General features: G+C 60.8%; 97 protein-coding genes, 1 tRNA gene and 15 pseudogenes (2 of these 113 cut by a window edge). 47 read left to right on the forward strand and 66 right to left on the reverse strand.

Annotated elements, in window-relative coordinates; genetic code table 11:
* Together ACOCMH_RS14245 and ACOCMH_RS14250 are read left to right on the forward strand one after the other, a co-directional pair.
* Window positions 1-447, forward strand: the 3' portion of a protein-coding gene (locus tag ACOCMH_RS14245; RefSeq protein WP_427308961.1) for a hypothetical protein. 177 nt of this gene lie to the left of the window's left edge; 447 of the gene's 624 nt are visible here — the last part of the coding sequence; its start codon lies off the left edge, out of view; the stop codon is at window positions 445-447.
* Window positions 447-1,151 (forward strand): RES family NAD+ phosphorylase, encoded by a 705-nt coding sequence (locus tag ACOCMH_RS14250; protein WP_427308962.1) that lies wholly within the window; start codon window positions 447-449, stop codon window positions 1,149-1,151. The genes ACOCMH_RS14245 and ACOCMH_RS14250 overlap by 1 nt, the downstream gene beginning before the upstream one ends.
* Before the next feature lie 380 nt (window positions 1,152-1,531).
* Here ACOCMH_RS14250 and ACOCMH_RS14255 read toward each other — a convergent pair whose 3' ends face one another.
* The 12 genes from ACOCMH_RS14255 to ACOCMH_RS14310 all read right to left on the reverse strand — a co-directional run bounded on the left by ACOCMH_RS14255 (window position 1,532) and on the right by ACOCMH_RS14310 (window position 13,087).
* A complete protein-coding gene (locus ACOCMH_RS14255; protein ID WP_427308964.1) occupies window positions 1,532-2,035 on the reverse strand; it encodes a type II secretion system protein in 504 nt (167 codons plus the stop codon).
* Window position 2,036: 1 nt separating this feature from the next.
* Window positions 2,037-2,420, reverse strand: a complete 384-nt coding sequence (locus tag ACOCMH_RS14260; RefSeq protein ID WP_427308965.1) for a type II secretion system protein — start codon at window positions 2,418-2,420, stop codon at window positions 2,037-2,039.
* A 58-nt stretch (window positions 2,421-2,478) separates the two neighbouring features.
* A complete protein-coding gene (locus ACOCMH_RS14265; RefSeq protein WP_427308967.1) occupies window positions 2,479-2,967 on the reverse strand; it encodes a prepilin-type N-terminal cleavage/methylation domain-containing protein in 489 nt (162 codons plus the stop codon).
* A gap of 9 nt (window positions 2,968-2,976) precedes the next feature.
* The gene (locus tag ACOCMH_RS14270; RefSeq protein WP_427308968.1) at window positions 2,977-5,328 is read right to left on the reverse strand and encodes a secretin N-terminal domain-containing protein; all 2,352 of its coding nucleotides are present in this window, start codon (window positions 5,326-5,328) and stop codon (window positions 2,977-2,979) included.
* A 15-nt stretch (window positions 5,329-5,343) separates the two neighbouring features.
* A complete protein-coding gene (locus ACOCMH_RS14275; protein WP_427308969.1) occupies window positions 5,344-5,871 on the reverse strand; it encodes a hypothetical protein in 528 nt (175 codons plus the stop codon).
* Window positions 5,868-6,473, reverse strand: a complete 606-nt coding sequence (locus tag ACOCMH_RS14280; protein WP_427308971.1) for a hypothetical protein — start codon at window positions 6,471-6,473, stop codon at window positions 5,868-5,870. The genes ACOCMH_RS14275 and ACOCMH_RS14280 overlap by 4 nt, the downstream gene beginning before the upstream one ends.
* Window positions 6,470-7,411 carry a hypothetical protein gene (locus ACOCMH_RS14285; RefSeq protein WP_427308972.1) on the reverse strand — a complete coding sequence of 314 codons (942 nt, stop codon included), beginning with the start codon at window positions 7,409-7,411 and terminating at the stop codon, window positions 6,470-6,472. The genes ACOCMH_RS14280 and ACOCMH_RS14285 overlap by 4 nt, the downstream gene beginning before the upstream one ends.
* Window positions 7,412-7,784: 373 nt before the next feature.
* Complete coding sequence (locus tag ACOCMH_RS14290) at window positions 7,785-9,437, reverse strand: GspE/PulE family protein (RefSeq protein ID WP_427308974.1); 1,653 nt, start codon at window positions 9,435-9,437, stop codon at window positions 7,785-7,787.
* 32 nt (window positions 9,438-9,469) lie between these two features.
* Window positions 9,470-10,660, reverse strand: a complete 1,191-nt coding sequence (locus tag ACOCMH_RS14295) for a type II secretion system F family protein (protein ID WP_427308975.1) — start codon at window positions 10,658-10,660, stop codon at window positions 9,470-9,472.
* Window positions 10,661-10,679: 19 nt separating this feature from the next.
* On the reverse strand, window positions 10,680-11,084 hold the full coding sequence (gspG, locus tag ACOCMH_RS14300; protein WP_427309227.1) for a type II secretion system major pseudopilin GspG: 405 nt from the start codon (window positions 11,082-11,084) through the stop codon (window positions 10,680-10,682).
* Window positions 11,085-11,151: 67 nt separating this feature from the next.
* Window positions 11,152-11,766 carry a lytic transglycosylase domain-containing protein gene (locus ACOCMH_RS14305; RefSeq protein ID WP_427308976.1) on the reverse strand — a complete coding sequence of 205 codons (615 nt, stop codon included), beginning with the start codon at window positions 11,764-11,766 and terminating at the stop codon, window positions 11,152-11,154.
* A 217-nt stretch (window positions 11,767-11,983) separates the two neighbouring features.
* On the reverse strand, window positions 11,984-13,087 hold the full coding sequence (locus ACOCMH_RS14310) for a cytochrome-c peroxidase (protein WP_427308978.1): 1,104 nt from the start codon (window positions 13,085-13,087) through the stop codon (window positions 11,984-11,986).
* A gap of 409 nt (window positions 13,088-13,496) precedes the next feature.
* Between ACOCMH_RS14310 and ACOCMH_RS14315 the strand changes: the two genes are divergently transcribed.
* The 3 genes and pseudogenes from ACOCMH_RS14315 to ACOCMH_RS14325 form a co-directional block, all read left to right on the forward strand.
* Window positions 13,497-15,530 carry an IPT/TIG domain-containing protein gene (locus ACOCMH_RS14315; protein WP_427308979.1) on the forward strand — a complete coding sequence of 678 codons (2,034 nt, stop codon included), beginning with the start codon at window positions 13,497-13,499 and terminating at the stop codon, window positions 15,528-15,530.
* Window positions 15,531-16,271: 741 nt separating this feature from the next.
* Window positions 16,272-21,680: an RHS repeat-associated core domain-containing protein gene (locus ACOCMH_RS14320; protein WP_427308981.1), complete on the forward strand. Its 5,409-nt coding sequence runs from the start codon at window positions 16,272-16,274 to the stop codon at window positions 21,678-21,680.
* A 1,204-nt stretch (window positions 21,681-22,884) separates the two neighbouring features.
* A pseudogene (locus ACOCMH_RS14325) lies at window positions 22,885-23,223 on the forward strand (RHS repeat-associated core domain-containing protein); the annotation flags it as partial.
* On the opposite strand, the pseudogene ligD (ACOCMH_RS14330) reads toward ACOCMH_RS14325, so the two are convergent.
* Window positions 23,106-23,528, reverse strand: a pseudogene (gene ligD / locus ACOCMH_RS14330) (DNA ligase D); the annotation flags it as partial. The pseudogenes ACOCMH_RS14325 and ligD (ACOCMH_RS14330) sit on opposite strands and share 118 nt — an antisense overlap.
* A gap of 115 nt (window positions 23,529-23,643) precedes the next feature.
* Here ligD (ACOCMH_RS14330) and ACOCMH_RS14335 point away from each other — a divergent pair.
* The 4 genes from ACOCMH_RS14335 (at window position 23,644) to ACOCMH_RS14350 (ending at window position 25,803) form a co-directional block, all read left to right on the forward strand.
* A complete protein-coding gene (locus ACOCMH_RS14335; RefSeq protein WP_427308982.1) occupies window positions 23,644-24,234 on the forward strand; it encodes an RES domain-containing protein in 591 nt (196 codons plus the stop codon).
* A gap of 237 nt (window positions 24,235-24,471) precedes the next feature.
* Complete coding sequence (locus ACOCMH_RS14340) at window positions 24,472-24,957, forward strand: hypothetical protein (protein WP_427308983.1); 486 nt, start codon at window positions 24,472-24,474, stop codon at window positions 24,955-24,957.
* Window positions 24,958-25,062: 105 nt separating this feature from the next.
* Window positions 25,063-25,476: a hypothetical protein gene (locus tag ACOCMH_RS14345; RefSeq protein ID WP_427308984.1), complete on the forward strand. Its 414-nt coding sequence runs from the start codon at window positions 25,063-25,065 to the stop codon at window positions 25,474-25,476.
* A 108-nt stretch (window positions 25,477-25,584) separates the two neighbouring features.
* On the forward strand, window positions 25,585-25,803 hold the full coding sequence (locus tag ACOCMH_RS14350; RefSeq protein WP_427308985.1) for a hypothetical protein: 219 nt from the start codon (window positions 25,585-25,587) through the stop codon (window positions 25,801-25,803).
* Window positions 25,804-26,176: 373 nt separating this feature from the next.
* Here ACOCMH_RS14350 and ACOCMH_RS14355 read toward each other — a convergent pair whose 3' ends face one another.
* From ACOCMH_RS14355 to imuA, 4 genes and pseudogenes are all read right to left on the reverse strand, one after another.
* A complete protein-coding gene (locus tag ACOCMH_RS14355) occupies window positions 26,177-26,599 on the reverse strand; it encodes a hypothetical protein (RefSeq protein ID WP_427308986.1) in 423 nt (140 codons plus the stop codon).
* Window positions 26,600-26,755: 156 nt separating this feature from the next.
* Window positions 26,756-29,905, reverse strand: a pseudogene (locus ACOCMH_RS14360) (error-prone DNA polymerase).
* A gap of 3 nt (window positions 29,906-29,908) precedes the next feature.
* The gene (locus tag ACOCMH_RS14365) at window positions 29,909-30,874 is read right to left on the reverse strand and encodes a DNA polymerase Y family protein (protein ID WP_427308987.1); all 966 of its coding nucleotides are present in this window, start codon (window positions 30,872-30,874) and stop codon (window positions 29,909-29,911) included.
* A 44-nt stretch (window positions 30,875-30,918) separates the two neighbouring features.
* Window positions 30,919-31,401, reverse strand: coding sequence for a translesion DNA synthesis-associated protein ImuA (imuA, locus tag ACOCMH_RS14370; RefSeq protein WP_427308988.1), 483 nt, complete (start codon window positions 31,399-31,401; stop codon window positions 30,919-30,921).
* 982 nt (window positions 31,402-32,383) lie between these two features.
* Between imuA and ACOCMH_RS14375 the strand changes: the two genes are divergently transcribed.
* Genes ACOCMH_RS14375 through ACOCMH_RS14385 form a run of 3 tightly spaced genes read left to right on the forward strand, consistent with a single transcriptional unit; the run spans window position 32,384 to window position 35,385 of the window.
* Window positions 32,384-32,704, forward strand: a complete 321-nt coding sequence (locus ACOCMH_RS14375; protein WP_427308989.1) for a nitrile hydratase subunit alpha — start codon at window positions 32,384-32,386, stop codon at window positions 32,702-32,704.
* A gap of 12 nt (window positions 32,705-32,716) precedes the next feature.
* Window positions 32,717-33,847, forward strand: coding sequence for a JmjC domain-containing protein (locus tag ACOCMH_RS14380; RefSeq protein ID WP_427308990.1), 1,131 nt, complete (start codon window positions 32,717-32,719; stop codon window positions 33,845-33,847).
* Complete coding sequence (locus tag ACOCMH_RS14385) at window positions 33,841-35,385, forward strand: DUF4135 domain-containing protein (RefSeq protein ID WP_427308992.1); 1,545 nt, start codon at window positions 33,841-33,843, stop codon at window positions 35,383-35,385. Before ACOCMH_RS14380 ends, ACOCMH_RS14385 begins: the two co-directional genes overlap by 7 nt.
* A gap of 509 nt (window positions 35,386-35,894) precedes the next feature.
* Here the strand turns inward: ACOCMH_RS14385 and ACOCMH_RS14390 are convergent.
* Both ACOCMH_RS14390 and ACOCMH_RS14395 read right to left on the reverse strand, forming a co-directional pair.
* Window positions 35,895-36,800 carry a hypothetical protein gene (locus ACOCMH_RS14390; RefSeq protein ID WP_427308993.1) on the reverse strand — a complete coding sequence of 302 codons (906 nt, stop codon included), beginning with the start codon at window positions 36,798-36,800 and terminating at the stop codon, window positions 35,895-35,897.
* Window positions 36,801-36,960: 160 nt separating this feature from the next.
* Complete coding sequence (locus ACOCMH_RS14395; RefSeq protein ID WP_427308994.1) at window positions 36,961-38,967, reverse strand: NACHT domain-containing protein; 2,007 nt, start codon at window positions 38,965-38,967, stop codon at window positions 36,961-36,963.
* 329 nt (window positions 38,968-39,296) lie between these two features.
* Between ACOCMH_RS14395 and ACOCMH_RS14400 the strand changes: the two are divergent.
* Window positions 39,297-39,601 (forward strand): annotated as a pseudogene (locus ACOCMH_RS14400) (hypothetical protein); the annotation flags it as partial.
* On the opposite strand, the gene ACOCMH_RS14405 reads toward ACOCMH_RS14400, so the two are convergent.
* Window positions 39,579-40,241: a hypothetical protein gene (locus ACOCMH_RS14405; RefSeq protein WP_427308996.1), complete on the reverse strand. Its 663-nt coding sequence runs from the start codon at window positions 40,239-40,241 to the stop codon at window positions 39,579-39,581. The pseudogene ACOCMH_RS14400 and the gene ACOCMH_RS14405 sit on opposite strands and share 23 nt — an antisense overlap.
* Window positions 40,242-40,573: 332 nt before the next feature.
* On the opposite strand from ACOCMH_RS14405, the gene ACOCMH_RS14410 reads away from it, so the two are divergent.
* Window positions 40,574-41,391 (forward strand): IS5 family transposase gene (locus tag ACOCMH_RS14410; RefSeq protein WP_427308997.1). Its coding sequence is split into 2 segments (ribosomal slippage): window positions 40,574-40,922 and window positions 40,922-41,391, totalling 819 coding nucleotides; the frame shifts between segments, so codons are not numbered across the junction.
* A 565-nt stretch (window positions 41,392-41,956) separates the two neighbouring features.
* Here ACOCMH_RS14410 and ACOCMH_RS14415 read toward each other — a convergent pair.
* The 7 genes and pseudogenes from ACOCMH_RS14415 to ACOCMH_RS14445 form a co-directional block, all read right to left on the reverse strand.
* A pseudogene (locus ACOCMH_RS14415) lies at window positions 41,957-42,175 on the reverse strand (transposase); the annotation flags it as partial.
* A 29-nt stretch (window positions 42,176-42,204) separates the two neighbouring features.
* Complete coding sequence (locus ACOCMH_RS14420; protein WP_427308998.1) at window positions 42,205-42,528, reverse strand: hypothetical protein; 324 nt, start codon at window positions 42,526-42,528, stop codon at window positions 42,205-42,207.
* Between the two features lie 703 nt (window positions 42,529-43,231).
* Window positions 43,232-44,014, reverse strand: coding sequence for an enoyl-ACP reductase FabI (fabI, locus tag ACOCMH_RS14425; protein ID WP_427309000.1), 783 nt, complete (start codon window positions 44,012-44,014; stop codon window positions 43,232-43,234).
* Between the two features lie 45 nt (window positions 44,015-44,059).
* On the reverse strand, window positions 44,060-45,250 hold the full coding sequence (locus ACOCMH_RS14430) for an acetate/propionate family kinase (RefSeq protein ID WP_427309001.1): 1,191 nt from the start codon (window positions 45,248-45,250) through the stop codon (window positions 44,060-44,062).
* A 4-nt stretch (window positions 45,251-45,254) separates the two neighbouring features.
* On the reverse strand, window positions 45,255-46,193 hold the full coding sequence (locus ACOCMH_RS14435) for a phosphate acetyltransferase (protein WP_427309003.1): 939 nt from the start codon (window positions 46,191-46,193) through the stop codon (window positions 45,255-45,257).
* A 52-nt stretch (window positions 46,194-46,245) separates the two neighbouring features.
* The gene (locus ACOCMH_RS14440) at window positions 46,246-48,567 is read right to left on the reverse strand and encodes a DUF3141 domain-containing protein (protein WP_427309005.1); all 2,322 of its coding nucleotides are present in this window, start codon (window positions 48,565-48,567) and stop codon (window positions 46,246-46,248) included.
* 259 nt (window positions 48,568-48,826) lie between these two features.
* On the reverse strand, window positions 48,827-49,081 hold the full coding sequence (locus tag ACOCMH_RS14445) for an RNA recognition motif domain-containing protein (protein WP_427309006.1): 255 nt from the start codon (window positions 49,079-49,081) through the stop codon (window positions 48,827-48,829).
* Window positions 49,082-50,216: 1,135 nt separating this feature from the next.
* Between ACOCMH_RS14445 and ACOCMH_RS14450 the strand changes: the two are divergent.
* Window positions 50,217-50,813, forward strand: a pseudogene (locus ACOCMH_RS14450) (bifunctional aspartate transaminase/aspartate 4-decarboxylase); the annotation flags it as partial.
* A 1,290-nt stretch (window positions 50,814-52,103) separates the two neighbouring features.
* On the opposite strand, the pseudogene ACOCMH_RS14455 reads toward ACOCMH_RS14450, so the two are convergent.
* The 6 genes and pseudogenes from ACOCMH_RS14455 to ACOCMH_RS14480 form a co-directional block, all read right to left on the reverse strand.
* Window positions 52,104-53,521 (reverse strand): annotated as a pseudogene (locus tag ACOCMH_RS14455) (ISNCY family transposase).
* Window positions 53,522-53,681: 160 nt separating this feature from the next.
* Window positions 53,682-55,202, reverse strand: coding sequence for an ISNCY family transposase (locus ACOCMH_RS14460; protein ID WP_427309007.1), 1,521 nt, complete (start codon window positions 55,200-55,202; stop codon window positions 53,682-53,684).
* A gap of 1,277 nt (window positions 55,203-56,479) precedes the next feature.
* A pseudogene (locus ACOCMH_RS14465) lies at window positions 56,480-56,822 on the reverse strand (IS3-like element IS1953 family transposase); the annotation flags it as partial.
* A 790-nt stretch (window positions 56,823-57,612) separates the two neighbouring features.
* Complete coding sequence (locus ACOCMH_RS14470; protein WP_427309008.1) at window positions 57,613-57,795, reverse strand: hypothetical protein; 183 nt, start codon at window positions 57,793-57,795, stop codon at window positions 57,613-57,615.
* A gap of 184 nt (window positions 57,796-57,979) precedes the next feature.
* Window positions 57,980-58,435 carry an RES family NAD+ phosphorylase gene (locus ACOCMH_RS14475; protein WP_427309010.1) on the reverse strand — a complete coding sequence of 152 codons (456 nt, stop codon included), beginning with the start codon at window positions 58,433-58,435 and terminating at the stop codon, window positions 57,980-57,982.
* Window positions 58,435-58,860: an antitoxin Xre/MbcA/ParS toxin-binding domain-containing protein gene (locus ACOCMH_RS14480; RefSeq protein ID WP_427309011.1), complete on the reverse strand. Its 426-nt coding sequence runs from the start codon at window positions 58,858-58,860 to the stop codon at window positions 58,435-58,437. The genes ACOCMH_RS14475 and ACOCMH_RS14480 overlap by 1 nt, the downstream gene beginning before the upstream one ends.
* Window positions 58,861-59,708: 848 nt before the next feature.
* On the opposite strand from ACOCMH_RS14480, the pseudogene ACOCMH_RS14485 reads away from it, so the two are divergent.
* Window positions 59,709-59,858: pseudogene (locus tag ACOCMH_RS14485) on the forward strand (IS110 family transposase); the annotation flags it as partial.
* Window positions 59,859-60,594: 736 nt separating this feature from the next.
* Window positions 60,595-61,255 (forward strand): annotated as a pseudogene (locus ACOCMH_RS14490) (DNA cytosine methyltransferase); the annotation flags it as partial.
* A gap of 21 nt (window positions 61,256-61,276) precedes the next feature.
* Here the strand turns inward: ACOCMH_RS14490 and ACOCMH_RS14495 are convergent.
* From ACOCMH_RS14495 to ACOCMH_RS14505, 3 genes are all read right to left on the reverse strand, one after another.
* Complete coding sequence (locus ACOCMH_RS14495) at window positions 61,277-61,591, reverse strand: hypothetical protein (RefSeq protein ID WP_427309012.1); 315 nt, start codon at window positions 61,589-61,591, stop codon at window positions 61,277-61,279.
* Window positions 61,592-61,741: 150 nt separating this feature from the next.
* The gene (locus ACOCMH_RS14500; protein ID WP_427309014.1) at window positions 61,742-61,987 is read right to left on the reverse strand and encodes a hypothetical protein; all 246 of its coding nucleotides are present in this window, start codon (window positions 61,985-61,987) and stop codon (window positions 61,742-61,744) included.
* A gap of 21 nt (window positions 61,988-62,008) precedes the next feature.
* Window positions 62,009-62,245, reverse strand: coding sequence for a hypothetical protein (locus ACOCMH_RS14505; RefSeq protein WP_427309015.1), 237 nt, complete (start codon window positions 62,243-62,245; stop codon window positions 62,009-62,011).
* A gap of 32 nt (window positions 62,246-62,277) precedes the next feature.
* Between ACOCMH_RS14505 and ACOCMH_RS14510 the strand changes: the two genes are divergently transcribed.
* Window positions 62,278-62,562: a hypothetical protein gene (locus tag ACOCMH_RS14510; RefSeq protein ID WP_427309017.1), complete on the forward strand. Its 285-nt coding sequence runs from the start codon at window positions 62,278-62,280 to the stop codon at window positions 62,560-62,562.
* A gap of 734 nt (window positions 62,563-63,296) precedes the next feature.
* Window positions 63,297-63,548 carry a DUF1488 domain-containing protein gene (locus tag ACOCMH_RS14515; RefSeq protein ID WP_427309018.1) on the forward strand — a complete coding sequence of 84 codons (252 nt, stop codon included), beginning with the start codon at window positions 63,297-63,299 and terminating at the stop codon, window positions 63,546-63,548.
* 41 nt (window positions 63,549-63,589) lie between these two features.
* Here ACOCMH_RS14515 and ACOCMH_RS14520 read toward each other — a convergent pair.
* Together ACOCMH_RS14520 and ACOCMH_RS14525 are read right to left on the reverse strand one after the other, a co-directional pair.
* Window positions 63,590-63,915: pseudogene (locus ACOCMH_RS14520) on the reverse strand (phospholipase D-like domain-containing protein); the annotation flags it as partial.
* A gap of 470 nt (window positions 63,916-64,385) precedes the next feature.
* The gene (locus tag ACOCMH_RS14525; RefSeq protein ID WP_427309020.1) at window positions 64,386-64,790 is read right to left on the reverse strand and encodes a hypothetical protein; all 405 of its coding nucleotides are present in this window, start codon (window positions 64,788-64,790) and stop codon (window positions 64,386-64,388) included.
* Window positions 64,791-64,893: 103 nt separating this feature from the next.
* On the opposite strand from ACOCMH_RS14525, the pseudogene ACOCMH_RS14530 reads away from it, so the two are divergent.
* The 3 genes and pseudogenes from ACOCMH_RS14530 to ACOCMH_RS14540 form a co-directional block, all read left to right on the forward strand.
* Window positions 64,894-65,665 (forward strand): annotated as a pseudogene (locus ACOCMH_RS14530) (GH36-type glycosyl hydrolase domain-containing protein); the annotation flags it as partial.
* Window positions 65,666-66,343: 678 nt separating this feature from the next.
* The gene (locus tag ACOCMH_RS14535) at window positions 66,344-66,559 is read left to right on the forward strand and encodes a DUF2188 domain-containing protein (RefSeq protein WP_427309021.1); all 216 of its coding nucleotides are present in this window, start codon (window positions 66,344-66,346) and stop codon (window positions 66,557-66,559) included.
* Between the two features lie 159 nt (window positions 66,560-66,718).
* Entirely contained in the window at window positions 66,719-67,030 is a 312-nt protein-coding gene (locus tag ACOCMH_RS14540; protein ID WP_427309022.1) for a DUF2188 domain-containing protein, read from the forward strand.
* Between the two features lie 8 nt (window positions 67,031-67,038).
* Here the strand turns inward: ACOCMH_RS14540 and ACOCMH_RS14545 are convergent, their stop codons facing one another.
* On the reverse strand, window positions 67,039-67,254 hold the full coding sequence (locus ACOCMH_RS14545) for a hypothetical protein (protein ID WP_427309023.1): 216 nt from the start codon (window positions 67,252-67,254) through the stop codon (window positions 67,039-67,041).
* Between the two features lie 1,978 nt (window positions 67,255-69,232).
* On the opposite strand from ACOCMH_RS14545, the gene ACOCMH_RS14550 reads away from it, so the two are divergent.
* Window positions 69,233-69,544 carry a hypothetical protein gene (locus tag ACOCMH_RS14550; RefSeq protein WP_427309228.1) on the forward strand — a complete coding sequence of 104 codons (312 nt, stop codon included), beginning with the start codon at window positions 69,233-69,235 and terminating at the stop codon, window positions 69,542-69,544.
* 6 nt (window positions 69,545-69,550) lie between these two features.
* Here ACOCMH_RS14550 and ACOCMH_RS14555 read toward each other — a convergent pair whose 3' ends face one another.
* On the reverse strand, window positions 69,551-70,408 hold the full coding sequence (locus ACOCMH_RS14555; protein ID WP_427309025.1) for a transglutaminase-like domain-containing protein: 858 nt from the start codon (window positions 70,406-70,408) through the stop codon (window positions 69,551-69,553).
* A 966-nt stretch (window positions 70,409-71,374) separates the two neighbouring features.
* On the opposite strand from ACOCMH_RS14555, the gene ACOCMH_RS14560 reads away from it, so the two are divergent.
* From ACOCMH_RS14560 to ACOCMH_RS14570, 3 genes are all read left to right on the forward strand, one after another.
* Entirely contained in the window at window positions 71,375-71,893 is a 519-nt protein-coding gene (locus ACOCMH_RS14560) for a hypothetical protein (protein ID WP_427309027.1), read from the forward strand.
* A 93-nt stretch (window positions 71,894-71,986) separates the two neighbouring features.
* The gene (locus ACOCMH_RS14565) at window positions 71,987-72,343 is read left to right on the forward strand and encodes a hypothetical protein (protein ID WP_427309028.1); all 357 of its coding nucleotides are present in this window, start codon (window positions 71,987-71,989) and stop codon (window positions 72,341-72,343) included.
* A 350-nt stretch (window positions 72,344-72,693) separates the two neighbouring features.
* Window positions 72,694-73,128 (forward strand): MarR family winged helix-turn-helix transcriptional regulator, encoded by a 435-nt coding sequence (locus tag ACOCMH_RS14570; protein WP_427309029.1) that lies wholly within the window; start codon window positions 72,694-72,696, stop codon window positions 73,126-73,128.
* Window positions 73,129-73,157: 29 nt separating this feature from the next.
* Here the strand turns inward: ACOCMH_RS14570 and ACOCMH_RS14575 are convergent.
* Window positions 73,158-73,502: pseudogene (locus ACOCMH_RS14575) on the reverse strand (enoyl-CoA hydratase/isomerase family protein); the annotation flags it as partial.
* 331 nt (window positions 73,503-73,833) lie between these two features.
* On the opposite strand from ACOCMH_RS14575, the gene ACOCMH_RS14580 reads away from it, so the two are divergent.
* A complete protein-coding gene (locus ACOCMH_RS14580) occupies window positions 73,834-74,058 on the forward strand; it encodes a DUF2188 domain-containing protein (protein ID WP_427309030.1) in 225 nt (74 codons plus the stop codon).
* A gap of 935 nt (window positions 74,059-74,993) precedes the next feature.
* On the opposite strand, the gene ACOCMH_RS14585 is transcribed toward ACOCMH_RS14580, so the two are convergent.
* From ACOCMH_RS14585 to ACOCMH_RS14610, 6 genes are all read right to left on the reverse strand, one after another.
* Entirely contained in the window at window positions 74,994-76,157 is a 1,164-nt protein-coding gene (locus tag ACOCMH_RS14585; RefSeq protein WP_427309032.1) for a YgeY family selenium metabolism-linked hydrolase, read from the reverse strand.
* A 15-nt stretch (window positions 76,158-76,172) separates the two neighbouring features.
* Window positions 76,173-77,504: an MFS transporter gene (locus ACOCMH_RS14590; protein WP_427309230.1), complete on the reverse strand. Its 1,332-nt coding sequence runs from the start codon at window positions 77,502-77,504 to the stop codon at window positions 76,173-76,175.
* Between the two features lie 122 nt (window positions 77,505-77,626).
* Complete coding sequence (locus ACOCMH_RS14595; protein WP_427309033.1) at window positions 77,627-78,571, reverse strand: N-carbamoyl-D-amino-acid hydrolase; 945 nt, start codon at window positions 78,569-78,571, stop codon at window positions 77,627-77,629.
* A gap of 28 nt (window positions 78,572-78,599) precedes the next feature.
* Window positions 78,600-79,847 carry a M20 family metallo-hydrolase gene (locus ACOCMH_RS14600; protein WP_427309035.1) on the reverse strand — a complete coding sequence of 416 codons (1,248 nt, stop codon included), beginning with the start codon at window positions 79,845-79,847 and terminating at the stop codon, window positions 78,600-78,602.
* On the reverse strand, window positions 79,844-81,076 hold the full coding sequence (locus ACOCMH_RS14605; RefSeq protein WP_427309037.1) for a diaminopropionate ammonia-lyase: 1,233 nt from the start codon (window positions 81,074-81,076) through the stop codon (window positions 79,844-79,846). The genes ACOCMH_RS14600 and ACOCMH_RS14605 overlap by 4 nt, the downstream gene beginning before the upstream one ends.
* 21 nt (window positions 81,077-81,097) lie before the next feature.
* Window positions 81,098-81,934 carry a MurR/RpiR family transcriptional regulator gene (locus ACOCMH_RS14610; RefSeq protein WP_427309038.1) on the reverse strand — a complete coding sequence of 279 codons (837 nt, stop codon included), beginning with the start codon at window positions 81,932-81,934 and terminating at the stop codon, window positions 81,098-81,100.
* Between the two features lie 221 nt (window positions 81,935-82,155).
* Here ACOCMH_RS14610 and ACOCMH_RS14615 point away from each other — a divergent pair, with 221 nt between their 5' ends.
* From ACOCMH_RS14615 to ACOCMH_RS14645, 7 genes and pseudogenes are all read left to right on the forward strand, one after another.
* Window positions 82,156-82,659, forward strand: a complete 504-nt coding sequence (locus ACOCMH_RS14615; RefSeq protein WP_427309040.1) for a helix-turn-helix transcriptional regulator — start codon at window positions 82,156-82,158, stop codon at window positions 82,657-82,659.
* Complete coding sequence (locus ACOCMH_RS14620) at window positions 82,656-83,348, forward strand: nucleotidyl transferase AbiEii/AbiGii toxin family protein (protein ID WP_427309042.1); 693 nt, start codon at window positions 82,656-82,658, stop codon at window positions 83,346-83,348. Before ACOCMH_RS14615 ends, ACOCMH_RS14620 begins: the two co-directional genes overlap by 4 nt.
* Window positions 83,349-83,416: 68 nt before the next feature.
* Window positions 83,417-83,758 carry a hypothetical protein gene (locus tag ACOCMH_RS14625; RefSeq protein ID WP_427309046.1) on the forward strand — a complete coding sequence of 114 codons (342 nt, stop codon included), beginning with the start codon at window positions 83,417-83,419 and terminating at the stop codon, window positions 83,756-83,758.
* Between the two features lie 429 nt (window positions 83,759-84,187).
* Window positions 84,188-84,409 carry a DUF2188 domain-containing protein gene (locus ACOCMH_RS14630; RefSeq protein ID WP_029050178.1) on the forward strand — a complete coding sequence of 74 codons (222 nt, stop codon included), beginning with the start codon at window positions 84,188-84,190 and terminating at the stop codon, window positions 84,407-84,409.
* Window positions 84,410-84,533: 124 nt separating this feature from the next.
* A pseudogene (gene ligD, locus ACOCMH_RS14635) lies at window positions 84,534-86,171 on the forward strand (non-homologous end-joining DNA ligase); the annotation flags it as partial.
* A 41-nt stretch (window positions 86,172-86,212) separates the two neighbouring features.
* The gene (locus tag ACOCMH_RS14640; protein WP_116343047.1) at window positions 86,213-87,106 is read left to right on the forward strand and encodes a Ku protein; all 894 of its coding nucleotides are present in this window, start codon (window positions 86,213-86,215) and stop codon (window positions 87,104-87,106) included.
* Complete coding sequence (locus tag ACOCMH_RS14645; RefSeq protein ID WP_427309048.1) at window positions 87,103-87,924, forward strand: tetratricopeptide repeat protein; 822 nt, start codon at window positions 87,103-87,105, stop codon at window positions 87,922-87,924. Before ACOCMH_RS14640 ends, ACOCMH_RS14645 begins: the two co-directional genes overlap by 4 nt.
* Window positions 87,925-87,936: 12 nt before the next feature.
* On the opposite strand, the gene ACOCMH_RS14650 is transcribed toward ACOCMH_RS14645, so the two are convergent.
* The 7 genes from ACOCMH_RS14650 to ACOCMH_RS14680 all read right to left on the reverse strand — a co-directional run bounded on the left by ACOCMH_RS14650 (window position 87,937) and on the right by ACOCMH_RS14680 (window position 92,015).
* Window positions 87,937-88,653, reverse strand: coding sequence for an RES family NAD+ phosphorylase (locus ACOCMH_RS14650; protein WP_427309050.1), 717 nt, complete (start codon window positions 88,651-88,653; stop codon window positions 87,937-87,939).
* On the reverse strand, window positions 88,653-89,276 hold the full coding sequence (locus tag ACOCMH_RS14655) for a hypothetical protein (RefSeq protein ID WP_427309052.1): 624 nt from the start codon (window positions 89,274-89,276) through the stop codon (window positions 88,653-88,655). Before ACOCMH_RS14655 ends, ACOCMH_RS14650 begins: the two co-directional genes overlap by 1 nt.
* A gap of 11 nt (window positions 89,277-89,287) precedes the next feature.
* Complete coding sequence (locus ACOCMH_RS14660; RefSeq protein WP_427309053.1) at window positions 89,288-89,554, reverse strand: hypothetical protein; 267 nt, start codon at window positions 89,552-89,554, stop codon at window positions 89,288-89,290.
* 99 nt (window positions 89,555-89,653) lie between these two features.
* A complete protein-coding gene (locus ACOCMH_RS14665) occupies window positions 89,654-89,809 on the reverse strand; it encodes a hypothetical protein (RefSeq protein WP_427309055.1) in 156 nt (51 codons plus the stop codon).
* Window positions 89,810-90,573: 764 nt separating this feature from the next.
* Window positions 90,574-90,885 carry an H-NS family nucleoid-associated regulatory protein gene (locus tag ACOCMH_RS14670; protein WP_427309225.1) on the reverse strand — a complete coding sequence of 104 codons (312 nt, stop codon included), beginning with the start codon at window positions 90,883-90,885 and terminating at the stop codon, window positions 90,574-90,576.
* A 450-nt stretch (window positions 90,886-91,335) separates the two neighbouring features.
* Window positions 91,336-91,414: transfer RNA gene (locus ACOCMH_RS14675), tRNA-Ile, on the reverse strand.
* A 139-nt stretch (window positions 91,415-91,553) separates the two neighbouring features.
* Window positions 91,554-92,015: a fumarate hydratase gene (locus tag ACOCMH_RS14680; protein WP_427309056.1), complete on the reverse strand. Its 462-nt coding sequence runs from the start codon at window positions 92,013-92,015 to the stop codon at window positions 91,554-91,556.
* Window positions 92,016-92,227: 212 nt separating this feature from the next.
* Here ACOCMH_RS14680 and ACOCMH_RS14685 point away from each other — a divergent pair, with 212 nt between their 5' ends.
* The 5 genes from ACOCMH_RS14685 (at window position 92,228) to ACOCMH_RS14705 (ending at window position 94,909) form a co-directional block, all read left to right on the forward strand.
* Window positions 92,228-92,620, forward strand: a complete 393-nt coding sequence (locus ACOCMH_RS14685; protein WP_427309057.1) for a hypothetical protein — start codon at window positions 92,228-92,230, stop codon at window positions 92,618-92,620.
* A gap of 91 nt (window positions 92,621-92,711) precedes the next feature.
* A complete protein-coding gene (locus ACOCMH_RS14690; RefSeq protein WP_427308957.1) occupies window positions 92,712-93,023 on the forward strand; it encodes a hypothetical protein in 312 nt (103 codons plus the stop codon).
* Between the two features lie 469 nt (window positions 93,024-93,492).
* Complete coding sequence (locus ACOCMH_RS14695) at window positions 93,493-93,756, forward strand: type II toxin-antitoxin system Phd/YefM family antitoxin (protein WP_427309059.1); 264 nt, start codon at window positions 93,493-93,495, stop codon at window positions 93,754-93,756.
* Window positions 93,753-94,022 carry a Txe/YoeB family addiction module toxin gene (locus tag ACOCMH_RS14700; protein ID WP_427309061.1) on the forward strand — a complete coding sequence of 90 codons (270 nt, stop codon included), beginning with the start codon at window positions 93,753-93,755 and terminating at the stop codon, window positions 94,020-94,022. The genes ACOCMH_RS14695 and ACOCMH_RS14700 overlap by 4 nt, the downstream gene beginning before the upstream one ends.
* 644 nt (window positions 94,023-94,666) lie before the next feature.
* Window positions 94,667-94,909: a hypothetical protein gene (locus tag ACOCMH_RS14705; protein ID WP_427309063.1), complete on the forward strand. Its 243-nt coding sequence runs from the start codon at window positions 94,667-94,669 to the stop codon at window positions 94,907-94,909.
* Window positions 94,910-95,127: 218 nt separating this feature from the next.
* Here the strand turns inward: ACOCMH_RS14705 and ACOCMH_RS14710 are convergent, their stop codons facing one another.
* The 6 genes from ACOCMH_RS14710 to ACOCMH_RS14735 all read right to left on the reverse strand — a co-directional run bounded on the left by ACOCMH_RS14710 (window position 95,128) and on the right by ACOCMH_RS14735 (window position 99,929).
* Window positions 95,128-95,292, reverse strand: a complete 165-nt coding sequence (locus ACOCMH_RS14710; RefSeq protein WP_427309065.1) for a hypothetical protein — start codon at window positions 95,290-95,292, stop codon at window positions 95,128-95,130.
* A 268-nt stretch (window positions 95,293-95,560) separates the two neighbouring features.
* Window positions 95,561-96,517 (reverse strand): 2-hydroxyacid dehydrogenase, encoded by a 957-nt coding sequence (locus tag ACOCMH_RS14715; RefSeq protein ID WP_427309066.1) that lies wholly within the window; start codon window positions 96,515-96,517, stop codon window positions 95,561-95,563.
* 79 nt (window positions 96,518-96,596) lie between these two features.
* Complete coding sequence (locus tag ACOCMH_RS14720) at window positions 96,597-97,058, reverse strand: type II 3-dehydroquinate dehydratase (protein ID WP_010812539.1); 462 nt, start codon at window positions 97,056-97,058, stop codon at window positions 96,597-96,599.
* A 17-nt stretch (window positions 97,059-97,075) separates the two neighbouring features.
* Complete coding sequence (locus tag ACOCMH_RS14725; RefSeq protein WP_427309068.1) at window positions 97,076-97,696, reverse strand: glutathione S-transferase; 621 nt, start codon at window positions 97,694-97,696, stop codon at window positions 97,076-97,078.
* Between the two features lie 13 nt (window positions 97,697-97,709).
* A complete protein-coding gene (locus ACOCMH_RS14730; RefSeq protein ID WP_427309070.1) occupies window positions 97,710-98,687 on the reverse strand; it encodes an NAD(P)H-quinone oxidoreductase in 978 nt (325 codons plus the stop codon).
* Window positions 98,688-98,780: 93 nt separating this feature from the next.
* Window positions 98,781-99,929 carry an ABC transporter ATP-binding protein gene (locus ACOCMH_RS14735; RefSeq protein ID WP_427309071.1) on the reverse strand — a complete coding sequence of 383 codons (1,149 nt, stop codon included), beginning with the start codon at window positions 99,927-99,929 and terminating at the stop codon, window positions 98,781-98,783.
* A 411-nt stretch (window positions 99,930-100,340) separates the two neighbouring features.
* Here ACOCMH_RS14735 and ACOCMH_RS14740 point away from each other — a divergent pair, with 411 nt between their 5' ends.
* Both ACOCMH_RS14740 and ACOCMH_RS14745 read left to right on the forward strand, forming a co-directional pair.
* Window positions 100,341-101,594, forward strand: coding sequence for a flavin-containing monooxygenase (locus ACOCMH_RS14740; RefSeq protein ID WP_427309073.1), 1,254 nt, complete (start codon window positions 100,341-100,343; stop codon window positions 101,592-101,594).
* Between the two features lie 108 nt (window positions 101,595-101,702).
* The gene (locus ACOCMH_RS14745; RefSeq protein WP_427309074.1) at window positions 101,703-102,848 is read left to right on the forward strand and encodes an alpha-hydroxy acid oxidase; all 1,146 of its coding nucleotides are present in this window, start codon (window positions 101,703-101,705) and stop codon (window positions 102,846-102,848) included.
* 47 nt (window positions 102,849-102,895) lie between these two features.
* On the opposite strand, the gene argE is transcribed toward ACOCMH_RS14745, so the two are convergent.
* From argE to ACOCMH_RS14765, 4 genes are all read right to left on the reverse strand, one after another.
* The gene (gene argE, locus ACOCMH_RS14750; protein ID WP_427309076.1) at window positions 102,896-104,071 is read right to left on the reverse strand and encodes an acetylornithine deacetylase; all 1,176 of its coding nucleotides are present in this window, start codon (window positions 104,069-104,071) and stop codon (window positions 102,896-102,898) included.
* 59 nt (window positions 104,072-104,130) lie between these two features.
* A complete protein-coding gene (locus ACOCMH_RS14755; protein WP_354681834.1) occupies window positions 104,131-105,105 on the reverse strand; it encodes a LysR family transcriptional regulator in 975 nt (324 codons plus the stop codon).
* 109 nt (window positions 105,106-105,214) lie between these two features.
* Window positions 105,215-105,886 (reverse strand): DUF1028 domain-containing protein, encoded by a 672-nt coding sequence (locus tag ACOCMH_RS14760; protein WP_427309078.1) that lies wholly within the window; start codon window positions 105,884-105,886, stop codon window positions 105,215-105,217.
* Between the two features lie 6 nt (window positions 105,887-105,892).
* The gene (locus ACOCMH_RS14765) at window positions 105,893-106,306 is read right to left on the reverse strand and encodes a RidA family protein (RefSeq protein WP_010812548.1); all 414 of its coding nucleotides are present in this window, start codon (window positions 106,304-106,306) and stop codon (window positions 105,893-105,895) included.
* A gap of 390 nt (window positions 106,307-106,696) precedes the next feature.
* On the opposite strand from ACOCMH_RS14765, the gene ACOCMH_RS14770 reads away from it, so the two are divergent.
* From ACOCMH_RS14770 to ACOCMH_RS14780, 3 genes are all read left to right on the forward strand, one after another.
* The gene (locus ACOCMH_RS14770; protein ID WP_427309080.1) at window positions 106,697-107,722 is read left to right on the forward strand and encodes an ABC transporter substrate-binding protein; all 1,026 of its coding nucleotides are present in this window, start codon (window positions 106,697-106,699) and stop codon (window positions 107,720-107,722) included.
* Window positions 107,723-107,815: 93 nt separating this feature from the next.
* Window positions 107,816-108,664, forward strand: a complete 849-nt coding sequence (locus ACOCMH_RS14775) for an ABC transporter permease (protein ID WP_026163914.1) — start codon at window positions 107,816-107,818, stop codon at window positions 108,662-108,664.
* 1 nt (window position 108,665) lies between these two features.
* Complete coding sequence (locus ACOCMH_RS14780) at window positions 108,666-109,487, forward strand: ABC transporter permease (RefSeq protein WP_427309082.1); 822 nt, start codon at window positions 108,666-108,668, stop codon at window positions 109,485-109,487.
* A 207-nt stretch (window positions 109,488-109,694) separates the two neighbouring features.
* Here the strand turns inward: ACOCMH_RS14780 and ACOCMH_RS14785 are convergent.
* Window positions 109,695-110,150 (reverse strand): annotated as a pseudogene (locus ACOCMH_RS14785) (PLP-dependent aminotransferase family protein); the annotation flags it as partial.
* Between the two features lie 200 nt (window positions 110,151-110,350).
* The gene (locus ACOCMH_RS14790) at window positions 110,351-111,091 is read right to left on the reverse strand and encodes a FadR/GntR family transcriptional regulator (protein WP_427309083.1); all 741 of its coding nucleotides are present in this window, start codon (window positions 111,089-111,091) and stop codon (window positions 110,351-110,353) included.
* A gap of 251 nt (window positions 111,092-111,342) precedes the next feature.
* Here ACOCMH_RS14790 and uxuA point away from each other — a divergent pair, with 251 nt between their 5' ends.
* The 3 genes from uxuA to ACOCMH_RS14805 form a co-directional block, all read left to right on the forward strand.
* Window positions 111,343-112,383, forward strand: a complete 1,041-nt coding sequence (gene uxuA / locus ACOCMH_RS14795) for a mannonate dehydratase (RefSeq protein ID WP_427309084.1) — start codon at window positions 111,343-111,345, stop codon at window positions 112,381-112,383.
* A gap of 46 nt (window positions 112,384-112,429) precedes the next feature.
* Window positions 112,430-113,449, forward strand: a complete 1,020-nt coding sequence (locus tag ACOCMH_RS14800; protein ID WP_427309086.1) for a Bug family tripartite tricarboxylate transporter substrate binding protein — start codon at window positions 112,430-112,432, stop codon at window positions 113,447-113,449.
* Between the two features lie 247 nt (window positions 113,450-113,696).
* Window positions 113,697-114,682: the 5' portion of an alkaline phosphatase D family protein gene (locus ACOCMH_RS14805; protein ID WP_427309088.1), read on the forward strand. Its footprint extends 628 nt past the window's final position; 986 of the gene's 1,614 nt are visible here — the first part of the coding sequence; the start codon lies at window positions 113,697-113,699; its stop codon lies beyond the right edge, outside the window.

Genomic DNA, 114,682 nt, shown 5'->3' on the forward strand with positions numbered 1-114,682 from the left:
GCGGTTGATCTCGAGGACCGGCTGACCGTGTCATACCTGAAGCCCTCGGAAGTCATCGACCGTGGTCTGGTGGCCATGTCGCAAGCGACGCTGTACCGTGCCGTGGAGGACGCACGCTTTTATTGCGTCACCCCGCGCGGCAAGGCCATTGGCAAATCATTCCCCGCGTGGCAGTTTGCGCCGCCGGTGCCTGAACTGCTGCCCACCGTCCTGCAGCAAATGCGATTGCTTCCGAGCAGTGAAATCCATGCGTTCTGGGTAACCCCGGTCGACGCGTTCGACGACCTGACCCCGGCCGAGTTGCTGGCTGGCAAGCCGTTCGAGACGCGCGCGACGCTGACTGCCGCGCAATCGGATCATCTCGCCCAGTCCGCCAACGAGCGGCAGGCGAGGGTGATCGCGCAGTTGGCCGGGCTGCCCTCGCGCAGTTCGGATCTGATTAGCTGATGACGACGCCAAACCTCGCAGCCCCTGAGCCTATTGCCGTAACCCTCCCTTCAACAGACCGTCTGCGCCAGGCGTTCGCCGGCGGCGCAGTCATCCTGCCCGCCGGCACGCAAGTGTTTCGCGCAGTCCGGCATCCGGCCGCAGTCATTCCGCCGTTCGTCGAGCGCACCTACCGGTTCGGCCCGCCGGCCAAGTTCGCCGGCCCGGACGGGCGTTTTGCCACCTACTGGATGTATGCAGCCCAGGATCTCACTACCGCGTTGTGGGAATCCGGATTCTGCACCAACGACATGATGCAGCCCGGCACCTTCTATATCCCGCCGGGCATTGCCGAAGGCGGTCTGATCGCGACCTTCACGCTCAAGGCTGACATCCAGGTCCTGGATCTCGATGGGACCGTGCTCAGCAAGCTGGGCATCTACGACCAGATCCACGGCGAGCATGCGTGGTGCCAGTGGTTCGGGTTGCGGATGCTGGAACTGCTTGCGGGATTCCGCGGCGACACCGCGCCAGTCGGATTTCGGTATCCGTCGCGCAAGCACAAGAGCCACCTGGCGCTGGCGGTCCAGTCCGCCTCACTGGAGACATGGCGCCGCCTGGTCGATGTTCAAGTGAAGCCGTTCGCCGGCATGCCGGAGTTCGCGGAGTTGCGCTCCGATTCGCTCTACGCGGAGCCGTTGGCGGGCGGATTTTCGCTGGACTGAAGCGGATTTCATTGCCTTGCCGACAACGTAGTATGGGCATTCCGCAGCTGGTAAGGCGAGGCGTGTAGAGCCCTCGGAGTTGTGGTGGCGTGGTGCTGACCGATGGCCGCGCGCCGGAGCGCGGCTGGTCCGGCAGGTAGCGCTCGGCAGCCCGCCGCGATGAGGCATCCTCGTACCAGGCGCGCATGGCAGCGAGGGCCGCGACATCTGAAAAGTGGAGGCTAGCTGCGCTGGGTTTCCAAAGGACTGTGCTTGCCCGAAATCCTTGATCTGGGATGAAGGTGGTAGCTACCGAGGCGTTGCGCGGCATTTCCGCACCCATCCGCTGGACGCCGGCGAGGACATCAGCGGCCGGGCCAAAGAAAAGCCGCTTCACGCGCCTATGGCCAACGAGCGGGTTGTGGGAGGGCTCGTGGATCGGCCGTTCCGCCGGAATAGAAGAAGATCCAGTCAGCGTAGCTCGCCTTCCCTTCGAAGGCTTGAAAGATTGTAGGGAAATTCGCGATTTTAATGGGAGAACGCATCGATGCACTATGGACCCCCAGGATGCCACCGCCGGGTGCCGCAACCAATATCCAATCGTCCTGCGATGTGAGGGGATCGACATAGATCTGTCGCAGATGCCGGCGCGGATTGGGATAGCGCGGATCCCTTACCAAGTCCTGCAGCGTCATGGGATAGCGTGGATGGCCGGCCGGCGTGGCCCGGTAATAGCTTTCGAACGCCGAGCGAAACTGTTCCCCGACAAACAGCAGTTCGTCTTCGGCCATGCGTCGCTGTGCGATGACCCCAAGGGTGAGCGCCGCAGCGGTGGCAACGCCAATGATCGCGACCAGAATCAGCAGACCGAGATAAGTGGACCCTGCGTTGCGCCAGCCTTGCACACTAGAAGTCCGCAAATGCGAACCCCTCGCTGGTCTGTCCTGGTGCAGTGCTCTTCAAGTCGTACACAGCGCCTTTCGTCGAGTCAGTCGGCGGTACCACGAGCCACGTGCTGCTGCTCTCAGTAAGCGGATCAACCGGCAAGGCCCTGAGGTAGCGCCGATCCACCAATTCCTGCAAGCTCTCCGGATACCGACTGGTATCCTCAAAAAACTGGTTGATAGTCTCGCGGGTAACACGCAGATTCTCCTTGAGAATCGTCTCTTTTGACTTGTCGACGCTATGAAAATAGCGCGGCAGCGACAAGGTCAGCAAGAAAGCAATGATGCTCAGCACGACCAGCAACTCGATGAGGGTAAAGCCTCCGGGCGGCTGACGGGATGGCATCTCATGCTTAACCTCGAGGTCTCGCTGACAGTTGGCACGGTGCGTCATGGTCGTGGCGCTACCAGCGTCGGTATGGAATGCCACTGAGACCGATCGCGGACGATTTTGAAAACACGTCATAGACATCCGCCCCCTCCTGAGGATCCGACGGTTCACTGGAATAGCTTCGCTTGCCCCACGTGTCGGCATCCGAAACACGGTAGTCGTTGTGCATTGGGTCGCGGGGAATGCGGCGGAGAAAGTAGATCTTTGCTTTTCGAGGATCGCGCGCGTCCTCGACCCCTTCGACTAGTATGTCGAGCGTCTCGGGGTAACCGGTCCTGTCGATTGCTCGGGCGATCCTCCCCGCGTCCGTTGCGTGTTTGTAGGCATCGATCGCAGTGCGGATCTCACGTAGCGCTCGCTTCAACTCCTGCTCTCGCTGGCGTTGCAGAGTCACCTCGGCCAGCGGCACGACCATTGTCGCCAGCAAGGCAGTAATGGCCAGCGTGACGAGCAGCTCAATTAGCGTAAAGCCTGACGAGGGGGGCTGAATGATCGTCGGCATCTTGCGCTCTCATGGCACTACGGTGATCGATTGTGGGGTTGGCACTGGTACATTCACAGACGTCCCGTTTTCGCCGATGGGTGCAATCGTCGTTACCTGTAGCTGAGTCGCATCCGCGGGCGCAGTCGCGCGCAGCGACAGCGTCAAAAGCGTACCGGGCGTCAACGTGCCCGCGCCCCCGCTTTGGTTCGGGGAGGTGCGCGTATTGGTTACGAAGATTTGACCAGCCTGCCGGTCCACGCGATGATTAAACGCGGTGGGGCTGCCGCCGTGTTTCAGCAGATCGCCCTCACTGACAGCGAGCACCTCAATCAGTTTGGGATCGAAGGCCAGCGCGTATGGAATGCTGGTCACGGGCAGTTGCGGCTGCATCCACAATTGTGCGGAAAATTGCTCGCCCACCTTGACTTGTGCCGGTGCCTGCCAGCGCAGCAGGCCCGAAGCTGCCCCGGCGCCCGGCGGGCTCTCTCCGCTCGCAGACGGCAGGACGCCATTCGAGCCAATGGCGCCTGCTGCCGCCCCCGGTCTGGAGGGTGGGCCAAGGGACGACGAAGTTACTGCATTCTGACCGCCTGGTGTGCCTGCATCGGGCGCGGAGCCAACGTCGGCCGCCGCTCTGGCTGAAAGGCCGCGCAGGCTCGACTCGGTGCCTGCATAGAACTCCAACAGGCTCAACTCGGGACGCGGCGTATTGCGAATGAGATGTGGGGTAATCGACAGGACGATCTCATTCTTCTTCACTTCGCTCAGCCTACTGGAGAACAGCCGACCGGCGAGGGGTATGTCGCCGAAGCCGGGGAGCTTATTGATCGTACGTCGATCTTCGTCGCTAATGAGGCCCGCCAGCACCTGATTCTCACCATCCTTGAGTCTTAGCACAGTCGAGGCGGTACGCGTGCCGATCTGGTAGGCCAGCGTTCCGGAAGTGGTCTTGATCTGGTTGGCAATGTTGCTGACCTCCAACGAGATCTTGATGGCGATCTCGTTGTCGATCGAGATGACGGGGGTAACGTCAAGCTTGAGGCCCACATCCAGGTATTGAACGTTCTCGGCAACGAAGCCTGTTGCCGTCGATGTCGAGGTGATGTTCGGCACCCTGTCGCCAATTAATATCTTGGCGGTTTCTCGGTTGCGTGCCCGGATGCGTGGATTGGCCAACAGATTGACATCCCCATCGACGCCCCGCGCATTGATATTCAGCGGAGAGATGGTGGCCGCGATCCCTCTTGAAGTGAGATGCAGCAGGTCATGGAGCGTGACACTACCGCCGGTCGTGGTTGGGAGCGGGGAGAGTGAGAGTTGCTCCGGGAACTTGATGCCGAGTTCCAGGAGGCGGTTGCGGTTTACCTCGAGTATCTCGACCTCCAGCATGACCTCGGGCTCCGGAAGATCATGTAGCGTCACCAATCTTTCCGCGAGGCGGATGGCATCGGACGTATCTCGCATGACCAGCATGTTCTGCTTCTTGTCAACGATGACGTCGCGGGTCTTGAGGATAGTCTTCAAAGTGTTGGCCACCTGCTCCGCGTCGGCACTGGCGAGAAAAAAGGATCGTACCGCTAGGGTCTGGTAGTCCTTCAGCTTCGCTGGCGTGTTGGGGTAGATCAGGATGGTGTTTCTGTCGAGCACCCGTTGCTCGAGTTGGTTGGTCAACAGAACGACATCGATCGCCTCCTTGATGGTCGTTCCCTTCAGGAACACTGTGGTCTTTTGGTCTCCGCGGACATCCTTGTCGAACACGAAATTGACTGAAGCAGTGCGCGAGAAGATCTCGAAGACCTGCTTGAGCATCGCGTCTTTGAAGTCAAGCGAGAGCGTTTTTTTCAGTGCTGCTGAAAGTTGCGTATCCACGGGCGGCTTTGCGCTGCGCTCCTCAAGTGCGCTCAATAGCCGCCGCGCCGTCGGATTGGCAGGATCCTCGGATAGGATTGCCCGGAGAATAGCGCGTCCAGAATCGTCCTCCTTTTTGCGAATTGCGTTCTCTGCCTCCTGCAAAAGCTTGGCGTGCCGAGACGTGCGCTCCAGCAACTGCAATCCCGACTTGGCGCGCGCATTTCCTGGCTCAACGGCCAATACGCGGCGGTAGGACGCTTCTGCATTCCGTTGATCGCCCCGAACATGTGCGGCGTCGGCTTGGGCGATCCAGTTAGCCACCGCCCGATCACGCAGCGCCAGGTAGACCGTGCGTAGCTCCGGATTGGTCGGCGTCTCGTCCAAGGCCGCCTTCAAACGCAGCAGACTTTCTTCCACCTTGCCTTGGCCGTAGAGTTGCTTTGCGTCCTGTATTGCCACCTGCGTGGCGCAGGCGCTGAACAGAGTGCACAGCACGAGAATGAAGATGGCGCGTCGACAAAATGGCATCAGGGTTATACGGATCTATTCGATTGTCAGGGTCTGTGACTCGTTGAGCGGGAGATACTTTAGTGTCATGGTTGGTGGACTGATCGTTTCCACCCGATAGGCTTCCCCAATCGGATCCGCCGACTTGACCACATACGTCTCGCTATCGCGGCCGAGAAAAACTATCCATATGCCTTGCTGCTGCTGTTTTCCCAGATAGACAAAAGGCAATGGTGGCGCGGTCGGTTTTGGGGCGGGCGGTGGTAGGGGAGGCGGCGGGACCCAAGTCTGGCTGGCGAAGATCTCGTCACCAGCGCTGGGAGGCCCTTTGTCGGAAGGCGAACCCCGTGGGCGTAACGCCAGGATGGCAGGCGCTTGCTCACCGGCGAGCCCGCCCGGAGGCGATTGGGCCGGTCTGCTCTCGGCAATAGGCGTTGCGCCCTTGCTGGAGCGACCTCGATCGACTGCCGTGGCCACACCATTCACCGATGTGCGATCGCCAAATGCCGCAATGGCGCCGGCACTCAGCAAGCCAACCGAGAGAATGGCGTGCCGGCGCTTCATATCTCGGGTATCTCTCGTGGTACCGCTATCGGCGTCGAGGCCTTCGACCCATCCTTCCCCCCCGTCAGAAAGAGGGTGAATTGAAGTTTCGCGTCAACGGTCGCCTCACCAATTGCACCCCGCTTGAAGTGGACTTCATCCAGGGACACAAACGGGATTGCCGTTAGCGTCTCCTCACAGAATCGTCGGATCGCCACATAAGAGCCGCGAACGGGCAATATGACTTTGTACGTGTAAAACTGGCCCGATCGATCAAATCCCGCGCGATACTCAGCTTGTCGCAGCAAGAGCCCGGCCTCGCGGGCCGTTCGGAATAGTACGCTGACTTGGCTTTCCACCGAGCCATATTGACCCAGTGAAGCATAGAACTTGGTGAGACCCTGTGCAGTCGTAGCTTGCCGCGTCTGGGGCCGGTTAGGCGGCGCGGCAAGAGCTGCAGTAGCCTCCGCGAGCCGCCGTTGCGCCTTGAGTACGATCGCTCGCTCAGCCGGCAAACCTAAGGCGATCAGCACTAATCCGCAAACGAACAGGGCGCAAGCGGCAGGTAGTGACCAGCCAACGTGCATCAGCCAAAGATAGCATCGCAATGCGATCACTTTCATTGGCCCGCCTCGCTCCAGTAGGCCTCAAACTGGAATCGAAAGGGCTTCATCGGATCCTGCTCATTGATCTCATGCCGGGTCAGCTGCGCATTGTCGAATCCGCCTTGGGTCTTCAGCTGGGTGATATACGCCAACATCCCGTCCGCAGTCGGCGCTTCCGCCGTTCCTTTGAGGGAGGCCCGCTTGGCATCGGGCTCGAGTGCGAGCAGGGCGATCTCCTTCGGCGTGGCTTCCTCTATATTCCGCAGCAGCCGCTGCCAAGGCAGGTTAAGTTGACGAACGGCACCGTTCACGGCCACGATTTGCTCGGCCTTGATCGCAGTTGCAGACAACGTGTCGGCCGGCCGCTGGCGCGCGGCGAGGCGCCGGTCAATGTGATTCAATTCGTTTTGCATCTCACCGACTTGCGTCATGAGTCGCACACACTGTACCCCTGCGAGAATCGTGAGCGCCACCCCGCAGCCCCCCAGCACCAATGCACTCGCGGTCAGCCTCGCACGAATCGGGGATGCCGGCCTCAGGTCAATCTCAGGCCATAAGGGACGGGGGGACCAGAATATGCTCCCTGGCTGCGCATTCACATGCTGGAACGATAGGTTGGGATGAGAATTCGCGAAGAGCTCGGCGGGGATGTCACCGAGACCCGTTGTGAGATCGGGGAGCGGCCGGTCGAGCCGCATGCTTTCGCGGGCCATCGCCGCATGCAGTTTGTCCCAGGACTGCCACGCTTCTTCCGGCCACGTCAGTGTCCTAACCGCTTCAACCCCATTCCTCGTAAGCACGACCAAGGTGACCCGCGTGCCGCATTTGGATAGCAGCCAGTTCGTCGACGGTGAGTGCAATGCCTGAATGGGATTCCAGCACTCCAAGGCGGCGGGCGTAATTCGCGCGAGACGGAGTTTTCGCGCGTTGGCAAACTGGGCGAGCACTGCGAGCATCGTTCGCGGCACGGCGCAGGCGAGAAATGGTCTATCCACTTCCCACGCCGCGGCAATATGCCAGTTGCTGGCTGGCGAGCCATATAGTGTTTCCAGCCGGAGCAATGCGGAGGATCGCAGATCATCGAACCTGGCCGCGTTAGTGGGTGGCGTTACCAAGTAGAGGCGTACCAGGGGATCGGCAAGCACAATGGAAAGGGAGGCGCCACGCGGTAGGGCCTCGCTTGGCAAAGCTTCAAGGGCCGATTGCAGTGCCTCCGTGGGTTCCCCCGGCGGTAGGACGACGGTCTGCTCCGACTGCCACGCTGAGCTGTACCACCGTGACGCCGCAGACAGCGTGACTGCCGTTTGGGAAACGACGAGGCGGAGTCGCTTAGGCATGAAGCGTGACACGCTTAACTTCCTCCAATGTCGTTACACCCGCTCTTACCAAATCGAGTGCGGCCTCGCGCAGGCTTCGGGTGCCCGTTCTTCGGGCAGCCTCCTTGATCTTGCGGATCGGCGCCTTTTCCACTACCAGCTCCCGCAATTCATCCTCCAGGATGAGGATTTCCGCTATCGACCTGCGGCCGTGGTAGCCCGTTCCGCGGCAGTCTCCACAACCACGGCCAGCACGGAACGCAAATCCCTGCGATTCGCCAGGATCGATGCCCAAGCTGAGTAGTTGCTCCTCGGCTGGACGGATGCCCTCGGCGCAGCGCGGACAATTGATCCGGATCAGGCGCTGTGCCCAAATCCCATTCAACGCGGAAACAAATGCATAGGGATCGACCCCCATATGAGTGAATCGGCCGAACACATCAAACACATTATTCGCGTGGACTGTGGTGAGGACGAGGTGGCCGGTCAGTGCAGATTGCACTGCAATCTCGGCAGTCTCCCTGTCTCGAATCTCTCCCACCATGATCTTGTCAGGATCATGCCGCAGAATTGACCGTAGCCCCTTGGCAAAGGTGAGTCCCTTCTTGTCGTTCACCGGGATCTGCAGTACCCCAGGCAGCTGATATTCGACCGGATCCTCGATCGTGATGATCTTATCTCTGCCATTGTGAATTTCCGAAATCGCGGCGTACAGTGTCGTCGTCTTACCTGACCCGGTCGGCCCGGTAACCAGAAGCATGCCGTAGGGCTCTTCGGCCAGCTGTCTCAATGCAACCAACGACTTGGCGTCAAAGCCGAGCGCCTCCAGCGTCAGCGTGCCATGCGCCTCGATCATGGCTCGTTTGTCGAGTATGCGGATCACCGCATCTTCGCCATGAATGCTTGGCATGATTGACACCCGAAGGTCGATTTCTCGCCCGCGGGATTCCACGCGGAAGCTGCCATCTTGCGGAGTCCGCCGTTCAGCGATGTCGAGCTCGGCCAAGACTTTCAGTCGGGAAATGACCTGCTCTGCCAGCTCTGCACCGGAAAGTGAGGTGGCATGGTCGAGTACGCCATCGATCCGATATTTGACCGCCAGACCGGTCGGTGTACTTTCGAGGTGGATATCGGATGCCCCTGCACGCAATGCATCGTAGAGAGTCGAGTTGACAATTCGCACGACCGGACTGGCCGAAGCATTCAGCGATGCGAAGGACAACACCTCCGTCACGCGTGTCGGGCGCGGTCCCGAATCGTTCGTCGCTAACAGACCGTCTACCGCGCGTACCGATTCCTCCTGCTGGGCAAGGTACGCCTCGATGTCCGCCTGCAGCGCGAGGCGATAAGCGACGGGCTGACCAGCTTGGGCTTCCAACCAGGTTTGCAGGTCAATATCCTGGGGATCCGTCATTACCGCCAAGGTTTCGCCGTCAAGACCCTTCAGTAGCAGCGCGCAGAGCTGCATGGCCTTCGTCAGGGGCACGCAATCGAAGGCCGGAGTGAGTCGCGCCATCTCGGCGGATTCGATGCTTGGCATATGGAACTGGGCAGCGACCATTTCCAGGGCGCTGCGAGGACCCAGGTTAGAGATGGCCTCGAGTTCTTGAGCGATTGAGCGACCCGATCGCCGTGCTGCGGTCCGAGCTGCCTCAAAGGCATCCATTTGCGGTACTCCCTCGTTGGAGGTGCTGCCACTCACTGAAGGCTCCCGGCGAGGTCGAAGATCGGCATGTAAAGGAGTACGACGATGAAGCCAACAATCAGCCCGATGGCCGCCATCAGTATCGGCTCGAATGTACGGGTGAAGCGTTCAATGAACCGCGAGATGTCCCCGTCATAAAATTCAGCAGCTTGTGTCAGCATGGCGCCAAGCTGGCCGGATTGTTCGCCGACCCGCAGCATGCGTAGTGAAATGGTTGTGGTAAGGCCGTTCACTTCAAATGCCAGGGAAAGCGGTCTGCCACTGCGTATCTGCTGCTCGGCCGCTAATAGCCTGTCGCGTGTCGCAGCCGAGACTGTCGCGCAGGCGGTCATGAGCGCGTTCGTTGCAGGGATACCGCCTTCAAGCAGCATTCCTAATGTGGTATAGAGCCGCGAGAGTTCGTAGAGATGAATCTGATGGCCCACCATTGGCAAGCGCGAAGCGAGGTGAACGACCCCGCCCTTGCGCAGCAATCGACGCACCCAGATGGCACTGAGCGCGGCGCTTGCCACAACGACCGTGGCGAACTCCGAAGCATGCTTCGCGGCGAGTTGGCCCCACATGATCATCATTTGTGACAACCACGGCAGATCGCGACCTGTATCCTGATAGACCAACGCGAAGCGCGGCACCACGTAGCAAACGAGGAAAACCGTTACAGCCCCGCCAACCGTCATCAGGATGATGGGGTAGATCGAGGCACTGACGATCTTGCCGCGAATGCCGTCAATGCGCTTCTGGTACTCCACGAACCGGGCGAGCGACAGCGGGAGATCGCTGGTCCCCTCGGCCGCTTGCATCAACCCGACATACAGCGGTGGGAAGTACCCGCCTTGCTCAGCCAGAGCCACGGAGAAGCGCCGCCCCTCCCGCAACGCGGCAAGCAGCCGATCCAGAATGTCGCAGACCTCAGATGCGCTCTCTTTCTCCCGTAGAGCTTCAATTGCCTCGAACAGACTCAATCCCGCCTTGATCAGTGCAAGCATCTCCTGACTGAAAAGCAGCAATGAAAATCGTCTCTGGCGCAACGATACGGAGGCAGTCTTCAGCACTATTGGCCGTACCGAGATGGGTTGCAGTGCCCGGCTCTCGGCTTGCCTGCGCGCATCTTGTTCATCAATGGCGTCGATCGTGACGATCGTGATGGCGTTTACAGCCGAGAGAGTCCTGACTTCGTACTGCATGGCGCGTCACCTTCTCGGGCTATTGACTGACAATGTCGGCATTTTCCCCAGCTCCACCGGGTTGACTGTCTTTACCGAGGGACAGAATTTCGAAGTCGCTCCTGGCACCGGGTGACCGGTAGCTATAGGGATGTCCCCAGGGGTCCAGCGGGACATCCTTCTTCAAATAGGGGCCGTTCCATCGCGTCACGCCGCCGGGCCGGGTCAATAGCGCGGCAAGACCTTCCTCGGAACTTGGGTACCGTCCGACATCCAGACGAAAGCTGTCGAGCGCTCGCTCGAAGGCTTCGATTTGACTGCGTGCAACCGTCGCCTCCGACTTTCCGATTTGCGAGAAATATTTCGGACCGACGTATGAAGCGAGCAGGCCGATGATGACAACGACAACCAAAAGTTCAAGAAGTGTGAAGCCACCGCAAGCCATATTCCTGTGCCGCCAGTGGCCTGCGAGTCCGGGGAGCGTTTCTGCGGGTGTCCTTGCGCAGCGCATCTCATTCTCCTCCTTCGCGACGATAGAAGGCATAGCGAGCCAGTACTGTTGGGACGTAGTCCATCGTCTCGCGATAGGGCGGGATCCGTTTGCCACTTCTGACGACACTTTGTGCTCCTGCGTTGTATGCAGCCAGAGCGAGGGCAAGGTTTCCGTTGTACTGGATGATCAGCGCCTTGAGGTGCCGGACACCGGCTTCAATGTTCTGGGGGGGATCGAAGGGGGCCGTGATGCCGTACTGCCGGGCCGTGGCGGGCATCAACTGCATCAGGCCCATTGCGCCCTTAGGGGATTGCACTGTCGGCCGAAAGCGCGACTCCACCTCGATGACGGCCTTGATCAGAGCCGGATCGACGGTATGTCGTGCGCTAATGGCGTTGATGATCGGCGCCAACTCCTCGAGCCGCGCCGTCGAGCCGGTTTCGGTCGCAGCGGGATCTCGGTTCTTCGCGCCACTGCGATCTCGCAGAAGCGGTATCTGGCTACGACTGAACGGTGTGGTCGAGTATGATGGTGTTCCGTCCGAGGCGTAACGAACAAAGATGTCAGCCTGGCAGGGCAAAGCGAGGCCGAGCGCGCACGCAACAAACCATCGGATCAGCATCACGCCGGTCATGACCCGCTCCCCTTAGACTTTCGATTCTGTGTCGATTAGTCATGCGTTTGATACGGCTCTTATCTTTCGAAACATACTCGATATCAATTCTTTGTCCAGATTTATTTGGTGGGGTGTCGCTGGCCAGTGCGTCCCAGTCTGTACACCTCGGAGCGGGCTATCCACCGATTGCGGACGCGTTCGATGGCTTCCTGGGAGGCCCTTGAGCTGAAGTCGCTTAGCTGCCTTCTGGCGACGCGATGGCTTGCGCATTGCTGCTGGTAAGGCTCCGAAGAAATTCGGCGAGATCACTCTTCTCGTCGGGCGTCAGGATCAAGGGACGACCATTCAGGACGGTTCGATAGTAGATTTCTTGGTCCACAGCCTCTTCCAGCGTCGCCACACTCCCATCGTGCATGTATGGCGCGGTGAGTGCGACATTGCGAAGGCTAGGGGTGCGGAATTGGCCGATGTCTACAGGGTTAAGTGTGATGAAGAACCGGCCCAACTCGGAGATATCCTCCTCGCTGAGGGCCGTTGCATCGATGGAACGCTCCCCCGTTCGCGCCGCTACGGCTGCTTTGCTGACAGTTGCGAGTCGGCTTTCGATGCGACCTAAGCCGATATGCAAGCTGTGAAATTGGTGGTCGGTGAACGATGAACCGGCGCTGCCGATATGGTGGCAGCTTACACATTGGGCCCTGCCCATAAACAGCGCCAGACCGCGACGAGCGGCGGACGAAATCGCAGTTTGCTCACCGGCGTAATAGTAGCGATCAAATGCAGAATTTCCGCGCGCTATCGAACGTTCGTAGCTGGCGATCGCTTTGGCAATGTGCCGCTCGTCAATTGAATCGATGTGCACGTCGAATGCATCCTGAAACAGGCTGGCGTAGTCTTGGTTGTGCCGTATTGCTTGCAGAAGCTGGCCATAGCTCGTGAGTCCATGCTCCCTCGGGTTAACAAACGGGTCCAGTGCTTGGGATTCGAGCGAGGAACGCCGGCCATCCCAAAACTGACTGTCCATGAGGCTCGCGTTCAAAAGGCTGGGCGCGTTACGCGTGCCAGTCCGATCGCCGACTCCTTTCGACTTTGGCAGCCCATCACTGAATGCACGATCGGGCTGGTGACAACTTGCGCAACTGACCGAGCCGTCCGCGCTGAGGCGTTTGTCGAAGAACAGCTTCTTGCCGAGTTCGGATTTAGCACCGGTCAGGGGGTTGTCAATGGGTGCGGTTATTGGCGGTAAGCCGAGGCGATCAATGTCTTGATCCCCAAAGGTAGTTGTGGTGAACATGAGCCCACAGACGATTCCGATTTTCTTGAAGACTGCGGCGTTCATTTGGCTAGTCGCGTCGTAATCTGGATTTTGGATAGCTCTACGTGTAAAGGATTCAAGTTCCAATGATTAGTACAGAGGCAAGTCTTTGGCAAAGGAAATTTAGTGGGGTATGGCTCAATAGGTTTCGCGTAGCGTGCCATACCAAAGTAGGGAGCTCGCGATCATTCTTGTGTGGCAATTGCTGGTCTGCTATACACAACGAACACGTGTGACCACCGAGCAACAATATCAAGAACGGGGAGGTGAGGTGGGGGTCAGAACTAATCCACTCGACTGGCAGAAATACTTCTGTCACGTGCGAACTGGCGCGGTGACGCGTTCTTCATCGTAGCCATTCTAGATTCCCGCTTCTCGTACAACCACGCCCGGGCCGGTGAGGCCGGCCCGCGCTTGCCTATTAGGGAACCGCATGAGCGATCGAATGATGGCTGCGTTCGGACGTTGTCTTGGTCGCTGGCGGCGTCTCGTGTCCGTCGCGGCAACTGGATGGACGCTGGCGGCGACCTCACCCGTATTGGCGACGGTCTATAACTTCGCCTATGACGAATTGGGTCGCTTGTCGGGCGTGGTCGATGAGGCCAGCAACACGGCTACGTACGCCTACGACGCAGCAGGGAACATTATCGCGATAGGGCGAGGCAGCGGCGCGGTTTCCTTGATGAGCTTCTCCCCGCGCAGTGGGCCGTCTGGCACTACTGTCACGATTTCGGGCGCCGGCTTCGCCGCAACGGCCAGCCAGAACGCGGTCCAGTTCAACGGCGTGGCGGCTGCAATCAGTTCCGCAACAACGACGCAATTGGTGGTTCAGGTGCCAGCCGGAGCCACGACAGGTCCCATTTCGGTAATGTCTCCTAACGGCAGCGCAACGAGCGCGGCCTCGTTCACGATTACGCAGAGCGCCGCGCCGAGCATCAGTGGGTTCTCACCCACGATCGGGACACCTGGGGAAGCGGTAACCGTTAGTGGCGCCAACTTCCAAACAACATCCAATTGGAACAACCTTACATTCAATACGCGCCCGGCCAGCGTCAGCGCAGCAACGGCAACGACACTGACTTCCGCCGTACCAGCGGCATCCACCTCCGGCCGTCTGACGGTGACTACGCCGTATGGTCAAGCGACAAGTACGCAGGATTTTCTTGTGCCACCTGGCACCCATACTGCTGCGGATGTGGACGTCACAGGCCGAATGGCCATTGGGGCGAGTCAGACTGTGACGATGTCGACTGCGAACAAGGTTGGTTTGATCCTGTTTGATGGCACGGCCGGCCAGCGGGTTAGTATCGGCACCACGAGTTCGAGCTTCGGCTCTTGCCAAAATGGCCGCCTCCAACTCCTGAATCTCGATGGGTCGTCGGCAGGAACAACAAGCCTGTGCAACAACGAACTATTGGGGGCGGTCACTCTTCCTAAGACAGCCACATATTCCATCGTCGTGAGCCCGATGTCTGGTGATACAGGGAGTGTCACATTTTCGCTCTACAACGTACCTCCGGACGCGACAGGTACGATATCTGCCAGCGGTTCGGCGGTCACGTTGACGACTACCACGCCAGGGCAGAACGGCAGTCTGACCTTTAGCGGTGCTGCGGGACAGCGGATCAGCCTGACAACGAGTCAGAACACCATCGGCTGCTATTACCTTGGAATATTGAATCCCGACGGATCATCCCTCTTCTCCCCTTATCTCGCTTGCAATTCGTTTTTTGTCGAGCCACTTATATTGCCGGCGACCGGAACGTACACCATCACACTCGGCCATTATGGAAAAGCTGTGGGTAGTCTCAAATTCAATCTGTACAACGTGCCTCCGGATGTTACAGGCACAATCACAGCAGGTGGCCCTCCTGTCACGCTGACTACTACGGTGCCCGGGCAGGACGGAAGCCTGATTTTCAGCGGCACCGGAGGGCAACGTATCAGCTTGGTCACCAGTCAGAACGGCATAGGTTACTATTATCTTTCAATCTTGAATCCGGATGGAACGGTCCTCTATCCGTCGTACGGTGCCTGGGGCGGGCTATTTGTGGAGCCGCTCAGTCTGCCGGTAACCGGCACCTATACCATTGTGATGAAACATTGGGGAAGTGGCACGGGGAGTCTCACCTTTTCCCTTTACAACGTGCCCGCGAACGCGGCGGGAACGATCACGATAGGGGGGGCGCCGGTTACTTTGACCACGACGGCTCCCGGACAGGACGGTTCCTTGACGTTCAGCGTATCCTCGGGGCAGAACGTGACCCTGACAACGAGCCAAAACACCATCGGTTGGCACTATTTGGCGGTTTTGAAGCCCGACGGAACGACGCTTTATCCCTACACAGGTTACGCGAGCAATGCATCCGTCGGGCCGCTCACATTGTCAATGACCGGCACCTACACCATCATGCTTCGGCATTGGGGTACCGGAACGGGCAGCCTGACCTTCACACTCAGTCCCTGACACGGAGGAGCGATGTCCTCGATTCTGTTACCGAGGCGTCGTGCGACGGGCTACCTATGGGTTGTACTGTTGCGTTTCATACGCCAGTCAATCGGCGTTCTACTGCTATGGTGCGTTGGGGATTGGGCAGATGGTCGCGGCGGTACACACAACGGCCGGGTCTTGTGCCCTCGGAAGATCCGCGGGCGCGTCGTCAAGCGCGGTGGCGGGGGTCAAGTCCACACGCGGCGGGCAACGCCAGCACCGGCAGTGGCACGCGGTTCGATGCTCTGTTCTATGGTTGGGGATCGGCGGGCTGGACCGATGTGCTCACGCTGCCGGCCACAGGCACCTACACCATTTCTGTCAATCCAGCTGGGACGGACACTGGGAGCATGGGGTTCAAGCTTATCAGCGTCCCACCGGACCAGGTGGGCTCGATCACCGTGGGAGGAGCGAGCCGGTTGGATCTACAAGCCTGACGCGGCGGGCAACGCCAGCACCAGTAGCGGCATGTTGTTCGATGCGCTGTACTAGGGTTGGGGTGGGAATGCTTCGACTGGAGGACTGAATCTGCCCGTGACTGGCAGACTGGCATTTACACCTTCATCCTGAATCCATCAGGGCTTGACGTTGGCAGTATGTCGCTTGTCCTGCAAAGCAATTTATGTAGTCCGCTCGATAGCGCAAATGCGAATCAGTAAGTTGTCGGTGAGGCATTAGTCGTATCACTTTGAGGCGCAAGCCAGAAGAGAGAAAGTTATGTCCAACACCCTGCAATCGCAGCGAATTGCAATGACAGATCTTGGGGGTTCGCAGCCGCTCATCGCGGCATGGTTGCTCTGCGTCCTCATTTTCTCGGCACTGGGCCACGCATTAGCGGGGGTTCTGCCGCCTGCGCCGGGCCAGAGCGCGACACTATTGGCGGATGGCCGCTGGCTGCTGCTGGGCGGCGAGGGGGAGGGAACGGCCAGGGCACTGGTTCTGGAGCCGGGTGGTCAGCAGCCAAAGCCTCTGCCCTCTGGACCGCGCAGGCCACGCAGCCACCACACCGCGACGGTGTTGCCGGACGGCCGGGTGCTGGTGCTGGGCGGCTTCGGGCCAGACGGCAATATTGTGCGGGAGGCGGAGCTGTTCGATCCGGCCACGCAGGCCTTCAGCGCCTTGGACGAGCTTGGTCTCATTCCCCGCGCCCGCCATACCGCGACAGTGCTGATGGACGGCACGGTGCTGATTGCGGGCGGCGTATCGGAGCAGGGCACACCGGTCGCGCAAGCCGAACTGTGGGATCCGGCCAGCCGCCAGCCCTTGAGCGTGCATGCGCAACTGGCCATCCCGCGCGCTGGCCACAGCGCACAATTGCTGGCCAATGAGCCCATCTTGTTGTCCGGTGGCCGCGACGGCGCGGGTCAGGCCGTGACCTCGCCCGAACTGTATTTCCCGCAGCAACAGCGCTTCGGCCTGCCCGATGCGGCGTCAGGCGCCTGGCTGGCGCCTGCCTGGAACACGGAGGCCCCGAAGGTGCAGGAATCTGTGCCGGCGGAGAATGCGGTGGACGTGCCGATCCAGGCGAGGCTGGCGGTGCGCTTCTCCAGGCCGCTGGCGGTGACGAGCCTCACTGCGAAGACGGTGACCCTCCTCGGTCCAAGCGGCTCGGTGGCGGTCAACGTGGTGCCTGTCGAGGGCGGTCGGCTGCTGTTCGTCACGCCGCAGACGGACTTGCGCCCGGGTGCGCGCTATACGTTATTCCTCAGCGCAGCGGCGGACGAGGCGGGGGTACCGTTGCCGTTCACGGCCATCGGCTTCACCGCCCAGAGTCTGCGCGGCTCGAGCGCGGCAGGGGCGGGATCAGTGGCCGGTGCTGCGACGACTCCCGCACCGGTAGCTCAGATGGGAGCCCAGATGGCAGCCCAGACCCGCCAAGCCGCAATGCCGGCGGCGACCCCAGCGCAGACGACGCCGCCTGGTGTCGTCAAGGCGGTGGCGGGTGTGGCGTTCCCCGAGCTTTGGATCCCGGGCCCGACGCATCTGCGCGGCAATTGGCAAGTCAAACAACCCACTTCGCCGCTGCAGCAGTTGCCGCCGCTGGCCGCGCCACCTGGCACGACAGCATTGGCCGGCCAGGTTCTGCTGATGAATGGCGAGGCGGCGGTGGGCGTGACGCTCAAGCTTGGCGCGCAGACGGCACGCACGGACACGTCCGGCCGCTTCCTGCTGCAGGGGCTGAGTGCGGGCGCCAGGACGCTGGTCATCGACGGGGCCACCGCCAATCAGCCCGGCCGGAGCTATGGCTACTTTGAGGCCTTGGTGATGCTGGAGGCGGACAAGACCAACGTCCTGCCCTACACCAGTTGGATGCCGCGCATCGATACCACGCATCGGGTCAAGATCGATGCGCCCACGACCAGCGAAGTGGTCATCACCACCCCGCACATTCCGGGGCTGGAGGTGCGCATCCCGCCCGGGACGGTACTGCGCGATCGAAGCGGCAAGGTGATCAACGAGCTGTCGATTACGCCGGTGCCGGTGGATCGGTCGCCGTTCCCGTTACCGAACCGCTATGTGCCGGTCTATTTCACGCTGCAGCCGGGCGGTGCGCATCTCGAGGGCGTAGATGCGGCCAGCGCACAAGGGGCTCGGGTCATCTATCCAAATTATCACAACGGAAAACCGGGCAGCGTGCTGGATTTCTGGAACTATGATCCAGGGGAGAAGGGGTGGTATGTCTATGGCCAGGGCAGGATCAGCGCGGACGGCCAGCAGATCGTGCCCAATTCCGGGGTGGCAATCTATGAGCTGACGGGCGCGATGATTTCGCTGCCCAGCAATGCACCACCCAAGGGGCCGCCGCCGGGTGGCTGCCCCAGGGGTAAGGGAGGGGGTACCGGTGGGACGCCGGCGCCAGCGGCGCCGCCGGGACCCGGGCCAGACCCGGATCCGGACTGCCCGGACAGCGGATCTCCGCCCGGCCCGGGAACGCCGCCTAGCCCGAGTGGGCCAGGCGGAAAGGGTGGGCCGCCGAGGGCCATCGGGTGCGCTGGCGACCCGGTGGATTGCTATACGGGCCTGTTCCTGCATACCCGGACGGACCTGGCGGTGGCAGGCACGGTGCCGGTCCAAATCACCCGGACCTATCGCCAGCAGGACAACGTCTCACGGGCCTTTGGGATCGGGACAAGCCATCCATACGACATCTTCACCATCGGGGATATGAATCCCTACACCTATCAGGACCTGATCCTGCCGGACGGAGGGCGCATCCACTTCGTGCGCACCTCGCCCGGGACGGGCTGGACTGATGCGGTCTACACGCATACCTCGAGCCCGACTGAGTTCTACGGAGCCGTAATCAGCTGGGTTAGCGGCAAGTGGAAGTTGAAGATGCGCGATGGCCGGGTCATGTACTTCTATGACTGTGCGGGTTGCTCCAATAGCCGCGGCGCCGCGCTGCGGGAGTTCTACGACCGGCTCGGCAACAAGCTGACCCTGACCCGGGATGCCAATGCCAATCTGACACAGATCCTCAATCCGGATGGCCGCTACATCAATCTGAGCTACGACAACGCCAATCGCGTGACCCAGGCGACCGATAACATTGGCCGCACGGTTGCCTATCAGTATGATGCCGGCGGGCGCCTGGCGCAGGTGACCGATCCGGACGGGGGGGTTGAGCAGTACACCTACGACGCCGCAAACAACCTGCTCACGGTCAGGAAGCCTGGCGGGCAGCTGATGGTCACCAACCAGTACGATGCCAACCACCGCGTCAGCCAACAGACGCTTGCCGATGGTGGAATCTATCAGTTTGCCTACACGCTAGACGCCAATGGCAACGCCACTCAGACCGATGTGACCGACCCGCGCGGCAACGTGCGCCGACTGGTCTTCAACAGCAGCGGTTATATCACCAGCGTCACCAACGCGCTGGGCAAACCGGAGGCGCAGACTGCCACCTTCGAGCGGCAGACTGGCACGAACCTGCTGCTCTCGGTGACTGACGCCTTGGGGCGCAAGACCGCCTACACCTACGATAGTGCGGGCAATCCCACCAGCATCACCCAGTTGGCGGGCACGGCACAGGCGGTGACCGAGACGTACACGTATGAGCCGCTCTACAACCAGGTCACCTCGTACACTGACGGCCTCGGCCATGCCAGCACGTTCACCTACGACAGCGCGGGCAACCGGGTGTCGGCCAAGGACGCGCTCGGCAATGCGTCCACCTTCAGCTACAACCCGTCAGGACAGGCAACCAGCGCGACCGATGCGCTGGGCCACGCCACGACGTTCAGCTATGCAGAGGGCGATCTGGCAGCGATCACGGATCCACTCGGGCGCACCGTCAACCGCTACACCGACGGTGTGGGCCGGCTGCTGTCCGTAGCCGATCCGCTGGGCAACCTGACGCGTATGGAGTATAACGGCCGAGGGTGGCCGACGCGCCTGATTAACCCGCTGGGCAACACAATAATCCTGGCTTACGATGCCAACGGTAACCTGACCAGCCTGACCGATGCGCGCGGCGGCCAGACGAGCTTTAGCTACGATGCCAAGGACCGGCTTATCAGCAAGACTGATCCGCTGCAGCTCGTCGAGCACTACAGCTACGATGGCGCGGACAACCTGATCCGGCTCACCGATCGCAACGGCAAGATCGCCACCTTTACGTATGATGGGCTAAATCGACGCGCCGCGGCAGCCTACGGCCATACACTAGTGGGCGGCAATCCTTCCTCTCCGGATGCGACTGCCACCTACACGTTCGATGCGGGCAACCGGCTCACGCAGCTGGCCGACAGCGCCGGCGGCTCCCTCACGCGCAGCTATGACGGCCTGGACCGGCTTACGGGCGAGACCACCCCGCAGGGGAGCGTCAGCTACGGCTACGATGCGGCGGGCCGGCGCACCAGCTTCCAAGTGGCAGGGCAAGCGGCAATCAGCTATGCCTACGACAATGCGAACCGGGTGACTGGGATCACGCAGGGCAGCGCCCAAGTGGGCTTCACCTATGATGCCGCGAGCCGGCGGAGTACGCTGACGCTGCCCAATGGCGTGGTGGGCACCTACAGCTACGACATTGCGGACCAGCTCACCGGGATCAGCTACGCCAATGGCGGGACCTCGCTGGGTAACCTGACCTATGCCTACGATGCGGCCGGGCGGCGCATCCAGATGGGCGGCAGCCTAGCCAGCATGGTGCTGCCCGCGGCGATGAGCGGGGCGACCTACGACGCAGCGAACCGGCTGACCAGCTGGGCGGGCGCGACTCTCACCTACGATGCCAACGGCAACCTCACGAGCGACGGCGGCCTGACCTACAGCTGGGATTCGCGCAACCGGCTCAGCGCGCTCAGCGGCGGGGCGACGGCCAGCTTCACCTATGATGGTCTGGGGCGGCGCAGCGCCAAGACGGTGGGGGGCAGTGCCACCAGCTTTGCCTATGATGGGCTAAACGTGGTGCAGGAGCTCGCCGGCGGCACGCCAACCGCGAACCTGCTGACCGGGTTGGGGATCGATGAGACCTTCACTCGAACCGACAGCACACAGGGCACGCGCAACTTCGTTTCCGATGCGTTGGGTAGCACGCTGGCGCTGACCGATAGTGCCGGCGTGATCAAGACAAGTTACGCATACGAGCCATATGGAGCAGTTACTGCGAGCGGCGAGAGCAGTCCCAACGCGTTCCATTACACGGGCCGGGAGAACGATGGCACAGGGCTCTACTACTACCGCGCACGGTATTACCATCCGGTGTTCGGCAGATTCGTTTCCGAGGATCCGATAGGGTTCGCTGGTGGGACTAATCTTTACAAGTATGTGCATGGAAATCCAATCAATTTCTCAGATCCGACCGGCTTGCGCGTCTCAATAATGTACCGCCCTCTTGCCGGAGGAGCCTGGGCGGTCTGGTATCACACTGCGGTCAACGTGAATGGCGAGATATATGGATTCCATCCGGATGGGGTTCGGCAGGAAAGCCCGTCTGATTATGATGGATGGGGTGCGCATGAAAGGGTCATTTACGCTGACGACAGCCATGATTCGCAAATTCTAGATTTTTTGAGAGACGCGTCAGCTGGCGGAAACAAAATGTTTAATTCACGCACATATAATTCCTGGAGCAATAATTGCTTTGATTTTGCGCGACACGCGATGGGGGCGGGAAGATAGTGAATAAAGTGCATCCACGTGATTATATGCTCACCTTAATCATAGCTGCCGTGCTGTATGTATGGCCTGAGTTGGCTTTTTCCGCAGCGAGCGATGGTGACGTCAACAAATTAAATCTCCATCTATTTTCGAACGACACGGAGTTTGTCCTAGATGTGAAATCCGGAGAGCATGGTTCTCGGGAAATATCCCAATTGCAAAGAGAATTATTTGGCCGTTCTTTTCCAGTTCATATATCTGGAAGCGAGGTGTTCGTGGGGAATGCGGAATCGAATTCGCTAATTTCGGGAAATCTGGAGACAGGGAAAATTTCGACAATACATGAATTCCCAAAGAACCTCCTAATTGGCGTGGTGGGCGGCGCTAATGCCCAAGACGTCTGGGTGAGCACAATTGATAGAAGCCAACCGCGAAGGCGGTTGATTTGGAAGGTTAATAGAAATAGTGGTACTCGCCGCGAAGAGGCAACCACCAATTCCGAGTACTTTGCCCGCGATTGCGGGATGCTGGCATACGTTGGAAAAGATAGCCATCTCTGGTTAGCAAGAGATGATGGCTCGGCCAGTATGCTGGCAAATAGAGGTGGTTTACCGGTATTTCTACCAAATTGCAGTGGGATCTTATATGTTGAGCCGTTTGCATTCGGTAGGCGCTTGATGTTATATTCGTTTGTTAGTAAGAGATCTTCTATAGTCGACCGATCGTTGCTAGGGGACTATTCATACCCTATCAGAGTATCCGGAAGCTCGGAACTAGCCGCAATCAAGTATAAAAGTGACATCTTCAGTCAGCCTGTGCGCGTAATTAGGATATCTGACGGAAAAGAGTTGCGATCCTTCTCCGAGCACGCAACGAAAGACTGGTTCTTTTGGAGATAGGTTAGCTTGCATTTTTTTAATTAATACTGAGATGGGGCCACGCACGCGGGATTCGAAGACGGCAACTGCCGGTTGCTAGTCGACTGCGCGTGCGAGAAACCAGTCCGTAGGGCCCGTCCTCCAACAGTCGCGAAACAGGCCGCCAGGCTGAATACCCATGGGCAGCGCCTTGGCCGGACATTTCTACTTAGCCAGAAGCGGACATTACAACTTAGCCGCTAGAACCCGGAGCAGTTGCTGCGAGCGGCGAGAGCAGTCCCAATGCGTTCCATTACACGGGTCGGGAGAACGATGGCACAGGGCTCTACTACTAGCGGGCCCGCTATTACCAACCGGCCCTCGGATGGTTCATTACAGAGGATCCTATCGGGCTTGCAGGCGGACTAAACACATATGCGTACGTCGATGGGGATCCAATTAACAATATTGATCCAACCGGCTTAGCCAAATCACCAGTCTTTACATGTGTAAATTGTGGAGCGAAACATCGCTTGAACATCAATCCTTCGAGGCCGAGCTTGCACGAGGCCTGGAACATGTCGGCGGGTGGCGCGTCGAAAGCCTCGCTGAAGCGCACGCGCCCCGAATGGTCGGCCACCGGCGTGGCCAGCCTAGCCCTGCGCTGCACCAGCGGCAAGCCACGCAGGTCGCGCCCCTCCCAATAAGGCAGGTCGAACGCGAAGAAGACGATGGCGTCGTTTCCGCGGCCGTCGATGGCGTTCTGCAACGCATTGAAATCCGGCATGCCATCGCGCAGGACCACGATCTCGCCATCCAGCCACCCTTGCGAGATATCGAGCTTTTCGATCTCGGATGCCAGCGAACTCAGCTTGTGGGTCCAGTCGTGACCATTGCGGGTGAACAGCGTTACCCTGGCATCGTCGATCCGCGCCAGGATGCGATAGCCGTCGAACTTGGTTCCGATGATCCAGCCGGTGCCGGTGGGAAGCGTTGGTGACAGCGTGGCCAGCTGGGGGTCGAGCTTGGCCGGGAGCGGGGCGCACGGCGCGCGCTTGACTGCGCTGGCAGGGTCCTCGGCAAGGAGAGTGACCGGTTCGTTCGGGTCCTAATCCGCCGGCACGCAAGTGGTTCGCGCAGTCCGGCATCCGGCCGCAGTCATTCCGCCGTTCGTCAAGCGCACCTACCGGTTCGGCCCGCCGCCAGAGTTCGCCGGCCCGGACGGGCGTTTTGCCACCTACTGGATGTATGCAGCCCAGGATCTCACTACCGCGTTGTGGGAGTCCGGATTCTGCACCAACGACATGACGCAGCCCGGCACATTCTATATCCCGCCGGGCATTACCGAGACCGGTCTGATCGCGACCTTCACGCTCAAGGCTGACATTCAGGTTCTGGATCTCGATGGGACCGTGCTCAGCAAGCTGGGCATCTACGACCAGATCCACGGCGAGCATGCGTGGTGCCAGTGGTTCGGGTTGCGGATGCTCGAACTGCTGGCAGGCTTTCGCGGAGACACCGCGCCAGTCGGATTTCGGTATCCGTCGCGCAAGCACAGGAGCCACCTGGCACTGGCGGTCCAGTCCGCCTCACTGGAGACATGGCGCCGCTTGGTCGATGTGCAGGTGACGCCGTTCGCCGGCATGCCGGAGTTCGCGGCGTTGCGCTCGGATTCGCTCTACGCGGAGCCGTTGGCGGGCGGATTTTCGGTGGGCTAAAGCCGCGTGCACCGGCGAGGTGGCTCTGTCGCACATGCCGACGCGACTGGCCGGCGCAGAGCATCGGTTTGGTGCTGCGGCGCATCGCGAGTTTTGCTCCCTCGGCGTCGCGCTTTCCGTAGAGGCCAAAGCAGTGAAGCCTTGCGAATTGAGCTCCGTTCTAAACCTCCCTTGACTTTGGCCGATATAGAGGATGCTGAATTAGCTCGCATAGTCCTCTATTGACAGGAGAATTCCTTGAAGCACGCAGTGATACTTGCGACGCTCGCCCTGGCTTGTGCCGGTGCGCAAGCGGCGTCCGGCAAGCTGAAGATTGATGTCGATTCGCCCGGTTTCGTATCGGGCAGCAGGATCATCGAATTCGAGAACGGTGTTCCCCAGACGATTGTCTTTACGCAACCCTCTGCAGAGACGTTTGACGCTCGATGCTCGGCATTGGGCTTGGTTTCTGCCAGTGGAGAGGTACCGACGAAAGTCACGTTGACCGTCGTCGCCACGAAATTCGATGATGGTGAAATTGAAGTCCAGACGAAGGTCCTGGCCAGCAAGGCTGGCCCTGCCAAGGAACAACTTGTCTCAGTCAAGGGGGACAAAGCACGATGCCCGTCGGTGCGAGGCGAAGAATCGATCATCACTTCACTCGTGGGAAGAGAGGGCACGGAAATTCTTCGGGCCGCTAGCTTTGACAACCTTGAGCTCGCGGTGCGGCTGACCGCTCAGTAGCTACCGAGTCACCGGAAAAGGGTTGCTATCTGATAGCTACCAGATAGTAAGAGCCGGTAATTAGGAGCTGACCGCGACGGCGAAGATCGGCAAAGAGGGTGATTGATGATTCAGAATCTGAAGAAAAACACAACCGAGTTCGCCGAGAAGAGGCGAAGGTTTGACGCCGTACACGTGGTGCTCGGCGCGCTGGCCTTGGGGCTGCTGCTGTCCTTGGTGAAGCAGCAACTCGATACCCAAGCGGCCGATGCCAGGGCAGCGCGTTATGCACGGGTGGCGATGTGGGCGATGAGCGAGCGCGATCGCGACATACAACGGGTATGGGACCGCACGAACGACATCGTGCGTGAAATGGCCGTGTATCTGGACCCCGAGGACGCAGCGGCGTTCAAGGACCGACTTCCACTGCCACGCATTCCAGGCACCCAGGCGAAGCCTCCGGTTTCGCCCACTGTCGACGTAAGCGCCGTACTGGAAGTGCGCGACCTGCTGGATGCATGGCGCAAGCAGGCGCTGTGAGCGTGCTGTAGAGCCCCGTACAAGAAGTCGCCCCCCAGAGGGCCAGACCGGCGCTCAGGCGCCCCGCACCGTCCAGGAGCCGAAGTATTGCCAACAGGGAAAGAAAACATGCCGCGCCTTGCTCCATCTGTTGATTCCCGGCCGCAGGACGCGCCAGGTTTCAATCGACTTCAGCATGTTTGCCTGCTTTGGGTGGATTATCTCCGCGCAGCGGACGAGACCGAGAAGCAAGCGCTACTCTATGAAGCCGTCAGCCACTTGGTTCTCTTCGGGCCGCGTGGTGATGAAGGAGAGGAAGTGTTCACGCAGGTGTGGCAGGCGCATTAAGCGCCGCGAGCATGGGCGCGTGTACATTGAGACCGGCGCTGGTCGCAATACGGCGGTCGCAATGGACGACGGGCGGTTCGGACTGTTTAAAGTGCTGTAGTGCTCCACCCCCGCGGGCGGTTTCGGTTCGTCGGTGTGCCTACGTGGGATTGCGCGACGCTCGCACACGATGGGACGACTTACCACTGCCCTAGCTGCGGGTAGTCACCGTGAAGTGTTAGCGAAAAGCAGTCGTGGAAACGCCACAAGACGTACTGTCTGGACAACGGCGGTCGCTATGCTTCTGACGCCGGGGGAAGGTCGTAGACGCGCGGAGGCACAAATGAAGTACACCCGCCATGCAGGTAGACCATCCCTAAGAGGGGCGTTTTTTTTAGAAAGGCACGTCGCCGTCCGTTGATGAATCGGCTGGGCCCCGCGGCATGTCATGGGCGCCGCCTAACTTCTCTGCAGCGGCGACAGCCCTTGCTTTCATGTCCGCGATGTCTTTGGAAAGTGCGAACATCGAGACTGGCACTTCGGGCGCATAGAGTCGCCCAATCAGCTCGAAATCCAAGTCCGTCAGCGCTTGTGACATGACGAGAACAAGCGCGCAGGCGTACGCCAGATCCTGTCGGTCCGGCAACGACGGGGAACCGTCTTCGACGGCCTGCAGGTAAGTCGAGATTGTAGCTTCGGCCTCGAGAAACTGCTCGGCCCATGATTCATCGTCAGCGTCCTTGAGGGCTGTCGCAAGGCAGGCGTGCAATGCATCCTGACTCTTTTGAACGAAATCTCGCTCGGTAAGCTTTCTCATCGGGTCATGCTCGTTTAAGGTCCCTCCAATATGATGTCACGACTTTTCCGATGGGGCGTTTTCTACTGCATTGTTGGAATGGGCTGAGGCAGTCGGTGGGAACACCCCAACTCACGTGATACAGAATCACCTTTCACCGCACAGCCTGCGGTGGTATCAGCAAAAATTTCGGCTTGCCGTCTGAAGCTCGCCAAGCATGCGCGACAGATCCACCACGCGCTGAGCGATCAGGTGCCGAACTTCACCTTCACGCTGCCATTGGCCGTAGATTCCGACCATAGCGGAACCCAAGACCTCCTTACGAAAGCGCTCGAAGACGTTCGGCCAGACGATCACGTTGACGACGCCGGTTTCATCCTCCAGCGTCATGAATACGACGCCATTGGCGGTGCTGGGTCGCTGTCGCACGGTCACGATGCCGGCAGCGCGGGCGGTCTGTCGCGGCTGGTATTGCGCTAGCTCCGCCGCCACCACGAAGCGTCGGGCAGCCAGCATCGGGCGCAGCAGGGCAAGAGGGTGGCGCCGCAGGGTCAGGCCCATGGCGCGGTAGTCGCCAACGATCTCCTCTCCCTCTGTTGCCTGCGCCCGCTCCGGCGGCACTTCGGCAATGTCCGCCGGACGCAGCAAGTCCTTGTCCGCCACTGCGGCAGCCGCCTGCCACAGGGCTTGCCGGCGATTGCCTGTGATGGATTCAAGCGCGTTGCCGGCAGCGAGGACCTGGAGGTCGTGGCGATCCAGCGTCGCGCGCCGGGAGAGGTCCGCGGTACTGGCGAATGGACAGACCGCGCGCGCTTCTTCAATACGCTGGCCAGCCTCCCGACGCATGCCACGCAGCATCGACAGGCCAAGGCGCACCGCCGTTGCCGGAGAACCGGGAACAGATTCCATCGTGGAATTCCAACCGCTCACCGCGACGTCGGCCGGCAACACGATCACGCCATGCCGCTTGGCGTCTTGCACCAATTGCGAGGGGGTGTAGAACCCCATCGGCTGGCTATTTAGCATCGCGCAGAGGAAAGCTGCTGGCTCGTGACATTTCAGCCAGGCCGAGGCATAGACCAGCAGCGCGAAGCTGGCGGCATGGCTCTCGGGAACCATACTCGCCGAAACCTTGGATTTGCCGGAATATGCTCTCTGCGAACTCGCGGTCATATCCACGCTCGAGCATGCCCGAGACGATCCGCTTGTGGTACTTGTCGATGCCGCCCCTGCGTTTCCAGGCGGCCATGGCACGGCGCAGTTGATCCGCTTCGCCAGCCGAGAAGCCAGCCGCCAGCATGGCGACTTGCATGACTTGTTCTTGGAAGATCGGCACGCCCAACGTGCGCGACAGCGCCTTTTCCATTGCCGCGCTTGGATAGGTGACAGGTTCGAAACCTTGCCGCTGGCGAAGATAGGGGTGAACCATGCCGCCTTGGACAGGCCCCGGGCGAACGATGGCCACCTCGATAACCAGGTCGTAGAAGGTCCGCGGCCGAAGCCGTGGCAGCATGGACATTTGGGCGCGGGACTCGATCTGGAAGACGCCGACCGTATCGGCCTTGCAGATCATCTCGTAGGTCGCTGGGTCTCGGCGGGAATATCTTGTAGCTCAAACGCCTCGCCGCGCTGCTGTGCTACTAGGTCCAGCGCGCGACGCACCGCTGAGAGCATGCCCAACGCCAGTACGTCGACCTTGAGCAGACCCAGCGCGTCCAAATCGTCCTTGTCCCACTGGATCACACTGCGGTCAGCCATGGCAGCGTTCTCGATGGGAACAAGACGCGATAGCTTGCCCCGAGCCAGCACAAAGCCGCCGGTGTGCTGCGACAGATGGCGTGGGAAACCGAGCAACGACACGGCCATGTTGGCCCACCGTTGGGATAGCTCTGCGTCTGGATCCACACCGCTCTCGTTGAAGCGCCGCAGCAAATCTGCTTTTCCATCGAACCAGTGGTGCGATTTGGCCACCAGATCAATGATCGCGGGATCGACGTCGAACGCTTTGCCGGCATCGCGTAGGGCGTTGCGCGGTCGGTAGGTGGTCACAGCCGCAGCTAGCGCGGCACGATCTCGCCCGTACTTCCGGTAGAGATACTGGATCACCTCCTCGCGTCGCTGGTGCTCGAAATCGACGTCGATATCGGGTGGCTCGCCACGTTCCTTGGAGATGAAGCGCTCGAATAGCAGGTTGCCCCGCGCAGGGTCGACCTCTGTGATGCCCAGGCAATAGCAAACGGCGGAATTGGCGGCCGAGCCCCGCCCTTGGCAAAGGATGCCGTTGGAACGCGCAAAGCGGACGATATCGTAGACCGTCAAGAAGTACCGCTCGTAGTCCATTTCTCTGACGAGGGCGAGTTCGTGTTCCAGCTGCTGTTGTACGGTGAGCGGAATGCCGGCGGGATAGCGGCGGTGCGCACCCGCATAGGTTTCTGTGCGAAGGTACTCCGCGGGCAGCACGCCATCCGGTATCACTTCGTCGGGGTATTCGTAGCGCAATTCGTCAAGCGAGAACTGGCAGAGATTTGCGATGTGGATCGATTCCGTCAGGTAACGATGCGGGTAGATGTTGGCCAGGCGCAGCCGCGAGCGCAAATGCGTTTCCGCATTCGGAGCCAAGTCGTACCCACAGTCTGACACTGGCCGGCCCACACGGATCGCCGTTAGCACATCGTGCATCGGCTTTCGCGAGCGCACATGCATGGTCACGCAGCCGGTGGCCACGACGCGAAGGTGGTGTCGCGCTGCGGCTTCTTCGACGGTGCCACGATGGATGTCATCCATCGGCCGGTACAACAGGTTCAGGCCCATCCAGGCACGACCTGCGAAGGTTGCACTGACCCATGAGGCTTGCGCATCCAGCTTATCGAATGGCACACCATAGTCCGGCGTGAAGACAATGAGGCAGTCCGGCAGGCCCCTGAGGTGCTGGTAAGGAGCGTCCGGCGCCGCCAAGTCGCGGGGCGTCAGCACATAGGAACCTTTTCCAGCGCGTATGCGGCCAAGGGTGATGAGCTCGCACAGGTTGCCGTAGCCCTCCCGGTTTCGGGCGAGTGCCAGGAAGGAGACGGCAGGGGAGGCATCAGCATTTTGCAGGCGGAACCAAGCTCCCACGACCAGACGCATGCCCGATTTTTTCGCCTCCGTATGCGCGCGCACGATCCCAGCAAGCGAGCATTCGTCCGTGATCGCCAACGCATGGTAGCCGAGTTCTGCTGCGCGTTCGGCAAGCTCTTCCGGACGCGAGGCCCCCTTGAGGAAGGAGAAATTGGAATAGCAGTGCAGCTCCGCATAGTCGGGTAAGCCCGCCGGGATTGTCTCGCGCATGATTCACCCGAACAGCCCGTGCAGGTACCAGCGTGCCTCGTCACCCTCCCGGCTGCCCATACGTTCTTGGAAAATCCAGTAGCAGGTGTGGTCCTTGCCCTCGGCAACGAAATAGTCGCGCGTGACCAGTTCACCTCCCCACCATCCCGCCTCGATGCGCTCAGGTGGGGAAACAATGTGCAACGGCGAGCCGTAGAAGGGGCGGTGATCGCGCTCGATTAGGGCTACCGGTTTGCCCAGAAGCCATGCGGGGCGGGGGAGGGCGGCTGGCAATGGCAGGCGTATTGGCTTTTTCGTGGCCGGCATCCAGTCGTTGGCGACCTCCGGCCGGTAATCAGCGCGCAAGCAAGGCTGGCGGACGTTCTCCGGACCGAGCCTGGCGCTGAGCAGTTCCAACAGACGCGCGTGATCGGCAGGTGTCCCTCCCGGCTCTGGGAATAGCGAATCGCTGGGCGGGGCGACCGGCTCCGTGTCAATAGCAGTAAGCGCTACCGCGATCGTCGGCGCGACGGCAGTCACCAGCGCGAGTCGCTCTTTCAGAATGCGTACGAGGTGATCTTCATGCCAGTTCGGCTCCGCAAGTGCGATCTCGATCTTGGTTGGCGGGATGGCGGCCCGGCCGCGTTCATGGCGCAGTTCGAAGGCAAACCGTTTTACGGCTAACTGCCAGGCGGTCAACCACCCGATCATTTGTACCAACAGCCCGCGGCCGTAGGCAAGCGTCACCTCGGCATGCTCGATCCGGTCCGGCAGATCCAAGGCTGAATGGAAGGCGGATGGAGCTTCGGCCCACTCGAAAACCTCCGGTGCCTCCGCATATGCGCGGTCCAGGGCCTCCACGATGTCGCCGCCGCATCGGCGCTGCAGGCCCGCGCGAGGCAGGCGGCGCAGATCCGATAGTGTGCGGCAGCCGAGGCCGTCAAACCAGTCGGCAAAGGGCCGCGCAGCAGGTAGTATTTGCACCGGCATGCTGGCCTCGAGCAGAGGGGACTTTTGCTGCGGCCCGCGGCGCTTCACGAAGTTGACGGTAACGCCGCAGGCTGCCGGCTCAAGCGCCAGCCGTAACGGGGCAGGGGAGGCATCGCGAGCGCATGCCGCGGGTCGTACGACAAAAAAAGTGTTTCCGATGTGTGCGCAGCGAGATGAAGACGTCGCAAGGCGTCATTGCGCAAGTGCGATTGCCAAAGGACCAAGACACCACAGGTGCCGGCCCGCAACGTTTGCTCAGCGGCCCAAAGGACATCCGCAGTCCGTTGCGCTTCGATCCACAGTAGCCGCTCCGGCGGTATGCTCCAGTTTGCGAGCGCAAGCACTTGCGGCGCGTAGGGAGGTGCTAAGAGGGCAATCGGGCGTGTTGAAGACGCGGCGAGCGCCGGACGCAGCAGCCGGAGTTCGCCGATACCGGGCTGTCGCTGTAGCAACTCTGTCAGGCAGCCGACGGGCCAGCCGCCGCCGGGCAATTCCTTATCCAGCGACGAGTAGCCGGTCGACACCACGCGTGCGTTGCCCCTGGCCAGCTATGAGGCAAGCCAGAGCGAGGGATGGATGGTTTCGGGGGCAACTGTCAGCATCAGTCCGGTATCCTGCTGACAGTGTACTGTATATCCGTACAGTATTCACGTGTCGAAAAGTCCACCCGGCGCAGCAGCCAGCACAGCGGTTGCGGGGAAACGGAATTCGTGAGACTGGGATGTCTTCTGTGAGACTGGAGTTTTCTGAAATAGTGCGACTGCCCTGACTTGCGGCTATCTCGTAGCAATGCCCCTATCAGTTCCGAGCTCTGACAAGAGCAATCGCAATCTGTGAGTCCGGCTCCGGGTTCGAGCCGCAACCAAGTTGAAGAGCCGCGATCCTGCAAGAGTCGTGGTTTTTGCATCTGGAGGCCGTTGAAGGTGTCATGCCGTGGCACACCCGGCTGCATGTACAGGACTACTGTAGGAAGCAGGAATTAGCTGGACTGGCGTGCAATTCCCGCCGACGCTGAGCCCGGACCCTGACGGTCGGCACACAGTGCACCCTTTGCTGACTAAAGCAGTGAGTGGTCAAGATATCGGCGCGGCGGCCGTCAATACGGGGCAACTCCATTTTCTGTCTGCGCCATGCGTTACATATCGATCCGAGACCAGCACCTCGCTATCCTGGCCAGTGACCGCGATGCCTGGCGGGCACGGGTGGAAGGAAGATTTGACGTCGAAAGTCTCATTCGGTCATGCGTTCCGGATGCCGCCACTTGCGATCCACGCGTTGTGGCCGACGCGATCCGGGAGTGGTTCGACAGTTTTGACCGTGCCACGCAGCATAATCTCTCCATTGCGGTCATTCGAGCGGACCGCCAAGAGGAGATCCCTTGGAGAGAGCTCCCAGCCGATGGTTGCGTGCCGGGATCTTTCATACTGAGCTATAGGGTCCCACCTACTTGACGGATTTAGCCGCCCGCAACTATTGTTTCTTGAGACTATTCGGGAAAGGAGGTCCAGAATGCCGCAGAACATGATCGTTCAGGGCGAACCGCTGGCCAGCCAAAAAGCCCGAATTCGAGAACAGATGGCTGCGATCGTGCTGAAGTGCTGGCAGGATCCTGCGTTCAAGGCAGCATTGCTGGCGGACCCCAAGACAGTGCTCCAAGCCGAGGGCGTGCTGGTGAATCCGGACATCGAGTACGTCTTCATGGCGGACGAAACGCCTAAGCTGCATTTCGTCATCCCGGCGCCACCGCTAACCCAACCGCTCACCCAAGACGAGATGCTCCAGATCGCGCGAGCTGGAACTCAGCTCATCCTGCCGTCGATTATCTGCTGACGCAATTCGCCAGTGACCGGGTTCCGTGCTCGCGAGAGTGCGTATAAGTTTCGCCTCGAGGACGCCCTCCCGGGCTTTCAGTACTCACTGGCGGATTTCGAGGTTGACCTCTGGATCAACCGATTCCGAGTCGACCAGAACATCCGCATGGCAGGCGCGGACAAGGAGATCTTTCCGACGGTCGCCGCAGCACGGCAGGATGCGCTCCAATGGATCTTCGAGGGGTTGGCCAATGGCTATACGGCCATTTTCAACAAACTGAACCTCTGCAATCCACGAGTCGCCCATCTCTGCCACAAGATCAATCAAGCATACCCCGAGGGTTGCCGTACATTCGTTACTGCGTTTCTGTCCCCGTCGTCCCAACACTGCTTCGGCTACCACTACGACGAGGTTGACGTCTTTCTTGTCCAGATTCACGGGACCAAGTCTTGGTCCGTCGCAGAGCCCGACATGCCATTTCCCATTGAGGGAATGCATAAGCCGCCCGTAGCCCAAGACCAGTCCGGACGTGAATACCTTCGCGTCGATCTTGGGCCGGGTGACGTCTTGTTCATCCCGCGAGGTCACATTCACCGGGGGCAGCCGGGCGAAGCAGGTTCACTGCACCTTTCCGCAGGCGTTCACCTGCAGACGGTGGCCGACGGTATCGTCTCGATGATCCGCAAAGTTAGCATGCTTGAACAGGTCTTGCGTCGCCCCCTTGAGCTTGCTCAACAAGAAGAGGCGGTGCGCGAAGCGCTGCAAATATTGGATTCTCAATTCGGCACTCAGATAGCGCAGGTGCGAACGAAAACATACCTACCGCATGACAGCCTAACCTCGATTCTGCGCATCGGTAGTCTCGCGCCTGACGACGTTCTCGTATGCGCCGGACGGGAGCCTTTGAATTATTGGCTGTCGCGCGAACTTTCCACCATCGAGGTGTTGGGCCTACTGTTTGACTACGGCGTGCGCTCCGAGCCTAGTGCCAAAGCGGCTGTGCCGGCCGGATACTTCCGCGCATTGCAGATGATCAACGACAGGCTTGAATTCTCCCCGCGCATCCTTGCTCAGGAACTGGGAATTGCGATTGAGGACACACTTGAGCTGGGGCGCCAACTCCTGACTATTGGGGCCTTGGAGTACAAAAATAAGTGCTGATCTCATGCTTAATTGAGGACGCTAAGGTCCACTCAGACGACGAGGCCGGCCTCCAAGAAATCGCGAAGAGAGTGATTGACCGGCTACAGCCAGACCGCCCTTCGGACCCTGCTGTGGTTGTGGGCTTAGAACAAGAACTCGTCGCGCTCTATAAGCGCATGTGTCTTCCCCTGAAGTGCGCCGTCGAACAGCACTTCAATCAATTGCCAGCAATCGGACTGGCTCAATGGATGAAGGAGCAACTGGGCCGCTGCCAAGTTCTCGACAGGGCGCTCTACAAGCAGTCACAACAGCTCATAGCCGAATTCGTCGTGGTCGAGGCTCGGTATGGATCAGACAAAACAGAATTACGGATCAAATTTCCCTGGGTCGAAAAGTCCGAACTAGACTCGATACGGATTGCGTCAGCGGACAAGCACCATGGGCAGCACGTGCTAAAGCTCAATTTTTGCGGCCAGCGCGCGCTGTATTACAAACCTCGAACTGGATCTGGCGCGCAACTGCTGGCAGACCTATCTCATCTGCTGGCTCGTGAGGACCTTCAGCTTGGAGTAGCCGAAGTATTAGCGCGTCAGGGCTACCATTGGATGGCTGAAGTAGCGTATCAGGCGACGCTCGATAAGCGGTCTGCCCAGCGGTTCGCATTCAATGGCGGTGTGCTGTATGCAATCGCAAGTGTTCTGAACGCGTCGGATCTACATTTTGAAAATATTATCGCAACTGTTGAGGGACCTGTGGTGGTGGACTGCGAAACGCTGTGTCAGCCACGATTTTCCGAGGCGGCGGCAGCTTTTTTACTGAAGCGACCTCGCGAAGAACACGACGACGTTACATCCCTCTTCTTGAACTTCGATCATTATGGCGGGCAGGACATTGACTACGGTGGCCTCAGCTGTGTGGAGTTCTTGTTTCGTGCTGATCCTAACGCTGGCCTGCAGATTGTACTTTCGTCGGAGCAACGACAGCTTGTCCATTATCGTAGCCGCAGCGCAGTAGAAGTCGAGGGACGACGCATAGCACCGGCAGTCGAATACTTCGAGATGTTCAGTCACGGCGTATGGCGTGCTTCAGAGTTCATTAGAGAGTTCAAGGATGAACTGTTTGCTCTCATCCCGCCCACATCCACATTTCGAGTTCCACTTCGCGCCACGCGAGTCTATGCCGCCCTGCTGGCAGAACGAATGTCAGCCATTTGCTTCTCATCCTATGCGACCAACGCATGGCATTCGCAAGTTGAGTTAGATCTAGTCGACGCAGCCCCGCAGTTCCACCATGCAGCACGGACAATTTTCCAGCAGGAGGTTATTGATCTCGAGGCACTCGACATACCGGCTGCATATGTTCGAGCTGACAGCAATTGCCTGATCCTGCGCGACGTCATCGTTCCGGGCGTTTTCGATCTCTGCCCGCTACAAGTAGTCCGCCACCGACTGGACAGGATTTCCGACGCAGTAGTCGAGGAGCAGGTCGCGATGCTGCGCGCTCGATTGGCCAAGTCACTTGCGCGCCGAGGTGAGTCCGAGAGGGCGGCCGACTGACAACCAAATCAAGACTCGATAATGTGATCATGTCCCATTGTGCTGGGCACGTTAAATGGTCGGCCGCTGCGCTACCGATCGACTGTTAATAAGCTGGTCCACTTCTGCTTTGCAACAGCCCGCACTTAGCGCTCTTCGAGAGGCCGCTTTCATCCGTAGGACGGTTCGTCTGAATTTCCGCTTTGGGTCGCAAGAGACAGTTAGCCCCGGTGCGGAGCAGTCCAGCGAATTCGCGCTTCACGTCAGGGTAGTCTCGCTATTTCCGGTTCTAGAGCGGGAGAGCGCGGACCGAATTAACTGATAAGTCGTTGATTCTTTGGAAAACGCAGTCTCATGAATTCCGGTTCCTCACAGCGGTTAAGCCCCGCTTGGCTTGAGCGTGCAATAGTTCCCGTTTCTGAGCCGGGGGTACAGGGGTGGGGACTTGAACCCCGCCACAAGCCACAGCAGAATGCGGCTTCCGAGTCAGCAGGGTTGATTTGGGATTGGGGGATTCTTGGGTGAAGAGCTCAGCCGAAGCCGTAGTACTTCCCGATGGCCATTGCGAGAACGCCCGCGCCGGTCTGAATTGAGATATCCCAGGCAGCTGTACCAGCCTTGGCTACCATGCTGCCAATCCAAGCCCTTACCTTTGGCCCGAGCGCGCCCTTTGCCACGTCTTGCGATGGCCCATCCTGCTGAATTGCCACTTGAAGTTCGGCGATGTCCCCTTTGGAAACGCCGTGGCTCTCCAACTCCTTCGTCAGGGCGGCAAAGTCGCCCTTGGTCACCGTGTTGACATGGGAAAAGGTGTTCCCATCCCCAAAGTTAATAGTGACGTTGTCACCAAACGTCGCATGAGAAATGTATTTACCCAATTGAAATTCCTTACCCACTGACTTCAATTCCGCGTCGACGGGCTCCTTCGGGAGCTTGTCTGCAAGGTCCAAGGCCATTCCGAGAAACCGGGATCGAACCTCTACGACGATTTGCTGAAAGGCACCTGGCGCAACCCGCTTGCTAGCAGACTCGATTTGGAAACCGCCTCCCAAAAATGGGTTCATAGCGCCATATAACACAGGGTCCACAGGGTAGCCGAGAGGCTTGTCAACAAGCGATTCGACCACTTTGATGCTGTCCCGCACTGGTATCGTCAGAAAGTCCTTCCGGTGCTCCTCTGGAATAATGCTGGATGAAAGTGGGTAGTTTGTGTATCGCGCGCGCAAGTTGGCTACGTTGGCAATGAGATCAGTTTCCAATCTGCGGTACTCCGGTACAGTATTGTCCGACGGATAGCCGTTTAACTCCGCCAAAACCCATTGCTTGAGCTGAGCATCTCCGATCTTGTGTGCGAGAATCTGCCCCTTCACCAGGGCAGCGCCAAGCCCACCATCGTCGTGCTGCAACAGCTCAATAATATCGTCAAGCAGTTTCATGTGTTTTCGTGTCGTCAAGGCATGGGCGGTGGGCCTCACTGAGAGGTAGCGACCTCTGGGGCACAGCTGCGGCCATCCGTGCTAGGGGTGCACCGATCGCGAGCCCAACGGTGAAGGCGTGATTTGTCCCACTTTCCCTGCACCAGCATACGATTGTGCATCACGAATGGCTCCCGCCAACCCTGACTCGGCACGTGAGCGCTTCATCGTGTTTATTGTCTGGGCGGCTATCGCCAAATTCACGACCGAAAACGATCGGTTGAGGCTTTCGGCTAGCCAAATGATATACATATAACCGATACCCGTTAGGGTAAAAGTGTTGGCCCAATAAGACGAATCTTGTATCAGTCAATGCTTGCGAGCCAACGCTAAAGACCAACATACGGTCCCCAAGTGTGTCGCCCAGCCAATACGGAAGTTGCGGGCAAATTAATGCGTCCTCACAATGGGGCAAAACTCCGCAGAGAGAGATTACTTCTTCAAGAGTTGGAAGGCGCCCATGGCGGTGAACATGGTCTTCGTCATACAGTTCATTTGAGATTTTAACGGCACTATCGTAATAGACAGATGGCTCTTCAATTGTGCTGTAATCGATGAAGTTCCATACCCGATCAAAAGCACTATCGAATATTGTAAAGTACCCGGCTTCTTTCACTAGTCGCAAGGAAGCCAAATGCCACTGAACAGGGAATAACGACTTCTTATCCCGCTTTCCATCCAGCGCCGACTTAATTTCCGGCATCGTCAATGCTTTGGGATTATCTGCCTGATCGTTGAGAGGGAACAGATCTGTTTTTGTGTGATCCAACTGTAACAGCCTCCAACCGAAACTAAAATCGGCAGTTTCTCGCCCGTAACTAAGCAAGAAGTCACGCATTTGATTCGTCCATCTAACGTCGAGACACCGCGTGTTACCGTCCAAAGCCTCCAGTACGAATAGAAACTCCAGGATTGAACGATGCGCGAATTTGTAGTTTCCAGCCGCATCCCTGTTAAGTAATGAGCGTTGCGTTATCAGCCACTGATCCACTATGAAATCGTGTTTTACGCATAACTCGTCCAATTCCGCTTGACTGAATCGATCACCCTTTCCATTCTGTTGCTTGCAATACAAGTCGACAGCAAGCATGCGGGATACTTTGGACAACGTTTCTTCCCGTATCCAACTGCTTTCCCGGATGAGCCAATTGTTGACCATAAATTCGTAGAGGGGGAACAGCTCCCGAATTACTTGGTTGTTGCGAACAAGATCCGGCACTAGAGCCAAAAGCATCGGGCGAAAAGAAAGCTCCGATATGTTTTTAATCATCTCGCGTGCGTCTTTTCGGTCAGAAGACGCTCTATATGATAACGGAAAGTGCTTTTTTACATAGCGATCGATTTGTTCATCTGTGAATGGAGTTATAAAAACACGATGCAACGGATATTCGCGGCTCGCGCCGCCTTTCCGCGGTCCTGCGAACATGATGCCACTGCGATCAGGAATTGCGTCGTCACTTGGGAAGAACTGGGACCGGCACGTTATGATCACATGCCTGAAATCGGAGGCGGCTTCCATCAGCTCCCGAAGCCTCGCTAAGCTGTCTTTCTGGGCGGCCGGGTCTTCATCTAATGCGTCCAGGAGCAGGATCGTGTCTCTTTTCCTAGCGATGTCTTTTATCTTTTCCAGGGCGCCCGCACGTCCTAGCGGTATTACCGTTACCGCGACCCGGTCATTTTTCTTATTTTCTGCTATTTTTTTTGCGTAAAAATTTAAACAGAACGTTGTTTTTCCCATTCCGGAGTCGGCCAGTATTATCACATGCCGATTTGTGCCGCCTTTCTGAAGATGCGATTCAATAGCATCAAACAAGGACATGGTGACAGCTACATTTCGAGGATCGTCTTCGTCGGATGGATCGGTTGATGAGCAGTTGGGCTCGATGTAATCGCTGATGGCGTCGATTATTTCTTGGCGCGTGAAGGCACCAACGGAATTCGACTCCGTCATGGCTGCTTCAATCCTGGCAGCCCTGTGCTCAAATATATAGCCTTTGACGGCGCTGGCTAACTTTGGATAACCAGACAACGCTCCAAGGGCTCCTCCGATCGCTAAGAAAGAAGCAACGTACTCATTATGGAGAGTTGCCGTTATAAATGCGATGGCGCTCGCAAGCTCGTGACCCATTTAGTAATTTTTCTGTTGAATTTCAAGTATTAACCCGCAAGGGCCCTGCAGATCCCAGGCTAACCGCGCCCAGCAATGGCGCCGAGCGTTACATTGTGCACGAACTTCGCGAGAGCGCGTAAGGCGCCGCAGGCCGAGCTGCAGAAGCCTGTTGCAGCTCATGCACGATGACCATTTGGGTAATTTCTCGTTTGCCAAGGGTAGCCCAGCGAATGGCCGAACGGCAACTCGCTTCGGCAATCTGCCGTAGGAGTGGTGACCGTCGTAAGATGGCCGGAACCAGCCAGGAGGGAGTCTGGTTAAAGCAGGACAGCGCAACCAGCATCAAGGGCACCCGCCTGTGGACGGTAATGCGGCGCTTCTTTGGCTAGGCTGCCGGCATCATCGCCGGCAATCACCCGACAGTCGCGGAAAAGCTTCGCCGCGCCAGTCCCACTGGATGCGGTATACGCACGCGACCCATGCCGTGCCCCGCGGTGCATAGCTGACCACAGTGCGCGATAACCTTCGCCACGCGTCGGTGGCCACCACCTCGATCTACCTGCAAAGCGACGAGGTCAAGCGGGCACGCACAGGCCTTCGCCGCCCGGTAACCGGCGCGAGCGATTCGCTCACGCTGGCCGGCTTTGAGTAGAGCGCCCCGGTTTCTCTGTCCTGGGTCTCAGTCTAAATTCCATCCGTCCACATAGTAGCTGCCAGCCATGCCAAGCAAGTCGACCCCGGCGCTCCTCGATCTTGGAGAATTGGCAAACAAACGGTATGCGGAAAAAACTGAATACGATCGTGGAAAGCCAAGGGAAATACTCGAGCGATGTTCGATAGCTTATGACGTTCCCATTGGTCCTCGCGTAGATTCGCCGTGCGAGCCTGTCCAATGCCGGCTTGCTGGAAAACAATGGAGTCTCCAGGGTGATGGTCTGCACTCCGCTCTCTCTGGCGTCATGGATGACAGTGCATAGGGCGGCCAACGCCTCCGGCTTCTTGCGGCCGGTGAAGAATTTACGCCCGGCATGAACCTCCAGAACGTTTGGCCACCACCCGACCGTCAGCATTAACCCTTCGCGATAGGTGATAAAGCTTGCGACGACGCAAACAGCCATTACGACAAGAAACCATTTGGTGCATTCCTCGAGCGTCCCATTTAAGTTCATGATGTATGCGATCTGCCAAACGACATAGAGCGCAGCGACGGACATCGAGATGAAGCTAGCCGGTAAGCCTACCTTGGTCTTGGCAATGATAAATTTCCAGTAGATCTTTCGTGCGATTTCCATATCGTAAAATTGATTCCTTTCAATATAAAGGAGATCATACGGCCCACTGGTTCGTTCGTGCAAATTGGGGATAATGTTTTTTTTTCTGATTTTAAGCAGAAAAAAAATAATTATTCCTTGTTTGCTTGTCCAAATTTGAGTCGATAGTCCGCGGAGGAGGGGCGCCGAATACCCGCCCAGGCGGTAGTAGCCAAGATAGCTATCTGATAGCTACTAAGATACTTTTCTGTCCTACTGGCCTTTTAGAAGCTGTTTCAAAAAGAGCAGTTGGGTACTGTTAACCGCAAGGCGAACCTGTTAACCTCGTCCGTTGTGACAACAGGACAGAGAGGATGGGCAAGCCGATCATCGACGACGAATTGTGGGCACTGATCGAACCGCTTCTGCCGCCAGCCAAGCCGCGGCGATTCCGGTATCCGGGTCGCATGCCGGTGTCGGACCGGGCCGCATTGACGGGCATCCTCTTCGTGCTGAGAAGCGGCATTCGCTGGAACGAACTCCCCAGCGAAATGGGCTGCGGCTCTGGCGTCAGTTGCTGGCGCCGGCTACGCGACTGGCAAAGCGCGGGGGTATGGGATCGCCTGCACGAGATCTTGCTTGCCAAGCTACGCGCAGCGGATCGCATCGATTTCTCGCGCGTCATCATCGACTCCTCTTCAGTTCGAGCGGTTGGGGCGGGCCAAAAACAGGACCGAACCCCACCGATCGCGCGCGACCCGGTTCCAAGCACCATGTCGCCACCGATGCCAACGGCACGCCGATCGCGGTCATCCTGACCGGCGCGAACCGCAACGACATTACCCAACTCCTGCCTCTGATCGACGCGATTCCCGCTATCCGGGGATGTCGCGGTCGACCTTTGCGCAAGCCTGGCCGAATCTACGCCGACCGCGCGTACGATCACGACAAGTATCGTCGACCGCTTCATGCTGCCGGCATCCCAACTTCGATCGCGCGGCGTGGCCAGCCCTACGGCAGTGGACTCGGCAAGATCCGCTGGGTCGTCGAGCGCACTCATGCCTGGCTTCACGCATTCCGCCGTCTGCGCACCCGCTTCGAGCGTCGCGCCGACATTCATGAAGGTTTCCTCAAGCTGGCCTGTTGCCTCATTTGCTGGCGCACCCTTCAGCGCGAGGAAAGTTCATTTTGAAATGAGTTCTAAGGCTCGTCCGTGATTATCCTTCGGTCCCGAAGAATACGGAGGGCAAGGAACGTTAGCCATGTGACACAGCGACGCATGCCCAAGACGCGAAGCCGGCGGATGCAAAGCACGTACAACGCCGACCGTGGTGGGATTCGGCTCGCACCGGCTCCGGCTCTCGCTCGGGCACGCGGATCGGCCCTCTGCCGTGTCGATCGGTGAAACGCGCGTGTAATGCGCTGATTTGGCTCACGCACAGAGGTCACAGACGTTCAAGCAATAGTGCTGTACGCACCGATGTTGTGCATCGCATAGCCGTCCCTGTTCTTGCGGCAAGCCACCCGCATACAGCATGCGTGCGGGACAATCTGAAGCTCCACCAGCAGGTGCGAGAACTAAAAGAACAACTGCGAAAGGCGCACGCCGATCTTGATTGCTATCGCCATACGCACGCACGTGCAGTAACGAACCTGTGTCAGTTCGAACGCGAAACTAACAGGCAGATCAGCAAGCTGGGCGCGAAAATAGGAAGGCTATTTTTTGAACTGACCCCAGAAAGTTGGACAGTAATTGGCTAGGCTTGAGAGGGCTGAGTCCTGTACTTCACGGGACTCAGCCCTTTCAGTTTGAGTTTGATGCGGTCGTGATTGTAGTAGTAAATGTATTGGGCCAAGCCTTGCTGTAGTTGCTCGACGCTAGGGAATTTGTTCAGGTAGAAGAATTCGGACTTCAGGGTTCCGAAGAAGCTTTCCATGGCGGCGTTGTCCAGGCAATTGCTCTTGCAAGAATCAGAACCTCAACACCATTCCAAGCATGGGCCCCTTAAAGGTGCAGCATCAGCTGGAACTGTAGGTTCTGAAGATAGCTATCCGGCCGCATGCCAATGTCGAGATTGCCGCCGCCGGTCGATGACGATCCGGAAAAGCGAAAATCTCCGCTGACGTTAGGCAGCCAGAGGTACGGCGCAATGGCAAATCGCCAGTCATCGCTATCGGACGGACCAGGCGAACCGGGTAGGGCGGCTTGCGCCAATCCGGGTGCCGCGGTGGAGAGAAAAGCAATGAGAGACCTGGTGGCGCGAGTCGTAAAGCGTTGATACCAGCCTTCCGCCACGCTGAGCCGACCTGCAGTTTGGACTGCTTTCATGGCCTCGCCCCCACTTATCCATCGCCAATACATGCGCCGGCGGGACGGCCGTAGCACCTCGCCCGCTGCCGCAAACGCCAGCTCCGATCCCCGCGCTTGACTGAAAGGCATGCTGGCAGATGGCCTGTAGGCAAAGCAGATCCGGCGCCTACGCAGTCAGTGTACGGGCACGCCAGTATGGTTGGCATCACCCAAGCGCGTCAGGCTATCAACCAGCGTTGCTGGCGCCGGGATCCGCGGACGCTACCGAGCACCCGTCTATGCCACACAGTACTCTAATGTGTGCACTTTGCCCTGAGCGTATCGATAAGATCGTCGCGCGCACGGTCTCTTTCCAGACCAGATACGACTCGCCCCTGGCTCGTTGTGATCGGTCGTCCGGAGGCGGGCTGGTACGCTCGGCTGGATCTCGCGTTGAATTGCTCCAATAACTCCTGGCACTCCGCCGAATTGATATTGCCGGAGGCTACCGGCACGCGTGAGGGATGATAAGGACTATGTCCTTCCTGCACAGCCTCGCTGACAGCATCGGCTGCCGCAGCCGCACCGGAGTCTTGGCTTCTACATTGATGCCTATGGTTGCCGTCGCTCACTGGACACAGGAGCAGGCAGCGTAGCAATCGCGCTGTCCTGACGAACCGCGGCGCACACTGTGTGGCGCGAGCGACGACCAGGTGCCGCGCTGCGATGTCCGCCGCGGCGCCTACCCCATGATGTTCACGCCACCATCGACGTAAAGCGTCTCGCCCGACAATCGGCGGGCATAAGGGGTGGCAAGGAAGGCGCAGGTATATCCGACATCCATGATGTCGACCAACTCGCCGAGCGGTGCGCGCTGCGCCGCGTCGGCAAGCATCAGGTCGAAGTCCTTCAGGCCTGATGCAGCCCGCGTCTTGAGCGGACCGGGCGATATCGCATGAACCCGAATTCCTTGAGACCCCAGTTCGTAAGCCAGGTAGCGCGAAACCGCTTCCAGTGCCGCTTTCACCGGTCCCATGACGTTATAGTTTGGCACGACCTTGTTGGCACCGTAATAGCTCATCGTGAACATGGTTCCACCGTCCCGCATCAGCGGCGCAGCCAGGCGGGCCATCCGGACAAAGGAGTGGCAGGAGACGTCCATGGCCTTGGCAAATCCTTCCGCGGAGCAGTTCAGCAGCCCTCCCTGCAGGTCGTCCTTCGGCGCCCAGGCCACCGAGTGCAGCAGGATATCGAGCTTTCCCCACTTGTCCTCGATCTGCTTGAACAGCGCCGCCATCTCGGCCTCGTTGGAAACATCGAGCGGCAGGAAGATGGGTGCCTGAAGTTCCTGCGCCACCGGCTCCACATACTGCCGGGTCTTTTCGTTGGCATAGGTGATCGCAACCTCGGCGCCAAGCTCATGAAACGCCTTGGCACAACCATAGGCGATGGAATGCTCATTCGCGATCCCGCATACCAGCGCCTTGACGTTGGCCAGGATCGGTTGCATGGTCTGGACGGTCATCCGACTTCTCCCCAGAAATTGAATTCAGGCGCGGCTCATCGGCGCTCATTCAGCCGCCGTGCCGATGAATGCCTTGGTGTGCCGCGCAATCATCAGTTCCTCATCCGTCGGGATCACCCATACCGCCACCCGGCTCGATTCTGCGCTGATGCGCCTCGCACCGCTGCCATTGGCCTCCGCATCGACATCGATCCCGAGCCACGCTGCCTGGCGGCACACCCGCTCGCGGATCAAGGCAGCGTGCTCGCCAATCCCCGCGGTGAAGACAAGCGCGTCGAGACCCTGCGCTGCTGCGGCTAGCGAGCCAAGCTCGCGCCCGATGCGATAGATGAAAAGTTCAACGGCAAGGCGCGCTCGGGGATCGTCGCTGGCCAGCAGCACCCGCATATCACTCGAGACGCCGGAGACGCCGAGCAGGCCGGATTGCCGATAGATCAAGTCCTCGATGTCGTCCGCGCTCATGCCAAGCTGGCTGATCAGGTACAGGATCACTCCCGGATCGAGGCTGCCGCAGCGCGTGCCCATCGGCAATCCGTCGACCGCGGTGAACCCCATGGTGCTGGCCACGCTGCGGCCGGCCACCTGTGCGCACATGCTGCTGCCATTGCCAAGGTGGGCCACCACGGTGCGGCCGGCCGCTGCCCTTGCGTCGGTCCCAGGCATGACGCTGGCAATGTACTCGTAGGAAAGCCCGTGGAAGCCATAGCGGCGGATGCCGCGTTCCGTCATCGACGCCGGTAGCGCAAAGGCTTGGGCGATTTCAGGCTGCGCCCGGTGGAAGGCGGTGTCGAAGCAGGCCACTTGCGGCAGCTCCGGCCGCTGTTCGGCGAGTATCCGGATTGGCTTGAGGTTGTGCGGCTGATGCAGTGGGGCGAGGGGGCAAAGCGCATCCAGCTCCGCCAGGAGTGGTTCGCTTACCCTTTCCGGCCGGGAAAAGCGTAGGCCGCCATGCACCACGCGATGTCCAACGCCCACCAGCGTATGGCCTTCTCCATGGCTCCTCAAAAAGTCCGCCAGAAAGGCAACGGCACCGCCGTGCCCAAGGTTGGTCCCATCGCCCCACTGCCGGGTTTCCACGCTGGTGCCCGAGGCATCCGCCGCGCGAAAGCTCGGCGACGTATAGAGCCCGTCGATACTCCCGCGCAGGATCAGTTCGAGTGCGTCGCCCTTGGCATCGTAGGCGCAGTACTTCAGGCTCGAAGAACCGGCGTTCAGGACAAGGATTACGTCTGCCATGTCATTACCCCTGTATCTGCCCGGATTCCCGGCGCGCCTTGGCCACCAGCACCGCCACCGCACATGACGCCAGGCGCGTCATGACAGCATCCGCGCGACTGGTCAGGATAATGGGCACCCGTGCCCCCAGCACGATGCCCGCAGCGTCGGCACCGGCCAGGAACGTCAGGCTCTTGGCCAGCATATTGCCGGCATCAAGGTCTGGTACCAACAGCACGTTCGCCCGACCGGCGACGGGAGAGTCGATCTTCTTGATGCGTGCGGCATCGAGGTTGATAGCGTTGTCCAGCGCAAGCGGGCCATCGACCACCGCGCCAGTAATCTGGTGCCGGTCAACCATCTTGCACAGCGCCGCAGCCTCCACGGTGGACGGTACCTTCGGATTGACCGTTTCCATGGCCGAGAGGATGGCGACCCGCACCTCCTTAACCTGGAGTGCGTGCGCCAGGTCAATGGCGTTCTGGAGGATATCCGCCTTTTCTTCCAGCGTCGGCGCGATGTTGACCGCGGCGTCGGTAATGATGAGCGCGTCCTCATGGCCTGGAACATCCATGACGAAGCAATGGCTGATCCGCCGCGCCGTGCGCAAGCCGCTTTCCCCCTTGACCACCGCCCCCATCAGTTCATCGGTGTGCAGGCTTCCCTTCATCAAGGCCTCAGCCTTGCCTTCGCGAACCAGCCGCACGGCGGCGGCGGAAGCAGCATGGCTGTGCTCGGTATCAACTATGGGATATTGGCTGATATCAATACCATTGGCCTGAGCGATCTCTTGGATACGACCGCGCGGCCCCACCAGGATCGGCGCAATCAGGCCCAGCCGCGCGGCCTCTACCGCGCCCTCCAGCGAACTCTGGTCGCACGGATGGACCACTGCCGTGGGCGTGGGGGGAAGGGACTTGCAGTAGCCGATCAGGCGCTGATACTTCTCATGCATGGCATTCACGGACTTTCTCCTGCAGGTTGCTGTGGATTTCCATCGACGGCGGCACGTGGCGCTAGGACGAGGGTCCCACCCGTGGCACCGCTCCACGGCGCTGCCGATCAGGCTTGACCGACAGGGCTGCACGGATACGCCGCAGTATCGCGGCTTGCTCGGCCGTCGGCGCGCTGCCAAGCAGCCGCTCGTCGTCCCTGAGCTTCTCGGCCAGTGCCTGAAGGCGCTCGCGATCGTTCTGGTCACGCAGCAGGACCGGCAGCGTCTCGAGTGCCTGTTCCGGCGCATACAGTGTGATGAGTTCCTGCTGGCCCCGAACCCGGCGCCATGCCTCCGGGAGCAGTTCCGGCAGCAGTTCTGCGTAGTCCGTCACCAGCTCTTTGCGTAGCTCGAGTCTGGACAGCGGCAATGGCTCGCCCTGACGCTTGAGCAGGCTGGCCACCCGGGCGATGGCTTCCGCGTAGCCGCCCTCCCGGATCGAAGCTAGCGCCGCCTTGACCTCCGGCAGCTCGCGCGGCTCAGTAACCGCCGGCCGGCCGGCATGCGATGTCTTGTCCTGCGGCAGGACCGACAACATGTTCGCGTACACGTTGAAGAAGGCGGCTTCCGTCATCGCATCGCGCACGGCACGATAGGCGTCGAGGCCGGCGCTGAGCATTTCCGCGCCGGCCTGCTCTCGCTGGCGCAGCGGATGGTCATCGTCCAGCGCCTGCCGGTTAGACTTGATCGCGTTGGCAGCCGCACCTAGCCAGGCCATCCAGGGATTCAGATCGGAAAACGCCCAGTTCTGCATCCTTAGCGGATGGAACTCTCGCAGCATGCGTGCCGTCGTTTCGTTCGACATGGCTTGCACGTACGGCTGGGCGAACAGTTCATAGGCGCGCTGGTTGAATTCGGAGACAGCAGCAACGGCCTCGAACGGCCTCTCGTCGGCGCGCTCGAAGCGGTTGAGCCTTTGCGCGATCTCTTCGAGGGAATGCTCGCGGAATTTGACCTCGTACTCGACGCCATCGCCGGACTTCCGCTCATGGATCACCATGCCGTATAGACCCGGCGGCAACAACTCGATGCTCTGCAGCACGGAAACAATCTGCGCGTGCTCCTTCTGTGCGACCTTACCGGAAACGAAGATGCCGAGGTGGCCGACGTCCTGGTGCATCATCCCGACGATGACCTGCCCCCGGGCCTTGATTTCCTCGGTGCTTCCATAGACGTCCACCACCCAGTTGAATGCCTGTTGCGGCGGGGTGATGTTGTCACCCATTGAGGCAAACAACACGATGGGAGCCTTGATGTCGCGCAGATCGAAGCCCTTTCCGCCGGCATCCTTGACATCGCCGCTCCAGAGCTTGTTGCCCACGAAGAGGTTACGCGTGATCCATTCGATTTCTTCGCGGTTCATCAGATAATAGCCGCCCCACCAGTGCTCGAACTCTAAGAAGCGCGGCGGCTCGGTATCGGCCTTGCGGTACAGGTTGTAGTACTTGTCCCACAAGCTGTTGGCCGGATTCAGGTTCTCGAAATTCTGGACCAGCCAGGCACCATCGAACTTGCCGTCGCCGAGATCAGCCATCAGGGACGCCAGCCAAGTCCCGCCTAGCAGGCCGCCCGAGTAGCGCATCGGGTTGTCGCCTTCGCCCGCGCTCCAGGCACCGCCCCAGTAAGACATCGGCGCGCCGTTGATGACAATGGGCCCGGTGTCGTCAGGATCCGACGCCGCGAGCATCATGGCGGCCCAGCCTCCCTGACAGTTGCCGATAATTGCCGGCTTCTGGCTGTCAGGATGCAACGCACGCACTTTCTTGATGAACTGCTGTTCCGCTTCACATACGTCCACAAGCGTTTGCCCGGGCTCCGGGTCGCGGAAGAAGATGACGAAATAGACGGGGTGGCCCGCGCGCAGTGCCACGCCGACTTGGGAGTCGTCCTTGAAGCCGCCAATGCCAGGTCCGTGCCCTGCACGCGGATCGATGATGACGTAAGGGCGACGGCGATTGTCGATCGAGACGCCCTTCGGCGGTGTGATTTTTAAGAGCGCATAGTTGACGGGCCGCGCGAAGCTGCGGCCATCCAGCACGGTCTCGTACTCAAAATGCAGAACCGGCTTGAGGCCCTGCACCGCATTCTCGACAAAGTTGTTGCCCCGCTGCCGTATCGTGTCCCAGAACAGGGTGGCACGCTGCATGCTGTCAACCGCGTAGGCATAGGCGCTTAACGGATCCGCCGCGGCCATCCAGCCAGCCGCCGCAGCCGGGTCTCCGGTCATGGCTTGCTGCGCCCGTTTGTTGAAGGCCTCTTGCGCGTTTCTGAGGCGCTTTTGCAGCACCACGCTTGTCTTCACGCCCACGTCGCGGGAGTGAGCCAGTTTCTGTCCTGTGTCCATGCTGCCCTCCGCTAAAGGCATCGTCGAGAATAGGGGGCCTGGCCTCCGATTCAACGACAAACTCGACCACCTTCCGTCTCCGCCCTCACGGGAAACCTCACGTGTCGGGGTGTCGATCTCGACGATTTCCGCCGTAAGCTTTCCGTACCGATCGCGGGCCTGGTGCATGCGTATCGTCCACGCGAGTATCGGGTGGTGCCCCTGTAGCCGTCGTTGTCGCCAGCATGAAAGGCGCGAATGAAAACGGACTGCCCGTGGTTCAGCTGAAGCGCTCTCTGAGTACCTGTGCGCTAAGCTGTTTCCCTTTCCAGTACATACCGTGAATACGGCCTTTCAGCTTGTCCAAGGCGTCACTGTCCAGCGAGTCAAAGGTCAACCTGGCAGCAGGCCTACTGCCGTCCCCGTCGAGATACTCGATGTCGTTGAACTCCGGCAATCCATACTTGACCAGGAACGCACGGATTTCCTCCTCAGTCGTATCCGGATCGACGTTTGCAAGCAACAAGACAGACATGTTGCCTCCCTAAGCGTACATACATCATGGAAAGAATGGAACCTATGGGCCACTGCGTTCTAATTGGCCGAAAATGCGAGACCTCCATTTCAACCAGGCCGATGAACACGCTGTGGTTAGGTTGGAGTGAATACTCTATGTGTAACCATCGGCTGTTCCAACATGAAATTTTTCTGCGCCGAGATAAGAGAGTATTTAAACCTCGGCACACGTGGCCGATTGGTCACTTCGAGTAAGAAGCTGCGCAGAGTGTGAAGTCGTTGGGGGTCAAGTTGCCACAACGATGGCGCGTACCAGCCTGCTTGAGGGCGAACGATTGCAGCCACTCAGGAGCGATTCGCAACTGGCATGGAACAAGACCACGCGGATGACTTGATTGGTACATTCAGGGCGAAGTCCCCCAGGTGCCATCCTTGATGATTTGTGCCGCTCCGACCTGTATGGATCGGAGTCTCTAACGCCGCCCGCCACCCCGACCGCCAAAGGCACTCGCCTCGCGCGCCAACTCCAAAGCCGCAACTCCGTCGGGATCCCGAGCCCAGGCTCGAGTTCCCCTGATCGACGTCGCACTGCATGGTATTGCCGTCACCGCCTACATCCCGGAAAGCGATGTGCCGGCCTTCAGTCGTATTCCGCGAAAGCCGTTGCGGCTCGAGGCCAAACTCCCGCGGGCGTTGCATTGTCGCGATAGGCAAGCCCCGGCCGGGCCGCGCGTCATGTTGCCAGTCGTCGCCCTAACCCTTGCTGTAGTCGACACACATGCCCTGTAGCAGCGCGGCGGGCGGCCGCGAGTAACTTGCCTTTGAAGACAAAGTTGGGGGCACGCCAAGTCCAGCCGGCAACGGCGGGGCCTCGGCGTCGCGCAGCGGCGGCAGCTAGTTCAGGTCAGGGAGCATCGGCGCGCCTCCGGTGCCGGGCGACGGGATGCCGCATTCTTGCAGCGCCGGGCCCAGCATCTGTGGGTCGCCGATGTCCGGTGGATGAAGTAGCGCATGAACAGGTTGCAGAGTAGAGCCGACGCGGCCTGCGCCCCGCCTGCTGTCGGGCGAAGCGCACCAGGCGATGGTGCAAGCAGGTGCTCGGGAAGGTGTCACTGCAATCCAGTGCGAGCATGAGGCCGGCCTCTCGAGCTAAGCTGCCACAAGCTGATCGCCAGGAGCTGAACCATCGCTACGAATCCATTACTACCGAACCCGAGAAGTTGCTGTTTATTGACCGTATTGTTGCGGACAGCCGCACGGTGGCACTCAATCACACGGCGGGCCTTTCCACACCGCAGCAAGTGCAGATGGTGCTGTTCTCGCTGTTCGCCCTGATGGATTCGACGGAAAGCTACAAGAACGCGATGAAGGGGTTGATCCGGACCCGCAAGGCCGCCTTGTATCGCGGCATGGGCGTTGCGGCTGAGCCGGTGGATTCGAACGTCGTCGACTATTACACGCTGCTCGATGTGGAGCAGCAGAGCCGGGACGTTGGCGAGGATTTTGTCAAGTGGCTGCTTGAATCCGTAGGGCCCCACGAGTTGTTGTTCCGCTTGGCCGAAGAAGCTGGCGTGGTGCTGCTGCCTGGCAAGGGATTTGGTACGCGACATCCGTCGGGACGGGTTTCTCTGGCCAACCTCAACCAAGAAGACTACGTGAAGATCGGTCGCAGCGTCCGCAAGCTGCGCGACGAGTATCTCGATCGCTACCAGAAATCAGGAGGAAAGATTGACGAAGGAAAAATGAAGTAGACCTTCAGGCGCGCGGAAGCGCGACGGTGAGACAGGGGGACGAGTTCAGCGGCGGCGCCGGGCGTTTGAGCAAGCGGCCGCCCGACGCCGGGCATCATGCAGCTTCATGGTCTCACCCCTCCCGCAGCAGGCAATCTCAAGCGGGAATCCACGCGGTTGCGCTAGCTGCCCGGCCTTGGGCATATCACCGCAGCTGCCTTCTTATCCGCTGCGGCTCCAGCATCCTTATTGCGACAGAACCCGCAGCGCGCAACATCGCGACTGCTTGAGCGAAAATAAGATAGTAATCGGGCCCGCGAAATTTCAAGAGCAATCACCCGCACCTATCCGGCGAAAACACGTCGGTCCGCGACTTCCCTTCGCCGTGGGGCCGCCTCCTTGCATGCCATCTTCATCAGCTTCGCGGCCTCCTTTTTGAGTGTCGAATGATGATCATTAGTATGCACCCGGCATTGCGAAGCGATGGCCAGCGCGTGTACTTGCCCGTTCAGGTCGGGCGAATTGCCGATCCAATGAGATTGCGCGGTAGCCGTTTGATGACGCAGGCCAATCGCTGCTTCAAAAGCGAAGGACGCGCATGCGGAGGCTGACCACATGTCGGCGATCCGCTATCAAGCGACGTCCGACAAAAGAAAAACCCTCGGCCAGATGCCGAGGGCTTCGAGTGTAGTGGCGATCGCGGTGATGCCCGACCAATGATCGCAAATCACTTCAGTCCTCCTCGAATACTTCGCTTCGCTTGGCTGGAGGAAAGGCTCCGTTCCACGGGTCGGCGTTATACAAGATGGAGTAATCGGTCGGGAACAATTCCTTGAATGGTTCTGGGTATTGGAAGGCGGGGACGGGGACCAATTCGCCGTGTCTGTTTACCCGGAAAGCCTCGACGAGCCGGGCGTTGCCGGCGAGCCCTTGGCCAAAGACGTAGTAGTAAGTGCTCGAGTTCCAGGTCAGTGACCGAGCCTTGTATGGCCCTATGATGCCAAGCGGCACACTATAACTTAGGCATGCGTCACGCGCTTCGCGTAGGTATTGCAACTTGGTAAGCCGCTTTGTGCGGAGCGGATGAGGGTCGAGGATCCGGCGTCGTGTATTCATACCGTCTTTACTTGCAGGGTAGGCGGGCCGAGTAGTTGTGACTTGAATGGTGATGTCGGCGCAGTGCCTCTGACAAGAAACTTGCCGCAGGTGGCAGCCAGCAGTCGCGTCCGGCAGCAAGCAGTTTAACTGAGATGGCCAAGGCGGAGCCGTCCAGAGCCGCCAAGCCAAGGGTTTTTTTCCGAGCTGGAATATTTAGGCGAAAAAATCTCGGTCAAGCGGACAAAACTTCCGGCTCGGGAAGGGATGAAAGCCGCGCCTGATGGCGGCTTGCAGGTCAGCGGCGCTCAACTGTCTCTGAGGTTTTTTGCCGGAACCTTGCGAGGCCGCGGTGGCGTGCCGGCGGTGGTTAGAGCGGGTGCGCCGGCGCTGCGCCGGCTATTGCGCTTCGCCTGCATTTCCTGCGCCAAGCGCAACACGTGAGCAAGCCGCTTGTGCTCAACGACCGCCCCCTGCTCAATCTCGGCCAACCGGTCATAGGTGGTGTAGGGCAGGTGGCGCCATTCGCCCACAGTTCGATCCGGCCGTCCGGGTACTCGGCCACCTCAATGTAGCGGTGAATCAGAGCGCGACGCTAGGGCTGGTCTGCCAGGAGGTACAGCGTCTTGTCGTACTGCAGCGTGAGGCTTTGCGACACCTTGCGCCAATCGCGCCAGGTGAAGATCCGCTCCGGATCCTCATCAGCCCGCACTGGGCGATGCGCATTGAAGTTGCTCCTGGGTGGTTTGGCAGGCATTGAAGTCGGCCACAAAGACCGCCACGAAGGCGTTGGCGTCGGCCTGAGAGGAGATCCGGCGCAGCCGCAGCTCCTTGACCAGCCGGTCCTGCAGCGTGCCGTCCATCCGTTCGACCCGGCCCTTGGCCGGGCTCGAGTTGGCGCACAGGATGTCGATGTTGAGCTCGAACAGCGCGCGCCCGAACTGGGTGTAGCCGCGGCCTTCGGCGCTGTCCTTCGCGTTGACGCGGAAGATGCCGGCCTTGTCGGAGTAAAACGCCATCGGCTTGCCGTGGCGCTCGACATAGGCGCGCGTGGCGCCGAAATACGCCGGCGTCGACTCGGTCGGCACGAACAACAACTGCATCAGCCGCCCGGTCGCGTCATCGACATAGACCAGCAGCGTGCACGCCGGCGCCCGGTCCTCGAACCAGGCGTGGTCGGAGCCATCGATCTGCACCAGCTCGCCCAGGCAGGCGCGGCGGTTCCTTGGCTGGTGCACCTTGGGCGGGCGCAGCCTGCGCGGCACCCAAAAGCCGGCGTCGATCATGATGCGGCGAACGGTCTCCGTGGCTAGGTCGATGCCATGGCGCTCACGCAGCTTCTCGGCGGCCAGGGTCGGGCCGAAGTCGGCGTAACTGTCGCGGATCAGGCCGCGCACGCGGGATTCCAGCCCGGGCGGCAACTGGCGGTTGCTGTCACGACCACGCTTGCGCGAGCCCAGGCCGCCGGGACCGTCTTCACGGTAGCGCAACACCAGCCGTTCCACCTGGCGCCGCGACAAGCCGAGCTTCTCGGCCGCGCGCCAGACTGCCAGGCCATGGTCGACCACGGCCTGAATCACCTTGAGCCGATCCAATTCGCGCATCGCCATCGTGATGGTCTCGGGCTTGGGCATGGCTGCCTCCGGTCTCGGACAGACGGAAAGCCGCCAGCATGCCAGCCTTGGCAAGGGGGTACGACATTTCTATTTGGCTCAAGTACGACATTACTATTTGGGTCTAACACCTGCTGTCCAGGCGGTTTTGAAAGGTCGGGGCGCCCGCTCAATTCAAATGTCAGTCCGAACGTGCTTTTTGTGCGGGTTTTGATGCTTTTGGGGGGTTGGCCGTAGGGCGGTAGGGCTGACCTGACGTAACCGAGTCCGGCCCAGGGTGGCGCGGTGGCTGCGCGGCGGGCCAGGTTAAAATGTCCGCCTTCTGCGGGATTGGGGTTGCAGCGATCGCACGCTCCAGATCGAGCCGGTTGATCAGCCGCTGCCGCTTGACGTTCAGCGGCGCGCGATGGGGCCGGGCGGGTTCGCCTTGCAGCGTGCGCGACGGCCCGGCTTGCTGGCGACTGTCGCGCTGCGCCTGCACCTGCGCCGTGATGGCCAGCACGTGCCCCAGCCGCTTGTGCTCGACGATCGCGCCCTGGTCGATCGCGCCGAGCCGGTCATAGGTGGTGTAGGGCAGGGCAGCACCATCCGCCCACAACTCGACCCGGCCGTCCGGGTACTCGGCCACTTCGAGGTAGCGGTGGATCAGGCGCCGGTGTTCGGGCCGGTCCTCGAGCAGGTACAGCACCTTGTCGTACTGCAACGTGAGGCTGGCCGACACCTTGCGCCATTCACGCCAACTGAAGATCCGCGCCAGGTCCTCGTCGCCGCGCAGCGGCCGGTGCGCATCGGAGTCGCGCCTGGGCACCTTGGCGAAGCGCGCATTGAAGTCGGCGATGAAATGCGGCGCAAAAGCGTTGGCGGCGGCCATGGTGCTGATCCCGCGCAGCCGCAGTTCCTTGACCAGCCGGTCCTGCAAGGTGCCGTTCATCCGCTCGACCCGGCCCTTGGCCGGGCTCGAATTGGCGCACAGGATGTCGATGTTGAGCTCGAACAGCGCGCGCCCGAATTGGGTGTAACCGCGGCCTTCGGCGCTGTCCTTCGCGTTCACGCGGAAGATGCCGGCCTTGTCCGAATAGAACGCCATCGGCTTGCCGTGGCGCTCGACATAGGCGCGCGTGGCGTTGAAATACGCCGGCGTCGACTCGGTCGGCACGAACAACAACTGCATCAGCCGCCCGGTCGCGTCATCGACATAGACCAGCAGCGTGCACGCCGGCGCCCGGTCCTCGAACCAGGCGTGGTCGGAGCCATCGATCTGCACCAGCTCGCCCAGGCAGGCGCGGCGGTTCCTTGGCTGGTGCACCTTGGGCGGGCGCAGCCTGCGCGGCACCCAGAAGCCGGCGTCGATCATGATCCGGCGTACGCACGCTGCCGAGATCTCGATACCATGGCGCTCGCGCAGCTTCTCCCAGGCAAGGGTCGGGCCGAAGTCGGCATAACTGTCGCGGATCAGGCCACGCACGCGGGATTCGAGGCCAGGCTGCAATTGCCGGTTACTGGGGCGACCGCGCTTGCGAGAAACCAGTCCGCTGGGCCCGTCCTCCAACAGTCGCAAAACAAGCCGCCTGACGTGCCGGGTGCTGATGCCGAGGCGCTCGGCCGCTCGCCAGCGCGCCAAATGCCCATCGGCGACTGCCTGGATCACCTTCATCCGGTCAACTTCGCGCATGCTCATGGTCACCAATCCCTCTACGCGCATGGCTGCCTCCCGTAGCGCCCGACGAAACTCGCAGCGTACGGGGACTAAGCCTCAGGTGACATCTCTAATCATCGCAAAGGTGACATTACTAAAAAAGACCAACACCTGCTTTGCGCATAATAATACTTATGTTAAATGACGTACGGTGCTACGGATGCCGATTGGCCCCACAGACGCACGCACCCTTAGCCCGCTTCAAGTTTCTGAAGCAAATATCGATACGCGAGCTTGACCAGAGATCGATTTTGATTAGCTCCGCCAGTTTTTTGTCAAGGGAACTTCACACCTGCGCTCCGCAAGGAACTGCGCACCTGCTCATGAGATAAACGTTGAGGTTTTTATGGAAAAAGCCGGATCTTGGGGAATTTTGGCAATGGCGTCATCGTGTTGTCGGTTTTTCTCCTTACCTAAAGCGTGCGGCTAACTTCGCTCTCAATGTTGCTGTCTGTCATTTCATCGGCCTCGGGAAGGCTTATATTGGCTTTAGCCGGTGCGGAATCGAAGTCAACTCGACGGGCAATTTCTCCGCGTTCGTCATGGATATACAGAAGCGTCCCGCTGTTCAGCGGCAAGATCGGTGGCAACACTTAGTGCGTCAGCGAAGCTCAATCGGTGCTCTAGGTGGCCGATCCCCTCGATCGCGACAACACATTCCATACATGGATATCGCTATTTGAATTTCGCACACTGCCCTCCGCAAATATGAATGGCAGAGTTTTCTACTTTAGTTGTAAGTTTGATTCTCGGATGTACCTCTGCTTTACTTCGAGAGACTACTTATCTCTTATGGGCGTTGGGTGCGCACCGGTGAGACCAGTCGTCGGCGCACCCTCGCGTATTAGCCGATGCAGTGCAACATACTAAGTAATATGCACGCTTTAGATGTATCGCGGCTTCGATCTTCCGTCCCGCCGCAGCGTCAACAAACGCAGCGTCGAGGCACCTTTCAATGAGTTCTATTGTGCCTCCGCTTTCGAACAGGCCCGGGGGGCGTTCTTCCCACACGTGCATCAGTACATCTCTCCGGTGCACCAAGGTTTGCCGCGGCCAAGGATTGTCGCGAGTAAGCAAGTCCAAGCGTAAGGCCAACAGCGTTTCGAGTAGTACCTTCGGGCATGCAAAGCGCTTGCGAAGCTGATACTGCGCTGTCCCAATAGTAGAGTGGGCCGGCACGTTTGGCAGAAACGAGTGATCCATGTGAGTGAAGTGCATTGCACTATGATCGCCATCGGCAGTGCGTTCGGTCAGAACACGGCTAATCCAACAGCGCGCGGACTCTATCCATTCCCGCGCAAAGACCATGCCGGCTGTAGTGTTCGAGTAATTTCGGACAGGCAGAGTGGGCAACAGATATCCATGGTTGAGTGCAAGCGTACCCGGTTATATAAGCCAACGATGTAATGGGTGATGCCACGCCGGGCTCGTCGTGGTCGGCGTATTGACGCTGCCACACACGCTCCATCTTCGGGTTCAGGAAGAACCGCTCCATCACCGCGTTTTCCCAGAAATTGCCTTTTCAAAAATGTTGCAAACGACCTGATGGCGTGCCAGCAAGGCCTGATACTCCGCGCTCGCGTACTGACTGCCTCTATCCGAGTGCATCACCAGGCCTGGCGCCGGCGCCGAATGGCCGACTCACCGAGCTTCCATCGACCGGCAAACCTCGCCGATCGATAATCCTTGGCACAAACGGCCGATCTAATTGCGAAGGACCATGCCGGGGTAGGCGCGTGTACCAGGTCTACGGCCACAGACACCAGCACGGGATTCCTGTATTGTTCCAACGTGAGAGTAATCGATTTGCTGGCTCCGCTGCTTTTACCTTGGCGAGCACTTGGTCGCGCTCGATGGCGGCCCTGTCGGGATAGCGGTGCGCTACCTCGTTATCGATAACTTCCACAATATCATGGGTAGCATCAGTCCAGAGCTGGCAGACGGTTGCACGGCTTCCTGACCTCAATGATTTCAGCAGTACAACGCGGCGTACTCGGGTATTTTGGCTACGATGGCCCAGCCGCCGCCAACGCCAACGCCTTTGCCCCGCATTTCACCGTCGTCCGTGGGGCTGACACAGCAGCTCCACCGCGACATCCTCCAGCAAGGCGGGCCAGGTAGCTTTGTGATTCATGGCGAGTTTCGTATGTCGCCGTCGCGGAAGACCAGCAGGACAAATGCCGCGAGGCCGACCGTGGGCGCGCTGCCGTACCGGCGCTTTTGAAGTGCACGACCAGGAAAGGCGTTGAAGTCCGCGCGACCGATGTCATCGAGCGGGGCGCCCTCTGCACCAATTAGGCAGCCGGCTGGCAAAGCAGCCAATGATGCGTGCGGCTCCGGAAACCAGCTGGGTGGCACCCCTTCCCGCCAGCACTTCGGCCGGCGTCAGGTCGTAGAACACGTTGACCGGGGTTACCTAGAACGCATGGATTTCACTATTCGGGAGATCCGTCATCTGGATCAAGGCCGGGGCCAGCAATTCCGGCACCGGTAGCGCGAATTGCCAGGACGGGTATGCGCGGCCGATGGCCTTGCCGCGCGAGGTGAAACAATAGAAGCGTTCATCCTTCATCGCGCGGTACAGCGTCGCCTGGGACATGGCCACCGGGACCTATGCAATGACCTGTGAGGAGTTCAGATATGACACGGCACGTCGGTCCTCCTGCGTCGGCCGCAAGCCGGAACCCGCAAAGATGCCAACGGCCGATGCCGCTGGCATAGAGGCCCTTGCCGAGTTGTGCCGTTGGGCACGACCATTTCCGGGCCGCGACTTTCTCGCGCTATTAGCGAAATAGCCTCTCGTCCCATCGCACGGGCTCAGCCGGCCCGACGACAATCCGTACGGCTTCCGGGTGGGCGGGATTAACCAGCGCATTCCACTCGGCGCGAGCGACCACTGACGGCACCAGTAAGATCGCAGATCTTCCCTCCTCCAGCCAGCGATCTCCGTAGTCGCGCGCGATGGCTCGTGCATCGTGCGCATCCCAGCCTGTCGGCAAGGCATTCCATTCGACGCGCTCAATCGACACGCCCTCCGGCACGTCGGCGGTCACACAAACGTGGTGACGCGGCACTTTGCCGATGCGCGCATGGACCAGCACCTCGAGCATGGCGCCGGCAAAGGTAAGCGCCCCGTAAATGACCGGCCGCCCTGGGCTGTTGAAGCGCCCCCCCACCAGCATGGCGCCGGTGCCAGTCCAGACCGGGTGACGGCTGTCGGCGATGCGGTAGATCCGCATCAGACCGGAATCCCATAGAACAACTTCCAGAGCAGCTCTTCAACCCGGCGCGCCCCCAACTCAGTCATGCCGACGTCCAAGGGGGTGCAGCCCTCAAGGAGGGGATGCGGCGTGTTGAGAAATTCACGGGCGTCATCCTCGTCGTCCCAGACAAAGTTGGCGCTCGCGAAGATTCTCGCTAGGCGCTCGGTTTTCTCGGACTCGTCCGGCGACAGCCGCTCGCGCCGGCGCTTGTACGTTGCCTCTGGCACGATACGCGCCATCAAGGCGCGTTGCTGCTCGACCGAACGAGCCACGTGCGCCACACTCTCTCGCAGCGCCTTCTTTGGTAGACCTTCGCGCACTGCCGCATCGAGCTCGGCGAACGAGTGAGGCACCGGCACCAGCGCCATGACTGCGCTGATCTCTTCGGGGGTGATCACCATCTCGGCTCCATTTGGTATCAAATGATGTACGATTATAGATCAAATGATACCAAGTTGCCGCGTCCTCGGTGACTAGCCGTATCGGTTGAAAGATCGCGCCGCCCCGTCGTGGTGCCGGATCGCCAAGGACGGGACGCCATTGAAGGGAAGCCAGACATGTGCAGGGAAACGGAATCAGTGAGAGGCGCTTTTCGTGATACTGGAAAAACGGAAGTTGTGAGACGGCCCGGCCTCGGGTGCGAGGTATCCGCCCCAAACACGGGCACTCCATATGTGAATTATACGGTACATTTCGTTCCGAGGCCAGCAGCTGCTGCGCACGCCGGAAGATTCACACCCACTTCGTTATTCGGCGTACAGAGCTTCTGCGGCGGGCGCAACAGCATTAGCACGTCAGCATTGGCGCGGGCAAAAGACTTTCCGCCGGGCCGTGGCGGACGTGCGCCAGGTGATTGCCTGCGATATCCCAGGGGTCGGGAGGACTTGGACGGAGCGGCATCTTCTGGCCATCTCAATTTGTCAGGCTGCAAAACCGACCTTCCGGTCAGGCGTGTCCCCGCCTCACCCAGCGCGGCGACTCCCTTCTGAAGGCAGTCGGGCGACTCCGCCAAGGCGCTGCCCCGCCCAAAACAGCACCCTCCCGTCCGTGGCGATTCGGTTTGCCGCAGCCCTGACAGGGTGTGCGCCACGGCTCGTCGGGGGCGGGTGAGGCCTGGGGCCTCTCCCATAACCCCTGTCGCACCCAATGTGGCGGCCCGATACCGCCACGGCGCTGCCCCGCGTCACGGCGCGGCAAAGGTGGTGACATTTTCATTACGCTCTACGGATCCCGCTAACTACGACCGCTACGAACGGGGGGCGCCCAGACTCGACTGAGCCGGCGCTTTCGCAAACTTGCCGGACATGGCAAGAACCCGAACATTGCGGTGGTCGCGGTGGCCCGCGAACTGAGCGGGCGCATCTGGGACATCAGCCGGCTTGCTATGTCGCTTGCCGTATCGAACGACAACGTAATCCAGCACCTAGCAGCATCTCAGTTTCCTGAAGGCGGCGTCCCCGCACCACGAGCAACCCTCGCTCCAGCTAGGGAACAGACTTCGTCCGACTTGCGGCATTAGATAGCGGCAGGCTCATTGGGCGGACATCTGTAGTGCGGTAGGCAACCCGCCGATATCACCCTGATCCAGCGTCGAGACTTACTGCTACGTCGCCCTCAGGAAATTAGGCCCCAAATATGAAACTGTGAAACTGAACCAAACCAATCTCGATTGACACCCAGAATATGCAACCGCCGCCATCATTCCCAACAGCGTGATCGTAACGGTGGACTTCACTAAATGGATCAAATGGCCTGAAGACATGTGCGATCCAACTGGTTTTGTCAATACCCTCAAGTTCCCCAAGGAACTTCATTTGGATCGCCTGCACTTTTTAGGAAAACAGCGTGTTTGTTATTAAAGAAGTGTTCGGTATCCGAATCAGCCGCGCACCGGTACGATGCTGGACCGGGAGACACCTGGCTGCAGCGATTTCGGCCTCCAGTGCTGCGGGCGATAGCGCACGCGACTTTTCCGGAGCGACCAGGCTGACTCGCCACAGGGTCTGGTTGTCGGCAAACGTGATGGTCAGGCTGTCGTGCAGCACGCGTTAGCCGTGGGACTTTGCCCTGTCAGTCAACAGATCGAAATCAGGCACTTCTCCCGGCTGGAAAGTCAGCGACAGATCAAGCGTCATGCGGCAGCAGACCCGTGCCACGCCCGCCAGGCCAAGCACGACAACGAGTTCCGCAGCGTGTCATGGCAGCAGGCCGCCGCCGCTGTCACCAGCGCGCACGGCACTGGCCAGCGCGTGCAGGATCCGCGCGCGTCAACCGGCTTACGATGAGCCGGCCGGCAAGGTCATCGCGCGCAGCGACACGGGCCAAGGTGTGTATGCCGTGGCAGACCCGCGCCAGGGCGTGCGGCGCGAATGCGGCGGCCACTATCTGATCGGCGCGCACTACGGCCTGGTGAGCTGGGATCAACCGAGCCGCGCGGTGTCAGCAGCTGCTGGCCACGACAACGGCCGGTGGTCTGTGGCCGACCTGCGCCTGCCCCGGCGGCGAACGACAAGCTCGTCGTCATCGTCCGCGCGCTGGACGGCAACTGGCTGCCCGTTCACCACACTAGAGCTCGCCGCGCTGCAGTCAATGTCGAGCCCGAGGAATAATTGATTTGGATGGTCTGAGCGATCAGGCCCGGCGTGAGCGCATCGGCAACGCGGTATCGCCACGGGCAAGCGGATCATCGTGGTGATGGGCACCATGCTGCTGCTGGCGGAGACGGGCGAGACCTTCATGCTGTCTGCAACGCCAGTGTGGGTTCGGCCGGTGGCAGTCACCCTGTCAGTGGCACAGCTTCCGAAGGGATGTGATGGCCTATTTATCGACCAACCCGACGACGGCCATAAATGCGGAAACGAGAGCTATACCAAGAGCCCATTTTGAAATGCGGAGCGCTTGTTGAGCAATCTGGGCTTGGTCCTGCGCCACCGCTGCCGCCTGCTCCGTCGCCCGAAGGGCTCGCTCCTCGAATATCTCGGATCGCTCGCTGTCGATCCTGTCGAGATATGCACGAGCGTTCTCTAATCGTCTGTCGCCAAAGGTGTGGCGCTCTACGTTCTGCCGGAATTCATCCTCGCTGTGTTTAGCAATCCACTCGAGTATTTCGGCATCAGTTTCGAAGTTCGCCATGGCATGCCTCCTATCGCACCAAGAAGCGTAGCACGCGACGGAAGCAAGGCGGATAGAAATCGCGAGAAAAGCCAATTCCTACACGTCAAGGCCTACATCAGCTCCATGCTGGACAACACCAGCGCCTTGCTGCTAGCTTGGACCAGCCAATTAAAAGGTCGCAACATCTTGGCGCGCCTTTTCTTCGCCGTAGTCAAGGGCGGCATCGACGCTCACAAAATAGTCGGTACCATCGATGAGATCGTAGGACTGGACCTGGAGAAGGGCGCCTCTGACAGGTCGGCCATCGGTGCGAATGATCGAGTAGCGAACTACGTATCCAGGCCTATGTGGGTCATCACTCCGGTCCGCCTGAATCGACACCTCATACTCGCCGATAGTGACGCGTCTTTGCATGTTCGTCTCCATACTCCCGGCTTATTCATCGGGACCCAGAATCACGTCAACTGCGCCCCTGCCAGCCAACTCGGCGACAAGGTATGCCCAACGCTCCGAGTATGGTCCGCCGAACACCTTGATGCGCTTGCCTATGGCTGCGACCCCACGCGGCCTCATAGGTCCTTCAATCTCGAACCAGACGTTGAACATGTCCGTCGACACCTTTTGCACATCGAGGTGAATGTTGAATCCACGATACTCAATCACGCGCTCCATGACCATCTCCAATCCTTTCAAGACATCCTAGCATGACGAAAGAGCGCCCAATCAGCGGTGCCATGGAGAGCGCCATCTTCGACGGCCGTAGAAAACGCAGACGCGGCGCGTGGCCACTGAATTCGACGCTCGATCGCCTATGCTATCAATGCTGGCCACGTGTCCTCGGACTGATTCAGCAGCGCTATGCACTGGCGAACCCATTTGCCGGGGTGAAGTCTGCGGCGCCCAACAGGCAGTATGCCTCGATGCCTCGCGGGCGTTCAGCGGCGGTCGAGTGGGAGCTGATGCACGCCATTGCCGACGGACTCGAATGATCCCACAGGGTGGACCGCGCGGCACCACCTGCGCTTTCTGCTCGATTTCGGCTACGCCACCGTTTTGCGTGCTGAAGACCACAAGAGCTTCGCTGCCGGCGGACCGTCATCGGAAGGTCGGGGTGTTGTTATTCCTTCTGTATCGGGAGGACTGGCTCGTTCGCCAAAGCCATACACCCTCAGTGATTCAGGATTTTCCGGTCGATGTTTATGCCATGCCTCCTCGTATGGAGTCGGTCTCGTTGAAATGGTGAAGAAAATGTCCACAGACTATCTCGGTACGATCATCGTGATTTATCACTGCAGCGTCCGAGACTGGTATCTTGCAGAGGTTGATGCCGAGGCGAGCATCTGCCGCTTTGGCCCGTTTGACAGCGAAATTGCAATCCATGACGTTCTTGCTGTCATCTACCTTGACACTCAGCATGTTGAGATCATCGACGCCCCGGGCGAATATGACGACGCCACGATCCTCCGCACAGCAACAGGGGGTTGCGCTGCCCCCCTGTTTGGCATCGCCCGGCCGAACAGGCAGGCCACGGAAGACCAACCTCCCTTTGGTTCAACCGTCGCCGTTTTGAGGATAGCTCCCGTGGCGCATTGGGATCGAATAGTTAGAACTGGCGGAGTGGGCGATAGGCGTACAGCGGCGTTGCGACATTCTTGCGGACACGAGCTATGCCAGTCAAGCAAACAACATCCGAGATGCCATCGCTGGCTCACAGGAGTCCACCATGGCACTGAATTTTCCTAACGCCAGCCGCAGCTACGATGCGCCGCGGCACTGCGTTTGCTTCTGGTGCTACGACAACGCATGCGAAGTCGCATTCCAGGTTTCCGACAGCATGCTTTCGCGCCTGAGTCATGAGGCGGCCGCCGACGAGGTCGCCCTTCTGGCCATGTTCGACCGTTATCGTGATCAGATTCTCCTGCTGGCAAAACATGTCTACACGCCAGGGACGCGTAATACTTACACTATCGCGTAGTTGCGGCTTGCATGCGGCACGGAACCCATAGGCCATCGGCTTCGAGGCCTAGATTGCGGCATGAATGAACCGCTTGAATAGACGCTGCTGATATTGACCCCGCTAAGGAAGACGATCTGGCCATCGACAATCAGCAGTTTGCGGTGATCCCGTTGATTGACCTACCCCTTCTTCGCGGACAGCGGTTTCATCGGTTTGAACTCCAGCACGTTGATGCCGCTGTCTGAAAGGCGACTGAAGAATGCCTCGGGTGAATTGATCGCGCCCACGCTATCGTAGATAAGATTCACATGCACGCCCTGGCCTGCTTCTTGATGAGCTCATCGGCAAAGCAATTCCCCACGGCATCGTCCTTGACGATGTAGGTAGATCGTGCGCAGCAAGTCGCTGGCACGCAGCGCCTGGTGCAGGACTGCGAGCTCACGTTCCGACAGCACCTCCCCTTCCCTTTGCAGCCAGCGCTGGAACGCTTCCTGCGCCTTGGCCTCGTACGCGCCCGCAGGGCGCGGATTTCATCCAGGGTGGTTTGCTGCAGGGTATCGGGGAACCTGGCTAGGACATCGTAGCGATGCGTGGTGATGGCCTGCATGGTCCATGCATCGCAGCCTGCCCTGCCCGGAATTGACCCGGATCCCTTGGCGCCACCCTGCGTACCCTGCCAAGGCCGAGAGCCGCCAGCAACCGGATGTACAACCAGCCAAGGTCGAGTTCCCACCATTTGCTGGACAGCCTGGCTAAGGTGACGTACGCATGGTGGTTGTTGTGTAGTTCCTCGCCGCCGAACAGAATGCCCCATGGCACGATATTCCGGGAAGTGTCGTTCGGCGCGTACGTGCGCTAGCCCCAGTAGTGGCCGATGCCGCTGATCACACTCGCGGCGAATAACGGCACCCACAGCATCTGCACTGGCCAGATGCTCAGTCCGATCGGGCCGAAAAGCACCTCGTCGATCGCCAGCATGACGCCGATGCCTAGCCCGACGTGCTTCGCATAGAGCTTGCGCTCGATCCAGTCGTCAGGGGGGCCATGTCCATACCGTTCCAGCGTTGCGGCGTTCCTGGCCTCGCTGCCATAGAGTTCTAGGTCTTCCAGCAGCACTCGCCTGATTCCGTAGCACCGCGGGCTGTGTGGGTCTTCCGGGGTTTCGCACTTGGCGTGGTGCTTGCGATGGATCGCCACCAACTCCCTGGTTACCATACCAGTGGTCAGCCACAGGCATAAGCGCATGAAGTGGCTGACCATGGGATGCAGCTCCAGGGCACGGTGAGCCTGGTGACGATGCAGGAAGATCGTGACCGACGCAATGGTTACATGCGTCAGGCCCAGTGCAACAAGTGCGTAACCGATCTCCGACGACCGTGTATGGCTGCCGTTCGCGACGGCCAGCTATATCGCGGCCGCGGAGGACGCCTCGGGCTGGACGAGATGGTGCCCTTCCTGAAAGGCCAGCTGCTGGGCCCGCCGAGGCCGACGCCTTGTTGCAGCCTATGGTCTCGGAGGTATCGGCCTCGCTGTTCGAACACTGCGAGCGCGTGCCCGACTTTTGCATCGCGCACACCGGCGAGCATTGCCGCTGAGCGGCGGCGGCGACTGGAACGATGGCATGAACCTTGCCGGCGCCGGCGGTAAGGGCGAAAGCGTCCGGCTGGGCTAGCTGCTGGCACGCACCCTCGCCATGTTTGCACCGCTAGCGCAGCCCCGCGATGCTGCGCGCGCCAACCTCTGGCGCGCGCATGCGGCCTTGCTGGGCGAGGCCCTGGAGCGCGAGACCTGGGACGGCGACTGGTATCGCCGCGCGACCTTCGACGACGGCACCTGGCTAGGACCGTGACGAATGCCGGATCGACGCCATTGCGCAGTCTTGGGCGGTCTGTCCGGCGCAGCCGATCCCGTGTGTGCCCGTGCCGCGATGTGCTCGCAGGAGCGGTGCCTGCTGCGCCGCGATGACGGGCTGCCGCTGCTGTTCACCCGCCATTCGACAAGGGTTCCCTCGGCCTGGTCTGCATCAAGGAATATCAGCCAGGCCTGCGCCAGAACGGCGGGCAATTCAGCCATCCGCGATGTAGGCAATCCCGGCGTTTGCCATGCTCGGCGTGGCCGACAAAGCTGTCGAACTGTAGATGTTGGACAATTCCTGCATCCGGCCACGCCTGCGCGAATGCGCGCAAGGATTTCCTTGCCGATGTACAGGCGCGATCAAGTCTCGGTTGACCGCAAATGCCGCGCGTTGCTGGGGCGCGTCCGAGCGAGATTTGAGCGAAGCAAGCCACTCGACAGAGTCGTTACGGAGGAGCTATGCAAGGTCAGAAAAAATGGCTTAGCCGCGCAGTATGGGCACTTAATTTTCCTCCCGTAACAGCGGGGTTGAGCGCAGTATAAGACGCAATACATTAAGGCAGACCTCTTCGTCCGTGGCGGATAAAGTCCCCGATTATCGGGCCGTATGTATGTGCCCCAGACATTCGCCTTCGCCCCAATGGCCCGCGAAACCTGCGGACGGCGGCCGCACTTCTGGACGTCGCTGGCCGGGCGATTAAAAGGCGCCATCGGCATCGTCACTGACCGTTTAAGGGAAGAGCCTCTCACGCCCGGTGGCTATGGCATGGCTTTGAAACCACCAATTGTTGGGATGCGGAAGTCAGCTCTTTTGCGATCATTCTCCGAGCGGTTGCGATTGCCATCCAAACTAGAAGCCCTCGCCAACCAGGCAGAGGGCCGTCTTTTGTCGGACGGCGCCCAATTGCGCCGGGCCGGGTCTGCGCGCACACTGATCCTGTTAACCGATGGAGCCGGCTATGCACAACATCCATGTAGTAGCGTCGGATTCCGGCTGGACTGTCGAGCACGCCGGCGGTGGCGACGGAACCACGTTTCCCGTCCAGGAGGAAGCCATTTCCGCCGGCGCCGCTCAAGCGAAGCGTGAGAACGTTGATCTGCTGATTCATGACGTCGACGGCGAACTTACCGAGCGACGCAGCTATGCCAGCGCCCAACGCGACATCAAGAAGTGACGGCTTCGCGCCCGGGACGGCGCCTGCTACGGTCAAGGGCGAGCACCTCATGTGCGCTGGGGCTTCACTTCGCGAAAAAAGCGGGAACTGTCCTACAGCGCGTCACGAAGAGCTTTCCTAAAACATAGGTATAACCCACTCATACAAGGAGGGACTTGTATGACAACGATCACCGTTCAGGTTCGGCTTACTGACGACGCTCGTTGGACAGTTGAAATAGATGGCGTCGAACAGTACACCACCTATCCGACGCGCAATGCAGCCATCGCTGCGGGCGTGCACATGGCCATGGAGAACGATGCGGTTCTGATGATTCACCGAGTTGGAAGGAAAAATAGCGAGATCGACTTCCGTGACTACGCTCTGCCCACTTCCAAGAGAAACCGACTGCGGGGCCGCGATGGCTACCGAACGGGCGCCGATCTCGCGGCGCCCCAAGGAGCCACGTCCGAGAACAACCTTCCCGGATAGTCACCTAGTTATGCATCGTCGGTGTAGCCGTCGCGGTTCGTGACCCGCGCCCCTTCGGAAAAGACGTCCCGCCTGTCGGTGACCGAAGCACCATCGGTATAGACGTCAAACTTTGCAGTTTTGCCTCCATCGGTATAGGGGTCGCGCGGTCCCAATGTTCCGGCATGAAGTCCGGCGGCGCCAACGATACTTATGACAACAAAAAATAATAGCTTCTTAAGCATAATTTCCACCTCCTTTCAGTGGCTATTCCCCCAGCCGCCCGTTCCAGTATAGGCGCCGGCAGGACGTTTTTTTGCATTGCACAATCTTATATTTCGCTATGCAGCGGAGACCTGCTTGCGCTTTCACTTCAATCCCGCCCCCGGACGAAGTGATAAAGACGTCGCAATACCCTTCCGAGAAGCGCGTACAGCGCGCTTTGCCCTGAAGGTACACAGTCTAGCCTCATGGTTCCCATACATAGTTCGCGTGAGCGAATCTATGTGCCTCCTTAAGCCACCTTATGTTGCGGCACGGCGGCGAGCCACCAATTGGTGGGGTGCGGAGAGATGAAGTTATTTGCCATCATTTCGTCGGGCATTTCCGGATCGCCCACCCTAAATTTAAAGCCCTCGCCATCCGGCCGAGGGCTTTTCTTTCGTCAGACGGCGTCTGATAGCCCCTGCCGCGCCGCGCGAAAACTAGTAGCAGACGCGACGGCCAGATCCGCGAGCGGAACCCCTTCTGCCGCGTCCCACGTAACATCAAAGGGTGATACGCTTTGAGCACGGCGTACATCTGCTCCCGCAGCTCGTCTGCGGCGGTCTTCGGAATAGCGTGATGCCAGCAACAAGGCTTAGCGTCGTGGCAACCGAACAGGGATGGTCGCTCGAAATAAACGGCACTTCAGAGCCGCGTCAGTTTTTCCCAACGCTCGAAGCCGCGATCAGTGCGGGCTGGACTCGCCCCGTACCTCGAACACATCGAGCTTCACATCCAGCCACTGGTCAGCGGTGTCCGGCTTCGCGCAGAGAGCGTCAATCTTGTCAACGTCGTCAGACCGAGGTCGGCGTACGTCCGCTCGTGAATCACCACAAATCTCCGCCGGTGTAGTTCGTCTGGCCGACGCACAACGCGTGCATTTCATGCAGCAAAACGCGGGCTGGCGCGGCGCTCCACGAGACCTCATCTGGCGGCCTCCGGCGTACGTCCACCGCGACGGTTCTGCGCACCCGCCCGCGTTGAGGGCGAAGCTGGTGGCATTCGGTCAGCCGGTATGTTTTACCCTTCAGGCTCGGGGTACAAGCCACGACGCCATACGCCCGCCCCCGACGCGGAAGAGAGATGCAGCTTCATCCAGCCATTTTGGCCGGCGGTCGCCGAAGGACTGTGCCTTCAGAAAGGATTCATTGATTCCTCGACGGCAAGGATACTCAAGCAGTTGTCGCAGAGCCGAAGCGTTCTTGGTCCAGCACCGGCATACTCACCGATGCGTAATCGCGGACCGATGATCGGAAAGGACACTGCATACATCCGAACTTCCCGTTGCCCTAATGGCCGCTTCCACCATTGCGGCATGCTTGCGATTCCAATCGCGCAGCGAAGCAAATCATTCAGGCGTGTGCGGACGGAGCAGTCTGGCAGACGCCGGGCTCAAGCAGTCCACTACGCTTAAGCCCGGTGGAGAGAGCGGAGACCCTGGTAATACGCTCTTCGTACCGAAGCCGATGAGGTCAACCGGCTGGGCCGATGGATGCCCTGTCATCAGGAAATTGGGCGGACGCAACCTGTTCCAACCAAGGGCCGCATATCGCCCGCCCCTGCGTCGGGGCACTAGGACGCGAGGTGGAACGCTCGGTCGCGATGCCAGGGATAGGGACTTTGCTTGGGGCCATACGAAGTCATGGGTTGTATCAAATAATTCCCTTTGCCGACGATTAAGCGCGTATGCTGGGGTTGCCAACCGGCAAACAAGCCAGGAGTTGTCATGGCAAAAAGCCAACTACGCAGCAACCGTGAAGCGAAAAAACCAAAGCAACCCAAAAAGCCTTCCGCACCGATAACTCCGTTCAGCACGGTTCAGTCACGGGTCCGGAACGACGGTCTTGCCAAAAGGAAGTCGTAAGCCTGCAAGTGTCTGGTAAGGCGCGCGATATCACCTCAAGGTGATAGATCCTCCTACAACGAAAGCCGACCGATAAGGGAGGCGTACCATGATGCATCCTGAACAGAGAACAGACTTTCCGAGGCCTGCCACTGACCGCCGAGCAAGACTCGGAGGTTCGCCACTATCAGAACAGAAAAGCGAGGCTTGGCAAGCCATGGGATACGTCGGAACTGCGTTGGATGCTAGAAGACATGCTGTTACCTCCCAAGACCGAGGATAGCCCTCAGGAAGATCTCCTTCTGGGGCCGTCTGCTGCAGCCGAACGTGCAGCATCGTTCGTCGACGAGGCCATGGAACCGACTGCAGCATACGAAGATTGGAACGCCGCCATGGAAAGCGAGGGGATGAAAGGCCAAGCGCGCTGATGTCGGCTACCAGGTGGAGATGGCGCTCGTCGTTGCGAGCGGCAGGCCAATCCCGGCAGCCGGGTCGGCCATTGGTTGGATCTCGATAAAGGGCCGCTTCGACTCGACCTTGCCGAATATGGCGGCAAACGGAATGTCGGCGGCATCCCGTCCGGTGCCGATGCGCAGGAGACCAGTCGGAATGGACACCCCCGAGGGATCGAGCAGGTACCATCCGCCTGACAGGAACACCTCGACCACCGCGTGAAAGTCCGGTGCGCCGTAGGTGGGATCCGCACCATAGTCCACGCTGCTGGACATACGGGCGGGAATACTCAGAGCGCGGCAGATCGCGATCATCAGATGGGAAAAATCCCGGCATACGCCGGTGCGCTCGACAATCGTATCGATTGCCGAGGTTCTCTCATTGGTGGATCGCGAAAGAAAGCGCACATGGTTGCGTACCCACTCTCGAATCGCATACACACGCGAATAGCCGGGATGCATGCCGCCAAACTCTCGCATGGCGAACTCCATCATGCGATCGGATTCGCAATACCGGCTCGGCGCCAAGTACGACAGTACATCGAAGGGAAGTTCTGCTACCGGTACCTCCGTTAAGGACATGCCATCGTCCAGCCGATGATCGATATCCACCACAGCTTCATAGCGGATGGCCAACGGGCCCTTGATCGCACGTATCCTGAGCAGTCGGTTACAGAGCGGATCCGTGTAGCGAGCGGCCTGAATCGGTGGCATGAGCGCCAGACGCTCGGAGACAACGGACTGTCTTGCTGTCTTCGCAGCTTCGACAATCAACAGAAAGTCTCCTGTGGGATCGAGGATCTCATAGGACAGGTTCACCGAGTACCGAAGACGGTTCATTTCCGACCTTGTGTCGACATGGGGCAGAGAAGGGCTCCTCGGCCGCGGGAACGGCTCTGGCCATCCAATTCAGTGTAGCGCCAGAAGTGGGCGAGCGGTCCGCGCTAGGGGCACTGCGGGTGCGCGACGAAACCCCTCCCCGATCAATTTGTAAGCAGGTTAGGACGGTGTGCATCGCCCCTTCTATACTGCTAGGTGAAGCGTTTCGGAAGCTAAGTACTTCTGCTCCGCCTATCACTCGTTTCCGGGCTCTCCCCCTCGATGACGTCTTAGGACTGGTGACTCCTGAAGTCACTCATGGGGATTCCTGGAACGTCCATGCAGGATGCCACGCGGCGACCGCCGTTCGTCCTCTCTCTCAGTAGCCAGGCAAGCCAGTCTTTCGCCAGAATCGATGCAATCGATGTCTGGAGAGAGAGGCTCTTCTCGGCAAGACCGATCGCAAAGTTGGCTTCCGCCTTCGTTGTGGCTCTTCCGCATTTCAGGTTGGCGCAGCCTTGCTCTCTTCGTGCTGAAGACGCCGTAACGATCCTGAGCAATGCGATATGGGTGGAAATGACTACCCGTTTGCAACGGAGAATCAGCGCCCACAACGGGGACAGTTGTTCAACACTGCCATCACGATGCCACCCTGGCAGGCAATGAAGGAAGATATCGTGCCAAAAGAATCTACAGAGACCACTTACCGGACCATATATGTCACGCACCTTTTACGTGACCGCCAGTTAGGTGGGTCGCCAAAGGGGAACACCCAGCGATTCGGAGTCATGCGCTTGCCCGCACCCACAGGGCAACGGTCAGTCACCCTGCTGATTGACTGGGATCGTGCTGTCAATGAAGGCTGGCCAGACCTGCGGTCACCGTCCTGCACCCGAACCAGTCCCATCAGGAGCATCGGCCGCAGCCATCTAGAAAGCATCCGCCGGCTCGCCGGAAATGGACACTGAGATTGCGTGAGGTAAATTTATGCGTACGCTGTTGTATTTCAGTCTGAAAGACACCGCCACGGCACGACTGGCACAAGTGCGACTCGGCGATTTGGGTGGTACCTCAGCACGCGTCAATGGGCCGTGGTTTGTCCAGCGCGACAATCAGCCAGTCGAGGGATTTCCGCCGACAGACATCGGCCAGACTACTTACCGCGAAGAGGCGGCAATCGCCGGAATCTTCGTCGGCGCGCTTGCGGCCGCGCTAGTCATTTTGCGATATGGGGTCTCCTTTGGCGCCGGTGCCACGGCAGCTGCGTATGTTGGCGCTGTCATGCTTGGCGCCATGATCGGCTGGTGGGCCGGCGGATTGGTTGGCGGCAAGATTGGCCGCGTTGGGCTGTGGCGGCAGAATGCGCAAACAGCACCGGGCCAGTTACTGATGATAGCCAGTTGCGATTCGAAATCGAAGGAGGCCCTGAAGCAGATCGTCAACGAAGTAGGCGGCGTCGGCGTCGACGAGCATAGTGACCTGATGCCGAATTTCAGATGGCTATGATTGCTGCTTCGGACCGGCCGTGCGGATTTCCCCCGAAACGTACGTGACTCAGCCTGAACGAGAGGGCGAGGTCCGACATGTCGTCCAGGAAGTTTGGCCGCCACCTCGCCAGGCGCCTATGGTTGGATCCTGCTGCTCCGAATTCAGATCAGCATCGATTCCTACTCAGCGAAGCCTTACGTCGACAAACTCATTCTACAAAGATTAGAAATGGCGATGGATCGCGTGACCGAGTATCGTGAGTTCAATATCCATGTCGATATCCATATGTCATCTAAAGACATGTTTGATGTTTGGTTCCAGATCGAGGGACCCATGAGGCCGCCGGGCGTCGCGGCGATTGGCAAGCGAATCAAAGTCTTCGGGCCGTACTCCAGACGTTGGGCTTACCTCGTCGCGGAACTGGCAGGGCGAGCCGCGGTGGACGTTATTCTCGGACCGTATGAATGAACGGAGGCCGAGAGCGGGTCAGCTATACAAAGACGCTTCACGATTGGTGACTACCGTTGAACAGCGTCAGGTCGATCGTCCGCGGGGCCCGGCGGTTTCTTGGCTGGTGCGTCTTGGGCGGGGCGCAGCTTGTATGAGACCCGGAAGCCGGCGTCTGTCATGATCCGGCGTACCGTTTCTGTGGCTAGGACAGGTCAGGGACGGCCGGAGTCGGCGAAGCGGTCGCGGGGTCAGGCCGCGCATGCAAGATTCGGGTCTGGCGGCTACTTGCGATGACTCGGAGTGCCTTGCCGGCAAATCGTGATATGATTCGCGCGCGAATTAAATCGACAGCCGTTGCATGCCCGACCATGAAACATCGCCTCGTCTATCTCCTAAACGTCGGGCAGCGCCGGCTGCAACGCTGGTCGCAGGCGCGTGCTGCGCGGGGTGGCGTCACTGCGGCGCAATCGGGGTTGCTGTTTTTTCTGGGCACGCACAATGGGGCGTTGATGAGCGAAGCTGCAGCCGCGCTGGACCTTGGTGCCCCAGGGATGAGCGGGCTAGCTGACAGGACGGAGAGAGCGGGCTTGATCGAGCGCCGTGCCGATGAGAACGATGGCCGTGCGACGCGCCTGTGGTTGACAGACGCAGGACGCTACGCGCGACAGCGCTCCAAGGTCGGCATGACGGATCTCAACGCCAGATTGACCGAAGGGTTCACCGACGCAGAGATCGATGTAGTGGCGCGATGGCTGACCAGCCTGCAGACCAAGTTTCCCGTTGCCGACGAGGGCGACGTCTAGCCTGATTCGCGGCTGGCGCCCTACACCGCCTAGCGCTGCGTGACCTTCGAAAAATCCGGTTTGCGCTTTTCGGCAAAGGCCGCGAATGCCTCCCTGGCTTCTGCACTCGTGAGCCGCTCCTGGAATTTCGCGCTCTCGCTGTCCATTCGTGTAACCAGCATCTCGGCCTGGCGCATCAGCGCCTTCAAGGCGCTCAGTGAGCCTGCCGACTTGGCGGCGATGCGTTCGGCCATCTGTCCAGCTTCAGCGCGGAGTTGGTCGTTGGCGCAGACCTTGTTGGCGATGCCCCAGGCCAGCGCGGTTTGCGCATTGAGCGGCTCACCCATGGCGAACATCTCGAATGCCCTGGCATGGCCAACGCGAAGCGGAAGCAGGCAACAATGACGTCAAAACACCCGATCCAACCGTTTGGTCGTTGTCGAAACGGCCGGCAAAGAGATGCATGGAGGTCTAGCGCGGTTGGGATATTCCTTGTTGTCGCCGCGTATGGCCGCTATTGATTGACGGGTCGATAATCAATCTGGAAAGGGGTCCGATCTGAAAAGCTACTGAGAAGAATATAGTTTCAGGCGGTTCCGCGATCGCCGACCCAAGCTTGAAGCACTCGCCAGCCGGCCGAGGGCTTTTCTTTTGTCGGACAGCGTCCGAACCGCCATCACTCGGCGCCAGAGACTGACGGCAGCATAAACAGCCAAGGAGACAGCCATGCCAGGCAAGAATATTCACTTCGTGCCCACCAACAACGGCTGGGCAGTTGAAGCGGAAGGCGGCGACGGCGTCCAGCAGCAGTTCGCCATGCAGGAAGCTGCGATTGCAGCCGGCACTGAGCGGGCTAAGCGCGAGAAGGTCGAGCTGCTGATCCACGGCCGCGACGGGCAGATCCGGGAGCGGAACTCGTTCGGCAACGATCCGCGCGACATCAAAGGCTGATACGCTTTTAGCACGGGATGGCATCTGCCGCTGCAGTTCACTGCACCGGTCTAAGGAGTGTGCGATGCCAGCGACAAGCCTTAGCGTCGTGCACATCGAACAGGTACGGGCGCTCGAAATAGGCGGCACGTCAGAGCCGCGTCTCAGTTGTTCCCTGCGCTCGAAGCCGCGATCAGCGCGGCCTGGGCTCGTGCCCGACGCGATAACATCGAGCTTCACATCCAGCCGCTCGCCGGCAGCGTGATATTGCTGCGCGGAGGACACCAATCCGGCGGACTTCGTCGGATAGCGAGAGCGCACGTTCATTCGTGAATCACCCCAAATGCCCGCCGGATGTAGGCCGTCTGGTCGACGCACAACGCGCGCGTTTCATCCAGCATTGGGAAACGCAGGGCTGGCGCCAGCCGTGCGTTTTCCGGGCCCCTTGGGAACCCCCGGGCCCAAGGGGTCTCTTTTTCAGGCTACGTTAGAACGCTCGCTGCAGTTACCACACGGCATCCGCCCCGCCTTCCATCGATGCCTTGCAGCCCATGCTTCAAAAGAGGGCCTGCCGCGCGAGCCGCGTCCCGACTGAAGTCCCACAACGTGGCGAACACCACCATCTGGTTCCTGATCTGTTCGAGTCGCTGGCCACCCTCCCCCGGCTACAGCTTGGACGACGAGGTCTGCGTGCTGGACGACATCGGCAAGAGCGAATTGTAGGGCGGCATTCGAGCCGCGGTACCAGCCTTGCCTCTGGCGCGCGCGCGTCTTCTTCAGCGCGTTCAGCGGCTTGACCGGCTAAGCGGTCCCGTTCGCTGGTACTTCTCGCCGCGGGGAAACTGGTCGGCGAGGCCGAATCCCTTCCGCGCGGCGTAAGGTCGCCATGAGCGTTGCTCGACGAGGCGGCGCGCATGCTTTGAAGCGGCGCGCAAATGCCTCATTCAGGTGTAGTGTCAGGCCACCTCCAGAACCAGGTTGCGATAGATCTCACGCGCCCCCTCCAGCTGTTCCAGCGCGATCGATTCATCGATGGTATGCGCGTCCTCCTCGCATCCAGGCCCCAGCCCGATGGTCGGAATGCTGCGGCGGCCGGCCGATTCAGAGCCGTTGGTGCAGAACGCCCAGGTTCCGATCTGCGGCGAGTGCCCGGCTTGCGCGATAGCGCGCATCGCGGCCTGCACCAGCGGGGTGCTTTGCGGCTGCTGCCATGCCGGCAGCCAGCGGGTCGGCCGCGCCGATTCGCCGGTGAAGGTCTGCACCTCATCGTCGGACACCGTCAGTGAAAAGCCATGCAGACCATTGGCGCGGAGGCAGGTGCCGATCTGGCCGAGTATGTCCTCGCGCGTCTCGCCGTCCAGAGTGCGACGGTCGAAGCGGATGGTCGCCGAAGTCGGGATCATCGAGATCGATGGATACGGCGACGAGACGATGTCCGTGGGCACCAGCAGCGCGGCGCCAAGGACCGGGTCGACCGGCAGTTGCAGGCCTTCCAGCGCCGTCAGCGCACGTGCGGCGGCGTGCAGCGGATTGACGCCGAGATGCGGCGTTGCCGCATGCGCTGGTTTGCCGTCGAAGGTGAGCTGGATTTCAAGCCGTCCCTTCTGTCCCGTCTTGACCTGCAGCTTCGAAGGCTCGCAGATGACCACCGCCGCGGGCTCGCATCGGCCGAGCACCGATGCCAGCGCATGCCCTTCGATGACTTCCTCCAGCACGCTGGCGGACACCGCGATGCGCTTGCGCAGCGGCCGCTCCCGCGCCGCCGCGGCGACGCCGCAGATGGCGGCGGCGATGCCGCCCTTCATGTCGGTGCTGCCGCGTCCGTACAGCCGGCCGTCGTGGATGGTGCCGCCGAATGGCTCGAAGCGCCACGTGCCGGTAACCGGCACCACGTCCATATGGCCGTCGAACAACAGCGCCACATCGGCGTCCTCGGGGCCGATCAGCCCGAGCACGCTGCCGTTGCGGTCCGTCGTCACCGAGGTGAAGCCGGCTTCGGCCATACGGCGTGACAGCAGCGCGGCCAGGTCGCCCTCTTGCCCGGAAAGGCTCGGAATGCGCACCATCTCGCGTGCCAGCGATGCGACATCACTGAGATGGCTTGCTGGATCGATCATCATGGTGTTTCCCTTTTTTCAGCGGTTGACCAGCGTAGCGGGCACGCGCAGCACCAGCAGCGCACCGATCACAGTAAAGGAAGCGAGGAAGTACATGCCCCAATCGGTCGAGCCGGTCAGGTCCTTGATCCAGCCGATCGCATAGGGGCTGGCAAAGGCGGCGAGGCCGGCGAAGGAATTGATTGCCGCAATGCCTGCCGCCGCGCTGCGCCCTTCGAGGAAGGCAGTCGGCAGGCTCCAGAACAGCGGCGAGCAAACCATGCACCCGGCCGCAGCCACTGACAGCATCGCTACCGCGAACGCCGGGTTATGGCTGAACATCGTGCTGAGCGCGAGGCCAGTGCCGCCGACGAGAAACGGGATGACCATATGCCAGCGCCGCTCGCGCGTCTTGTCGGAATGCCGGCACACCAGGATCATCGACACCACCGCGAACGCGTTCGGGATCGCCGTCAGCAGGCCGACGTCGAGCAGCGACACCACGCCCGTCGAGCGGATCACCGACGGAATCCAGAACGCGAGGCCGGACAGGCTGGAGACCGTGCAGTAGCAGATCAGCGCCATATGGATGACTCGGCGGTCGCGGAACAGTTTCAGCAGCGACACATGCTCGGTCTTGCTTGCCTTCTCCGCCGCGATGTTGTGCGCGAGGTGGTGTTTCTCGGCCGCGCTGAGCCAGCGTGCCTCGGCGATGCTGTCGTCGAGGTACCAGAGCACGGCAAGGCCCAGTACCACCGACGGGATCGCCTCGAGCAGGAACATCCATTGCCAGCCGGCAAAGCCGTAGTGCTGGTGCATGCTTTCCATGATCCAGCCCGACAGCGGTCCGCCGAGGATGCCTGCCACCGGCACCGCGGTCATGAAGACCGCGATCACCTGGCCGCGGCGGTGCGACGGGAACCAGTAGGTGAGGTACAGGATGATGCCGGGATAGAAGCCCGCCTCGGCCGCGCCCAGCAGGAAGCGCAGGATGTAGAACTGCGTCGGTGTCTTGGTCAGTGCCATGCAGGCTGAGATGCAGGCCCACAGGACCATGATGCGCGCCAGCGTCTTCTTGGCGCCGATGCGGTGCATCAGCACATTGCTCGGCACTTCGAACAGGAAGTAGCCGATGAAGAAGATGCCGGCACCGAGGCCGTACACCGTGTCGCTGAACTTCAGCTGGTCCAGCATCTGCAGCTTGGCAAAGCCGACGTTGACGCGGTCCAGGAAGGCTGCCACGTAGCAGGCCATCAGGAAGGGCAGCAGTCGCCAGGCCACCTTGCGGTAGAGCGCATTATCGTGCGCTGCCACCGTGTCCGATGTGTTCGGGGTCGCGGCCGGCGCGTGCAGCGCCGGCGCGGAATGCAGGGAATCGCTCACTATGTTCCTCCTTTGGATTTGATGAGACAACAACGCCCCCTGCGGGCGCCCGCAGGCGCCTGCATGTACTTTTTGTTTCTACTAGGGAAGGGGGCGGAGAAGGCCGCCGGCTACGCGGCCAGTGCCTGCGGCGGGGTCGCGCCGCGCTGGCTGGTGATGCGGCCGTAGGCCTCGGGGCGGCGGTGCCGCTCGAAGTTGAAGGTCGTGGACTTGTACGACTGGCACAGGTCGAGGTCACAGCGCGCGATGGCCAGTTCGTCGCCCTTGGTCGAGCAGGCCGCGACGATCTCACCCGAGGGCGCGATGATGCAGGTGCCGCCGATCAGCTCGCAGCCTTCTTCCTTGCCGGCCTTGGCTACGCCGACCACCCAAGTGCCGTTCTGGTAGGCGCCTGCCTGCATCACAAGGTGGTTGTGGAACATCGACAGGTCGTCGTGCTCCGGCGCGGGCGGGTTGTGCACGGGCGTGTTGTAGCCAAGCAGGATCATCTCGGCGCCTTGCAGGCCCATCACGCGATAGGTCTCCGACCAGCGGCGGTCGTTGCACAGCGCCATGCCCATGACGCCGCCGAAGCCTTGCCAGACGCCGAAGTCGTCGCCCGGCTCGAAATAGCGCTTTTCCAGGTGCTGGAAGGCGCGCCATGGCTCATGCTGGTCGTGGCCGGGCAGGTGCACCTTGCGGTATTTGCCGATGATCTTGCCGTCTCGGCCGACGAGGATGGCAGTGTTGTAGCGCCGCTCCGCGCCACCTTCGAGCGCCAGTTCCGCATAGCCGAGGTAAAAGCCGATGCCGAGCCGCGCGGCGGTGTCGAACAGCACGCGCGTCTCGGGGCCGGGCATTTCGCGCTCGTAGAAGGCGTTGAGCGCTTCGGGGTCTTCCATGTACCAGCGCGGGAAGAAAGTGGTCAGCGCAAGTTCCGGGAACACCACCAGGTGGCAGCCCATCTCGTGGGCATGGTGCAGGTGGGCCAGCAGGCGGGCAACGACGTCGCGGCGCGAGTCGCTGCGCTGGATCGGGCCGAGCTGGGCTGCGGCGACATGGACAAAGCGGGACATGATCAAGTCTCCTGTTATGCGGGGAATGTCAGGCGGCAAGTTCGAGCATCAGGTCGAGCAGCACGTCGGCGCCGGCCTGGATGTCGCGGTCGTGGGTCAGTTCGGCGACGTTGTGCGACAGGCCGGCCACGCTTGGCACGAAGATCATGCCGGCCGGGCACATGCGGGCGAGTATCTGGGCGTCGTGCCCCGCGCCGCTCGGCATGCGCCGCACGCTGTGCCCGTGCCGGCGCGCGATGGCCTCGACGCGGTCGACCATGCCGGCATCGAACGCCACCGGCGCGAAGTCGGCGAGCGTGCGCTGGCTGAGGCGAACGCCCTCGGCCTTTGCCATCTCCTGCGCATAGGCCAGCGTGCGTTGCACCGCTTCCGCCAGCACAGCGCCATCGGTATTACGCAGGTCGACCGTGAACACCGCGCGGTTCGGGATCACGTTGACGAGGTTAGGGAAACACTGCACCTGCCCGACGGTCGCGAGCTGCGCGCCGCCCAGCTCGCGCGACAGGTCGCGCACGAAGCAGGCGACGCGCGCGGCGATGAGGCCGGCGTCGTGGCGCAGCCGCATCGGTGTCGTGCCGGCGTGGTTGGAGGTGCCCTCCACGGTGAATTCGCTCCAGTGGATGCCCTGCACGCCGGTGACCGCGCCAATGGCGATGTCCTCGTGCTCAAGCACCGGGCCCTGCTCGACATGCAGTTCGACGAAGGCATGCACGCGGTTGCGACCCACTGGCGCAGGGCCGGCATAGCCGATCCGCGCGAGGTTTTCTCCGACCGTGGTGCCGTCGATGCCGCGTGTATCCAGCGCCTGCTGCAACGGCAGGTCGCCCTGGAACACCAGGCTACCCATCATGTCCGGGGCAAAGCGCGCGCCTTCCTCGTTGGTGAAGAACGCAACGGCCAGTGGACGGCGCGTGACGATGCCGGCATCGTCCAGTGCGGCCATAGCTTCCAGGCCGGCAAGCACGCCGAGGTTGCCGTCATAGCGCCCGCCGGTGCGCACGGTGTCGATGTGCGAGCCGGTCATCACCGGCGGCAGGTCTTCGCGGCCGGCACGCACGCCGACCACGTTGCCGATACCGTCGATGCTGACCGCCAGCCCCAGTTGGCGCATCCACGACACCACCAGGTCGCGCCCGGCGCGGTCTTCGTCGGTCAGCGCTAGCCGGCAGACTCCGCCGCCTTCGATGGCGCCGACTTCGCCGAGCATGGCGATCCGGCGCAGCAGCCGAGGCAGGTCGATCCGCGCGGTTCGCTCAAGGTCGAGGGTCGTGGTCACGCTGCTTTCCTCACGGCTTCGGGCAGGCGGCCGACGATGCGCTGGTACAGCGCCACGTCGGTCGCGCCTTCGCTGCCGAACACCAGCACCCGGCTGGCCGCGGTCAAGCCGAGTTGTTCACGCGTGGCGGGATCGGCCATGGCGCCAAGGCATCCGGCCAGCCCCGCCACCGCCGATTCGCCGGCGACGATGGGGGCATCGCCATAAGGGCCGTCGGCCAGCAGGCGCACGCTTTCCAGCGCGGAGGCGTCGTCGATGGTCAGGAAGGCATGCGCGCCGGGATGCAGCACTTCCCACGCCAGCAGCGAGACTTCGCCGCAGGCGAGCCCGGCCATCACCGTGTCGAGGTCGCCATGGACCGCCACCGGCTTGCCGGCGCGCGCGCTTTCATAGAGGCAGGCGGCCTTGTCCGGCTCGACCACGATAAAGCGGGGGCGCTTGTCGCCGAGCACTTCCCAGAAGTGCGCGCAGACAGCGGCGGCAAGCCCGCCCACACCGCCCTGCAGGAACACGTGGGTGGGCAACTGGCCGTCAGGCAACTGGCGCAGCGCCTCGTCGGCCATCACCGCGTAGCCCTGCATCACGTCCTTGGGTACTTCCATATAGCCTTCATAGGAAGTGTCGGAGACCACGAAGCGCCCCAGCCGTGCCGCATCCTCGGCCGCCTGGCGCACCGAGTCGTCGTAGTTGCCGGCGGTGCGGACCACCTGCGCGCCATACTGTTCGATGGCGGCCTTGCGGCCCTCGCTGACCGTCGCATGGATATAGATCACGCACTGGCAGCCGAAGCGCTGCGCCCCCCAGGCCACGGAGCGGCCGTGGTTGCCGTCGGTGGCGCAGGTGACGGTGATGTCCTGCACCACGTCGGCATAGCGGCCCGACAGCAGGTCATGGACCGACACGTCGCTCACGCCCAGCCGGTTGCCGATCTCGCGCAGCAGCAGGCGACTGACCGCGTAGGCACCGCCCAGCGCCTTGAAGCTGCCCAGCCCGAAGCGGTCGCCTTCGTCCTTGTAGAGGATCTGCGCGACACCGGCGGCGCGCGCCAGGCCATCGAGGGCGACCAGCGGCGTCGGTGCGTAGCCCGGCCAGCGGCGGATCTGCGCGGCGGCGCGGACAAAGGCGTCGCCGCCGAGCACGGCTTGCTGGCGCTTGCCGTAGGGGGCGCCGGGCGTCGCGGCCGGGTTCAGCGCGCACTGCAGCTTCAGGTTGGGGAGCGGGTGGTTCAAGACAGTCTCCTGGGTTGGGATCTAGCGATGCAAGTCGCCGTAGTGGTCATGGAGCGACTCGATTTCCTCGAGCCGCTCGCGCGCCGCGTCGCCGAGGATCAGCGCGAGGCTTGTGCAAAGGTGGTTGATCAGGCTGACGGCCGCGACATAGGAGTCGAACACCGCGGCGCCGTGGTTGACGCAGCGAAGCACCACGTCGGAGCGTGCCGGCAGGTCGGTCGCGCTGGGGTCGGTCAGGATCACGACCTTGGCGCCCACGCGGTTGGCGTGCGCCACCATTGGCCACAGCAGCGTGACGCGGCGGCGGAAGTCCATCACCAGCAGCACATCGTCCGCGCCCAGATCGGCAAGGTCTTCGGCAAGGTTCAGGCCGGCGCCCGGCGCCAGCGTGACGCCCGGCCGCAACTGGGTCAGCAGCGCCCATGCGTACTGCGCCAGCACGCGGCCGTTGCGGAAGCCGGCGATAAAGACCCGGCCGGCGCCGGCCAACAGCGCGACGGCGCGCTTGACCTCGGCCGGGTGCAGTCGGTCGAAGGTCTGGGCGAGGTTCTGCAGGTCATTGGCGAGATGGCGGGCCAGCGGCGCCTGGTCGTCGGCAGGGGCTTGCACGCCGGCCAGCTCATACAGCGGCGATCCGCGGTCGGCCTCGTCGCGCAGCAGGGCGCGGACCTCATTGAAGTTCTCGTAGCCAAGGCGGCGGAAGAACCGGCCGGCGGTCGCCTTGGACACGCCGGCCTTTTGGGCCAGTTCGGTGGCCGAATAGGCGGCAAGGTTGCCGATGCACTCCAGGGTCACAGCGGCCAGGCGGCGCTCGCTTTCGGTGAGCTGGTCGTTCAGCGTGAGGATTTTTTCTTGCAACGATGAGGTCATGTTCGGGGCCGAATGAAACTTCGGTTTCAGAAATATAGGTTGATGAAACGAAAGTGTCAAACAATATCTTGAGTGAAACTTTGGTTTCACGCGGATTGTCGCGCACATGATGCACGCGGTCGATGCGTTTCACTTGGCTGAGTTCACCGCAACTCGTTATGAGCCTATTTGTCGTCTATACTTGACACATACGTTCGAAGGCCACCGCCATGATTCCTGCTCTCTTAGGTAACGCGATTCAACGCAAGCGGATTGCCCTAGGCTTGACCCAGCAGCAGCTGGCCGACATGGCCGGGCTGTCCCGCCAGTCGCTCAATGGGATCGAGCACGGCAGCGTGAACGCCACGCTTCAGACGCTGGGGCGACTGATGGACGTGCTCGGCCTGGCAATCGATATTAAGGATCCCGAGGAAAGCCGGCGGATGAGGGGGGCACCGACGCGCGCGCTGTGGATGGCCGCGAAGGGCGCTAACATCAGCTACACAGGCGAACTCACACCAACCGAACTCGAGCGCGCCCTCGCCACTGGGGAGGTGCCGGCAGAATATCGTCCCCAAGTCGCCCAAGTTTTGGATGAGGCGCCTCTGCAACTCGTCACCAAAGTAGTTGCGGAAGTAGCGGCGAAGCAGCATCGGAATCCGGCTGACATCTGGAAAAACCTTAGGCGGCTCGCGCAGTCCTTGATGGTGAGCCGCGGAGGCCTGTGGGCATGAAGGTAGAACTCCAAGGTGACATCTGGGAAAGCCTGTTCCCGCATGCTTTCACGTTGATGGAAGAGGTGAAAAAGCGCGGAGGCATCGAGCCGTTCTGGACCTTTGGGGGAGGGACGGTGCTGATGCTCCGGTACCGCCATCGCTTTTCCCGTGATATCGACCTTTTTGTACCGGATCCGCAATACCTAGGCTTTGTGACGCCGCGTTTGAGTGAGGCCGAAAGCATTACGAGCGACTACGTTGAGCAGGGGAATTTCGTCAAACTGGTCCTTGACGCAGGCGAAGTCGACATCGTTGCCTCGCCCAACCTGACCGATGAGCCATTCGAGATCTGGGAGATCATGGGGCGACCCGTCAAGGTCGAGACTGCGGCCGAGATCGTTGCCAAGAAACTGTACCATCGTGGCGACCGGGCTACTGCGCGGGATCTCTTTGACTTGGCAGTCGTAGTCGAGCAAGAACCCACAGCACTCGTGCGCGCTGCGCCATTTCTGCTTCGACACGCGTCCGCCTTCCTGAACCAAGTCCAGCCCGGCCCTCCGATCATGCGCGAGCAGTTCAGCAGGATCCAGCGCATTAGTTTCAACCGGAGTTTTGACGAGTGCGTTGCTCTAGTGGAGGATTTTCTCCATTCGGTGCTGAGCGCCGAAGGTGCTACACCGAGGGGCGCCGAACTGCGGCGTCCTTAGGATGCAAACCGCGATGCAGGTTAAAAGAGCCTTATAAGGCATTTTGCGCGTAATAAAGATTATGTAATATGGCCATCGAACTGATTGCCCCGGGCCTCACCGTCGCCCAGCTCGCCGACGCCCTGCAGCGCCTGGTCCAGGACGGCCACGGCGAGCGACCTGCTTATGCGCTCGCCGGCGGAGCGGCCGGGCCGGTGCGCAGTGTGGAGTTGGTGCTGGACTGGGATCCAACCGCCGGCAGCGTGGCGCTGCTGAACGTCGACGCCGACGAGAGCGTGCCACCGGATCTCCTTGCCATCGCACGCGAGGTAGAACGGCTGCTGACCGCCCAGCGCTGGCTGGCCAACGAACACGCCCCGGAAAGCCGGCTGCTGATGCTGGCGCGCGCGGCGCTGGACCGGCATGGCTAATAAGCCGCGGCACCGGCGATCGGCTGTTCTCCCGCATTAAAGCCAATTCCCTGTAAGGCCTCCATGCAACAGCCTCCGAAACCGCCGACCATTGCTCTGGACGCCTCTGCCCGGTGCGCCGGCTTTGACGCGGGCCACCGCGGCGCGCCGCTGTCGGGAGAAAGGCTGCGCGCGTGCGGCTGTCGCCGCGTCGCTGATTCCTCCTGCAGGCGCGGTGGCAACCGGTAGGTGCGCTTTCCGGTCACCCCCGAATGTGGGGCTGCAAGTGAGCGTTGCGCATGTAACGATTCCCAGCGACAGGTCTGCGAACTGCCTGTCAAATTTGGAGCCCTTGGCCGATAAGCTGAGGGCTTTTCTTTGTCGGACAGCGCCTGATACCACTGCCTGGTCACCAGGCACAGACTGGCTCCATCACTTCAGGAGACAGCCATGCCCGGACAGGACATCCACGTGGTCCCGGCCGACGACCGCTGGGCGGTTGAGACCGAGGGCGGCCACGCCCGCGAGACATTCGACACCCAGGACGAAGCGATTGCGGCAGGTAGGGAGCGCGCCCAGCAGAAGCAGGTCGAATTGTTCATCCACGGCCGTGACGGGCAGATTCGGGAGCGCAATTCGTTCGGCAACGATCCGCGCGACATCAAGGGATAGCACGAGCAGGAAAAGGACCGCGCCTGGTAGTCTTCCAGTGCGCTCCGTCACGCCCACATGACCACTAGGTAAAGTGGCCGTGTGCTCGCCGGCGGAGCAGGAACACCCGGAAAGGCGTCATGCGATGGCAACGACCCGCGTGAGACCCAGTACCAAGCGCCATGAGACGGCGCGATCGCCGGCGCTCGAGCGCTATGAAGGTAAGCGCGACTTCAGCATCACTCCTGAACCGATCGCAGAGCGACAGCGACGCAAGAAGCCAGCACGCCTGAGCTTCGTTATCCAGAAGCATTGGGCACGACGCCTGCACTACGACTTCCGGCTCGAGCTCGATGGAGTGCTGCTCAGCTGGGCGGTGCCGAAAGGCCCCAGCTATGATCCCGCAGAGAAGCGCATTGCCGTCCATGTCGAGGACCATCCGCTCGACTATGCCAGCTTCGAGGGCGAGATCCCGCCCAGGCAATACGGCGCTGGATCGGTGATCGTGTGGGATCGCGGTACCTGGGTGCCGGTTGGCGACCCACGCGAGGGCATGGCCGCCGGCAAACTTCTATTCGATCTCCACGGCGAAAAGCTCGCGGGCCGCTGGGAGTTGGTGCGCATCGCCAAGCCGGGCGACAAATCCGAGCAGTGGATACTGTTCAAAATGCGCGACGCGTGGGCACGCCCGTTGTCGGAGTTTGACATGCTGACCGCGCTGCCGGACAGTGTCATCGCCAAGCCGTTTGGCGCGCTCAATGCGGACGATGACGCCAACGAACCGGTCGCTGTCCCTGACGAGGATCCCGCCAGCGCAGTCAAGCGCGCGCCGCGCGCCCCACTGCCGGCCAAGCTCGAACCCCAGCTGGCCACGCTGTCGCCAACGCTTCCCACCGGCACCGACTGGATCATTGAAACCAAGTTCGACGGCTATCGCATCCTGGCGCGGATCGACGATGCCAAGGCAACGCTGTTCACCCGCAATGGCCACGACTGGACTCGCAAGCTGAGTTCGCTGGCTTCGGAGATCGAGAAGCTCGATATCTCGCAAGGGTGGCTGGATGGTGAGATCGTTGTGCTGCGCGATGGCATGCCGGATTTCAATGGGTTGCAGAACGCCATTGACGGCCATCACAACGACGCCATTGTCTATTTCGCATTCGACCTGCCCTATTGGGAGGGCCGCGACCTGCGCAGTCTGCCACTGGTGCATCGCAGGGCCAGGCTGGCCACGCTGGTTGCGGACCATTCGGAGCGCGTGCGCTTCAGCGAGGCTTTCGAAGCGCCACCCGTCGACATATTCCAGGCAGCGTGCAAGCTCGGCCTCGAAGGATTGATGTTCAAGCGCGCCGACGCCCCCTATGTCTCCGCCCGCACGTCGACTTGGCTGAAGGCGAAGTGCAAGCTGCGCCAAGAGTTCGTCATCGGTGGTTTCTCGGATCGCGAAGGTGCAGTAGCTGAGGCGGGGCGGCTGTATCTCGGCGTCTACGCCGATGGCGACTTGGTCTATACCGGCGGCGTCGGAACTGGCTGGGATAGCGCGACCGCGGCCGCGCTGCGCAAGCGCCTCACTTCGCTGGAAACTGGACATAGTCCCTTCTCGACCGAGGCGCGTGCCAGCGGGCGCTGGGGTGGCCGGCGGCCCGCTGCGGTGCAATGGGTTAAGCCGAAGCTGGTCGCGGAAGTCGAGTTTTCCGAGTGGACGCCGGACGGGCAAATCCGCCACGCGTCGTTCAAAGGCTTGCGCACCGACCATCCAGCCAAATCGATCCGGCGAGAAGCCGGTTAAGCTGAATTGTGCATCCGCCTCGTGGGAGACATTCAATGGCAGCCCGATCCCTCGCCTCCCTCTCGTTGTCGTTCGGCTTGGTGTCGATACCCGTCAAGCTCTATACCGCCACCGAGACCAGTTCAGCGATCCGATTCAACCTGTTGAGCAAGGAAGGCTCGCGCGTAAAGCAACAGTACATTTCCGAGCAGACCCAGCAGGTGGTCGAGCGGGCCGACATGATCAAGGGCTATGAGTTCGAGAAGGGCCGATTTGTCACGTTCTCGCCGGACGAGCTCAAGGCACTGGAAGAGAGCGCCAGCCACATGGTGGATATCGTCGCGTTTATTCCCGAGCGCAGCGTCGATCCGCTGTACTACGACAAGGCCTATTTCATCGCGCCGGACAAGCGCGGCGGCAAGCCCTACAGCTTGCTGCGCGAGGCCATGTCCCGCACCGGACGATGTGCCATTGCCAAATGGGCGTCCAAAGGCAAATCGCATATCGTGCAGATCCGCCCGATCGAAGGTGGGCTGGTGTTCCAGCAACTGTTGTTTGCCGATGAAGTCCGCAATATCGCGGAACTGAATATCGAGGAGGCAGCAGTTTCCGACGCCGAACTGAAGCTTGCAATCCAGCTCATCGAGCAGGCCTCGGAAGACGAATACGACCCGGCTCAGTACAAGGATGAAGAGAAAGCCCGGATTCTGGCCGCGATCGACGCCAAGATCGCCGGCAAGCATATCGTCGCGCCTGAACCGGTTGAAGCCGGCGCCGGTGGCCAGGTGATCGACCTGATGGATGCCCTGCGCGCCAGCCTTTCGAAGAAAGGTGCCCCGGCGGCAAAGGGCAAGGCGGCGGAGACGCCGCCTGCCCGCAAATCTGCCAAGCGCGGCGCGGCGCCAGCCGAGCCTACGCCGATCCGGCGCACCACGAAGAAGTCAGCGTGAGGCGCGGCGAAGGGGTAACCACGCGAGAACTGGAAGCGCGACTGGGGGTGTCGCGGCGCCTGGTGGCGGGCCTGGTGGCCGCAGGCCTCGTGACTCCCACCCGAGGCGGAAACGGCGAGTACTTTTTTTCCTTCCAGGACGCGGTGCTGATACGGACGGCCGGCTCTCTGCACCGCGCCCGGGTTGCGCCAGCGCAAATCCTGCGAGCGCTGCGTCACCTTGAACAGCTCAAGCCCGATCGGCATCTGGCCGCAGTCCGCATTGGGGCATGCGGTGGCAAGGTATCTGCCCGAGACCGCCATGGCGAATGGATTGTCGAATCTGGCCAGCGAATCATGGACTTCGACGTCCGGGAAGACGCGCCGGGCCGGGTTACCGAGTTCTCACAGCAGAAGCCGACTCAAGGCTCAGCGGATGAAGCCTTGGCGCAAGGCCGCGCGCTGGAACCTTTCGATGTCCAGCGCGCCGAGGCAGCGTACCTGCGAGCTGTTGCGCTTCATCCGGAAACGCTGGATGCCTATCTTAATCTAGGCTGCTTGCTCGCCGACCAGCACCGGCTTGACGAAGCGATCTCGCTCTATGAGACCGCACTAGCCTTGTTGCCTAACGAGCCGGAACTGCATTTCAATCTCGGCGTGGCGCTCGAGGATACCGGTGCCATCCAGGCCGCGCTGAGTGCCTATGAGCGCAGTATCGAACTGGCGCCGGGGGATGCCGACGCGCACTACAATGCCGCGCGCCTGCATCATGAACTCGGTCACATGCAAAAGGCGATTCGACACTTCAATCAGTATCGAAAGCTCGACACAGCGAGGTAAAACGCGAGAAGCCTATCTGGTAGCTACCAGATACCTAATTTGGTGGCAATCGCCGGAGCAGGTATTCGGCGCACTCGCTCCTTTCGCGAACTCCGGCATGCCGGCGAACGGCTTCACTTGCACATCGACCAGGCGGCGCCATGTCTCCAGTGAGGAGGACTGGACAGCCAGTGCCAGGTGGCTCTTGTGCTTGCGCGACGGATACCGAAATCCGACTGGCGCGGTGTCGCCGCGAAAGCCTGCAAGCAGTTCGAGCATTCGCAACCCGAACCACTGGCACCATGCATGCTCGCCGTGGATCTGGTCGTAGATGCCCAGCTTGCTGAGCACGGTCCCAGCAAGGTCCAGAACCTGGATGTCAGCCTTGAGCGTGAAGGTCGCGATCAGACCGCCTTCGGCAATGCCCGGCGGGATATAGAAGGTGCCGGGCTGCATCATGTCGTTGGTGCAGAATCCGGATTCCCACAACGCGGTAGTGAGATCCTGGGCTGCATACATCCAGTAGGTGGCAAAACGCCCGTCGGGGCCGGCGAACTCGGCAGGCGGGCCGAACCGGTAGGTGCGCTCAACGAACGGCGGAATGACTGCGGCCGGATGCCGGACTGCGCGAAACACTTGCGTGCCTGCGGGCAGGTCGACTGCGCCGCAGGCGAACGCCTGGCGCAGACGTTCTGTTGAAGGGAGGGTTACGGCGATAGGCTCAGGTGCTGCGAGGTTTGGCGTCGTCATCAGCTAATCAGATCCGAACTGCGTGAGGGCAGCCCGGCCAACAGCGCGATCACCCTCGCCTGCCGCTCGTTGGCGGGTTGGGCGAGGTGACTCAATTGCGCGGCAGTCAGCGTCGCGCGCGTCTCGAACGGCTTGCCAGCCAGCAACTCGGCCGGGGTCAGATCGTCGAACGCGTCGACCGGGGTTACCCAGAACGCATGGATTTCACTGCTCGGAAGCAATCGCATCTGCTGCAGAACGGGTGGCAGCAGTTCAGGCACCGGCGGCACAAACTGCCACGCAGGGAATGCCTTGCCAATGGCTCTCCCGCGCGGGGTGACGCAGTAAAAGCGCGCATCCTCCACGGCACGGTACAGCGTCGCCTGCGACATGGCCACCAGGCCCTGCGCAATCACTTCCGAGGGCTTCAGGTACGACACGGTCAGCCGGTCCTCGAGATCAACCGCGGCAGGTGCCTGGCCGGCGAGCGTGGCCGTCAGGCACTGGCGCACGATCGCCATCACGCGGGCGCGCTCGCCGGCGTCGATGGCATGTTCCAGTTGCTCGTCGATGTCGTGGACCAGTTTTTCCACCAGGGGAACGCCGCGCGCGGCGCCGGTCGAGAAGAAAACTTGCGGTGTCATAGCAAACTCCATCAGATGACGACGCTGGGCGGGGCAAAGGCCGGGTGGATTGCTGCTCCGCGCCCGGCCCGCTGACACGACAGCACGTCGGCCGCTACCTGCGATGGCGAGACATTGGCTAGGGCGCCGTGACGTAAAACCCGCATGCCCTTCCCTGCCAGGCTAATCAAGAACCTACGAAAGCCGCGCAGCAGGCGAGAAATCAGCGAATCGACCCGATGCTTAATGAACGTCTGGTCATTTTCCCTGACGTCCAGGATGCGCTGCAGGGCCGCCAAGTAGACTTGGCACTTTCGCGGGTCGAAAGGAACAAGGACTGGCGTCCTCTTGTCGTTGTCGCCAGAAGCCGACCTTACCTCAGCCCAGCGTTCCAGCCACTAGCCCATGGCTTCGAAGTCGGCCTTGAGCACGGGATTAGCGTTGTCGGTGAAATGCTTGACCTCGGCGAGCAGCACGGTTGCGCCGTCGTCGGTGGTCGGCTGCCAATCGGGCTGGGGATCGAGGCCGGAAGCCCGAGAGAAGTGAATGGCCACCAAAGGACTCCCTGTTTAGATGACTGCATTCTATGCAAGTTTCTCATGGCAACTATCAGGGACTTCACTTTTCATACCCATTGATGACCTTTCTTCTCAGAGAAATGTGTTGATTAAGCCATGCTAGGCCCGTATCGCTTCACTGTGCGTGGTCGCGGCTTGTGCCTCCCGCTCTGCAGCCAGCGAAGTTTTATTCTCCTCGATGGTTCGCCGCGTAGTGTGGGCGACGAGCGCCACGCTTTCTTGCGCGTCAGCGCGGTCGAGGCGCACGCCGCATAGCATTCCACTGCGTGGCAAGCTTGCCGGTGGCGGCTTATGGCCGGCTGGCAGATGGTCTGCACCGCCACGGCCGCGATGTCCTTCAACGCCTGTGGCAGGTCCGGATGGTCGTGAAGACTAAGAGTTGTTGCGCGTCGTTAGGGCACAGTAGTGGATGGGTGCCGGAAGCAAAGAAGAACCTCCAGAATGACGGCAGTGATGCTGCTCTACCCTGGTTCGCGTCGGCGTAATGATTGACACGGCCCGCTGTATGAGACCAAAGTCGCGCCGCGGCTTTGTCGCGCTACTAGCGAAATAGCCTCTCGCCCCATCGCACGGGCTCAGCCGTCCCGACGACAATTCGTAGGCCTTTGCGGGGAGTCTCGCCGGGCGAGCGTGATGTCGGTGTAAGTCGCTTCAAAAGACATATCGCTTACACTCAAAAAAGAAAAACCCCTGCACGCAGGGGGGTCGTAATCGATGCTGCACGACGTGCGAAGCCAGTCTTACCCCTCTTCTTGAATCAAGTACCGATTAGGGTTTTTCCCCAGCCAGGCTGGTTTCCGGCCACGGCCAGACCAAGTATTGCCGGTTTTCGGATCCCGGTACTTCGGGGGCAGCGCCGCTTTCGCTTTGCCTGCGCCACTTCCAGCAGGACGACCGCGACGGCGCTTGGTAATGTCATCGACAGTCAGCCCGTACTCCGCCATCAGGTTCTGAATCTGTTCGATGACCGATGAAACTTCATTGGCACGTACCTCTTCCAGATGAGCTTCGAGAGCTGCCTTCTGAGCAATCAGTTCTTTGTAAGTTGCCATTTGCTGTTTTCCTTTCCGCTCGTGGATGAACATGGGAGGTAGTTTATAGCTGATTTTGCTTTTGGCACACAATAACTTCTACCATCTCGGCACATGAACATTGAGAACGCGCGCAGAATGACTTAGCGACAAAGGACAGCACCGGTCTGCGGCTCCATACGACGATCAGTGCGCTCCGCGTTAAGAGCTATAGGAGGGGACGCGGACAATGGACACACGATGCGCATGCTTTCCCCCCAGTGAACCCGTACGAATTGGCTCAAGGATTCATGCCCGAAATACGTTCGGCAGTTCGACAGCAATCAATTTTTGATGAGCGCGGTCGATGACGCCCTGGTTTGGACGTACAGCCTCCCTGAATGATGCTGGTCAGAGCTTCGCAGAAACGGGTACGCAGCTGCTATCGAAAGCGATTCGAGACGTCCCGGGGGGTTGCATGGCAAAGGGGATTGGTGGGCCTCCCGTGAGTCGAACACGGCACCAACGGGTTATGAGCCCGCTGCTCTAACCAGGCATGAGCTAGAGGCCCAATCAAACTGGAACTGGGTGACGCTTCAGCGTCGCGCTTGCAGTCTTCGGCCCGTAGAGCCAAATGGGGGCGCAGCAATGCCGCCCCATCTCGAATCAATCAACCGGTTCGCAGCGTTGCCTCCCGGTCGATCCGGAGATCATGCCGAGACTTCAGGCGACGCTGCAGCCGGAACCGCTTTCTTCGCCGAGGCCCGCGGCTTCGTCACCGCCTTCACGGCACGCTTCTTCGGCGCATTCTTGGCCTCGACCTTGCCAGTCCCGGTCTGCTTCCGCGTTGCCTTCGTGGGGGCTGCCTTCTTTGCGGTCGCCTTCTTGGCGGCTACTGCCTTGGCCTTTTTTGCTACGAGTTTGTCCTTCGCCGCTTGCTTTTCAAAACGGGCGGCCGACTTTGCCGCTTCCACGGCTTGGGCGACCTCCCGCTTTGCCGCCTCGATGGCCTTCTTCGTGTCGGCGCGCAGCTTCAGCAAGCGCTTTTTCGCTGCCTGGGCTTCACGGGCAAGCACACTGGCTTTTTTCGTTGGCACTGCCGCCTTCTTTGCAGCAGGCTTGCTTTTTGCCGCTGCACTGATCCGAGTCGTTGATTTAGCTTTTGCGACCATGTCGGTTATTCTTTGAGTGGAAAGCGCGGAGTATAACCGCAGGAGTGGTCTGACTAATAGTGGCTGTCGCTATCTCTATGGCCCGTCTAACCACCGCAAGCCGCGCCTTCCGGATGCTGCAGCGCGCCTCACGAGTATGTGGTAGGTTAGCCCAAAACAACAAAAATTCATTTTGAATGCTACGAGTCCTCGCTGCTTCGCTCCTTCTGGTAATGACCACACCCTCCTATGCAACGAAATGCCGGAACGGCAAGAGCATTCTGTACACCCAAGATCGGTACTGCCCTGCAGGGTACATCGATATCACTGGGGCTTCGGGAGGGACCGTTTCGATCGTTGGAAGAAGCGCCCATGTCAAGGAACAGGAGAACGAATTACTTCAGCGTCGCGCAACCGAAAACGGCCCGTATCAAATGCAGATGGCGCAGGCACAGGTCGCAGAAGAACAACAGCAGGCACACAATTCGGCTCTATGCACTTCGCTGGCGAGCCAGGCCAAATCTCTCGAAGCTGCCATGCGGCAACCGAACGGTCCCCAATGGCTCGACAATTTGAAGCAGCAACATCGCAACGTCCGCGACCAGCAGTATCGGAACAAGTGTTAGCGCTGGACAACGCCACAGGCAGAGCAGCGCCCTGAGTTGAGTATCATTCCTGCTGGTTAAGCACAATTTATCAACGGAGAAGGAGAAGAGGATGGACAGCTGTAGCGTGGGAGTCGCCGCACAAATCAACGGTAAAGAGCAGCCAAATCAGCTCTATGTTCACGGTTCGGTGCTGGTCTACAGCGCCATTGACGAGGTAGCTGTACTGGAGGCAGTGCCGCAGGGAATCAATCCAAAGATCCTTTTGCTCGATGTTTCAGTGAAGCGTGCCGCCGGGCCGATGAAAGGGACGTGCCGCCCGTTCCTTTTCACCAAGGATGTGGAAGGCCGTCAGTATGACCAAGTGACGGTCCGATTCGAGGATGGCACGACGTCGACTGCAGTGGTGTCATTCCTAGGCTAAGTTGATGCCTCTCTCCAGCGAGGGGAGCGCAGCCGCCGCCTTGGATACTGAGCCGCCTACCGGGCGGCTAGTTATTTGAGCGATCAGCGGCTGATTGCCCGCCTGACCGGCAAGTGCTTTATCTCCGCGTCTCGTACGCCGGCTCTCGCGCTTCAAGGCCCCGTGCTGTGGCGAACCAATGGTCACGGGGATGGCAGAAGCGCGACGGAAGTACCCGGCAACCAGAAGTGGAGGGCCGGAGGCGCCGACTTTTGCAGGACTTCGGCGTTGGAAAATTCCATGATCAGACCGAAATGGGTGCTAACCGCGTCGGGCCGCGACAGGCGATGTGAGCGGGGTTTGCGCTACGCCGTCTGCTCAGAGGGACTGCTGACTGACAGCTACACGCCTATCTATCCCCCCGACCCTCCTGCACACAGACCTGCTATACTTGTACAAGTTATAGTACCAGTCATCCAAGGAGTGCGTTATGCGTACCATCCATTTCTCCGACGCCCGCAGCAATCTAAAGGCCGTCATGGACCAAGCCATTGATGACCACGACGCGGTGCTCATCACGCGCCGTGACGCGCCCAATGTGGTCATCATGTCGCAGGAGCAGTACGACAGTTGGATGGAAACAATGCACTTGCTCAGCTCGCCGGCTAACGCAGCGCGCCTGCTGCGGTCGATACAGCAGCACCGCGCTGGCATGGCCGAGAAGCACGACCTGATCGAGCCGGACGCTGAATGAGGCGCCAGCTGACCTTTATGGCCGATGCTTGCGAAGACTATGTCTATTGGCAGGGCCAAGACAAGAAAACGCTCAAGCGCATCAATGCCCTAATCCAGGACGCCCAACGCGAACCGTTCGACGGCCTCGGCAAGCCCGAGCCGCTGAAAGGCAACCTGTCGGGCTACTGGTCGCGGCGCATCGACGACAGCAACCGCCTAGTGTATTTTGCCAACGACGATGAACTGACCATCATCGCTTGTCGGCTTCACTATGGCGACAAGTAAGCGCTATAACCGCCTGAGGCACCTGCTAGGATTCAGACTCACTCCCGTCTCCTCCTTTTCACCGAAGGGATTCCAGCCCGCGCTCGCAGCGGGCTTTTCTTTGTTCACTGGGTGCTTTAGGTCTTCGCCCAACCACCGGCATGTGGTGGCATCTGTACGGGCGGGGGAATTGCTGCTATTGCCTGTAGGGAAGCTACCGGCGTTACACCAGCAGAGGCTGAACGTCCAGCAGCAGATTCGCCGAATTCAGGATTTCCGACAACGGGCACGCGGCCGCGTGTCCGCCTCTACAGCGAAATTGTGCTCCCTCTGCAGACGATCATGCATCGTCTCACAGTGAATCAACATCAATGTCGCGGGTTCCGCATCCGTACCGGCTACATCAGCCTCTGCCTCGCTGCGCAGATATACTTGTCGGGAGACAATGGCCGCGATCACAATGATAGCGCCGACGAAGAAGGCCCGGGCCAGGAATTGAAGGTGTCGCGCCATGGGAATTGCCGGATAGCAGGAGTAGTTGGCTGGCGAGACTACACCAGGATGCCGCAGAGTGATGCTACGCCGTTGCAGGATTGACAGCGCCGCGGTTTCGCCATAGCGAGGCGGGACCGCGTCGCTTGTGACACCACACCGGGCCTGATGAGATGCCAAAGACGATTGCGCCCCTACCACGCGGCCATTACTGGGCCACGCCGCACGCGCCCTTTCCGCTGGACGGCCCGAACGGCCATGCCGAAGTCTTCCCTGGCGCCGACTGCGTCAGCGACGGCAAATGGGTCGCCTTCTATAAGCATGGTGAAGAGGTTTGGGCGTGCAATGCCATGTACGCCGCGGCCCATTTCGACTTTGCTCCTGCCTCCAGCGTCCTCCCGCCGACGGTGAAGTGAGCCACTAGCTGCCAGCGCAGCCAACTGGCCTATCAATCAAATATAACGCCCTAGGAGCCGGCAAAATTTCGCCTTACATACGTTATGCTCACACGAGCAATTCAGATAGCCTGTGCCCAAGGCTCGGCCAGAGCCCGTGAAACTGAGGCCGTGGAGATCATCGGCAAGCTTCCGGCTGTAACACAAACTTTCGCCGTTCAGAAGCACCGCTGTCAGTCTCACTCTAGTCGCCACCGCGGGCCGTACTTCCAGTTCCAGCTCCCCGTCAATGTCTCGACGCTCGGCAGGCTTTCCTGCAGCTCGGCAGCGAGTTCAGCAACGAACTGGTACTGAGCCACGCCAATTGGATTGCCCATGCCGCGTAACGCGTATTCGACAACCAAGCGATTGTGTTCCTGCAAGGAGCAACCCAATGGTTGGACCTCCCTTCGCCCATGGCGGATAAGGCACCGCTATCGCAACTTATCACCGCGTCACTGCAACGCCAGCGCTCGCCCGGCCTGCAGGCACGCCCCTTCTTACGGCCGTCAAAGTCAGCGTTGCCCAAGGGAGATTCCGATTTGACTATGTCAAATTGTTGACGTTAGCCCTTCGCTAGTCGTGCAAACGCATCACGCTGGTAGTTTGAGCGCCCGCGTACGGGCACATACCTCAATATCCGCGTGCTGGATCGATGATGTTGTCCGGCAACTCGCCGGCGGAAACGCGAATAATATTCTCCGCAATTTGTCTTGCTGCTGATGACGGAATCGCCACCGAAGCCAGGTGGGGTGTGATCAGTACATTGGGCATGCTCCACAGCGGATGCCCGCTAGGTAAAGGTTCGCGTTCGAAAACATCCAGGGTTGCCCCGCCGATGTGGCCGCTTTGGAGCAGGTCCGTAAGCGCCGCCTGATCGACCAGCGCGCCCCGCGCGACGTTGATGAAGGCCGCGCCTCGCGGCAGCCGCTCGAGTCGCGCCCGATCCAGGATGCCAGCCGTCTGCGGCGTGAGCGGCAGCATGACGACGACAATGTCCGCCTGTCCGAGCACGGTGTCGAGCGTTTCCAGTCCGGCAAAGCATTCCACGCCTTCGATCTGCGCCGGGCTGCGCGACCAGCCGATCACCTCGAACCCCTGGCGCTGCAGTTCGTGGGCCGCTCTCGCGCCCAGCTGACCGAGCCCCAGAACCGCCACGCGGATGTCTTCCGGAGAACGGGGATGACGGTAGGCCCACTCGCCCCGCCGCTGCGCCTGCTCGAAGTACGGGATGTCCCGGGCGTGCCGCAGCACAGCGAACAGCACGTACCCCGCCATCATGCGCGCCATCTGCGGGTCCGTGAGCCGTGTGATCGGAATGCCTTGGGGAAGGTCCTGCCGCTGAACCAGTGAATCAACCCCCGCCCCCAGATTGACGATCAGGCGCAGGTTCGTCATCCCGGCAAAGAAATTCTCCGGCGGTTTCCAGGCGAGCGCGTAGTGAATGTCGGCCGGCCGGGTGATTTCGCTGGAGTGAATGACCTTCAGCTTCGGGAGCTGGGCCTGGAGCGCGCGCTTCCACGTGTCGAAATCGTCGAATGCGCTGTAGAAGGCCAGCGCGCCCGAGGGGGTGTCTTCAGAAATTGGCATCTTGGCAACTGCATTGAGAATAATGGCACGGACGACAGCGAGAGTACATCTTGCTGCCGTTCAGCGTGTGCACGGGAAATCAGACCGCTGCTCTGCCCTTCTGCACCAGCCGCGTGACGGCCTCGATGGCAAACTCGTAGCCGTCGCCGCCCAGCCCGGCAATCACGCCATCCGCCACCTTGGAGATGTAGGAGTGGTGGCGGAACGGCTCGCGCTTCCAGATGTTGCTCATATGGGTTTCAATGATCTTGCCGGGGAAAGACAGCAAGGCATCGAGGATCGGAATCGACGAGTAGGTCAGGCCGGCCGCATTGATGATGATGCCGTCCGCCACGCCGCGCGCTTCCTGGATCCAGTCGACCAGCTGTCCCTCGTAGTTCGACTGCAAGAAACGCAGGTCGGCATTCAGGGACGCGGCCTTTTGCTCGCATCGTGACTGCAGCACCGGAAAGCTGTCGCTGCCGTAGGTCTTGTTGGCGTCCAGGCCATAAAGATTGGCGTTGGGGCCGTTCAGGAACCAGATGGTGATCTTCTCGCTCATGTTCTGACCTCCGTATCTCAATCTTCGTGGGGGCGCGTGGCCTGCATGGCGGGCAGGCTTTGGAAAGCCTCATTCCAGCGTGCCGCGTTGCGGCATTGGGCGCGCCAATCGAGCTCGGGAAACCGGAAGTCCAGATACCCCAGCGCGCAGCCGATGGTGATTTCACCAATGGTGGGCTGTGCTTCCGCCAGATCCGGTGCGATGGCGTCGATTGACTCGAGGCAGGCCCCGACTTTCGTCAGCAGCGCTTCACGCCACGTGGGCCACTGCACTTCCTCGGGCCGCGCGGTCCGTTCGTAGCGCGCGAGCAACGCGGCGTCGAGCAGGCCATCGCCCAGCGCCTGCCGGGTCAGGGCCGTCCAGCGCGCGGGGCCGGAGGCGGGGAAGATATCCGCGGCGTCTCCCCGGCTGGCCAGGTACTCGCAAATCACCCGGCTGTCATAGATGGACTGGCCATTTTCCAGGATCAGCGTCGGGACTTTGGCGAGCGGGTTGTGGGCCGCGATGCGCGGGTCGCGCCGCACCGGATGGGCGGCGCTGTCCAGCAGCTCGATGGATTCGGCCTGCCCCGTGAGGTGTGCGCAGACCATGACCTTGCGCACGAATGGCGAGGTCGGAGCGAAAAGGAGTTTCAGCATGGTTAATTGGCCTCTAGGGGATCAGGACCAGCTTGCCGAAGACCTTGCCGCTTTCCAGCATCTGGTGGGACGCGACTGCTTCCGCGAGCGGGAAGGTGGCGTGGATGCGTGGCTTGACCCGTCCGTTTTTCAGCAGCGGCATGACATGGCGGGCAAGGCTCTGGGCCATCCGGGTCTTTTCGTAATGGCTCTGGGGGCGCATGGTGGACGAGTGCAGGCTCACCTGGCGCTGCATCAGCGTCAGCAGTTCGACATTGACCGCCGAACCCTGCATGAAGGACAGGCTGACATGGCGGCCGCCGAAGGCCATGGCAGCAAGATTGCGGCGGACATAGTCGCCGCCGACGATATCGATGACCACGTCGACCCCGCGCCCATCGGTGTGCTCCAGGCAGGCCTTGGTGAAATCGGTGGTGGGCCAGCAGATCGTCGCATCGGCGCCCATGGCGCGCAGTTCCGGAAAACGGCTTTCGTCGTTGTCCGTGACGATGACGGTTGCGCCGGCGGCATGCGCCATGCGGATCGTGAGCGTGCCGATGCCGCCGGCTGCACCGTGGATCAGGACGGTTTCGCCCATGGCCAGGCGGCCCAGCTCGAACAGGTTGTGCCACACGGTGAACAGCCCCTCGGGCAAGGCGGCTGCTTCGGCATCGGAAAGCGTGCCGGGCACGATGAAGGACTGATCGACCGGCGCCGTACACCACGGCGCATAGCCGCCGCCGGGCACCAGGCTCATCAGCCGCTGGCCCATCAGTTGGCTGTCCACACCGGGACCGCAGGCGACCACTTCGCCGCAGACTTCCAGGCCGAGCACGTCGGTGATGCCAGGGGCGGGTTTCGCGATACCTTGACGCTGCATGATGTCGGGCCGGTTGACGCCGGCGGCGAGCACGCGCAGCAGGACTTCGCCAGCACCGGGCTCGGGCATGGGGCGCTCGGCCAGCGTTAGCACACCGGCGTCGCCGGGTTCACGGGCGATGATGGCTTGCATGGAGCGGGGAAGACTGGTCATGGGTGTGTTCTCTCAGGCGGCGTTGTCTGACGCGTTGTGTCATGCCTTCGCGTTGCGTTCTTGCATCTGCTCTTACGTCCGCTTCTGCGGACTGAAAATGCTGACACCCTCATCTGGTAGCGCAAGTCCCGCGACCGAGCCGATGGGCCATTGCTGCATGGCGCCCAGGCCCGCACTGCGCACCGTGACGACCTGACGGGCCGTCATCGGAATGTCCACGTCGATGAACGTATTGATGTGATCGCCCTGGTAGACGTGATTGATCACCGTGCCGCTCAACACCGATTCGGCATGCAGATGCTCAAGCTTGATGTGCTCCGGGCGCACGTACACGTCCAGCCTTTCCCCGTCGTGCGATGCGTCGGCCAGGCGGGCATGCGGAAAGCTGATGAGCCCCGAGCCCAGGCGCAGTTGCACGTCCGTTGCAGTCTGGCCGTGATAATGCGCCGGCAGGATGTTCACGTCCCCCAGGAAGGACGCCACGAACGGGTCTTGCGGGTTCTGATACAGATCGGCCGGCGACGCGATCTGCCGAATGGTGCCGTTCGACATCACCGCGATCCGGTCGGACATGGCCAGCGCCTCGCCCTGGTCGTGGGTGACGAATACCGTGGTCAGGCGCAAGCGGCGCTGGATTTCCCGGATCTCTACCTGCATGGAGCCGCGCAGGTTCTTGTCCAGGGCCGAGAAGGGCTCGTCCAGCAGCAGTACCTTGGGCTGGATCACCAGCGCCCGCGCCAGCGCCACGCGCTGCTGCTGGCCGCCGGAAAGTTCGCGCGGCTTGCGGTGCCCGAGGCCGTCCAGCTTCACCAGGTCCATCACCTGCTTCACGCGCTGTGCGATTTCGTCCTTGCCCACGCCCCGCATACGCAGGCCATAGCCGATATTGCGCTCGACGGTCATGTGGGGAAAGAGCGCGTAATTCTGGAAGACGATGCCGATCTGCCGCTTGTGCGGCGGCTCGCAGGTCACCGGCTGGCCATCGATGAAGATCTCGCCGGTGTCGGCTTCCGCAAAGCCTGCAATGAGGTTGAGGAGCGTCGTCTTGCCGCACCCGGACGGGCCCAGCAGGGTGAGGAACTCCCCGCGTCGTATCTTCAGCGAGAGCTCGTGCAGCACGGTGTGGTCGTGATACTTCTTGACCACCCGTTCCAGGCTGACTGCGGTATCGGGCTGTGCGTTGTGTTGCTGTGCGGCAGGCTCGGAGTTGGCTACGTTCATAGGTGTACAGAGATTGAGGAGTATGCCGTGCTCCAGGCTTGGGCCCAATGACATGGAGGCCGAGCTGGTACTGGCAAGCAGGATAAGTCAAACAGCCAGTATCGGGACTTTGCCGAAACTGATGCGGTCCCTCGGAAAAAACGAAATGCCTGTTTTCAGGCGCAGGCGGCGCGGATGCGATGGCCGGGAACGCCTTGTGGTGTGCGGGTTCGGGGGGCGGTGCGGGACCCTTCGGCCCGCGCTTTACTTTTTCCTAAGTCCTGAGTTTGAAAAACGTGATTTTCAAACGAGGTGGGCTTCATCAAACTGGCCACCGTCGATGAGCGATGTCTCCAGGGCGCCAGTACGCCTTGCCGTCGAAGCTTCCGTGCCGGGGCGACTGACCGGGGCGATCATTCTTAGGAAATTCAAATGTCAGTGGAAAAAATCAACACCGTGGTGGTCGGTGCTGGCCAGGCGGGCATCGCGATGAGCGAGCATCTCGCGCACATGGGTGTGCAGCATGTCGTGCTGGAACGCAGCCGAATCGCAGAACGCTGGCGCTCGGAACGTTGGGATTCTCTGGTCGCGAATGGACCGGCCTGGCATGACCGTTTTCCCGGGATGAAATTCGAGGGCATTTCGCCGGAGACCTTTCCGTCGAAAGAGCGCATGGCCCAGTATTTCGAGAGCTATGCCGCCATGCTGAAGGCGCCGGTCCGTACCGGCGTGGAAGTCAGGCGGGTGGAACGGCATCAAGGACGTCCCGGCTTCAGGGTGACGACATCCGACGGCATCATCGACGCAGACAACGTCGTTGCCGCAACCGGCCCGTTCCAGACGCCGGCCTATCCGAAGATCGTGCCCGAGAGCGAAAAAATCCGGCAGCTGCATTCCTCGGCCTACAAGAATCCGGGCCAGTTGGCGGAAGGCGGGGTGCTCGTGGTGGGCGCGGGCGCTTCCGGCTCACAGATCGCCGAAGAGCTGCGCCAGGCCGGCAAGACGGTTTATCTCTCGGTCGGCGAGCATTACCGCCCGCCGCGCGCGTACCGTGGCCGTGACTACTGCTGGTGGTTGGGCGCCCTCGGCCTGTGGGACGAAGTGAGGATTCGGCCCAAGAAGGCACACGTTGCTTTCGCCGTGAGCGGCTATGAAGGCGGCAAGACCGTCGATTTCCGGCGCCTGGCGCACGCGGGCATCAACCTGGTCGGCCTGACCCAATCCTACAAGGATGGCGTCATGACGTTCGAGCCAGGCCTGCCCGAGAACATCGCCGAAGGCGACCGCGCCTACTTCGACGTGCTGCGCGAAGCGGATGCCTATATCGAAGAGAATGGCCTGCCGTTTCCGCCGGAACCTGACGCCTGGGAGCTGCTGCCGGACCCGGAGTGCCTCAAGCACCCGATCCTCAGCCTCGACCTCGCTGACGCCGGCATCACCACGATTCTCTGGGCGACCGGTTTCAAGTTTGATTTCAACTGGCTGAACGTGAAGAATGCCTTCGACGAGAAGGGAGATCCGTTCCACAAGCGCGGCATCTCCGCGGAAAGCGGCATCTATTTCCTGGGCCTGCCGAATCTGGTCAACCGGGCGTCGTCCTTCATCTATGGCGTCTGGCACGATGCGAAATACATCGCTGACCATATCGTGCTCCAGAACGGCTACATGACGTATGAGCGGTCTTGAGCTTGTTCTTGAGGCTGCACGGTGACCTGTCATTGGTAACGAGGTTGCACGCACGAGCTGCCGGATCGGGTGATCCGGCAGCTTTTTGTTTTTCTCAAGGGTGTTCCCATGGCCGAGATGACGTGCATTGAAGACCTGCGCAGGCTGGCGAGAAAGCGCGTGCCGCGCATGTTCTATGACTATGTCGACGGCGGTTCGTGGACCGAATATACCTACCGTGCCAACGAGGCGGATTTTCAGCGTATCGAATTCCGCCAGCGCGTGGCGGTTGACATTACCGAGCGCAGCACCGCCAGCACCATGGTGGGCCAGCCGGTCAGCATGCCGGTGGCGATCGCGCCCACCGGGTTGACCGGCATGCAGCACGCCGATGGAGAAATCCTGGCCGCGCGCGCGGCGAAGCGGCACGGCATCCCGTTCACCTTGTCCACCATGAGCATCTGCCCGATCGAGGCGGTGGCGGAAGCGACCGGACGCCATCCGTTCTGGTTCCAGCTGTATGTGCTGCGCGACCGGACCTTTGTCGAAAGCCTGATCGACCGTGCCAGGAATGCCAATTGCTCGGCGCTCGTGGTCACGATGGACCTGCAGGTCTTCGGCCAGCGGCACAAGGACAAGAAGAACGGTCTGTCCACGCCGCCCAAGCCGACCCTGCGCAACCTTGTGAACATGGCGAGCAAGCCGCGCTGGTGCATGGGCATGCTGGGTACCAGACACCGTCAGTTCGGCAATATCGTCGGGCATGCCAGGGGCGTCGACAATATCGGGGCGCTGGTGGAGTGGACTCAGGAGCAGTTCGATCCGCGTCTGTCCTGGCAGGATGTTGAATGGATCAAGAAGCGATGGGATGGGAAGCTGATCGTCAAGGGCATCCAGGACACCGAGGATGCGCGGCTGGCGGTGGCAAGCGGCGCCGATGCCATCATTGTGTCGAACCATGGCGGGCGCCAGCTGGACGGCGCCGCGTCATCGATCTCCACATTGCCGCGCATCGTGGAAGCCGTCGGGGATCGGGTTGAAGTCCATATGGATGGCGGCATCCGCTCGGGCCAGGATGTGCTCAAGGCTATCGCGCTCGGGGCGCGTGGCACGTATATCGGTCGCGCCATGATGTATGGCCTGGGCGCCCTCGGCGAGCAAGGCGTGACCACGGCCTTGAACATCATTCAGAACGAGCTTGATCTCTCCATGGCGTTTTGCGGCAAGACGGATATCCAGTCGGTCGACCGCAGCATCCTGCTGACTTCATTTTGACAGCGCCCCTGAGGAGTCCGGGCCGAAGCCGGCCAGGGCGCCAGGACTTATTGACAGAGAAACTCGACGAGGCCGGCCAGCATGCGGTCGCAGGCTTCGATCTGCGCCAGCTCCACATACTCGTCGGCCTTGTGTGCGACTTCAATGCTCCCGGGCCCGCAGATCAGCACTGGCGTTTCGTTCCAGCTCTGCTGGAACAATCCCCCCTCGCTGCCATAGTCCACCCTGGCGCATGGGGTGCCCGCGGGGAGCAGCGAGGCGAGCAGGCCGACAGCAGGCGAATCCTCGCGCGTGTTCAGGCTGGGATAGCTGTTTGTCATCTGGATGTCTGGCAAGGGCGCCGCAGGATCCAGCGCCTCATCTTTGACGCGCTCGGCCAGGCGTTCCAGGACGCGCTTCAGGATCTCCTCGGGTTTATCTTCCGAGACGTTGCGAATCTCGAAGCTGACTTCGCATTCGCCGGGCACGATGTTCAAGGCGCGGCCGCCGTGGATGACGCCGGCGTGGACCGTGCTGTAGGGCACGCCATAGCCCTCCTCGCGCGGGCCGCTTTCCGCGAGTTCACGCTGCACGTCCCGCAGGGATGCGACGAGGTCGCTGGCCATGTGGATGGCGTTGAAGAACCTGGGCGCCAGGCCTGAGTGGCCAGCCTGGCCGCAGCAGACCGCCCGGTAGGCAGCCTTGCCCTTGTGACCGGTGCCGATCTGCATCAAGGTCGGCTCGCCGACAATGCACAGGTAGGGTGCGGGAAGGCTGTTCTCCAGGCGGCGCAGCAGGTGGCGCACGCCAACGCAGCCGATTTCCTCGTCGAAGGACAGCGCCAGCTGCAAGGGGCGCCGTAGCGGTTGCCGGGCGGCTGCCACCATGGCGGTGACGGCGCAGGCCACGAAGCCTTTCATGTCGGCTGTGCCGCGTCCGTAGATGCGGCCATCCCGGTGCGTTGCCTCAAAAGGGGGTGAAGTCCAGGGCTGGCCTTCCACCGGCACCACATCGGTATGGCCGGAGAGCAGGACGCCCGGAACGCCCACCGGACCGATCGTCGCAAACAGATTGGAGCGGCTGGGGTCTTGCGGGTCGGGCGCGAGCATCGATTCGATGCCGGCTTCCGCCAGGATGTCCTGGACCTTGTTGATGAGCGCGATGTTTGGCGTCAGGGAAACCGATGCGAAAGAAATGAGCGTTTCCAGGAGAGAGACGCTTGCTGAGGAGGCTTGATTTTCCATCTCTGGCCCTTCTTGAGGGGGCATTGCCAAAACACGGCATGGCCGATGCGGCTGGCGCTTCAGGACGCCGATTTCAGCGGCGCTGCTATATGGGGATCGAAGAAACTTGGAGCGCTCATTCCGGGGATGTATTGGTCGGAGATATAAGCGCGGCAGCGTTCCATGAAGATTCTCGTCAATCTTGACTGTTTCATCGGCTTGTAAGTCGCCAGGCCGAGCAGCATGGGCCGATGGGTACCGGCAAGGCGGACCCGCACCATGCGCTTTCCATCGAGCGACTGATCGGATTTGGGGCGCACATTGAAGAGTGCGTAGCCAATGCCGTTGGCGACCATGGACCGGACCACTTCCGTGGACTGCGAACGCGCCGCGATGTTCGGCGTCACGCCGGCCTTTTCAAACAGGGAGGTGAAATAGTCCCGGCTCATCGGCATATCGAGCAGGACGTAGGGTTCGGGCGCCAGCTCTTCGAAGGAGACGACTTTCTGCTGCGCCAGGGGATGGACCTCGCTCACCAGCACATAGGGCGGCATTGTCGCCAGGCTCTCGAACTGGATGTCGTCCTCAAGGTGCAGGTCGTAGGTGATCGCCACGTCGATCTCAAGCGCATGGAGCTTGTTCATCAAGACTTCCTGATCGCCTTCGACCATCTGCAGCTCGATCTTATTGAAGGCGCGCGAAAAGCCGAAGATGACCTCGGGCGCAATCATTGCCGTGAGCGACTGGAAGCTTCCCACCCGCAAGGTGCCCTGGATGACGTCGCTCGAATCGGAGGCGATTTCATAGAGTCGGGACGACCGTCCGAGCATATCTTCGCAGTGATGCAGGACCAGCTTGCCGATGGTGGTCAGGCCAATGCCCTTGGAAGAATGGCGCACGAACAGCTGCACGCCCAGTTCGGCCTCGATATGGGCGATCGCTGCGGAGATCGAGGGAGAGGAGATATGGATTTGCGTCGACGCAGCGGCGATGCTGCCATGCTTCGCCGTTGCGACGAAATACTCCATCTGGCGCAGGGAAATGCGATTGAGCATGTCGAGATCAGGAAAAGGGGAACGGTCCAGTGTACTGGAGAAGGTTTGCCCTTTCGAGTGCCGGCTGCCTGGCCGGCGCTGTCACGCTTCATTCGATGCGTCGGACTGGTCACAGGTTTCCGGGAACGCCAAAGCTGGGCGCCGCACGGGGATCGAGCGCCCGCTTGACATAGTCCTTCAGCTGCGGCGCATAAACCTGCCAGGCGGCATGGAGGGCCTCGACCGGATCGTTTTCAACCCAGTCCAGGCGCAGATCCACGACAGGCCAGTTTTGGGCATCGTACACCAGCAGGCCTGCCGAGTGCACCGGACCTTCCTCGCCGCCAGCGGCCTGGCCGGCGAGCATGGCCTGCATCAGCCGTTCCGCGAGCGCGCCTTCGGTCTGCTCGAAGGCCGACAGCATGGCCTGGGGCACGTCACGCGTCGCCAGCATGTTGCCCGCGCATGCGGCATGGCTGCCGACCACGCTTGCCAGGGTGCCCAGCGCCTTGGCACCGGTGAATACCACTGGCGCGTTGTGCGCGTCGATGGCCATGAGCTGGCGATACTCGATATGGGGGCGCTTCTGCAGCTCTGCGAGGGCGCGTTCCGGCGTCAGGCCGCTGGCCATCAGGTCCAGCGCGAGGGGCCCCAGATCCGGGTCGGTAATGTTCTGGCTCGCGGCGGCGCCGACCCCTTTGCGGCCGCGGATGCAGCGCGAGGCAACCGCCGGTGACGAGGACGCCACGGCGGCGCCGAACTGGCCGGTGGCGGGGCACCGTGCAATGATGGAGAAGGTCATGGCAGCTCAGTCGGGGATGACAGCGGTGGCGTCGATCTCTACCAGCCACTCGGGGCGGGCCAGAGCCGATACGACGATGCCGGTCGAGACCGGGAAGACACCCTTCAGCCAGCGGCCCACGACGCGATAGACCGCCTCGCGGTAGCGCGGGTCGATGATGTAGATCGTGATCTTGCAGATGTCCTCGAGCTCGCCGCCGGCTTCCTTGAGCAGCATCGCAATATTGGCCATGGCCTGCTCCGCCTGTCCGGCGACGTCCCCGATGCACACGCTCTCCGAGGTGTCGAGGTTCTGGCCGATCTGCCCTCGCAGAAAAACGGTACGGCCGCGCGCGACAACGGCCTGGCAAAGGTCGTTGTCCAGGTTCTGTTCCGGGTAGGTGACTTTGGTGTTGAAGGTGCGGATGCGGGTATGCTTCATGGTCGATTCGGATCGATTCGGCAGGTGGCGGGAGATTGGGGGCGATGCACCCGACTGCATGGTCATATGCAGCCGCTGGCGGCGCCATTTGTATTTTCCTGCCGGCCGTTTAGGAATTTCCGAATACCACCGAACCTCACACGGCCGCTAACCTGCTCCAGACGGCGGAGCCATCCACAACCCCATCGGGAAATGTGAGGCACCCCTACGAAAAAGCCGACTTGGCCGCCTGGTACGACTTTCACATCATAGGCTCCGTAATTCGAAGTCATTGCGTCAACGTGATTGCGTCAGCAACGCATCTCTTCTTGTGATTGCATTGCCCGGTGGCACGTTCCAGCGTATTTCCAGTTCTATCAGATATTTATCTTTTCGATTGGGGGTTAGTAAATGACGATTCGCAAGCTTTTGGCACTTTGCGCGCTCTCCGCCACGCTTGGCAGTACCGCGGCATGGGCCCAGGAAGCCTTGGTGGTGAGTACCTGGGGCGGCAGTTTCCGCGACCTCATCGATGAAAGCATCGGCAAGGAATTCACGCGGCAAACCGGGGTGCCGGTCAAGTACATCACGGGCGGCACCATCGACCGCCTGAACAAGGCGAAGCTTGCCTCCAAGCCCGAGAGCGACGTTACCTTCACGACTTCCCACGTCGGCTGGCTCTACGCCAACGGCAATCTCTTTGAAAAGCTGGATACGAGCAAGATTACGAATTACAAGCATCTGGTCGAGCGCGCCAGGATCAGCCCGTATCACATCGGCAGCTGGGCCTATGTCTACACCATCGGTTATCGCGCCGACCTGGTGCCGCCCAGCGTCAAGTTCGAGAGCTGGAACGACCTGTGGAGCCCTGCCCTGAAAGGCAAGATCGGCGTGCCCGACTTCGATCCGAGCCATGTGGTCGCGGTTTCGGCCATGCTGTCGGGTGGCGATGCGCAAAGCTGGGAAAAGGGGCAGGACAAGCTCAAGGCGCTCAAGCCAAACTTCAAGGCGTTCTATACCAATGACGCCAATGCGCAGCAGTTGATCGCCACCGGCGAAACGCCCGTGCAGGTCATTCTGTCGATCAACGCCTATCACATGATCAGCCAAGGCGTTCCCGTCAAGTTGGTCACGCCCAAGGAGGGCGCGGTGCTCGGCATCGATACCATGGCCATCACGAAGGGCTCCACCAAGGCCGATCTGGCTTACAAGTTCATGAACATCGCCTTGTCCCCGGAAGTCCAGTCGAAGATCGTGGCCTTGAAGAAGGCTAGCCCCGTCGTCGACGACGCCAAGGTTTCGCCTGAAGACGCCAAGCTGCCCGGCGTGTTCACAACGAAGGAGCAGTGGGACAAGGCCATCCTCGTCGACCACAAGCTGCGCGCCGAGAAGACTGCGGAATGGCGCAAGTGGTTCACTGAAAACGTCATGAACTGAACCCGACAGTAAGAGTATGGAGGGAGGGTCGCCGCGGCAATGCACCGCGCCGATCCTCCCTCGCCGATTGAGCATCTGGAATAAGGTTTAAGAATGCGCCCCGATTCACGAGCCTGGTTGGTCTCCCCAGCAGTACTTGTCGCGCTGTGCATTGCAGTATCGTTGATTGCGGTCCTGCAGTTCAGCTTCCGGGCGTATGTGCCCGGCTCCCTGGATGTCGGCGGATTCACGTTCGCCAACTTCAGCGACCTGACCAAGTCGATTTATCTCGACGCGTTCTCCAACACCTTGTGGCTTAGCGTGGAGACGACCGTGTTTTCGCTGCTGGTTGCGTACCCGCTGGCCTATGCCCTGGTGCGCGTCAGGAGCCGGGCGCTCAAGTCCTTCATTCTCGTGGTGTCCATCACGCCCCTGTTTCTGGGGGAAATCGTCCGGACCTACTCCTGGATCGCCGTCCTGGGCAGCAATGGCTTCATCAATGGCACGCTGCGAAAGCTCGGCCTGATCGACTGGCCACTGGAACTCATGTTCACACACCTGGGCGTGCTGGTCGCGCTGGTGCACGTAACGATTCCCGTCGTGGTCCTGATGCTAGCCACGGCAATTTCGCATATCGACCGCGACTACGAAAAAGCCGCCCAGAGCCTGGGTGCCGGCCCGGTCAGGACCTTCCTCACGGTCACGCTTCCGCTTTCGATGCCGGGTATCCTGGCTGGCATCACAACTGCGTTCGCCTGGACCTTCAGCGCCTTTGCGACGCCTCAGATGATTGGCGGAGGCCGCGTGCCGACGGTCTCGACGCTGGTGTACCAGCTTGGCTTTGCTTCCATGAACTTCCCGCTGGCGGCCAGCCTGAGTGTGATGGGCTTGCTGCTCACGGCCGCAGCGCTCTTTTCCCTGGGGCTGTTCACCAAGCGACTGAAAGCCGTTGGAGGCCACTAAAATGAGAATCAAAAGCGCCCTGCCCTTGCCGCTGCGTGTCGCGGGCCCCCTGCTCGTCGCCATCCTGCTTGCATTCGTGCTGCTGCCGGTCGTGGTGGTGACGATCGCCGCCTTCAACGAAAAGGCGATCATCACGTTCCCGCCTGAATCCTATTCGCTGACATGGTTTGCACGCGTCTTCAGTTATCCGGATTTCCAGGATGGATTCCGTGCCAGCCTCGTCATCACCGGATGGTCCTCGTTCATTGCGCTGGTGATCGGTACCTGCCTGTCTATTGCCGTCAAACGGCTGGAATTCCCCGGCAAGCAAACGCTGCTGGCCCTCCTGCATTCCCCGCTCGTGGTGCCGCACTTCACGCTGGGGCTGGGCCTGCTCATCCTGGTGTCACAGGCCTCCATACACCGCTCATATGACGTCGTCATCCTGTGTCACGTGATGCTGGTGCTGCCGTTCGTGCTGAAGAGCGTCTATGTTTCCATGGAAAACCTGGACGCAAGGCTTGAACAGGCGGCAGCAAGCCTCGGCGCGTCGCCGCTGAAGGTGCTTTTCACAATTACGATCCCGCTGCTCGCGCCGGGGCTGTTTGGCGGCTGGCTGTTTGCGGCGATCATGTCGTTCAGTGAATTCACCGCATCGCTTTTCGTCACAACGCAAGACACGCAGACACTGCCCGTTTCCATGTACAACTATGTCCGGGAGTTTGCCGATCCGACGCTGGCTGCGCTGTCAGTCGTCTATATTGCCGTGACGGCTAGCGTGCTTGCCTTTGCGAACTATTTTCTGGGCTTGGGGAAAATCCTCAATATCGAGGAAGGGCATTGACCGGCATGCGCGCCGGCTGCCATCCCGGGGTCATCGTACTTTTGGTGCGGAATTCTGGCGCGAGCAAGCCGCCTGCACGACGGAAATGCCTGCTGACCTGGCCGAGCTCCTCGACCGGTCAGGACGGATGGCTGAAGCCGGAATCCCAAGGTTCTTGACGCTCTCCTTCCGATCGGAGGACAGGTTCTTCGCGGATGGGAGCCTTTTCTACCGGCTATGCAAGCCGGCGCCGCGCGGCAGGCATTCGAGCAGCCTTTCGAAGGCAGGCGCGATGTCCTCGTCGGGCACGCACGCGTACCCCAACAGCAGGCCTTGCTGCACGGCATCGCCGATGAAATAGCGCGACAGCTCTCGCACCACGATGCCGCGCGCCCCGGCGGCAGCGGCAATGGCCACGTCATCGGCATCGTCGGGCAGCCGCAGCACCAGGTGCAGGCCGGCGTTGCTGCCGTGCTCGTGCAGCGCGCCGGGGCCGAGGTAGCGCTCGATCAATGCGGCCAGGATGCCCCGCCGCCTGGCATACAGCGGCTGCATGCGACGGATGTGGGCGGCATAGTCACCGGCCTGCATGAATTCGGCGACGGTTGCCTGCGTCCTCAGGTGGCCGGCCCGGTACAGCTCGGCGTGCGCGGTCTGGAAGGCGCCGGCCAGGCTGCGCGGCAACGACCTACGCCTTGTAAGGGAGATGAATTTCCTTACAATCAATAACTACAAGAACTACCCACCGTCCGCACCAGCCGCAGCGAGGGCCGAATATTTCCGCACCGGCAACACGCACTTTCCGCGCGACCGGCGGTTTTTACCCCACGCCTGACCTGAGCGGTCCGCGCAACAAATTCCCCATTGGCCCAACGGGCTATCGCTCAACGCCACGCCTGAGTGAACTCACTGATCACCCTCTCCAGGTGGTTACGCATTGCCGCCCGCGCCGCTGTCGCGTCGCGCGCCATCACCGCCGCGAAGATCTGCTGATGGTCTTCCTGCGATGCCTCCCGCAGCCGCGTGGTATGGAAGTGTTCCTCAATCTTGCCCCATAGCGGATCGCTGCGCCCGCTGTCCCACAGTGCGGTGACCATATGCAGCAGGATCCTGTTGCCGGTCGATTCGGCCAGGCACAGGTGGAACTGCCGGTCCGCCGCCTCGTTGGCCTGCTTGTCGTCCATGTGCTCGCGCATCAGGCTCAGGGCCGCGAACATACGGTCAAGGTCGCCGTCCTTACGCTCGCTGGCCGCCAGGCCGGCGATTTCCGATTCGATCAGCACTCGGGCGCGCAGCGATTCTATCGGCCCTGGCCGCCAGGGCATCTCGAACGGGTCGCGACCAGGCGCGGGCGCTTCTGCGCAGACGTAGATGCCGGAGCCGCCGCGCACTTCGACTAGCCCCTGCACCTCCAGCGCGATGATGGCCTCGCGCACCAGGGTACGGCTGACGCTGAACCGCTCGGCCAGCGTGCGTTCGGATGGCAGCCGCATGCCGGCGGAGAACTCTCCGGATGCGATCAATGCCTGTACCTGGCTGGCCAGGCTCAGGTACGAACGGTCGCTGGCCGCTGGCGGGTACTCGACTGTCGGACGGGTTACTAGATCGCTGGTGGAATGTGGCATCGCAGGTAAGGCGGCGGCTACCCAATGTGATCACCGACTGACCACTCGCCACTAGAAGGCATGGCGGGGCAGTGCCTGATGCACACCATGGTAAACCACGACGACAAAATTGGGCAACCTCTTCATAATTGGTGAACCAAATAGCCCAAATCCGGTACACCAATGCTGCGTGGCCAAACCGGCCATGCGCGCCCGGTTCGGGCCGGATCGCCTTTCTGCCCCTTCATCAGAGTCCCCAAGGAAGCCCACCCATGAAGATGTCGTTCCGCTGGTTTGGCCCGACCGACCCAATCCCTCTCGAATACATCCGGCAGATCCCGGGCATGACCCACATCGTCTCCGCCATCTACGACGAACCGGTTGGCGAGGTATGGCCGCTGGACAAGATCCTGGCGCTCAAGTCCACCATCGAGGCGGCGGGACTGCAGTTCAAGGTGGTGGAGTCGGTTCCGGTCCACGAGGACATCAAGCTCGGCAAGCCGACGCGCGAGCGGCTGATCGCCAATTATCAGCAGAACATCCGGAACCTTGCCGCCGCGGGCATCGAGGTCATCTGTTACAACTTCATGCCGGTGTTCGACTGGACCCGTACGGAACTGGCAAAAAAGCTCGATGACGGCTCGACCTGCCTTGCCTTCAGCACCCGCGAGATCGAACAGATCGACGTCAGCCAGGGTATCGCCCTGCCCGGCTGGGATTCCAGCTACGCGCCAGGAGAACTGCAGTCGCTGCTGGCCGAATATCGTGGTATCGACGAAGGCAGGCTCTGGGAGCACTTGGAGCATTTCCTGCGCGCGATCATTCCGGTGGCCCAGGAGTGCGGCATCAAGATGGCCATTCATCCGGACGATCCGCCGCGCCCCATTTTCGGACTGCCGCGCATCGTCAAGAACCGCGACGACCTGGCACGCATCCTGGGGATCGTCGACACGCCGGCAAACGGTCTGACGCTGTGCTCCGGCTCGCTTGGCGCCGGCCCGCAGAACAACGTCGAGGCGCTGGTGCGCGAGTTCGGCGGCATGGGACGCATCCACTTCGCCCATATCCGCAACGTCAAGATCACTCCGGAAGGCGATTTCGAGGAAACCGCCCACCTGTCGAGCTGCGGATCACTGGATATTGCCGCGATCGTCAAGGCGTACCACGACGTCGGCTTCCAGGGCTATTACCGCCCCGACCACGGCCGCATGATCTGGGGCGAGACGGGCAAGCCGGGATACGGCCTCTATGACCGGGCACTCGGCGCGGTCTATATCAGCGGGATGTGGGAAGCGATGGAAAAGGCGACCTGAAGCGCCATGGACTGCGGTCCATTTAAAACATAATCGGAGACCTGTCATGACAATCACTATGAAATCGCGCGTGAATTCGCGCCGTTCCGCATTGATCCTGAGCGTCGCTGTGCTCGGCCTTGGCGCGCTTGCGACGACCGCCGTGTGGGCGCAGACCACCTGGCCAACCAAGCCGGTGACACTGCTGGTTGGCTTTCCGCCCGGTGGCCAGACCGACTTTGCGGGACGTGCGCTGCTTAACGGCCTGCAGAGTTCGCTCGGGCAGTCGTTTGTCATCGACAACAAGGCCGGCGTGAACGGCAATATCGCCTCCATTGAGGTCATGCGCGCGGCGCCCGACGGGAACAAGCTTCTGGTAGGCAACGGCTCGATGACGATCATGCCGCATGTCTACACCAAGCTTGGCATCGTCGATCCGCAGAAGCTGACGCCGATAGGCACGATGCTGCAGTCGCCGCTGGTCCTGGTCGTGCCCGCCAGTTCGCCCATCAAGACTTACGCGCAGTTCGTCGAGGAGGTCAAGGCGCGCGACAAGTCGGGCAAGACCGTCGACTATGGCTCGGGCGGTACCGGCGCATTGCCGCACGTCACGATGGAACTGCTGCGCGAGCGCATGGGCGGCCCCAGGATGAACCATGTGCCCTACAAGGGCAGCAGCCCGGCCATGGTCGACCTGATGGCCGGACGCCTGGATGCGATGTTCGATGCCACGTCGGTCGTGGCGCCTTTCATCAAGTCGGGCCAGTTGCGGCCGCTGATGGTCACGGGACCCAAGCGCGTGGCCATGATCCCGGACGTGCCAACGGCCACCGAGAGCGGCATCAAGGACTTCACCATCATCTCGTTCATCGGCCTGTACGGACCGCCGGGCCTAAGCCCTGACATCGTCAAGAAAGCCAACGCCGCATTGAATACGGCGCTGAAGGACCCGGCCGTGGTCAAGAGCATTGTCGACCGCGGCGACGAGCCCGGCGGCGGCACGCCCGAGCAGCTCGCAACGCTGACCCGCACCCACTACAAGATGTGGGGCGAGGTGGTGAAGGCCAACAACATCACGGCTGATTAAGGCTGCGCAGGCCGGTGAATGCCGGCCTGTTTGCCGGAATTACGAGCCAAGCGACGTTCGTGGCCGGTCAGCAGAACGACGGCTGCCTTGCCCCGGGAGGGCCATGGACCGCACGGCCGTCGTCTGTCGCCAAGGCCGACCAAGCGCACCCAAGACGACTTTTTGAATAGCCGAAACCGGCTGACCCGCTTCGCTATAGTTCTGCACATCGACAGCGCGTCACGAACTCCGATATCCCGGAACCGGCATGCAAAGAAGAACCTTCCTGAAGCTGGCAGCGGCCTCCGCCCTTGCCACCCAGTTGCCCCGCTGGGCCCTTTCCGCCACCCTGCGCGAGCGCGATCTGTTTTCGCTGGGCGTGGCCAGCGGCGCGCCGGCGCCGGACGGATTCGTGCTGTGGACGCGCCTGCTCGAAGGCGCGATCCCTGGCACGCCGCAGGCCGACGCCCAGGGCACCAGCCCGCTGCAGGGACCACTGACCGTCCGGTGGGAAGTCGCCGAGGACGAAGCATTCCGTCGCATCGTGCGCCGCGGCCAGGCGCAGGCGCTGCCAGAACTCGGCCATTCCGTTCATGTGGAAGTCGATGGGCTGCGCCCCGACCGCTGGTACTTCTACCGTTTCATGCACGGCGACGCAGTCACCGCGCCGGCGCGCACCCGCACCGCGCCGGCGTCCGACACGCTGGCGCCGCGGGTGCGCTTTGCCTTTGCCTCCTGCCAGCGCTGGGAGCAAGGCCACTACGCCGCGTACCGGCAGATGCGGCAGGAAGACCTGGACCTGGTGGTATTCCTGGGCGACTACATCTACGAAGCCGCGGTACCGGCCAACGCGCGCGCGCACCTGCCGCGCACGCACAGCCTGCCCACCGCGACCAGCCTGCAGGACTTCCGCGACCGCTACGCGCTGTACAAGAGCGACCCGCTGCTGCAGGCCATGCATGCCGCGTGCCCCTGGCTGGTAACCTGGGACGACCATGAAGTGCAGAACGACTATGCGGGACGCGCGGGCAGCGAGCCAGCGGCCGCGTTTCTCGCGCGGCTCACGGCCGGCTACCAGGCGTTCTACGAAAACATGCCAATCCGCGCGAGCGCGCTGGTGCATGGCATGGCGGGACTTGGCACGCTGGATGCGCTGAGCATCCACGCGCGCCACCGCTGGGGCCGGCTGGTCGATTTCCATCTGCTGGACGACCGTCAGTATCGCGATCTCCAGCCCTGCCGCGAACCGGGGCA

This window comes from Cupriavidus sp. H39 (assembly GCF_050271075.1).
Classification (GTDB): Bacteria; Pseudomonadota; Gammaproteobacteria; order Burkholderiales; family Burkholderiaceae; genus Cupriavidus; species Cupriavidus necator_B.

Coding starts and splice junctions, on each gene's coding strand:
- ACOCMH_RS14535 (WP_427309021.1), top strand. CDS start 66,344: ATGCACAACATCCATGTAGTAGCGTCGGATTCCGGCTGGACTGTCGAG.
- ACOCMH_RS14735 (WP_427309071.1), bottom strand. CDS start 99,929: ATGAACGTAGCCAACTCCGAGCCTGCCGCACAGCAACACAACGCACAG.
- ACOCMH_RS14420 (WP_427308998.1), bottom strand. CDS start 42,528: ATGAAAGCAGTCCAAACTGCAGGTCGGCTCAGCGTGGCGGAAGGCTGG.
- ACOCMH_RS14515 (WP_427309018.1), top strand. CDS start 63,297: ATGGCACTGAATTTTCCTAACGCCAGCCGCAGCTACGATGCGCCGCGG.
- ACOCMH_RS14755 (WP_354681834.1), bottom strand. CDS start 105,105: ATGCTCAATCGCATTTCCCTGCGCCAGATGGAGTATTTCGTCGCAACG.
- ACOCMH_RS14770 (WP_427309080.1), top strand. CDS start 106,697: ATGACGATTCGCAAGCTTTTGGCACTTTGCGCGCTCTCCGCCACGCTT.
- ACOCMH_RS14560 (WP_427309027.1), top strand. CDS start 71,375: ATGCGTACGCTGTTGTATTTCAGTCTGAAAGACACCGCCACGGCACGA.
- ACOCMH_RS14430 (WP_427309001.1), bottom strand. CDS start 45,250: ATGGCAGACGTAATCCTTGTCCTGAACGCCGGTTCTTCGAGCCTGAAG.
- ACOCMH_RS14480 (WP_427309011.1), bottom strand. CDS start 58,860: ATGGTGATCACCCCCGAAGAGATCAGCGCAGTCATGGCGCTGGTGCCG.
- ACOCMH_RS14800 (WP_427309086.1), top strand. CDS start 112,430: ATGACAATCACTATGAAATCGCGCGTGAATTCGCGCCGTTCCGCATTG.
- ACOCMH_RS14680 (WP_427309056.1), bottom strand. CDS start 92,015: ATGGTCGCAAAAGCTAAATCAACGACTCGGATCAGTGCAGCGGCAAAA.
- gspG (WP_427309227.1), bottom strand. CDS start 11,084: ATGGCTTGCGGTGGCTTCACACTTCTTGAACTTTTGGTTGTCGTTGTC.
- ACOCMH_RS14670 (WP_427309225.1), bottom strand. CDS start 90,885: ATGGCAACTTACAAAGAACTGATTGCTCAGAAGGCAGCTCTCGAAGCT.
- ACOCMH_RS14470 (WP_427309008.1), bottom strand. CDS start 57,795: ATGTCCCAGGCGACGCTGTACCGCGCGATGAAGGATGAACGCTTCTAT.
- ACOCMH_RS14405 (WP_427308996.1), bottom strand. CDS start 40,241: ATGGAAATCGCACGAAAGATCTACTGGAAATTTATCATTGCCAAGACC.
- ACOCMH_RS14460 (WP_427309007.1), bottom strand. CDS start 55,202: ATGCGCGTAGAGGGATTGGTGACCATGAGCATGCGCGAAGTTGACCGG.
- ACOCMH_RS14720 (WP_010812539.1), bottom strand. CDS start 97,058: ATGAGCGAGAAGATCACCATCTGGTTCCTGAACGGCCCCAACGCCAAT.
- ACOCMH_RS14765 (WP_010812548.1), bottom strand. CDS start 106,306: ATGAAGCATACCCGCATCCGCACCTTCAACACCAAAGTCACCTACCCG.
- ACOCMH_RS14700 (WP_427309061.1), top strand. CDS start 93,753: ATGAGGCGCCAGCTGACCTTTATGGCCGATGCTTGCGAAGACTATGTC.
- ACOCMH_RS14345 (WP_427308984.1), top strand. CDS start 25,063: ATGATTCAGAATCTGAAGAAAAACACAACCGAGTTCGCCGAGAAGAGG.
- ACOCMH_RS14650 (WP_427309050.1), bottom strand. CDS start 88,653: ATGACGACGCCAAACCTCGCAGCACCTGAGCCTATCGCCGTAACCCTC.
- fabI (WP_427309000.1), bottom strand. CDS start 44,014: ATGACCGTCCAGACCATGCAACCGATCCTGGCCAACGTCAAGGCGCTG.
- ACOCMH_RS14625 (WP_427309046.1), top strand. CDS start 83,417: ATGGCCATCGAACTGATTGCCCCGGGCCTCACCGTCGCCCAGCTCGCC.
- ACOCMH_RS14355 (WP_427308986.1), bottom strand. CDS start 26,599: ATGAGAAAGCTTACCGAGCGAGATTTCGTTCAAAAGAGTCAGGATGCA.
- ACOCMH_RS14390 (WP_427308993.1), bottom strand. CDS start 36,800: ATGAAACTGCTTGACGATATTATTGAGCTGTTGCAGCACGACGATGGT.
- ACOCMH_RS14290 (WP_427308974.1), bottom strand. CDS start 9,437: ATGGATGCCTTTGAGGCAGCTCGGACCGCAGCACGGCGATCGGGTCGC.
- ACOCMH_RS14555 (WP_427309025.1), bottom strand. CDS start 70,408: ATGAACCGTCTTCGGTACTCGGTGAACCTGTCCTATGAGATCCTCGAT.
- uxuA (WP_427309084.1), top strand. CDS start 111,343: ATGAAGATGTCGTTCCGCTGGTTTGGCCCGACCGACCCAATCCCTCTC.
- ACOCMH_RS14510 (WP_427309017.1), top strand. CDS start 62,278: ATGACGAAAGAGCGCCCAATCAGCGGTGCCATGGAGAGCGCCATCTTC.
- ACOCMH_RS14310 (WP_427308978.1), bottom strand. CDS start 13,087: ATGAACGCCGCAGTCTTCAAGAAAATCGGAATCGTCTGTGGGCTCATG.
- ACOCMH_RS14775 (WP_026163914.1), top strand. CDS start 107,816: ATGCGCCCCGATTCACGAGCCTGGTTGGTCTCCCCAGCAGTACTTGTC.
- ACOCMH_RS14595 (WP_427309033.1), bottom strand. CDS start 78,571: ATGTCCCGCTTTGTCCATGTCGCCGCAGCCCAGCTCGGCCCGATCCAG.
- ACOCMH_RS14570 (WP_427309029.1), top strand. CDS start 72,694: ATGAAACATCGCCTCGTCTATCTCCTAAACGTCGGGCAGCGCCGGCTG.
- ACOCMH_RS14265 (WP_427308967.1), bottom strand. CDS start 2,967: ATGCCGACGATCATTCAGCCCCCCTCGTCAGGCTTTACGCTAATTGAG.
- ACOCMH_RS14715 (WP_427309066.1), bottom strand. CDS start 96,517: ATGCCAATTTCTGAAGACACCCCCTCGGGCGCGCTGGCCTTCTACAGC.
- ACOCMH_RS14395 (WP_427308994.1), bottom strand. CDS start 38,967: ATGGGTCACGAGCTTGCGAGCGCCATCGCATTTATAACGGCAACTCTC.
- ACOCMH_RS14725 (WP_427309068.1), bottom strand. CDS start 97,696: ATGCTGAAACTCCTTTTCGCTCCGACCTCGCCATTCGTGCGCAAGGTC.
- ACOCMH_RS14540 (WP_427309022.1), top strand. CDS start 66,719: ATGACAACGATCACCGTTCAGGTTCGGCTTACTGACGACGCTCGTTGG.
- ACOCMH_RS14260 (WP_427308965.1), bottom strand. CDS start 2,420: ATGCCATCCCGTCAGCCGCCCGGAGGCTTTACCCTCATCGAGTTGCTG.
- ACOCMH_RS14640 (WP_116343047.1), top strand. CDS start 86,213: ATGGCAGCCCGATCCCTCGCCTCCCTCTCGTTGTCGTTCGGCTTGGTG.
- ACOCMH_RS14690 (WP_427308957.1), top strand. CDS start 92,712: ATGGACAGCTGTAGCGTGGGAGTCGCCGCACAAATCAACGGTAAAGAG.
- ACOCMH_RS14760 (WP_427309078.1), bottom strand. CDS start 105,886: ATGACCTTCTCCATCATTGCACGGTGCCCCGCCACCGGCCAGTTCGGC.
- ACOCMH_RS14505 (WP_427309015.1), bottom strand. CDS start 62,245: ATGGAGCGCGTGATTGAGTATCGTGGATTCAACATTCACCTCGATGTG.
- ACOCMH_RS14350 (WP_427308985.1), top strand. CDS start 25,585: ATGCCGCGCCTTGCTCCATCTGTTGATTCCCGGCCGCAGGACGCGCCA.
- ACOCMH_RS14270 (WP_427308968.1), bottom strand. CDS start 5,328: ATGCCATTTTGTCGACGCGCCATCTTCATTCTCGTGCTGTGCACTCTG.
- ACOCMH_RS14375 (WP_427308989.1), top strand. CDS start 32,384: ATGCCGCAGAACATGATCGTTCAGGGCGAACCGCTGGCCAGCCAAAAA.
- ACOCMH_RS14630 (WP_029050178.1), top strand. CDS start 84,188: ATGCCCGGACAGGACATCCACGTGGTCCCGGCCGACGACCGCTGGGCG.
- ACOCMH_RS14655 (WP_427309052.1), bottom strand. CDS start 89,276: ATGACACCGCAAGTTTTCTTCTCGACCGGCGCCGCGCGCGGCGTTCCC.
- ACOCMH_RS14745 (WP_427309074.1), top strand. CDS start 101,703: ATGGCCGAGATGACGTGCATTGAAGACCTGCGCAGGCTGGCGAGAAAG.
- ACOCMH_RS14500 (WP_427309014.1), bottom strand. CDS start 61,987: ATGCAAAGACGCGTCACTATCGGCGAGTATGAGGTGTCGATTCAGGCG.
- ACOCMH_RS14495 (WP_427309012.1), bottom strand. CDS start 61,591: ATGGCGAACTTCGAAACTGATGCCGAAATACTCGAGTGGATTGCTAAA.
- ACOCMH_RS14580 (WP_427309030.1), top strand. CDS start 73,834: ATGCCAGGCAAGAATATTCACTTCGTGCCCACCAACAACGGCTGGGCA.
- ACOCMH_RS14685 (WP_427309057.1), top strand. CDS start 92,228: ATGACCACACCCTCCTATGCAACGAAATGCCGGAACGGCAAGAGCATT.
- ACOCMH_RS14730 (WP_427309070.1), bottom strand. CDS start 98,687: ATGCAAGCCATCATCGCCCGTGAACCCGGCGACGCCGGTGTGCTAACG.
- ACOCMH_RS14305 (WP_427308976.1), bottom strand. CDS start 11,766: ATGACCGGCGTGATGCTGATCCGATGGTTTGTTGCGTGCGCGCTCGGC.
- ACOCMH_RS14475 (WP_427309010.1), bottom strand. CDS start 58,435: ATGCGGATCTACCGCATCGCCGACAGCCGTCACCCGGTCTGGACTGGC.
- ACOCMH_RS14250 (WP_427308962.1), top strand. CDS start 447: ATGACGACGCCAAACCTCGCAGCCCCTGAGCCTATTGCCGTAACCCTC.
- ACOCMH_RS14780 (WP_427309082.1), top strand. CDS start 108,666: ATGAGAATCAAAAGCGCCCTGCCCTTGCCGCTGCGTGTCGCGGGCCCC.
- ACOCMH_RS14320 (WP_427308981.1), top strand. CDS start 16,272: ATGTCCAACACCCTGCAATCGCAGCGAATTGCAATGACAGATCTTGGG.
- ACOCMH_RS14585 (WP_427309032.1), bottom strand. CDS start 76,157: ATGATGATCGATCCAGCAAGCCATCTCAGTGATGTCGCATCGCTGGCA.
- ACOCMH_RS14525 (WP_427309020.1), bottom strand. CDS start 64,790: ATGGTCAGCCACTTCATGCGCTTATGCCTGTGGCTGACCACTGGTATG.
- ACOCMH_RS14440 (WP_427309005.1), bottom strand. CDS start 48,567: ATGGACACAGGACAGAAACTGGCTCACTCCCGCGACGTGGGCGTGAAG.
- ACOCMH_RS14705 (WP_427309063.1), top strand. CDS start 94,667: ATGCCAAAGACGATTGCGCCCCTACCACGCGGCCATTACTGGGCCACG.
- ACOCMH_RS14615 (WP_427309040.1), top strand. CDS start 82,156: ATGATTCCTGCTCTCTTAGGTAACGCGATTCAACGCAAGCGGATTGCC.
- ACOCMH_RS14280 (WP_427308971.1), bottom strand. CDS start 6,473: ATGAAAGTGATCGCATTGCGATGCTATCTTTGGCTGATGCACGTTGGC.
- argE (WP_427309076.1), bottom strand. CDS start 104,071: ATGGAAAATCAAGCCTCCTCAGCAAGCGTCTCTCTCCTGGAAACGCTC.
- ACOCMH_RS14315 (WP_427308979.1), top strand. CDS start 13,497: ATGAGCGATCGAATGATGGCTGCGTTCGGACGTTGTCTTGGTCGCTGG.
- ACOCMH_RS14445 (WP_427309006.1), bottom strand. CDS start 49,081: ATGTCTGTCTTGTTGCTTGCAAACGTCGATCCGGATACGACTGAGGAG.
- ACOCMH_RS14545 (WP_427309023.1), bottom strand. CDS start 67,254: ATGCTTAAGAAGCTATTATTTTTTGTTGTCATAAGTATCGTTGGCGCC.
- ACOCMH_RS14740 (WP_427309073.1), top strand. CDS start 100,341: ATGTCAGTGGAAAAAATCAACACCGTGGTGGTCGGTGCTGGCCAGGCG.
- ACOCMH_RS14695 (WP_427309059.1), top strand. CDS start 93,493: ATGCGTACCATCCATTTCTCCGACGCCCGCAGCAATCTAAAGGCCGTC.
- ACOCMH_RS14620 (WP_427309042.1), top strand. CDS start 82,656: ATGAAGGTAGAACTCCAAGGTGACATCTGGGAAAGCCTGTTCCCGCAT.
- ACOCMH_RS14365 (WP_427308987.1), bottom strand. CDS start 30,874: ATGCCGGTGCAAATACTACCTGCTGCGCGGCCCTTTGCCGACTGGTTT.
- ACOCMH_RS14275 (WP_427308969.1), bottom strand. CDS start 5,871: ATGAAGCGCCGGCACGCCATTCTCTCGGTTGGCTTGCTGAGTGCCGGC.
- ACOCMH_RS14295 (WP_427308975.1), bottom strand. CDS start 10,660: ATGCAGTACGAAGTCAGGACTCTCTCGGCTGTAAACGCCATCACGATC.
- ACOCMH_RS14285 (WP_427308972.1), bottom strand. CDS start 7,411: ATGCTCGCAGTGCTCGCCCAGTTTGCCAACGCGCGAAAACTCCGTCTC.
- ACOCMH_RS14790 (WP_427309083.1), bottom strand. CDS start 111,091: ATGCCACATTCCACCAGCGATCTAGTAACCCGTCCGACAGTCGAGTAC.